95 protein-coding genes and 3 pseudogenes (1 of these 98 cut by a window edge) are annotated in these 114,029 nt (G+C 73.6%); 55 read left to right on the top strand and 43 right to left on the bottom strand.

Annotation, left to right across the window (positions count from 1 at the left end; genetic code table 11):
• Positions 1-1,332 carry the 5' portion of a PLP-dependent aminotransferase family protein gene (locus tag ACN9M0_RS02510; protein WP_366038244.1) on the bottom strand. Its footprint begins 138 nt before the window's first position, so 1,332 of the gene's 1,470 nt are visible here — the first part of the coding sequence; the start codon lies at positions 1,330-1,332; its stop codon lies beyond the left edge, outside the window.
• Positions 1,333-1,433: 101 nt separating this feature from the next.
• Here ACN9M0_RS02510 and ACN9M0_RS02505 point away from each other — a divergent pair, with 101 nt between their 5' ends.
• Both ACN9M0_RS02505 and ACN9M0_RS02500 read left to right on the top strand, forming a co-directional pair.
• Complete coding sequence (locus ACN9M0_RS02505) at positions 1,434-1,631, top strand: hypothetical protein (RefSeq protein WP_366038245.1); 198 nt, start codon at positions 1,434-1,436, stop codon at positions 1,629-1,631.
• Positions 1,628-2,203, top strand: a complete 576-nt coding sequence (locus ACN9M0_RS02500; RefSeq protein WP_366038246.1) for a universal stress protein — start codon at positions 1,628-1,630, stop codon at positions 2,201-2,203. Before ACN9M0_RS02505 ends, ACN9M0_RS02500 begins: the two co-directional genes overlap by 4 nt.
• Before the next feature lie 245 nt (positions 2,204-2,448).
• Here ACN9M0_RS02500 and ACN9M0_RS02495 read toward each other — a convergent pair.
• Positions 2,449-3,825 (bottom strand): annotated as a pseudogene (locus ACN9M0_RS02495) (DUF6777 domain-containing protein); the annotation flags it as partial.
• 71 nt (positions 3,826-3,896) lie between these two features.
• Here ACN9M0_RS02495 and ACN9M0_RS02490 point away from each other — a divergent pair.
• Complete coding sequence (locus tag ACN9M0_RS02490; RefSeq protein ID WP_366038248.1) at positions 3,897-5,228, top strand: streptophobe family protein; 1,332 nt, start codon at positions 3,897-3,899, stop codon at positions 5,226-5,228.
• Positions 5,229-5,284: 56 nt separating this feature from the next.
• On the opposite strand, the gene ACN9M0_RS02485 is transcribed toward ACN9M0_RS02490, so the two are convergent.
• Genes ACN9M0_RS02485 through ACN9M0_RS02475 form a run of 3 tightly spaced genes read right to left on the bottom strand, consistent with a single transcriptional unit; the run spans position 5,285 to position 9,651 of the window.
• Entirely contained in the window at positions 5,285-6,274 is a 990-nt protein-coding gene (locus ACN9M0_RS02485) for a serine/threonine-protein kinase (protein ID WP_426403020.1), read from the bottom strand.
• Positions 6,271-6,954, bottom strand: coding sequence for a hypothetical protein (locus ACN9M0_RS02480; RefSeq protein WP_399695384.1), 684 nt, complete (start codon positions 6,952-6,954; stop codon positions 6,271-6,273). Before ACN9M0_RS02480 ends, ACN9M0_RS02485 begins: the two co-directional genes overlap by 4 nt.
• Positions 6,955-6,999: 45 nt before the next feature.
• On the bottom strand, positions 7,000-9,651 hold the full coding sequence (locus tag ACN9M0_RS02475; protein ID WP_399695381.1) for an FHA domain-containing protein: 2,652 nt from the start codon (positions 9,649-9,651) through the stop codon (positions 7,000-7,002).
• A 202-nt stretch (positions 9,652-9,853) separates the two neighbouring features.
• On the opposite strand from ACN9M0_RS02475, the gene ACN9M0_RS02470 reads away from it, so the two are divergent.
• Complete coding sequence (locus tag ACN9M0_RS02470) at positions 9,854-10,477, top strand: TetR/AcrR family transcriptional regulator (protein ID WP_366038252.1); 624 nt, start codon at positions 9,854-9,856, stop codon at positions 10,475-10,477.
• 106 nt (positions 10,478-10,583) lie between these two features.
• Here ACN9M0_RS02470 and ACN9M0_RS02465 read toward each other — a convergent pair whose 3' ends face one another.
• Both ACN9M0_RS02465 and ACN9M0_RS02460 read right to left on the bottom strand, forming a co-directional pair.
• The gene (locus ACN9M0_RS02465) at positions 10,584-11,390 is read right to left on the bottom strand and encodes a class II aldolase/adducin family protein (protein ID WP_366038253.1); all 807 of its coding nucleotides are present in this window, start codon (positions 11,388-11,390) and stop codon (positions 10,584-10,586) included.
• 106 nt (positions 11,391-11,496) lie between these two features.
• Complete coding sequence (locus ACN9M0_RS02460) at positions 11,497-12,309, bottom strand: DUF3626 domain-containing protein (protein ID WP_399695378.1); 813 nt, start codon at positions 12,307-12,309, stop codon at positions 11,497-11,499.
• A gap of 124 nt (positions 12,310-12,433) precedes the next feature.
• On the opposite strand from ACN9M0_RS02460, the gene ACN9M0_RS02455 reads away from it, so the two are divergent.
• On the top strand, positions 12,434-13,093 hold the full coding sequence (locus ACN9M0_RS02455) for a ThuA domain-containing protein (RefSeq protein ID WP_426403019.1): 660 nt from the start codon (positions 12,434-12,436) through the stop codon (positions 13,091-13,093).
• A 261-nt stretch (positions 13,094-13,354) separates the two neighbouring features.
• A complete protein-coding gene (locus ACN9M0_RS02450; RefSeq protein ID WP_399695374.1) occupies positions 13,355-14,752 on the top strand; it encodes an NADP-dependent succinic semialdehyde dehydrogenase in 1,398 nt (465 codons plus the stop codon).
• Between the two features lie 18 nt (positions 14,753-14,770).
• Here ACN9M0_RS02450 and ACN9M0_RS02445 read toward each other — a convergent pair whose 3' ends face one another.
• On the bottom strand, positions 14,771-15,799 hold the full coding sequence (locus tag ACN9M0_RS02445; RefSeq protein ID WP_399695372.1) for a PHP domain-containing protein: 1,029 nt from the start codon (positions 15,797-15,799) through the stop codon (positions 14,771-14,773).
• 10 nt (positions 15,800-15,809) lie between these two features.
• Complete coding sequence (locus tag ACN9M0_RS02440) at positions 15,810-17,894, bottom strand: SpoIIE family protein phosphatase (RefSeq protein ID WP_399695371.1); 2,085 nt, start codon at positions 17,892-17,894, stop codon at positions 15,810-15,812.
• 372 nt (positions 17,895-18,266) lie between these two features.
• On the opposite strand from ACN9M0_RS02440, the gene ACN9M0_RS02435 reads away from it, so the two are divergent.
• Positions 18,267-21,644, top strand: coding sequence for a BTAD domain-containing putative transcriptional regulator (locus tag ACN9M0_RS02435; protein ID WP_426403018.1), 3,378 nt, complete (start codon positions 18,267-18,269; stop codon positions 21,642-21,644).
• Here the strand turns inward: ACN9M0_RS02435 and ACN9M0_RS02430 are convergent.
• Entirely contained in the window at positions 21,641-22,486 is an 846-nt protein-coding gene (locus ACN9M0_RS02430) for a siderophore-interacting protein (protein WP_399695367.1), read from the bottom strand. The two genes, ACN9M0_RS02435 and ACN9M0_RS02430, sit on opposite strands and share 4 nt — an antisense overlap.
• A 274-nt stretch (positions 22,487-22,760) precedes the next feature.
• Between ACN9M0_RS02430 and ACN9M0_RS02425 the strand changes: the two genes are divergently transcribed.
• Positions 22,761-22,961 carry a hypothetical protein gene (locus tag ACN9M0_RS02425; RefSeq protein WP_030216321.1) on the top strand — a complete coding sequence of 67 codons (201 nt, stop codon included), beginning with the start codon at positions 22,761-22,763 and terminating at the stop codon, positions 22,959-22,961.
• A 201-nt stretch (positions 22,962-23,162) separates the two neighbouring features.
• On the top strand, positions 23,163-24,341 hold the full coding sequence (locus ACN9M0_RS02420) for an acyl-CoA dehydrogenase family protein (protein WP_366038262.1): 1,179 nt from the start codon (positions 23,163-23,165) through the stop codon (positions 24,339-24,341).
• 12 nt (positions 24,342-24,353) lie between these two features.
• Here the strand turns inward: ACN9M0_RS02420 and ACN9M0_RS02415 are convergent, their stop codons facing one another.
• Positions 24,354-25,229 carry a potassium channel family protein gene (locus ACN9M0_RS02415; protein ID WP_366038263.1) on the bottom strand — a complete coding sequence of 292 codons (876 nt, stop codon included), beginning with the start codon at positions 25,227-25,229 and terminating at the stop codon, positions 24,354-24,356.
• Positions 25,230-25,378: 149 nt separating this feature from the next.
• Here ACN9M0_RS02415 and ACN9M0_RS02410 point away from each other — a divergent pair.
• From ACN9M0_RS02410 to ACN9M0_RS02400, 3 genes and pseudogenes are all read left to right on the top strand, one after another.
• Positions 25,379-25,555 (top strand): annotated as a pseudogene (locus tag ACN9M0_RS02410) (GNAT family N-acetyltransferase); the annotation flags it as partial.
• A gap of 181 nt (positions 25,556-25,736) precedes the next feature.
• Entirely contained in the window at positions 25,737-26,651 is a 915-nt protein-coding gene (locus ACN9M0_RS02405) for an oxygenase MpaB family protein (RefSeq protein WP_426403017.1), read from the top strand.
• Positions 26,633-28,867 (top strand): tetratricopeptide repeat protein, encoded by a 2,235-nt coding sequence (locus tag ACN9M0_RS02400; RefSeq protein WP_366038265.1) that lies wholly within the window; start codon positions 26,633-26,635, stop codon positions 28,865-28,867. Before ACN9M0_RS02405 ends, ACN9M0_RS02400 begins: the two co-directional genes overlap by 19 nt.
• A gap of 43 nt (positions 28,868-28,910) precedes the next feature.
• On the opposite strand, the gene ACN9M0_RS02395 is transcribed toward ACN9M0_RS02400, so the two are convergent.
• On the bottom strand, positions 28,911-29,573 hold the full coding sequence (locus ACN9M0_RS02395; RefSeq protein WP_366038266.1) for a M15 family metallopeptidase: 663 nt from the start codon (positions 29,571-29,573) through the stop codon (positions 28,911-28,913).
• A gap of 107 nt (positions 29,574-29,680) precedes the next feature.
• On the opposite strand from ACN9M0_RS02395, the gene ACN9M0_RS02390 reads away from it, so the two are divergent.
• The 4 genes from ACN9M0_RS02390 (at position 29,681) to ACN9M0_RS02375 (ending at position 34,660) form a co-directional block, all read left to right on the top strand.
• Positions 29,681-31,249: a phytoene desaturase family protein gene (locus tag ACN9M0_RS02390; protein WP_426403016.1), complete on the top strand. Its 1,569-nt coding sequence runs from the start codon at positions 29,681-29,683 to the stop codon at positions 31,247-31,249.
• Between the two features lie 223 nt (positions 31,250-31,472).
• On the top strand, positions 31,473-32,507 hold the full coding sequence (tdh, locus tag ACN9M0_RS02385; RefSeq protein ID WP_366038268.1) for an L-threonine 3-dehydrogenase: 1,035 nt from the start codon (positions 31,473-31,475) through the stop codon (positions 32,505-32,507).
• A gap of 3 nt (positions 32,508-32,510) precedes the next feature.
• Positions 32,511-33,710 carry a glycine C-acetyltransferase gene (locus tag ACN9M0_RS02380; RefSeq protein WP_366038269.1) on the top strand — a complete coding sequence of 400 codons (1,200 nt, stop codon included), beginning with the start codon at positions 32,511-32,513 and terminating at the stop codon, positions 33,708-33,710.
• A gap of 26 nt (positions 33,711-33,736) precedes the next feature.
• Entirely contained in the window at positions 33,737-34,660 is a 924-nt protein-coding gene (locus tag ACN9M0_RS02375; protein ID WP_366038270.1) for a LysR family transcriptional regulator, read from the top strand.
• A 66-nt stretch (positions 34,661-34,726) separates the two neighbouring features.
• On the opposite strand, the gene ACN9M0_RS02370 is transcribed toward ACN9M0_RS02375, so the two are convergent.
• The gene (locus ACN9M0_RS02370; RefSeq protein ID WP_426403015.1) at positions 34,727-36,535 is read right to left on the bottom strand and encodes a serine hydrolase; all 1,809 of its coding nucleotides are present in this window, start codon (positions 36,533-36,535) and stop codon (positions 34,727-34,729) included.
• Positions 36,536-36,660: 125 nt separating this feature from the next.
• Between ACN9M0_RS02370 and ACN9M0_RS02365 the strand changes: the two genes are divergently transcribed.
• Together ACN9M0_RS02365 and ACN9M0_RS02360 are read left to right on the top strand one after the other, a co-directional pair.
• Complete coding sequence (locus ACN9M0_RS02365; protein WP_426403014.1) at positions 36,661-37,773, top strand: NAD(P)H-dependent flavin oxidoreductase; 1,113 nt, start codon at positions 36,661-36,663, stop codon at positions 37,771-37,773.
• Positions 37,770-39,338 carry an acyl-CoA synthetase gene (locus ACN9M0_RS02360; protein WP_399695357.1) on the top strand — a complete coding sequence of 523 codons (1,569 nt, stop codon included), beginning with the start codon at positions 37,770-37,772 and terminating at the stop codon, positions 39,336-39,338. Before ACN9M0_RS02365 ends, ACN9M0_RS02360 begins: the two co-directional genes overlap by 4 nt.
• Here ACN9M0_RS02360 and ACN9M0_RS02355 read toward each other — a convergent pair.
• A complete protein-coding gene (locus ACN9M0_RS02355; RefSeq protein ID WP_399695355.1) occupies positions 39,335-40,177 on the bottom strand; it encodes a dienelactone hydrolase family protein in 843 nt (280 codons plus the stop codon). The genes ACN9M0_RS02360 and ACN9M0_RS02355 overlap by 4 nt on opposite strands.
• Between ACN9M0_RS02355 and ACN9M0_RS02350 the strand changes: the two are divergent.
• A pseudogene (locus ACN9M0_RS02350) lies at positions 40,128-41,186 on the top strand (GlxA family transcriptional regulator); the annotation flags it as partial. The gene ACN9M0_RS02355 and the pseudogene ACN9M0_RS02350 overlap by 50 nt on opposite strands.
• Positions 41,187-41,202: 16 nt before the next feature.
• On the opposite strand, the gene pspAB reads toward ACN9M0_RS02350, so the two are convergent.
• From pspAB to ACN9M0_RS02335, 3 genes are all read right to left on the bottom strand, one after another.
• Positions 41,203-41,910 (bottom strand): PspA-associated protein PspAB, encoded by a 708-nt coding sequence (pspAB, locus tag ACN9M0_RS02345; protein WP_366038275.1) that lies wholly within the window; start codon positions 41,908-41,910, stop codon positions 41,203-41,205.
• Positions 41,911-41,915: 5 nt separating this feature from the next.
• Positions 41,916-42,833, bottom strand: a complete 918-nt coding sequence (htpX, locus tag ACN9M0_RS02340; RefSeq protein ID WP_399695353.1) for a zinc metalloprotease HtpX — start codon at positions 42,831-42,833, stop codon at positions 41,916-41,918.
• Between the two features lie 151 nt (positions 42,834-42,984).
• Positions 42,985-43,656, bottom strand: coding sequence for a DNA alkylation repair protein (locus ACN9M0_RS02335; protein WP_399695351.1), 672 nt, complete (start codon positions 43,654-43,656; stop codon positions 42,985-42,987).
• Positions 43,657-43,758: 102 nt separating this feature from the next.
• Here ACN9M0_RS02335 and ACN9M0_RS02330 point away from each other — a divergent pair, with 102 nt between their 5' ends.
• Positions 43,759-44,427 (top strand): hypothetical protein, encoded by a 669-nt coding sequence (locus tag ACN9M0_RS02330; protein ID WP_366038278.1) that lies wholly within the window; start codon positions 43,759-43,761, stop codon positions 44,425-44,427.
• Positions 44,428-44,733: 306 nt separating this feature from the next.
• Positions 44,734-45,840, top strand: coding sequence for a calcium:proton antiporter (locus tag ACN9M0_RS02325; RefSeq protein WP_366038279.1), 1,107 nt, complete (start codon positions 44,734-44,736; stop codon positions 45,838-45,840).
• 30 nt (positions 45,841-45,870) lie between these two features.
• Here ACN9M0_RS02325 and ACN9M0_RS02320 read toward each other — a convergent pair whose 3' ends face one another.
• Positions 45,871-48,279, bottom strand: coding sequence for a penicillin acylase family protein (locus ACN9M0_RS02320; protein WP_426403013.1), 2,409 nt, complete (start codon positions 48,277-48,279; stop codon positions 45,871-45,873).
• 156 nt (positions 48,280-48,435) lie between these two features.
• Between ACN9M0_RS02320 and ACN9M0_RS02315 the strand changes: the two genes are divergently transcribed.
• Positions 48,436-49,944: a fatty acyl-CoA synthetase gene (locus ACN9M0_RS02315; RefSeq protein ID WP_366038281.1), complete on the top strand. Its 1,509-nt coding sequence runs from the start codon at positions 48,436-48,438 to the stop codon at positions 49,942-49,944.
• 17 nt (positions 49,945-49,961) lie between these two features.
• Here ACN9M0_RS02315 and ACN9M0_RS02310 read toward each other — a convergent pair whose 3' ends face one another.
• A complete protein-coding gene (locus ACN9M0_RS02310) occupies positions 49,962-50,342 on the bottom strand; it encodes a VOC family protein (RefSeq protein ID WP_366038282.1) in 381 nt (126 codons plus the stop codon).
• A gap of 23 nt (positions 50,343-50,365) precedes the next feature.
• On the bottom strand, positions 50,366-51,652 hold the full coding sequence (gene paaK, locus ACN9M0_RS02305; protein WP_366038283.1) for a phenylacetate--CoA ligase PaaK: 1,287 nt from the start codon (positions 51,650-51,652) through the stop codon (positions 50,366-50,368).
• A 297-nt stretch (positions 51,653-51,949) separates the two neighbouring features.
• Between paaK and ACN9M0_RS02300 the strand changes: the two genes are divergently transcribed.
• Positions 51,950-53,371 carry a family 2B encapsulin nanocompartment shell protein gene (locus ACN9M0_RS02300; protein ID WP_366038284.1) on the top strand — a complete coding sequence of 474 codons (1,422 nt, stop codon included), beginning with the start codon at positions 51,950-51,952 and terminating at the stop codon, positions 53,369-53,371.
• Between the two features lie 70 nt (positions 53,372-53,441).
• Positions 53,442-54,236: a GNAT family N-acetyltransferase gene (locus ACN9M0_RS02295; RefSeq protein ID WP_366038285.1), complete on the top strand. Its 795-nt coding sequence runs from the start codon at positions 53,442-53,444 to the stop codon at positions 54,234-54,236.
• A 26-nt stretch (positions 54,237-54,262) separates the two neighbouring features.
• Here the strand turns inward: ACN9M0_RS02295 and ACN9M0_RS02290 are convergent, their stop codons facing one another.
• Entirely contained in the window at positions 54,263-55,078 is an 816-nt protein-coding gene (locus ACN9M0_RS02290; protein WP_426403012.1) for a pentapeptide repeat-containing protein, read from the bottom strand.
• Between the two features lie 115 nt (positions 55,079-55,193).
• Between ACN9M0_RS02290 and ACN9M0_RS02285 the strand changes: the two genes are divergently transcribed.
• The 4 genes from ACN9M0_RS02285 to ACN9M0_RS02270 all read left to right on the top strand — a co-directional run bounded on the left by ACN9M0_RS02285 (position 55,194) and on the right by ACN9M0_RS02270 (position 58,515).
• Positions 55,194-56,714, top strand: coding sequence for an alpha/beta fold hydrolase (locus tag ACN9M0_RS02285; protein ID WP_426403011.1), 1,521 nt, complete (start codon positions 55,194-55,196; stop codon positions 56,712-56,714).
• A 207-nt stretch (positions 56,715-56,921) separates the two neighbouring features.
• Entirely contained in the window at positions 56,922-57,428 is a 507-nt protein-coding gene (locus tag ACN9M0_RS02280) for a hypothetical protein (RefSeq protein WP_366038288.1), read from the top strand.
• A 2-nt stretch (positions 57,429-57,430) separates the two neighbouring features.
• A complete protein-coding gene (locus ACN9M0_RS02275; RefSeq protein ID WP_426405271.1) occupies positions 57,431-57,844 on the top strand; it encodes a tail fiber domain-containing protein in 414 nt (137 codons plus the stop codon).
• A complete protein-coding gene (locus ACN9M0_RS02270) occupies positions 57,841-58,515 on the top strand; it encodes a 2OG-Fe(II) oxygenase (protein ID WP_366038289.1) in 675 nt (224 codons plus the stop codon). The genes ACN9M0_RS02275 and ACN9M0_RS02270 overlap by 4 nt, the downstream gene beginning before the upstream one ends.
• A gap of 6 nt (positions 58,516-58,521) precedes the next feature.
• Here ACN9M0_RS02270 and ACN9M0_RS02265 read toward each other — a convergent pair whose 3' ends face one another.
• Complete coding sequence (locus tag ACN9M0_RS02265; RefSeq protein WP_426403010.1) at positions 58,522-60,210, bottom strand: acyl-CoA synthetase; 1,689 nt, start codon at positions 60,208-60,210, stop codon at positions 58,522-58,524.
• A gap of 172 nt (positions 60,211-60,382) precedes the next feature.
• Here ACN9M0_RS02265 and ACN9M0_RS02260 point away from each other — a divergent pair, with 172 nt between their 5' ends.
• From ACN9M0_RS02260 to ACN9M0_RS02230, 7 genes are all read left to right on the top strand, one after another.
• Entirely contained in the window at positions 60,383-61,183 is an 801-nt protein-coding gene (locus ACN9M0_RS02260) for a crotonase/enoyl-CoA hydratase family protein (protein ID WP_366038291.1), read from the top strand.
• 188 nt (positions 61,184-61,371) lie between these two features.
• A complete protein-coding gene (locus ACN9M0_RS02255) occupies positions 61,372-62,340 on the top strand; it encodes a Zn-ribbon domain-containing OB-fold protein (RefSeq protein WP_366038292.1) in 969 nt (322 codons plus the stop codon).
• Positions 62,337-63,398, top strand: coding sequence for a thiolase domain-containing protein (locus ACN9M0_RS02250; RefSeq protein WP_426403009.1), 1,062 nt, complete (start codon positions 62,337-62,339; stop codon positions 63,396-63,398). The genes ACN9M0_RS02255 and ACN9M0_RS02250 overlap by 4 nt, the downstream gene beginning before the upstream one ends.
• The gene (locus ACN9M0_RS02245; RefSeq protein WP_366038294.1) at positions 63,388-64,557 is read left to right on the top strand and encodes a thiolase domain-containing protein; all 1,170 of its coding nucleotides are present in this window, start codon (positions 63,388-63,390) and stop codon (positions 64,555-64,557) included. Before ACN9M0_RS02250 ends, ACN9M0_RS02245 begins: the two co-directional genes overlap by 11 nt.
• 29 nt (positions 64,558-64,586) lie before the next feature.
• Positions 64,587-64,997, top strand: coding sequence for an ACT domain-containing protein (locus ACN9M0_RS02240; RefSeq protein WP_366038295.1), 411 nt, complete (start codon positions 64,587-64,589; stop codon positions 64,995-64,997).
• 787 nt (positions 64,998-65,784) lie between these two features.
• On the top strand, positions 65,785-66,285 hold the full coding sequence (locus ACN9M0_RS02235; protein ID WP_030688984.1) for a hypothetical protein: 501 nt from the start codon (positions 65,785-65,787) through the stop codon (positions 66,283-66,285).
• A gap of 16 nt (positions 66,286-66,301) precedes the next feature.
• On the top strand, positions 66,302-66,667 hold the full coding sequence (locus tag ACN9M0_RS02230; protein ID WP_366038296.1) for an RNA-binding S4 domain-containing protein: 366 nt from the start codon (positions 66,302-66,304) through the stop codon (positions 66,665-66,667).
• Between the two features lie 55 nt (positions 66,668-66,722).
• Here ACN9M0_RS02230 and ACN9M0_RS02225 read toward each other — a convergent pair whose 3' ends face one another.
• The 3 genes from ACN9M0_RS02225 to ACN9M0_RS02215 form a co-directional block, all read right to left on the bottom strand.
• Positions 66,723-68,921 (bottom strand): terpene synthase family protein, encoded by a 2,199-nt coding sequence (locus ACN9M0_RS02225; protein ID WP_366038297.1) that lies wholly within the window; start codon positions 68,919-68,921, stop codon positions 66,723-66,725.
• Positions 68,922-69,080: 159 nt separating this feature from the next.
• Positions 69,081-71,000, bottom strand: a complete 1,920-nt coding sequence (locus ACN9M0_RS02220; protein ID WP_426405270.1) for an N-acetylmuramoyl-L-alanine amidase — start codon at positions 70,998-71,000, stop codon at positions 69,081-69,083.
• Between the two features lie 362 nt (positions 71,001-71,362).
• On the bottom strand, positions 71,363-72,490 hold the full coding sequence (locus tag ACN9M0_RS02215) for an aminoglycoside phosphotransferase family protein (protein ID WP_366038298.1): 1,128 nt from the start codon (positions 72,488-72,490) through the stop codon (positions 71,363-71,365).
• 233 nt (positions 72,491-72,723) lie between these two features.
• On the opposite strand from ACN9M0_RS02215, the gene ACN9M0_RS02210 reads away from it, so the two are divergent.
• Positions 72,724-74,214, top strand: coding sequence for a DNA-binding protein NsdB (locus ACN9M0_RS02210; RefSeq protein WP_366038299.1), 1,491 nt, complete (start codon positions 72,724-72,726; stop codon positions 74,212-74,214).
• Positions 74,215-74,332: 118 nt separating this feature from the next.
• Here the strand turns inward: ACN9M0_RS02210 and ACN9M0_RS02205 are convergent, their stop codons facing one another.
• On the bottom strand, positions 74,333-75,811 hold the full coding sequence (locus ACN9M0_RS02205) for a PP2C family protein-serine/threonine phosphatase (protein ID WP_366038300.1): 1,479 nt from the start codon (positions 75,809-75,811) through the stop codon (positions 74,333-74,335).
• 479 nt (positions 75,812-76,290) lie between these two features.
• On the opposite strand from ACN9M0_RS02205, the gene ACN9M0_RS02200 reads away from it, so the two are divergent.
• From ACN9M0_RS02200 to ACN9M0_RS02185, 4 genes are all read left to right on the top strand, one after another.
• Positions 76,291-77,565, top strand: coding sequence for a hypothetical protein (locus ACN9M0_RS02200; protein ID WP_426405269.1), 1,275 nt, complete (start codon positions 76,291-76,293; stop codon positions 77,563-77,565).
• A gap of 188 nt (positions 77,566-77,753) precedes the next feature.
• A complete protein-coding gene (locus ACN9M0_RS02195) occupies positions 77,754-78,944 on the top strand; it encodes a threonine synthase (RefSeq protein WP_426403008.1) in 1,191 nt (396 codons plus the stop codon).
• A 44-nt stretch (positions 78,945-78,988) separates the two neighbouring features.
• Positions 78,989-79,291, top strand: a complete 303-nt coding sequence (locus ACN9M0_RS02190) for a hypothetical protein (RefSeq protein WP_426403007.1) — start codon at positions 78,989-78,991, stop codon at positions 79,289-79,291.
• Positions 79,292-79,326: 35 nt separating this feature from the next.
• On the top strand, positions 79,327-79,857 hold the full coding sequence (locus tag ACN9M0_RS02185; protein ID WP_366038303.1) for a GNAT family N-acetyltransferase: 531 nt from the start codon (positions 79,327-79,329) through the stop codon (positions 79,855-79,857).
• Between the two features lie 185 nt (positions 79,858-80,042).
• Here the strand turns inward: ACN9M0_RS02185 and ACN9M0_RS02180 are convergent, their stop codons facing one another.
• Positions 80,043-80,594 (bottom strand): YdeI/OmpD-associated family protein, encoded by a 552-nt coding sequence (locus ACN9M0_RS02180; RefSeq protein WP_366038335.1) that lies wholly within the window; start codon positions 80,592-80,594, stop codon positions 80,043-80,045.
• A 202-nt stretch (positions 80,595-80,796) separates the two neighbouring features.
• On the opposite strand from ACN9M0_RS02180, the gene ACN9M0_RS02175 reads away from it, so the two are divergent.
• From ACN9M0_RS02175 to ACN9M0_RS02135, 9 genes are all read left to right on the top strand, one after another.
• Positions 80,797-81,783: a LacI family DNA-binding transcriptional regulator gene (locus ACN9M0_RS02175; protein WP_399695330.1), complete on the top strand. Its 987-nt coding sequence runs from the start codon at positions 80,797-80,799 to the stop codon at positions 81,781-81,783.
• A 74-nt stretch (positions 81,784-81,857) separates the two neighbouring features.
• A complete protein-coding gene (locus ACN9M0_RS02170) occupies positions 81,858-83,546 on the top strand; it encodes an ABC transporter substrate-binding protein (RefSeq protein ID WP_366038305.1) in 1,689 nt (562 codons plus the stop codon).
• 66 nt (positions 83,547-83,612) lie between these two features.
• The gene (locus ACN9M0_RS02165) at positions 83,613-84,590 is read left to right on the top strand and encodes an ABC transporter permease (RefSeq protein ID WP_426403006.1); all 978 of its coding nucleotides are present in this window, start codon (positions 83,613-83,615) and stop codon (positions 84,588-84,590) included.
• Positions 84,591-84,605: 15 nt separating this feature from the next.
• Positions 84,606-85,538 carry an ABC transporter permease gene (locus ACN9M0_RS02160; protein ID WP_399695328.1) on the top strand — a complete coding sequence of 311 codons (933 nt, stop codon included), beginning with the start codon at positions 84,606-84,608 and terminating at the stop codon, positions 85,536-85,538.
• The gene (locus ACN9M0_RS02155) at positions 85,535-86,554 is read left to right on the top strand and encodes an ABC transporter ATP-binding protein (protein ID WP_426403005.1); all 1,020 of its coding nucleotides are present in this window, start codon (positions 85,535-85,537) and stop codon (positions 86,552-86,554) included. The genes ACN9M0_RS02160 and ACN9M0_RS02155 overlap by 4 nt, the downstream gene beginning before the upstream one ends.
• On the top strand, positions 86,551-87,567 hold the full coding sequence (locus ACN9M0_RS02150; protein WP_399695323.1) for an ATP-binding cassette domain-containing protein: 1,017 nt from the start codon (positions 86,551-86,553) through the stop codon (positions 87,565-87,567). The genes ACN9M0_RS02155 and ACN9M0_RS02150 overlap by 4 nt, the downstream gene beginning before the upstream one ends.
• Positions 87,564-89,069 carry a glycoside hydrolase family 32 protein gene (locus ACN9M0_RS02145; protein ID WP_426403004.1) on the top strand — a complete coding sequence of 502 codons (1,506 nt, stop codon included), beginning with the start codon at positions 87,564-87,566 and terminating at the stop codon, positions 89,067-89,069. Before ACN9M0_RS02150 ends, ACN9M0_RS02145 begins: the two co-directional genes overlap by 4 nt.
• Before the next feature lie 117 nt (positions 89,070-89,186).
• On the top strand, positions 89,187-92,786 hold the full coding sequence (locus ACN9M0_RS02140) for a GH32 C-terminal domain-containing protein (protein WP_426403003.1): 3,600 nt from the start codon (positions 89,187-89,189) through the stop codon (positions 92,784-92,786).
• A gap of 3 nt (positions 92,787-92,789) precedes the next feature.
• Positions 92,790-93,728, top strand: a complete 939-nt coding sequence (locus ACN9M0_RS02135; RefSeq protein WP_399695317.1) for a carbohydrate kinase — start codon at positions 92,790-92,792, stop codon at positions 93,726-93,728.
• On the opposite strand, the gene ACN9M0_RS02130 is transcribed toward ACN9M0_RS02135, so the two are convergent.
• From ACN9M0_RS02130 to ACN9M0_RS02120, 3 genes are all read right to left on the bottom strand, one after another.
• Positions 93,706-94,995 carry an ATP-binding protein gene (locus ACN9M0_RS02130; protein ID WP_426403002.1) on the bottom strand — a complete coding sequence of 430 codons (1,290 nt, stop codon included), beginning with the start codon at positions 94,993-94,995 and terminating at the stop codon, positions 93,706-93,708. The two genes, ACN9M0_RS02135 and ACN9M0_RS02130, sit on opposite strands and share 23 nt — an antisense overlap.
• 224 nt (positions 94,996-95,219) lie before the next feature.
• A complete protein-coding gene (locus tag ACN9M0_RS02125; protein WP_366038315.1) occupies positions 95,220-95,576 on the bottom strand; it encodes a DUF805 domain-containing protein in 357 nt (118 codons plus the stop codon).
• Positions 95,577-95,792: 216 nt separating this feature from the next.
• Positions 95,793-96,152 (bottom strand): SPW repeat protein, encoded by a 360-nt coding sequence (locus ACN9M0_RS02120; protein ID WP_366038316.1) that lies wholly within the window; start codon positions 96,150-96,152, stop codon positions 95,793-95,795.
• 413 nt (positions 96,153-96,565) lie between these two features.
• On the opposite strand from ACN9M0_RS02120, the gene ACN9M0_RS02115 reads away from it, so the two are divergent.
• Positions 96,566-96,937, top strand: coding sequence for a cupin domain-containing protein (locus tag ACN9M0_RS02115; protein WP_366038317.1), 372 nt, complete (start codon positions 96,566-96,568; stop codon positions 96,935-96,937).
• Between the two features lie 87 nt (positions 96,938-97,024).
• Here ACN9M0_RS02115 and ACN9M0_RS02110 read toward each other — a convergent pair whose 3' ends face one another.
• The 3 genes from ACN9M0_RS02110 to ACN9M0_RS02100 form a co-directional block, all read right to left on the bottom strand.
• On the bottom strand, positions 97,025-97,372 hold the full coding sequence (locus tag ACN9M0_RS02110; protein ID WP_399695313.1) for a hypothetical protein: 348 nt from the start codon (positions 97,370-97,372) through the stop codon (positions 97,025-97,027).
• Positions 97,369-97,860, bottom strand: a complete 492-nt coding sequence (locus ACN9M0_RS02105; RefSeq protein WP_366038320.1) for a DUF6232 family protein — start codon at positions 97,858-97,860, stop codon at positions 97,369-97,371. Before ACN9M0_RS02105 ends, ACN9M0_RS02110 begins: the two co-directional genes overlap by 4 nt.
• A gap of 302 nt (positions 97,861-98,162) precedes the next feature.
• Entirely contained in the window at positions 98,163-98,528 is a 366-nt protein-coding gene (locus ACN9M0_RS02100) for a hypothetical protein (protein WP_366038321.1), read from the bottom strand.
• A gap of 187 nt (positions 98,529-98,715) precedes the next feature.
• On the opposite strand from ACN9M0_RS02100, the gene ACN9M0_RS02095 reads away from it, so the two are divergent.
• Positions 98,716-100,158, top strand: coding sequence for a carboxylesterase/lipase family protein (locus tag ACN9M0_RS02095; RefSeq protein ID WP_426403001.1), 1,443 nt, complete (start codon positions 98,716-98,718; stop codon positions 100,156-100,158).
• Between the two features lie 70 nt (positions 100,159-100,228).
• On the opposite strand, the gene ACN9M0_RS02090 is transcribed toward ACN9M0_RS02095, so the two are convergent.
• Genes ACN9M0_RS02090 through ACN9M0_RS02080 form a run of 3 tightly spaced genes read right to left on the bottom strand, consistent with a single transcriptional unit; the run spans position 100,229 to position 102,798 of the window.
• Positions 100,229-100,849 carry a DNA polymerase ligase N-terminal domain-containing protein gene (locus ACN9M0_RS02090; RefSeq protein WP_426403000.1) on the bottom strand — a complete coding sequence of 207 codons (621 nt, stop codon included), beginning with the start codon at positions 100,847-100,849 and terminating at the stop codon, positions 100,229-100,231.
• Positions 100,850-100,875: 26 nt separating this feature from the next.
• Positions 100,876-101,781 (bottom strand): non-homologous end-joining DNA ligase, encoded by a 906-nt coding sequence (gene ligD / locus ACN9M0_RS02085; RefSeq protein ID WP_426402999.1) that lies wholly within the window; start codon positions 101,779-101,781, stop codon positions 100,876-100,878.
• Between the two features lie 60 nt (positions 101,782-101,841).
• Positions 101,842-102,798, bottom strand: coding sequence for an NmrA/HSCARG family protein (locus tag ACN9M0_RS02080; protein WP_426402998.1), 957 nt, complete (start codon positions 102,796-102,798; stop codon positions 101,842-101,844).
• 165 nt (positions 102,799-102,963) lie between these two features.
• Between ACN9M0_RS02080 and ACN9M0_RS02075 the strand changes: the two genes are divergently transcribed.
• On the top strand, positions 102,964-103,656 hold the full coding sequence (locus ACN9M0_RS02075; RefSeq protein ID WP_366038327.1) for an RraA family protein: 693 nt from the start codon (positions 102,964-102,966) through the stop codon (positions 103,654-103,656).
• A gap of 25 nt (positions 103,657-103,681) precedes the next feature.
• Here the strand turns inward: ACN9M0_RS02075 and ACN9M0_RS02070 are convergent, their stop codons facing one another.
• The 3 genes from ACN9M0_RS02070 to ACN9M0_RS02060 form a co-directional block, all read right to left on the bottom strand.
• Positions 103,682-104,119, bottom strand: a complete 438-nt coding sequence (locus tag ACN9M0_RS02070) for an OsmC family protein (RefSeq protein ID WP_030689015.1) — start codon at positions 104,117-104,119, stop codon at positions 103,682-103,684.
• Between the two features lie 19 nt (positions 104,120-104,138).
• On the bottom strand, positions 104,139-104,963 hold the full coding sequence (locus ACN9M0_RS02065) for a type 1 glutamine amidotransferase (protein ID WP_366038329.1): 825 nt from the start codon (positions 104,961-104,963) through the stop codon (positions 104,139-104,141).
• 532 nt (positions 104,964-105,495) lie between these two features.
• The gene (locus ACN9M0_RS02060; protein ID WP_366037814.1) at positions 105,496-106,149 is read right to left on the bottom strand and encodes a class I SAM-dependent methyltransferase; all 654 of its coding nucleotides are present in this window, start codon (positions 106,147-106,149) and stop codon (positions 105,496-105,498) included.
• Between the two features lie 192 nt (positions 106,150-106,341).
• On the opposite strand from ACN9M0_RS02060, the gene ACN9M0_RS02055 reads away from it, so the two are divergent.
• Positions 106,342-108,720, top strand: coding sequence for a molybdopterin cofactor-binding domain-containing protein (locus ACN9M0_RS02055; RefSeq protein WP_426402997.1), 2,379 nt, complete (start codon positions 106,342-106,344; stop codon positions 108,718-108,720).
• 14 nt (positions 108,721-108,734) lie between these two features.
• On the top strand, positions 108,735-109,214 hold the full coding sequence (locus tag ACN9M0_RS02050) for a (2Fe-2S)-binding protein (RefSeq protein ID WP_366037812.1): 480 nt from the start codon (positions 108,735-108,737) through the stop codon (positions 109,212-109,214).
• Between the two features lie 201 nt (positions 109,215-109,415).
• On the opposite strand, the gene ACN9M0_RS02045 is transcribed toward ACN9M0_RS02050, so the two are convergent.
• On the bottom strand, positions 109,416-109,784 hold the full coding sequence (locus ACN9M0_RS02045) for a MerR family transcriptional regulator (protein ID WP_366037811.1): 369 nt from the start codon (positions 109,782-109,784) through the stop codon (positions 109,416-109,418).
• A 63-nt stretch (positions 109,785-109,847) separates the two neighbouring features.
• Between ACN9M0_RS02045 and ACN9M0_RS02040 the strand changes: the two genes are divergently transcribed.
• Positions 109,848-111,083, top strand: coding sequence for an MFS transporter (locus ACN9M0_RS02040; RefSeq protein ID WP_426402996.1), 1,236 nt, complete (start codon positions 109,848-109,850; stop codon positions 111,081-111,083).
• A 75-nt stretch (positions 111,084-111,158) separates the two neighbouring features.
• Here the strand turns inward: ACN9M0_RS02040 and ACN9M0_RS02035 are convergent, their stop codons facing one another.
• The 3 genes from ACN9M0_RS02035 to ACN9M0_RS02025 form a co-directional block, all read right to left on the bottom strand.
• Positions 111,159-111,986, bottom strand: coding sequence for a hypothetical protein (locus tag ACN9M0_RS02035; RefSeq protein ID WP_366037809.1), 828 nt, complete (start codon positions 111,984-111,986; stop codon positions 111,159-111,161).
• Positions 111,986-113,260, bottom strand: coding sequence for a VWA domain-containing protein (locus tag ACN9M0_RS02030; RefSeq protein ID WP_366037808.1), 1,275 nt, complete (start codon positions 113,258-113,260; stop codon positions 111,986-111,988). The genes ACN9M0_RS02035 and ACN9M0_RS02030 overlap by 1 nt, the downstream gene beginning before the upstream one ends.
• 84 nt (positions 113,261-113,344) lie before the next feature.
• The gene (locus tag ACN9M0_RS02025; RefSeq protein ID WP_366037807.1) at positions 113,345-113,881 is read right to left on the bottom strand and encodes a hypothetical protein; all 537 of its coding nucleotides are present in this window, start codon (positions 113,879-113,881) and stop codon (positions 113,345-113,347) included.
• Positions 113,882-114,029 lie beyond the last annotated feature (148 nt).

Raw genomic sequence — 114,029 nt, 5'->3', positions numbered from 1 at the left:
GCCGGGGTCCACGCCGAACCGGGCGCCGCCCTCCACCCGTACCCCGTGCCGCAGGGCCCGGGCCGCGAGGGTGGAGGCGACCGGCCGGCCCAGGTCGATCCAGAGGCACATCCCGCCCGGCGGCACCGCCCAGCGCCACTCGGGCACGTGGCGGGCGAGGGCGTCGGCCAGCGCGGACCGGCGCAGCCGCAGTTCGTCCAGGCGCTGCGGCACGATCACGTCGAGGCGGTCCATCAGCGCGACCGCCACCAGCTGGTCGAGCACGGAACCGGACAGGTCGGCGGTGATCCGGACCCGGGCCAGCTCGGTCACGACGCGGGACGCGGCCCGCACCCAGCCGACCCGCAGCCCGCCCCAGCAGCTCTTGCTGAGCGAGCCGACGGAGACGATCTGCTCGCCGTCGCCCCCGCTCGCCGCCGCCGCGAAAGGCAGCGGCGCGGGCACGTCCAGGGCCATGTCCGTCAGCGTCTCGTCGACCACCAGCCAGGTCCCGGTGGCACGCGCGCACCGCGCGAGCTCCCGGCGCTGCTCCGCCGGCATCAGCCGCCCGGTCGGGTTGTGGAAGTCGGGGATCAGATAGGCCAGACGCGGCGCGGTCTGCCGGAGCGCCGCGTCCACGAGCCCGGTGTCCCAGCCGGCCTCGGTCACCGGAACCGGCGTGACCCGGAGCATGCGCCCCCGCATCGCGTCGAGCGCGTTGGTGTACGAGGGGTTCTCGGCTAGCACCCGGTCGCCGGCCCGGCCGAGCAGCGAGAGCACCAGCGAGACGGCCTGCTGCGCGCCGGTCGTGACCAGGATCTGGTCCGGCAGGGTCGGCAGGCCGCGGGCCGTGTACCGATCGGCGATCGCGGCGCGCAGCGCGGGCAGCCCGTACGGGTGGTAGCCCTGCGAGCCGGCGTAGCGGGGCAGCTCCGCGGCGGCCGCCGCCAGTGCCGCGGACAGCTCGGCCTCGGGCGCGTGCGGCGCGGCGAGGGCGAGGTCGATGGTCGCCCCGGCGTCGTCCTGGAAGGCGCCGAGAACCGTGGGCGCCTGCCCGTCCGGCAGCGCGGTCCACGTACCGGCGCCGCGCCGGCTGTGCGCGTAACCGCTCTCGCGGAGCAGGTCGTACGCCCCCGTCACGGTCGTCCGGCTCACCATGAGCACCGCGGCGAGCTCACGCTCGGCCGGCAGCCGCAGGCGGAGCGCCACCCGGCCGTCGAGCAGCGCCTCCCGCACGGCCCGCGCGAGCTCCCGGTATCCGAAGCGGCCCTCCGGGGGAGGGGTGAGGAGCGATGCGAGCTGGCGGCCCGTCAGGGTTCGGTCCGCGGTGTGGACCACACGTGCCACTGCCATGCCAATCACTCCTCATTGGCTCTGCTGTCCGGGCCAATAAGCTTACAGACTCCTTTCCAGTGGCCTGGTGGCCATGTTCCACAAGGGAGAGGAGACGCCCGATGTCCGGACACTTCACCGACCGCGACGAGCGGCTGTGGCAACTGCGCGCCGAGGAGAGAGCCGCCCGGCCCCTGCCGATCGGCACCTGGCTCCGGGCGCTGCGCGCCGCGGCGAGGCGGACCAGGGCGACGCGCACCGAGACGGCCGGCGGCGCCGTGACGCCCGCCGGCCGCGCCCACTCCTGCGAACCGGCGTGACCGGCACCCTCCCGCGGGGCGGCGGCCGGGTCGTCGTCGGGGTGACCGGTTCGCTCGCCTCGCTCGCCGCCCTGCGTCACGCCACCGCCGTCGCCCGCCGAAACGGCGCCCCGCTCCTGGCGGTCCTGGCCTGGGAACCCCCGGAGGGGGAGGCGCTCTTCGCCCGGATGCCCGACCGGGCCTGGGCACGCCTGTGGGGCGAGGACGCCCGGCGGCGCCTGGAGGAGGCCCTCGCCGACGGGCTCGGCGGCGCCCCCGTGGACCTCGCCTTCGAGGCCCGGGTGGTGCGGGGCGCCCCGGCGGCCGCGCTGTGCTCGGTGGCCGACCGCCCGGGCGACCTGCTGGTCCTCGGCTCGGCGCCGGGGCGGGGCCGCTTCGCCCGGCTGCGCCGGCAGCCCGTGCTGCGCGCTGCCCTGCACCGCGCGCCCTGCCCGGTGCTGACCGTGCCGGGCCCCGCACTGCGCCCGGGGGAGGCCCGCGTCCTGCGCCGGAACGCCCGTACCCCCGCACCGGGACGGGCCACCGAGTACGGGCACAGCCCGTCAGTCCCTGGCCCGAAGGTCAGGGACTGACGGGTCGAGAGGTGCCGGAACGCCCGTAGCCGTCAGATGACCGGAGCGGACCCGGGGCCGGGCGCCGGAGTGGAGGCCGAATGCGACCCCGAACCGGACACCGAGCTCGTTGCCGAACGCGACGCCCAGCCAGACGCCGAACGCGACGCCGAGCCCGACGGGACCCGCGGTGACAGCGAGGAGAGCGACGCGTGCGGGGAGACGGCCGCCGTCGTCTGATCCCCCTGCTGCATCCCCTGCTGGTCCGGCGACTGGCTCGTGAGATCCGCCGAACCGTCGGAGGCGGGCCCCGACGCGGGGCTCGACGACTCCGTCGACGGAGACGAGTCCGTGGGGCCGGTCGAGTCGGACGGCGACGCCGGTGAGGACGTCGACGCCGAGGGGGAGAGCGTCGAGGGGCACGGCGACGGGGTCACCCCGTTGCTCGGTGTCGGGGTCTCGGTGCCCGTCACCGTCACGCACGGCACCGGCGACGACGGGGAGACCGACGGGGACGAGCTGGACGTGGACGGCGAGGAGGACGCCGACGTCGACGGGGAGACCGTGGGCGGCGGGGGAGGCGGCGGGGCCGGCCTGTCGTGCTTGCCGGTGTCGCCGTGCTTCCGCGCGAACCAGCCGTCGTCCTGGGGGTCGTACACCACGAAGACGTTCACGATCGTCACGGAGGGCGACACCACGACGACCTGCTGGGAGTTGTACCCCTGCCACGGCGTGCCGGTCGTGCGCGGCGACTTCTGCGCCACCGGGCCGGTCAGCGGATTGCCGCAGGCGCAGCGCACCCGGGGCACTCCGCGGCCGTCGACCATGACGGCCGTGCCGGCCTGGAGCACCGACTGGTAGGTGGTGGCCGCGCCGTTGCGGAATCCGTGGTTGGTCACGCGGGTGTCGACCCGGAGCTGAAGCGGGGTCAGGGAGCGGAGATAGCCGGGTACGTCGCTCGGCGAGATCCCGGCGACGCCGGCGAAAGCGGCGTTCTTCGCGGGCTCGTCGGAGAGGTAGCGCACCTGCTGTTCGACGTCGCAACTGGAGACCGACTGCGTCCCGCCGTAGAGGCCGGGCGTCGAGCCCGACATCTCCGGCACGGCCGAAGCGGTACGGGGCGGCAGCGAGGCCGGCGGGGCGGAACCGCCGTCGGCGCGTGCCGTCGACCGGGTGAACGGGTCCGGGCCGGACGCGGCGGCGTTCTGCAGGAAGACCTCGCCACCGCCGGACGCCGTCGTGCCGCTCTTGTCGTCGGGGCGGTTGGCGAGGACGACGGCCAGTGCCGCGGCCGCCACGAGCACGGCGGTGACGGAGGCGACCTTCGGGACGGAGCGCCACCAGGGGCCGCCACCGCCCTTGCCGCCGCCGCTCGGACCGGAAGCGCCGTTGCCGCCGCCGGAGCCGCCACCGCCGGGGCCACCCCCGTCACCGGAGCCGCCACCGCCGCCGGAGCCGCCGGACGAACCGCCACCCCCCGGACCGTCGTGGGGCGGTCCGGGCGGCGGTGGGGGACCGGCGCTTCCCGGGCGTGTGCTCGGGCCCGAGAGGGGGCCCGAGGGGGGACCTGCGGGGGGAACTGACGGAGGGCCGGACGGCGGGTGGGAAGTCACGTTTTTCCCTTTCTTCCGTTCCGGGCCCATTGTGTGCGCCGAACCGTGCCCGCCCGCAAGCGGAAGACGTCCGCAAGCGCGCCCTTGCCCCCGGTACTAGCGTGGGCAGGGTGATCAGTCGGCGCCCCACCTCCGCGCGGCCCGCCGCGACCCCGACCGCGCTCCCCGCCCGTGTCGTCCTCCAGTCCCTGGCCGCCGTGGTCGCAGGGTTCGTCGCGATGGGCGTCGTCGCCGGCCTCGGCCTCTGGGCCGCGGGCGCCGCCGACCTGCCCGGCGGCTTCACCGCCGTCCTCGCCGCCGTCGTCGTCATGGCCTCGGGCGGCAAGGTCGAACTCTCCGGCGACGCGGGCGCCCTCGCCGGCACCCAGGCCGAACTGACCGCCATGCCGCTCACCGTCACCCTGGTGGGCGCACTGGTCACCGGATTCTGCTTCCTGCGCCCGCTGCGCCACCACGCGGTGACCAGCACCCGCGAACTCCTGCTCCGCGCCGCGAGCGTCGTCGTCCTCTGGCTGGCCGCCCTCGCCGGCGTCTCGGCCCTCGCCCGCCACGACTTCCCCCTCACCCTCGGCGGCGGGGACTCGCAGGACTCCCTCATGGACCTCTTCGGTGACCTCCTCGACGCCACGAATCCCACGGTCGGCTTCCGCACCGACCTCGGGCCCACGCTCTTCTACGGGCTCCTCTGGATCCTCGGCCTGCTCGTCGTCGCCCTTCTCGTCTCCCGCAGGACCCCGCTGCCGCCCCGGTTCGTCCGCTACCACGAACCCGTCCGGCCCGCCGCCTTCGCGATGCTCCTGCTGCTCCTCGCGTACGTCGTCGTGGGCCTGGTCATCGGGATCGTCGTCGCGGCGACCAAGGGCCACGCCGCGAACACCCTCGCCGTCCTCCTGCTCGGCCTTCCCAACGTCACCTGGCTCGCCCTCGGCGTGGGCATCGGCGGCTCCTGGGAGGGCAGGGCCGAAGGCCCGTTCGGCCTGCCCATGCCGCAGATCCTCGACGCCGTCCTGCGGGGCAAGGGCGACAGCCCCGACCTCTCGACCGTCGACCTGTCGTCGCTCGCCGCGCAGGACGCGCGCGCGTGGTGGCTGCTTCCCGTCGCCGTCGTCCTGGTGCTCGCCGCGGCCTTCCTGGCGGCAGTCCGCTCCCCGGCCCGGATCTCGCTCTGGCAGCACTCCCTGCACCTGGGCGTCGCCTTCGCCCTCACCATGCTGGTCGCCGCACCGCTCACCCTGGTCGAGGCCCGCTTCGGCCTCTCGGTCCTCGGTATCGGCGACCTCGCCTCACTCGGCGGCGAGGTACTGCTCCGCCCGGACGTCTGGAAGACAGCCGGCTTCGCCCTCCTCTGGGGCCTGGCCCTCGGCTTCCTCGGCGGCCTCCTCGCCTCCCGGGTCCACCGCAAGGGCGAGGTCGACAGGAGCGCGTCTCCTTGATGGGCTCGGTCAGGGCCTTTCGGGCTTGCGGGCCAGGAGGCAGGCGTGCGGTCTGTTCACCAGTCCCGGAACACCGGTCGGGCCCACGCGGGCGGGGTGGGCGGCGCGACCGGTCGTGGCGGCGCGGGAGCCGGCACCGGGCCTTCGCCGGCCGTGTCGGTCAGGGCGGCGCGCAGTTCGGCGACGAACTCCAGGCACGTCCCGTACCGCTCCTCGGGCGTCTTCGCCAGAGCCCTGGCGAACACCGTGTCCGCCGCCGCCGGCAGCCCCGGCCGCACCTCCGAGAGGGGCGGCGGGGGGTCGTACTGCTGCGCCCACAGCACCGCCCAGTCGGTGTCTCGGCGGAACGGCGGCGCCCCCACCAGGGTCTCGAAGACCACGCACGCCAGACTGTAGACGTCGCACCGGCCGTCCACCGGCTTGCCCGAGATCTGCTCGGGCGCCACGTAGTCCAGCGTCCCGACGAACTCGCCCACCGTCGTGAAGCCCGTGAGCGAGAGGGACTTCTTCGTCAGTCCGAAGTCGGTGAGATAGACGTGCTCCGGGTGGTCACCGTCCGTACCCTCGGCCACCAGGATGTTGCCGGGCTTCACATCCCGGTGCACCAGGTCGTGCGCGTGCGCCGCGTCCAGGGCCGAGGCCACCTGCACCGCGATCCGGCCCGCCTTCACCGGCGGCAGCGGCCCCTCGCGGTCGAGCAGGGCCACCAGGTCCTGCCCCGCCACGTACCGCATCGCGATGTACAGCACGCCCTCCGTCTCGCCCGCCTCGAAGACCGGCACGATGTGCGGGTGGTCGATCGAGGCGGCGACCCGCGACTCGTGCGCGAAGCGTTTGCGGAAGGTGTCGTTGCGGGCCAGCTCGGGAGCCAGCAGCTTCAGCGCCACCGTCCGGTCGAGCCGCAGGTCCCGCGCCCGGTACACGACCGCCATGCCACCGCGCCCGATCTCGCCCTCCACCCGGTAGCCCGCGATCTCCTTGCCCAGCAGCCCCGAGGCCCGGCCCGCCGGGATCTCCGGGTCCCCGTGCGCGCCGCCCGCCGTCATCGGTCCTCACCCGCTGGTCCGTTCCGCCCCACGACCTGCGTCGGCGGCGGCCCGGCCGCCACCGCCGGGTCCACCTGGGGCACCACCTGCGTCGGCTCGTACCCGGGCGGCTCACCCGGCTCCCCGTCACCCGGATCCCCGTCACCCGGCTCCTCGGCCGGTGCGGGCGCGGCGACCGAAGGAGCCGCCGACGCCGCGTACGTACTGAGCCCGACGCCGTCGCAGTACACCCAGCGCTCGTGCTCCGCGTCGTACAGCCACACCGACTCGCCGTCGACGACCATGCCGACCCGCAGGCCACGGGTCCGGAGCCGGAAGGCCTCCCCGTCGAGCCGGCCCGCGCCCAGCTCCTCCGCCGCCCGCCGGTAGCGGCCGAGGGCGTCCTCGGCGCGGGCGATGAGCGGCCGGGGATCGGCCGTCCTCGTGAGCGGCCCGCCCGCCGCCGGGGGGTCGTCCGGCACGCTCACCAGGAGGCGCGCGTCGACCCACGCGGTCCAGCCGTTGGAGCACAGCACCTGCCCCCAGTCGCCGGCGCGCTCCACGAGCCGCACCGGCAGGAAGGCGTCGAGCGACGCCGTGGGCAGCCCCGGATCGGGCGCCTCCCACGCGGAGAGCCCGGAGCGCGGCACCACATGGGTGGGCCGGAAGTCCGGCAGGTACTCGGGTACGGGAACGCTCACGGCCTCACCTCCACGACGCGAACGATCGAGCCGACGCTCATGGGCCTACCTCCGCATGACGACCGGTTCGTGGCGCCGCAGCAGTCGGGCCACGAGCAGGACGAGGACGAGACAGAGCACCACCAGGACGCCCATGTCGAACAGCCAGGCCTCCGCCGTGTGCCGCATCAGCGGATCGGCGGTCTTCTCGCTCGGCGCGGTCTTCCCGATGTCGATCGTCGCGCCCATCGCCGCGAACGCCCACCGCGAGGGCACGAGCCAGGCCAGCTGCTCCAGGACGGGCGTGCCGCGCACCTTGAGCAGGGCCCCGCAGAACACCACCTGCACGATCGCCAGGAGGACGAGCAGCGGCATCGTCACCTCCTCCTTGCGGACCAGCGCCGAGACCAGCAGGCCGAGCATCATCGCCGTGAAGGCGAGCAGCGCCACCGCGAGGGTGATCTCCACGAGCGGCGGCATCAGCACGCCCTTGCCGCCGGGCACGTTCAGCGGCACGCCGATGAGGGCGACCAGGGTCAGGACCACCGCCTGCACGACCGTGATCAGACCGAGGACCACGACCTTGGAGGCGAGGTAGGCGGAGCGGGACAGGCCGACGGCTCTCTCGCGCCGGTAGATCGTGCGCTCCTTGACCAGTTCGCGCACGGCGTTCGCCGCGCCCGTGAGGACCCCGCCCACGCAGAGGATGAGCAGCACGTTCATCGTCGACTCGGGATTGAGGCTGCCCTCGGACAGGGCCCGGGCCATCGCGCCCATCACGAACGGCAGGGCGATCATGATGGCGAGGAAGGTCCGGTCGGCGGAGAGCGCCGCCGCGTACCGGCGTACGAGCGTCCGCAGCTGGGATCCCCAGCTCTGGGGCTTCGGCGGCGGTGCGGGCTCCCCCGCATCCTGGGCGGTGGGGGGCGCGGGGAGGTCGGCGCGGGCCGTCGCGTCCGCGATGTACCGGCGGTGGAAGCGGGAAGAGCGGTACTGCCCGGCCCAGTCGCGGTCCCGTTCGTTCTCGAAGGCCTCGAACGCCTCCGGCCACTGGTCGTAGCCGAAGAAACCGAGGGTGTCGGCGGGCGGCCCGTAGTACGCGACCCGGCCGCCCGGCGCGAGGACGAGCAGCCGGTCGCACACGTCGAGGCTGAGCACGCTGTGGGTGACCACGACGACCGTGCGGCCGTCGTCCGCGAGCCCGCGCAGCATGTGCATCACGGACCGGTCCATGCCCGGGTCGAGCCCGGAGGTCGGCTCGTCCAGGAAGAGCAGGGAGGGCTTGGTGAGCAGTTCGAGGGCGACGCTGACCCGCTTGCGCTGGCCGCCGGAGAGGCTGTGGATCGGCTGCTCGGCGCGCTCCACGAGCCCGAGTTCGCGGATGACCTCGTCGACCCGGGCCCGCCGTTCGGCCGCCACGGTGTCCTCGGGGAAGCGCAGCTCGGCGGCGTATCCGAGGGCCCTGCGGACGGTGAGCTGGAGGTGCAGGATGTCGTCCTGCGGGACGAGCCCGATGCGCTGGCGCAGCTCGGCGTAGTCCCGGTAGAGGTCGCGGCCGTCGTAGAGCACCGTGCCCCGGTCGGCCGGGCGCTGACCGGTGAGGGCGCCGAGGAGCGTCGACTTCCCGGCGCCGGACGGGCCGACGACCGCGAGCAGGCACTTCTGGCCCACCGGGAACGACACCTCGTCGAGGAGTGTGCGGCGCCCGTGGTCGACGGTCACCGCGAGCGAGCGGACGTCGAGGGAGACCTCTCCGGTGTCGGTGAACTCGACGAGCTGCCCGCCGAGCAGACAGAACGCGGACCGGCCGATGCCGACGATGTCCTCCGCCGTCACCCGGGCGTCGACGACGGGAGCGCCGTTGAGGAAGGTGCCGTTGTGGCTGCCGAGGTCGTGGATCCAATAGGTGCCGTCGGGGTGGGCGCGGAGCTCGGCGTGCCGCCGGGAGACGACGAGGTCGGAGACGACCACGTCGTTGTCGGGGGCACGGCCGATCCGGATGCTGTGGGTCGGCAGCGGCCGCACGGAGGTCGGCTGCCGGAAGGTGCCGGTCGCGGCCGGGTGCGCGACGGAGGAGGGCCGGAGGATCTCGTACCCGCCCACGCGTGCGGGCGCGGGGGCCGGGGCGAACGAGACGTGCGCCGGCTCCGGCGGCGGCTCGCGCGGGCGTTCCGGCGCGGCGGGAGCGGCCACGGAGTCGGAGCCCAGGGCGGCGGCCGGTGGCTCCGGCAGCGGCAGGGGCGGGGCCTCGGGCGGCTCCCGTACCACCTCGGGCGCGGGTGGGGCGTCGGGCGGTGCCTCCCGTACGGCCTCCGGGGGCGGCGGGGGCGGCAGGAGGGGCGCCGACTCCGACTCCGGTTCCGGTACGGGCTCGGGTTCCGCCGGACGCGCCGGGGCGCCGTTCGAGAGCACCGCGCGCGGCCCGTCGGCCGGATGCCCGAACCGAACGACCGTCCCGGGACCGACCTCCCGAGGCCGGGCCACCCGCAGACCGTCCGCGAAGGTGCCGTTCGTACTGCCCTCGTCCGCCAGGGTCCAGTGGCCGCCGGCGGCGCTGAGCACCGCGTGGTGCCAGGACGCCCGGGCGTCCGCGAGCACGATGTCGCTGGTGGGGTCGCGCCCGATGCGATAGACGCGGCTCGGGTTCATGAGCGTCGCGTCCCCGTCGATCTCGAGGACCAGATCGGGCGCCGCGGGCACGACGTGCCGCTCTGCCATGCGTGAATTTTATCCGCCGGTGCTGATCGCCGCCCGGGAAGAGGGCGCCGGTAAGGTGGGCGTCCGCCGCGCGAGCGGCCTTCAGGGCCTGTCCGACAGTTCCCGTCGGGCCCCGGCCCGCCCGGCACGCAGGCTCGCACCGAACGACCCGGTCTGACCCGACGCGAACTGTCGGACAGGCCCTGACGAGGAGGACGCACCCGTGCCGAAAGGTGTCACCAGGCGGCGGCCCCGTACCCGCGCGGCGCTCCTGAAAGCCGCCCTGGAGACCTTCGCGGAGCACGGCTTCCACGCGACGACCATCGAGCAGATCTGCGAGCGCGCCGGCTACACCCGCGGCGCGTACTACTCGAACTTCGCGAGCAAGGAAGAGCTCTTCCTCGCCCTCTTCGACGAGCACAGCGAGCGCACCGTACGACGCCTCGCCGAGTCCATCGACGCGCTGACCGCCGACGAGTACACCCTCACCCGGCTCGCGGAACTCGCCTCCCGCGTGGAACCGGACGAGCGGGAGTGGTACCTCGTCACCACCGAGTTCACCCTGCACGCCATCCGCGACCCGCAGGCGGCCTGGGTGCTCGCGCGGCACGACGAGCGGCTGCGGGCCGAGATCGCCCGCGGCCTCACCCTCGTCCTGCGCCGGGCCGGACGCGAACTGACCGTGGAGGCCGACCGGTTCGCCCGCCTCCTCATCGCCCTGCGCGAGGGCGGTCTCGCACAGAGCTACGTGGAGCCGGGGGAACTGCCGCCCGGCACCCTGGAACGGCAGTTCCTCGCCCCGCTCCTGGAAGCCACGACGCGCGAGATCCCCGGCCAGGGGGCCTGAGAGCCGGCGGAGCCAGACTCCTGGCCCGAGGCCGCCCGGGCCGGATCCCCGGCCCGGGGGGTATGAGCGCCGGCCGCGCGAGGTCCCCGGCCACCGGGCCCGTCGGTCAGTCGAAGAGGTCGGGGTCGGACGCGGTGATCTGGTCCCACAGCGGGCGCGCCTGGAACCAGCCGGCCAGGTGCCCGCCGATCTGCCCCCGGGTGAGGAGGGCCGTCTCGCGGTCGATGAGCTGCGGGGTTCCCGCCGCCATCGCGAGCAGCTGCGCCTGGCAGGAGCGCTCCATGGTGACGAACCACCACACGGCCTCGGCGACGGAGTGGCCGACCGTGAGCAGCCCGTGGTTCTTGAGGATGACCGCCTTGTGGTCGCCGAGGGCCTTGGCGACCCGCTCGCCCTCCTCGGCCTCGTTCACGACGCCCCGGTAGTCGTCGTAGATCCCGTGGTCCTCGAAGAACGCGCAGGCGTCCTGGGTGATCGGGTCGAGCGGGATGCCGAGGCTGGAGAAGGCCTTGCCGTGGAGGGAGTGCGAGTGCGCGGCGGCGACCGCGTCGGGGCGGGCGGCGTGGACCCGCGAGTGGATGACGAACGCGGCCCGGTTGACCGGCCGGCGCCCTTCGAGGACGTTCCCCTCGTGGTCCACCAGGATCAGGTCCGAGGCCTTGATCTGCGTGAAGCTCATGCCGAAGGGGTTGACCCAGAAGGCGTTCGGGTCGCCGGGGTCGCGGACGGTGATGTGCCCGGCGACACCCTCGGAGAAGCCGAACCTCCCGAAGATCCGGAACCCGGCGGCGAGCTGCTCCTTGCGGTGGCGGCGCTCCTCCTCGACGGACTCGAAGGTGGGCGGCAGCGGCACGATCGCCCCGTCGGGCAGCGGCCCGACGGCGGCGGCGATGGCGGGCGGCACGGTGCTCATGGCGGCTCCTCGGTGAGCGGGTACGTGCGGGTGGGGCACGGCGCGCCAAAAGATACAGAGATGTATCCGATACGACAATGCACCGGGAGCGGCCGTGGCGTACGGCTCAGGCGGGGGCCCCGAAGCGGGCCAGGTAGTGCCAGACCCTCTTCACGTCCTGCGGGTCGTACCGCCCCGAAGCGGCCGCCTCCTGCATGATCCGGGGGTCCAGCCGGCCGTCGACGGCGATCCGGGCCGCGAGCTCCACGTACGCGGGGCCCCGGAAGCCGGGGTGCCGCCGCAGCTCGTCGACCGTGACGCGGAAGCCGCCGTGCCACTCCACGGGACACGGGAGCCGTCGCGCCGCCTCCTCCACCTCCGTACCCCGGTGGCTCGGGTCCAGGACCAGTGCCTCCACGTCCCGCCCGATCACGACCGGGCCGTGGACCTGCGCCTCGATGTAGTCGTCGAGAAGATCCTGCTCGTCGGCCTCGGCGAGGGCGATCAGGCGCATCCGGGAGGCGACGCCGAAGTCGTCCGGCTCCAGGAAGCTGTCCGGGTAGCAGAAGGTCGTGCGCTCCAGGGCGGCCGGCGTGAGCCGCAGATGGGCGGAGCCGAAGCGCGGGGCGGCGCCGAAGGGGCGGCGGCGGAAGTCGAGGGCGCCGTAGACCGGGCGGGTCTCCGCCGGGGCCGCGTCGTACGCCCCGCCGAAGATCCGGCTCTCCCAGCGCCACCGGTCCCCGCCGGGGTGGGCGGTGAGGCCGCCGTTGCTCGTACCGGTGGCGAACTGGGAGCGATAGACGCCCTCGTCCGCGAGCCGGGGGAGGAAGTGCGGGTGGAAGTTGAGGGTGACCCGCAGGGCCGGATCGAGCGGATCGCCCGTGGAGCGGTCGGTGACATGGGCGAGGGCCCGCCGGGCGTGATCATGAAGGGGCGTCATCGGGGCAGTGTGCCGGAGCGGTGGGGGTTGCGGCCCGTGGTTTTCGGTGGCTACGGTCAGGGCCGCGGGGAAAGCGCTTTCCCGCTGCCCGCCCCCGTCCCGTACCGCACCTGGAGCGCACCGCGTGGCCACCGCCGACGTCCTGATCCACACCCGTACGGCGGGATACCGCCACGACTCGATCCCCGCCGGTGCCACCGCCCTCGCCGAGCTGGCGCACGAGCTCGGACGGACGGCCGAGATCACCGAGGACCCGGGCCTCTTCACCCCCGAGCGGCTCGGCCGGTGCGCCGTCGTCGTCCTGCTGTCCACGACCGGGAACATCCTGACACCCGAGGGGCGCACCGCCATCGAGGCGTACCTCCGGGGCGGCGGCTCGCTCCTCGCCGTCCACGCCGCCGCCAACGCCGAACCGGACTGGCCCTTCTACGGCGAGCTGCTCGGCACCCGGTTCGACGGCCACCCCGAGATCCAGCCGGGCCGCGTCCTCGTGGACGCCCACGACCACCCGGCGACCGCCCCGCTCCCGGACCGCTGGGCCTGGACCGACGAGTGGTACAACTTCACCTCCGCCCCCCGGGCCGCCGGCGTACGGATCCTGGCCCGCGCCGACGAGTCCGCCTACCGGGGCGGCACCCATGGGGACGACCACCCGCTCGTGTGGTGCCGCGAGGTGGACCGGGGACGCTTCTTCTTCACGGCTCTCGGGCACACGGCGGAGGCGTACGGCGACCCGGCGTTCCGCGCCCACCTCTCCGGCGCCCTGACCTGGCTGACCGCCTGAGCCCGGCCCACCCGAGCGCGGCGGGACGCTCACCCAGCCGCCCAGCCGCCCAGCCGCCCAGCCGCCCAGCCGCCCAGCCGCCCAGCCGCCCAGCCGCCCAGCCGCCCAGCCGCCCAGCCGCCCAGCCGCCCAGCCGCCCAGCCGCCCCGCCGCCCCGCCGGACTCGGGCGGGACGGTCACCCCACCGCCCCGTCCCTGTTGCGCCGACGCCCAGGGAGCGGGAGGTTGCAGACGGGGGCCGATGGCAGGAGGAGACACGTCATGGGCATCGCCACCGTGAACCCCGCGACCGGCGAGACGCTGCGTACCTACGAGGCCCACGGGCCCGAGGAGGTCGAGCGGCGCGTCGCCGCCGCGCACGACGCGTACCGTCAGTACCGCACCACCTCCTTCGCCGAACGCGCCCGGCTGATGCGCGCCGCCGCGACCCTCCTCGACGAGGACACCGAGGACATCGCGCGCACCATGACCACCGAGATGGGCAAGCCGATCGCCGCCTCCCGCGCCGAGGCCGGCAAGTGCGCCAAGGCCATGCGCTGGTACGCCAAGCACGCCGAGGAGCTGCTCGCCGACGAACAGCCGGCCGAGAGCGACGTCCAGGACTCCGGCGCCGACGTGGCCCGGGTCCACTACCGGCCCCTCGGCCCGATCCTCGCCGTCATGCCGTGGAACTTCCCGCTCTGGCAGGTGATCCGCTTCGCCGCGCCGGCGCTCATGGCGGGCAACACCGGGCTCCTCAAACACGCCTCCAACGTGCCGAGGACCGCGCTCTACCTGGGCGATCTCTTCCGCCGCGCCGGCTACCCCGACGGCTGCTTCCAGACCCTCCTCATCGGCTCCCGCGAGGTCGAGGGCGTCCTCCGGGACCCCCGGGTGGTGGCCGCCACCCTCACCGGCAGCGAACCGGCGGGCCGGGCCGTCGCCGCGGTCGCGGGCGACGAGGTGAAGAAGACTGTCCTGGAGCTCGGCGGCAGCGACCCGTTCATCGTCATGCCCTCCGCCGACATCGTCGGCGCCGTGAAGACCGCCGTCACCGCGCGCGTGCAGAACAACGGCCAGTCCTGCATCGCCGCCAAGCGGTTCATCGTCCACCACGACGTGTACGACGACTTCTCGGAGCGCTTCACCGCCGCCATGAACGCCCTCACCGTCGGCGACCCCCTCGACGAGTCCACCGACGTCGGCCCCCTCGCCACCGAGCAGGGCCGCACCGACCTGGAGGCACTCGTCGACGACGCCGTGGAGCGAGGCGCCACCGTCCTCTGCGGCGGGCGCCGCCCCGAGGAGGAGGCGCTCCGGAACGGCTGGTACTACCGGCCCACCGTCCTCACCGGGATCACCCCGGAGATGCGGATCCACCTGGAGGAGGCCTTCGGCCCGGTCGCCACGGTCTACCCGGTCAGCGACATCGAGGAGGCCGTCGCCGTCGCCAACGACTCGCCGTTCGGCCTCAGTTCCAACGTCTGGACGCGCTCCCCGGAGGACGTCGCGTTCTTCGTCCGCGACCTGGAGGCGGGCGGCGTCTTCGTCAACGGCATGACGGCCTCGCACCCGGCGCTCCCCTTCGGCGGGATCAAGCGCTCGGGATACGGGAGGGAGCTCTCAGGCCACGGCATCCGCGAGTTCTGCAACGCGACGACGGTCTGGCAGCGCGCCTGAGCGCCGGGGGACGCGGGCTCACCCCCGCGTCCACTCCGACAGCTGCTCCGCCGGCCAGGTGTTGATCACCCGGTCCGCCGGGACCCCGCACTCCTCGGCCCGCGCGCAGCCCAGGATCTGCCACTCCAGCTGACCGGGCGCGTGGGCGTCCGTGTCGACGGCGAAGTAGGTGCCCGCCGCGACGGCCAGGCGCAGCAGCCGGCGCGGCGGATCGAGGCGCTCCGGGCGGCTGTTGATCTCCACCGCCGTGCCCGACTCGGCGCAGGCGGCGAAGACGCGCTCCGCGTCGAACTCGGACTCCGGCCGCAGCCGACCGCCCGCCACGAGCCGGCCGGTGCAGTGCCCGAGCACGTCCATCAGCGGGTCGCGCACCGCCCGTTCGAGACGTCGGGTCATCGACCGGGCGTCCATCCGGAGCTTCGAGTGCACCGAACCGACCACCAGGTCCAGGCGCGCGAGCAGCTCCGGCTCCTGGTCGAGCGAGCCGTCCTCCAGGATGTCGCACTCGATCCCGGTCAGGAGCCGGAAGGGCGCCCACTCCTCGTTGAGCCGCGCCACCACGTCCAGTTGCTCCCGCAGACGCTCCGGGGACAGACCCCGCGCCACCGTGAGCCGCGGCGAGTGGTCGGTGAGGACCGCCCACTCGTGTCCGAGCGCCGCCGCCGCGCGCCCCATGTCCTCGATCGTGGCGCCCCCGTCGGACCAGTCCGAGTGCAGATGGCAGTCGCCGCGCAGGGCCGCCCGCAGCGCCTGGCCGCCGTGGCCGTCCGACTCCGCCGGGCCCAGCGAGGTCTCCAGCTCCTCCTCCAGGTGCGCCAGGTACTCCGGCACCCGGCCCTCCAGGGCCTCGCGCACCACCGCCGCCGTCTTCGGGCCGACGCCCTTGAGGGACTCCAGGGTGCCGTCCGCCGCGCGCCGGGCCGCCTCGCCCTCCGGCAGGGCACCGACGGCGGCGGAGGCGGTACGGAAGGCGCGTGCCCGGTATCCGGGCGCCTGGGCGCGTTCCAGCAGGAACGCGATGCGGTTCAGGGCGGCGACAGGGTCCACGGCGACCTCCTCAGCCGCCGCCGGGGGCGGATTCGGCCGCCACCGGCGCGGGCCCGATCTCGCACCACACCGCCTTGCCCTCACCGCGCGGCTCCACGCCCCACCGGGAGGCAAGCGCGTCGATCAGGAGCATTCCCCGGCCCGAGGTGGCGGCCTCGCCGGGGGTACGCCGCCGGGGCCAGGCGCTCGACCGGTCCTGCACCGAGAGCCGGACCCGCCTCACCGGCTCGGGCAGCACCTCCAGGGTCAGCACCGCCCCGCCCTCGGTGTGCAGCAGCACGTTCACGAGGAGCTCGCCCGTCAGCAGCTCGGCGTCGTCGACGAGTTCCGGCATGCCCCAGTCGCGGAGCGCCTGCCCGACCGCCGCGCGCGCGTCCGAGAGGCCCTGCGGGTCGGCCTGGTGGATGTACTGGTGGATGCGCGGCGCCCGGGGCGTGCCCGGGTCCGGGCTGCGCCGCAGCACGAGGAGCGCCACGTCGTCGCCCGAACCCCACCGCTCCCAGAGGCGCTCGGAGAGGTGGTCGGCGAGCGCCTCCGCCTGCGGCGGGCCGCTGCTGATCGCCTCCGAGAGCGCGGCGAGACCGGACTCGATGTCCGAGCCGGGCTGCTCGACGAGCCCGTCCGTGCAGAGCACCAGCGTCTCGCCGGGCACGAGGTCGAGCCGGGTCTCCGGGAACTCCTCGTCGCCGAACACGGTCGCCAGACCCAGCGGGAGCCCACCCCGCAGCTTGGGCTGTCCGACCCGGCCGTCGGTGTGCCGGATCAGCGGACCGAGGTGCCCGGCCCGTACGGCGCGCAGGGTGCCGCTCGCCAGGTCCACCTGCGCGTACGTACAGGTCGCGAAGCGGTTGGTGTCCAGCTCGGCGAGGAACCGCGAGGCCCGGGCGAGGACCGTCGACGGGGCGTGCCCCTCGCCCGCGTACGCCCGCAGCGCGATCCGCAGCTGCCCCATGATGGCGGCGGCGTGCGTGTCGTGGCCCTGGACGTCGCCGACGACGATCCCGACCCGGCCGCGGGGCAGCGGGATCACGTCGTACCAGTCGCCGCCGACCTGCCGACCGCTCCAGGCCGCGTGGTAGCGGACGGCGATGTCGCCGCCGGTGAACTGGGGGATCCGGCGCGGCAGCATCGTCGCCTGGAGCCCGGTCGCCAGCTCCCGCTCCTCGTCGAAGAGGATCGCCCGCTGGAGGGACTGGGCGACGATCGCCGCGAGACCCAGCGCGAGGTTCCGCTCGTCGGCGTTGAACGAGGTGCGGCCCCGGTAGAAGAGGGCCATGCCGCCCAGCGAACGCGCCTGCGCCACCAGCGGGAGGTAGCAGGCGGCCCGGAACTCCAGGTGTGCCAGGTAGGGCGCGAGCTCGGGGAAGTCCCGCCCGAGCGACGGGAACGAGGAGACGAACCGGGGCCGACCGCTCAGCACCGTCTCGGCCAGCGGCAGTTTCCGGTCGAGGCGACGGCTCCGGAAGTCGTTGAGGACGTCGAGGGATTCGCCGCTGAGCGCGATGATGTTGAGCGAGCCGTTCTCGACGAGGCCGAGCGCGAGACCGTCCGCGCCGAGCCGGGCGAGGCCGCCCGGACCGGTCAGGGCGGCCGTCACGTCGTCCACGGTCACCGCGCGCGACAGCGCGTTCGTCGTCCGCTCGACGATGTTCGTCTGGACCTCGCGCCGCTTCTCCAGCTCCTGGACGAAGGCGAAGTGAGCGACCTCGGCGGTCGTGTCCCGCACGACACCGACGATCCGCCGGGCGCGCCCGTCCGGTGAACGCAGGATCCGCGCCTGCACGTGCGTCCAGTGGGGTGAGCCGTCGGCCTGCGGGATGGGGAAGTGCGCCGTGTACGAGACCGCGCCGCCGCGTACGGCCTGCCGTACGACGTCATCCAGCTTGACCCGCTCGTCGGGGGCCAGGCGTGTCACGATCGACTCCGGTCGCCCGTCGAAGGTGTCCGGGGCCACGCCGAAGACCAGCAGCCCGGACTCGTCGACATCGATGGTGCCCGTGTCGAGATCCCAGTCGAAGCTGCCGGTCCGGTTCATGGCGAGCCACTCGGCGGGCCCGATCTCGCCACCGTGCGTACGCCGGTCGTCATCGGTCATCCTCCCCATTGTCGAACCCGTACCCCCCGGACGCCATGGCGGTGACACGGCGTGGCGCGAGTTCGCCGCGAAGGCACGGGCCGGACGGGGCGGCCGGCACGGGGCCGGAACGGATCGAACCGGGCCGGACCGGGACGGACCGGGGCGGACAGGAGACGGCGACGCCGGTGGGCGGGGCCGGACCGGTGACGGCGACGCCGGTGGGCCGGGCCGAACCGGACAGGGCAAGGCCGTTCGACAGGTCCGGACCGGCCAGGCCCGAGGCCGTTCAGAGGGCCGGACCGGACGGGCCGAGGCCGGTCGACCGGGCCGGACCGGTGGTCGGGGCGGGCGGCGGAACCTCCCCCGCCCGCCCCGGGGCAGAATGGGCCGGTGCAGCCGCCCTACCGTGTTCTCGGTCCGTGCCAGGCCTTCCGTACCGACGACGGGACGGAGGCCGCCCTGAGCGGTGCCAGGCTCCGCGCCCTGCTCACCGCGCTCGCCGCGGCCGGTGGGCGTGCGGTGGGCCCGGGCGCGCTGATCGACCAGGTCTGGGCCGACGGCGACCCGGCCGACGACCAGGACCGTACGCCCGCCCTCCAGGCCCTCGTCGGCCGCCTGCGCCGGGCCCTCGGCCGGGAGGCCGTGGTCTCGGCCCCGGGCGGCGGCTACCGGCTGGCCGCCGACCCGGACGCCGTCGACCTGCACCGCTTCGAGCGGCTCGCCGCCGAAGGCGCCGCCGCCCTCGCCGCCGGCGACGCCGAGCGGGCGGCCACGCTCCTCGACGAGGCCCTGGAACTCTGGCACGGCCCCGCGCTCGCGGATCTGCCCGGCCGGGACACCGACCCCCTGGTCGTACGGGTCGAGCAGCGGCACACGCAGGCGCGGCGCGACCGGCTCGCAGCCGACCTGGCACTGGGGCGGGCCGGAGCGGTGCTCGCGCCCCTCGCCGCGCTCGCCGCCGGACAGCCGCTCGACGAGCCGCTCCAGGCCCTGCGGATCCGTGCCCTGCGGGCGGCGGGCCGCCCCGCCGAGGCCCTCGCGGCGTACGAGCAGGTCCGCGCGGCCCTCGCCGACCGGCTGGGCACGGACCCCGGGCCGGAACTGCGCTCCCTGCACGCCGAACTCCTCACGGAGGACGGCCCCGTACCGCCCGTCACGACCGGCCGGCCGGCCGGTCTGCCCGCCCGGCTGACCTCGTTCATCGGCCGCGCCGGCGAACTGGGCTCGCTCGCCGCCGCCTGGGACGGGCGGCGGCTCGTCACCCTCACCGGGCCGGGCGGCGTCGGCAAGACGCGGCTCGCCCTGGAGGCGGCCGGGACGTACGAGGGTCCCGTCCACCTCGCCGAACTCGCCTCCGTACGCGAGGAGTCCACGGTCGCCGCCGCCGTCCTCACCGCGCTCGGGGCCCGCGAGACCCAGCTCTGGCACACGCCGTCCGTCGCCCCGGCCGTCCCGAAGGACCGTTTCGCGGGCCTCGTCGAGCACTGTGCCGGACGCCGGATGCTGCTGGTCCTCGACAACTGCGAGCACGTCGTCGCCGAGGCGGCGGAGCTCGCGCAGGCGCTCCTCACGCGCTGCCCGGGCGTGACCGTCCTCGCGACGAGCCGGGAGCCCCTGGGGGTGCCGGGCGAGGAGGTACGGCCGCTGGGGCCGCTGCCCGTGGACATGGCGCTGCGGCTCCTGGGGGAGCGGGGCGCGGCCGCGCGTCCGGGCTTCGAGGTGACGGAGGACGCGGAGGCGGCGGAGGAGATCTGCCGTCGGCTCGACGGGCTGCCGCTGGCGATCGAGCTGGCGGCGGCGCGGCTGCGGATGCTGTCGGCACGGCAGATCGCGGACCGGCTCGACGACCGTTTCCGGCTGCTGACCTCGGGCGCGCGGACGGTGCTGCCCCGTCAGCAGACCCTGCGGGCGGTGGTGGACTGGTCGTGGGAGCTCCTCGACCAGGCGGAGCGGGCGGTGCTGCGGCGGCTCGCGGCGTTCACGGGCGGCTGCGACCTGGCGGCGGCGGAGGCGGTGTGCGCGGACGGCGCGGGTACGGCTGCGCCGGGCGCCGAGGTGGAGGAGGCGCCGGACGCCCACCCGCCCGACGTACTGGACCTGCTGGGTGCCCTTGTCGACAAGTCGCTCGTGGTGGCGGCGCCGGACGGCGGCGCGATGCGGTTCCGGCTCCTGGAGACCGTGGCCGAGTACGCGGGGGAGCGGCTGGACGAGGCAGGTGAGCGGGCGGCGGCCGAGCGACGCCATCTCACGTACTACCGGGAGCTCGCCCGCCGTACCGACCCCGAACTGCGCGGTCCCGGACAGCTCGCCGCCATCGCACGCTTCGAGCGGGAGCACGACAACCTGCGCGGCGCCCTCCGGACGGCCGTGGCGCTCGGCGACGAGCAGGAGGTGCTCTGTCTCGTCCACGCGCTCAGCTGGTTCTGGCAGCTCCGCAACCACCAGGTCGACGCCAGGACCTGGGCCGTCGAGGCCGGCCGGCTCGGACCCGACCCCTTCGCGGAGCCCGTCCGCCCCGCCGAACCGCTCGAAGGACGGTGCGTGGACGTGCCGCCGCCGTGGACCGGCGAGCGGCTGTGGGAGGCCCGGCGCGGCGGCCGGCTGTACGCCCTCGCGACCGAGGGCGGCGAGGGTGCGACCGCCCTCGAACGGCCCGAGACCCGCGCCCGGCTGGCCGCCCTGGTCGCCGCGTACCGCCCCGGCCTCCCGCAGACCTGCCGTCAGCCGGGCACGATGTGGTACTTCGCCCGGCTCATGACCGGAGAGCTCGCGGGCCTCGACGAGACGCTCACCCTGATCGTCGACGACTGCCGCGGCCACGGCCCCGGCTGGGACCTGGGCTTCGGCCTCCTCATGCGGGCCAAGCTCGCCGGCCACGGCGGCGACGCCGCCGAGGCGCTCGCCCTCTTCGAGGCCGCCGGGGACTCCTGGGGGATCGCGGAGGCCCTCGCCGCCCGGGGCGAGGCCTACGAGCGCGAGGGCCGGCTCGCCGAGGCCGCCGCCGACTTCGAGCGGGCCACCGAGGCCGCCGCCCGCGTCGGCGCGCGCTCCCAGGTGCCCGTCTTCACCGCGCGCCTCGCGGCCGTACGGCTCCGGCTCGCCCCGGCGGGGGACGCGGCGGCCGAACGGCTGCTGTCCGAAGCCGCCGACGAGGCCGGGCAGTGGGGCGCCGAGGCCGCCGGCACGGGCCGGCTGCTGCTCGCCCAGCACTACGGCCACACCGGGCGCACCGGCCTCGCCCGCGCGCAGCTCTCCCTCCTGGAGGAGGAGTTCGGGAACGTCACCCCGGCGCTCTTCTGGGGGCTCGTCGGAGGGACGTGGGCGTGGCTCGACTGCCTCGACGGCGCCTACGACCAGGCCCTGTCACGCCTCGCCCGGGCCGTCGTGGACGTGGAGACCCTCGCCCACCTCGTCGCCCCGCACCTCGTCGTCGCCCAGTTCGGTACCGCCGCCTGGGCCCGTGGCGGACGCGGCGCACCGGGCGACGCCGAGACCGGGGCCCGGCTCCTCGGCGCGTACGACGCCCACGCCGGCTCCGACAACGGCGGGGGTTTCCGTCCGTTCACCCCGCAGACCGAGGCCGCGATCCGCACCCGGGCCGAGGCCGTGCTCCGTGCGGCCCTGCCCCCGGAGGCGTACACCCGCCACCACGCGGAGGGCGCCGCCCTCTCCCTCAGGGCGGCAGCCGCCCTGGTCCGCGACGCCGAGGGCGTCGGCGGGCCGAGCGCTCCGGGACGCGGGGGACCTCACCCGGAGGACGTCGGCTAGCCGAGCGACAGGCGCTCGCGTGCCTCCGCCAGGTCCTCCGGGGTCGGCGCGTCGTCCTGGGTGAGGCGGCGGCGCCAGTACCCGGTGAAGTGCACCGAGCGCCGGTCGACGCCCCGCTCCTCCACGAGGTGCCGCCGCAGCGCGCGCACGGCGGAGGCCTCACCCGCGAGCCAGGCGTACGGCCGGCCGGGCGGCAGGGCGTCCGACCGTACGGCCTCGGCCGGCGAGTCGTCGTCGCGCAGGTGGCGCACGGTCAGGTCACCGGCCGTCGGCAGCGGCTGCTCCTCGGCCGCGTCGGGGACCTGGACGTACGCGAGGGCCCGCTGCCCGGGCGGCAGCGCGGCGACGACCGTCGCGAGCGCGGGGAGCGCGCACGCGTCGGCGTACAGGAGCGTCCAGTCGCCCGCGCCCGGATCGACGGGGACCGTGAACGCAGCCGACGGGCCGAACATGCCCAGCACGTCCCCGGGCCGTGCCGACCGCGCCCAGCGGGTCGCGGGACCCGCGTCCTCGCCCTCCCCGTGGAGGAAGAAGTCGATGTCGACGGTCCCGGCCACCGGATCGTGCGCCCGGAGGGTGTAGCTCCGCATCCAGGGGCGTTCTGCCTCGGGGAGGGCCGCGTAGGCCCCGTACCAGCGCATCACGTCGCCGTCGGGCTCGGGCACCGGCAGTACGGGCTCCGCCCGCCCCGGCCGGGGGAAGAACAGCTTGACCTGCTGGTCGGGGCCCGCGAGGACGAAGCCGTCGAGGCTCGGGCCGCCGAGGGTGATCCGGCGCATGCGCGGGGTCACCGGACGGACGGCGGTCACCCGCAGGCGGTGCAGGGGCAGGGGCTGGGACATCGACGACTCCTCGGGTGGGCGCGGGCTGGGCGGCCCACCTTCCCGGGGCCGGTCGACACGCCGCCGACAGCCCGTCGACACGGGGTGACCGGCGCCCGGCTGCGGTGGACAGTCCGCCGGGCGGCAGCGACCCGCACCTCGGCCCGAGGGCAGTCCGTCGACCCGCCGTGACCGCCGCCCTGCCCCGGCGTACGGCCCCGGCGGCGGCCCCGGATGCGGTCACGGGGACCGGACACGAGAATGGCGAGTGCCGGACGAACACGTAGGAGGCGGCATGAACGCTGAGCCCGACAAGACGTCCCTGGGGGACTTCCCGACGCCCGACCGGCTGCTGCACGCCGGTTCGGAGGGCGAGTTCACGGCGGAGGACCTGGTCCTCGCCTCCGGCCGTGACGTGAATCCGAAGAGCCTCGCCTGGGCGGAACGCCGCATGGCGGAGAAGGGACGCGCGTCGATGGACGAGCTCCTGCCGTAGGACCTGTCCGGCCTTCGGGCCGGTTCTCGCCCATCCCCTCTCGCAGGCCCCGGATCGGTCGCACCGAACCGGGGCCCCGGGCGTCCTGGTCGGTCCCGAGGCTTCCGCATTTATGGAACACGTTCTACCGTGGCCGCCGTCGCGCGTCGCACCGCACGAGGGCGCCGCCGACGCCGCAGGACGCCGCCACGGGAGGACGCCATGCACCTCGAGTACACGCCCGCACAGAACAGCCTGCGCGCCGAGCTGCGGGCGTACTTCGCCGAGCTGGTCCCGGACGACGTCCACACCCGGTACGGGGACCCGGCCGCCCAGAAGCGCTTCTACCGCGAGACCGTGCGCCGCCTCGGCGCCGACGGCTGGCTCGGCGTCGGCTGGCCCACCGAGTTCGGCGGACGGGGGCTGACCCCCATGGAGCAGTTCATCTTCTTCGACGAGGCCGCGCAGGCCGGCGTGCCACTGCCCCTGATGGCGCTGAACACCGTCGGCCCGACGATCATGAAGTTCGGCACGGACGAGCAGAAGGCGTACTTCCTGCCCCGGATCCTCTCCGGCGAGATCGACTTCGCCATCGGCTACAGCGAGCCCGACGCGGGCACCGACCTGGCCGCCCTGAAGACCCGCGCGGTGCGGGAGGGGGACACGTACGTCGTCAACGGCCAGAAGATCTGGACGACGAACGGCGACACCGCCGACTGGGTCTGGCTCGCCGTCCGCACCGACCCCGACGCGCCGCCGCACAAGGGCATCACCATGCTCCTCGTGCCGACGAGCGACCCCGGCTACTCCTGCACGATCATCAACACCCTCGCCTCGCACGACACCACCGCGAGCTACTACGACGACGTCCGCGTCCCGGTCTCCCGCCGCGTCGGCGAGGAGAACAAGGGCTGGCGGCTCATCACCAACCAGCTCAACCACGAGCGCGTCACCCTCGCCGCGCACGGCACCATGGCGATCCGCGCCCTCCACGACGTCCAGCGCTGGGCCGCCGCCACCCCGCTCTCCGACGGCCGGCGCGTCATCGACCTGTCCTGGGTCCGCCGCACCCTGGCCCGCACCCACGCCCGTCTCGACGCGATGAAGCTCCTCAACTGGCAGATGGTGAGCGCCGTCCAGCACGGCACCCTCACCCCCCAGGACGCCTCCGCCGTCAAGGTGTACGGCTCCGAGGCCCGTCGCGACGCCTACGCCGCCCTCATGGAGGTGGTCGGCTCCGCCGGCGCCCTCAAGGAAGGCTCGGCCGGCGCCGTCCTCCACGGCGAACTCGAACGCGGCTACCGCTCGGCCGTCATCTTCACCTTCGGCGGCGGCAACAACGAGATCCAGCGCGAGATCATCTCCTGGATCGGCCTCGGCATGCCCCGCGTCCGCCGCTGACGCCCCGCCCCTTCACCGCCCGGGGACGCGTCCGTGGTCCGTGGCGTACGCCGTGAACACGTCCTCGGGCGGCCCGCCCGTGCGCAGGAAGCGCTCGTCGAGCACGGTGGCCAGGTCGTCGAGCGCCGTGCGCAGGACCGACGCGGCCAGCCGGACGTCCGGATGGCCCGCCCGCTCCGCCCGGTCCGCCAGGCCGAAGGCGTGGCCGAGCTGCCCGGCCAGGGCGATGTTCTCGTCCCCGTCGTAGAAGTAGTACGACTCGGCGTACTGCAGGAAGTCGACGGTCACGGTCGAGAACGCCGAGGCGAGACCGTCGAGGAGCGCGGCGCCCCCGGCGGAGTCGAGGGACCCGGCCGTAAGACGGCTGCGGCGCACATGGGAGAGCCGCAGCGCCAGCGCCCTGCGGCGCGCGAGGGCCGGATAGATGCCGAGGACCCAGGCGACGGTCGCCGACAGCAGGGCGAAGCCCACCAGGGCCTCCAGCGGCGCGAGCATCCGCAGCCACCCCGAGGCCGGCGCGATGTCGCCGAGACCGAGGGTGGCCAGGGTGACCAGGGAGACGTACAGCGCGTCGAGCGGGCCCGCGTGCTCGCCGGGGTCGAGCCCCGTGGCGTACGAGAAGTCCTCCGGCATGTGGGGCCAGTAGATGAGCGCCCAGCCGACGGAGAGGACGAACGCCCACACCGTGACGACCGCCATCATGCCGACCGGCCCCGCGAGACCGACGGGCCGCCAGCGCGCCCCGCGATGGGCCGACAGCCGCCACACGCCCCGCATCACCAGCCGGCTCAGCCCGCCGTGCCGGGTGGGGTGCCAGATCGTGTGGAAGACGTCCCGCAGGATGAAGAGGATCAACGCCGCTCCCGCGAGGACGGGCAGCCACGTCATCCCGGCACCCCGCGCGGCTCCGAGAGCGCCGCGGCGGCCTCGTACAGGTCGGTGGTCGTGACCCGGGACATGCTTCGAGCATGCGCGGCCGGGCGCCGCCCCGCACGGGGACGGTGGTCGGCCCCGCCGGCGCGGGTCACCCTGGGCGGATGCCGGACACAGAGCTCGTGGACGTCGTCGTGGTGCCGCTCGGCGCGGAGCACGCCGACGCGGTCGTCGTGATCTACCGGGCCGGCGTCGACGAGGGCGACGCCACCTTCGAGACCTCCGCCCCCACCTGGGAGGAGTTCGACGCGGCCAAGCTGCCCGCGCACCGCTTCGCGGCCCCTGCGGCCCCTGCTCGGGACCTGCGGGACCTGCGGCACCTGCGGCGCCTGCTGGACCCGGCCGAGCCCGGGTCAGGCGGTCGGCGCCCGTGCGAGGAGGGCGCGGCGGCCCGGGACCCCTGGCTTTCCGGACGTGTCCTGACCGGTTCCCAGGGGCCCGTTCCGGCGTAGCCTGAGCGCCATGAGGCAGGACGCCGATCCCGGGCTCTTCGGGCCCCGTTCCGTGACGTGGCAGCTGCACAGCGACCCGGTGATGTGGATCGCCGGCGTCCGGGCCCTCTGGCTCCAGGCGCTGCACCCCGTCGCCGTCCGCGGCGTCATGATCAACAGCAGTTTCCGGGAGGACCCCTGGGGCCGGCTGATGCGGACCGCGAACTTCGTCGGGACCCTCAGCTACGGGACCACCGAGGCCGCCGAGGCGGCCGGCGCCCGCGTCCGCCGGATCCACCGGCTGCTCGGCGTCGACGATCCCGAACTGCTGCTCTGGGTCCACTGCGCCGAGACCGACTCGTACCTCTCCGTCGCGCGCCGCTCCGGGATCCCGCTCACCGACGCCCGCGCCGACCGGTACGTCGAGGAGCACCGCACCTCCGCCCGGCTCGTCGGCCTCGACCCGGACGCCGTCCCGGCGTCCACCGCCGAGCTCGCCGCCTACTTTGACGCCGTCCGCCCCGGCCTCGCCGCCGGGCCGGACGCCCGGACCGTCGAGGACTTCCTGCGCCGCCCGCCCGTCAAACCCGCTCTCGTACCGGCGCGCGAGGTGATCTGGCGGCGCGTCGCAGCACTCGCGTACGACACCCTGCCTCCCTACGCCCACGCGCTCTACGGCCGCCCCGCCCCGCCGCCGGAGACCGTCACCCGCCGGCTCGTCGCGACGGCCAACCTCCTGCGCCGCGTCCCCGCCCGGCTGCGCTGGCGACTGCCGCCGCGGCACATCCTGCGCGCCATGGACCGGCTCGGCCCGGAGACCCGGCCCGACCCGTACGCGTACCCCGCCCCGTATTCACTGTCCGACCCGGCGTCCATACTGGGGGAGCCGAGGAGGCAGTACGGAATCGACGGGGGCGGCAGCAGGCGATGGGGGACTCCAGACTGATCCAGGGCCGGTACCGCCTGCACGAGGTCATCGGTCGCGGCGGCATGGGCGAGGTGTGGCGCGCCACCGACGAGGCGCTCGGGCGCGGCGTCGCCGTGAAGTGCCTCAAACCGCTCGGACCGCAGCAGGACCCGCAGGTCCTCACGGTGGTGCGCGAGCGCTTCCGCCGCGAGGCCCGGGTGGCGGCGGCGCTCCAGCACCGGGGCATCACCGTCGTGCACGACTTCGGCGAGGACGACGGCGTGCTGTTCCTCGTCATGGAGCTCCTGGAGGGGCGCAACCTCAGCCAGCTCCTCGTCTCCAACGACCAGCAACCGCTGCCCGTCCAGGACGTCGTGGAGATCGCCGACCAGGTCGCCGACGCCCTCGCGTACACGCACCGGCAGGGCATCGTCCACCGCGACCTGAAGCCCGCGAACATCATGCGGCTGCGGGACGGCACGGTGAAGATCTGCGACTTCGGGATAGCGCGACTCGGCGCCGACATGGGGTTCACCTCCAAGCTCACCGGCACCGGCATCGCCATGGGCACGCCCCACTACATGTCCCCGGAGCAGATCGGTGGCGGTGGCGAGATCGACCACCGCAGCGACCTCTACTCGCTGGGGTGCGTGCTGTACGAGCTGGCCACCGGCGCCCCGCCGTTCGACCTCGGCGACTCCTGGGCCATCCTCATCGGTCACCGGGACACGGTGCCGACCCCGCCGCGCGCGCTCCGCGCCGAGCTGCCCGACTACTTCGACCGGATCGTCGTCGAGCTGCTCGCCAAGGCCCCGGAGGAGCGGCCGTCCGACGCGGGCGACCTGCGCCGCCGGATCGTCGCGGGCCGCTACAACCCGGCCCCGTTCGCGTCGCCCGACGGCACGCCCGTGCTCCCCGCCCTGCCCGTGACCGTGCCCATGCCCGTGCCGGTGGCCGAGGAGCCGGCCCCCGCGCCCGCGTGGGTCCGGGGGATGACGGGCGGTCACCGCCCGGCGGCCGTCACCGGACCCCGACCGCTCGGCCACGATCCCGCGGCGGCCGTCCTCACCACCGAATGGACCACGGCGGCACCCGGCACCGCACCGGCGCCCGCCCCCGCGCCCCCGGCGGAGCTGGTCGCGGTGCTCGCCGGCCGCTTCCGGGCCGGGATGGGCCTCGGCCGGCTCGGCCGCTGGGACGAGGCCGAGTCCGTGCACCGCTCCGTCGCCCGGGACCGCGCGCGGACCCTCGGCGAGGACCACCCCGACACCCTGACCAGCCACTACGAGGTCGGCTTCGCCCTCGCCCGGCTCGACCGCCCCGCCGACGCCCTGCACGTCTTCGGCAAGGTCGCCGAGGCCCGCGCCCGCGTGCTCGGCGACGACCACCCCGACACCCTGGCGGCCCGGCAGGAGCGGGCCTACGCCCTGGGCCGCCTCGGCCGGCACCCCGAGGCGTACCAGGTGTACGTCGAGGTCCTCGCCGCGCGCGAGCGCACCGTCGGTCCCGACCACCCCGACACCCTGCGCTGCCGGCACAACCTCGCGTTCACGCTGGGCCGCCTCGGCCGCCTGGAGGAGTCGTACCGCACGGCGCACGAGGTCGCGGAGGCCCGGGCCCGGCTGCTCGGCGAGACACACCCCGACACCCTGATGACCCGCCACGAGGTGGCGTACACCCTCACCCGTCTGGGACGCGGACCGGAGGCGCTCGTCCAGTACCGCGCCGTCGCCGACGCGCGCGAAACCGCCCTCGGCCCCGACCACCCCGACACCCTCGCCGCCCGCTACGAGACCGGCGTCTGCCTCGGCCGGCTCGGCCAGGCGGCGGACGCCCTCGCCCTGTGCCGCGACCTCGTCGACGCCCGCACCCGCGCCCAGGGTCCCGACGGGCCGGAGACCCTGCGCGCCCGGCAGGCCCTCGCCGTCAACCTCGGCCGGCTCGGACGCTGGGTGGAGGCGCTCGCCGAGTCCGAGGGCGTGTACGCCGACCGCGAGCGGGTGCTGGGCGCCGACCATCCGGACACGCTGCTCAGCCGCTGGGAGACGGCCGTCGCCCTCGGGCGGCTCGACCGCTGGGAGGAGGCGCTGGAATGTCACCGCGCGATCGCCGCCGCCCGCACCCGGCTCCGCGGCCCCGCGCACCCCGACACCCTCGCCGCACTCGACGACGAGGCCCACTGCCTGGAGCGCCTCGGCCGCCACGCGGAAGCGGCCGCCCTCCTCCTGAGAGCGGGCACCGCGTCGGAAGTGTGACGGGCGGTCAGACGGGCGACCCGACGGAAGGCGTGACGGGCGCTCAGCCGAGTGGTGTGAGTTCCTTCGGGCCGTACGAGGCCGTGGCCGCCCCGGTCGCCAGTGCCCAGTAGCGGTCGCCGAAGGACCAGTGCCACCACTCCGTCGGGTAGTTCACCAGGCCCGCCGCGGTGAGCACGGACCCGAGCAGCTCCCGGTGGGCGCGCGCCTCAGCGCCGATGTTGTCGGCATGGGTGTAGCAGGCGCCGCCGCTCTCCTCCGGGTCCGCGTTCATCCGGGTCCCCAGGTCCAGTTCCCGCCCGTCGACCTCGGCCAGGGTGAGGTCGACGGCCGCTCCGGCGCTGTGCGGGGCGATCTCGGGCGGGGACACGTAGCGGCTCGCCGCCGTGTGGATCCGCTCCTCGGGCCACTCGGGGTGGAGCGCGCGCAATTGTCCTGCGTACTCCTCGAAGTACGCCCGCTGGAGCGAGGGCGGACGGTACCCCTCGACGAACAGCAGCCGCAGGCCGCCCGGCAGCAGTTCCTGCGCCTTGAGGAGCCGGTCGACGACGCCTTCCCGCAGGTACGAGAAGGCGTCCGCCGGGTCCTGCTTGCGCGTGTCGACGAGCAGGGAGCCGGCGCGGCGGACGTCCACCAGGCGCTCACCGCACTCCGTCACGGGTATGGCGGCGACCCTCGGATCCGACATCAGGACGATCTCAGTCATGCGGTGATCATTCCGCACGACGGCCGGCGGGCACCGCGGCGCCGCCCCCGGGAGCGCCCTCGGCACGCGGGCTTCCCCTCACACGCGCGCGCGTGTGAGCATGAGCCATGAGCGACCGTGATCCACTCCCCGACGCCCAGGCCCCCGCCCGCTCGTACGACGCCGTCGTCGTCGGAGGCGGGCACAACGGGCTCGTCGCCGCCGCCTATCTGGCCCGTGCCGGGCGCACCGTCCTCGTCCTGGAGCGGCTCGGCACCACCGGTGGGGCGGCCGTGTCCACGCGGCCGTTCGCCGGGGTCGACGCCCGGCTCTCGCGGTACTCGTACCTCGTCTCGCTCCTCCCGGACAAGATCGTGCGGGACCTCGGACTGCGCTTCTCCGTGCGGAAACGGTCCGTCTCCTCGTACACCCCGAAGGGCGACGGCGGCCTCCTCGTCGGCGGCGGACCCGACCGCACCCGGGCCTCCTTCGCCGCGCTCACCGGTTCCGACCGCGCCTACGAGGCCTGGCAGGCCTTCTACGCCCGCACCGGCGAGGCCGCCCGCCGGATCTTCCCCACCCTCACCGAACCCCTTCCCACCCGCGGCGCGCTGCGCGCCCGGGTCGACGACGCCGACACCTGGCGGATGCTCTTCGAGGAACCCCTCGGCGTCACCGTCGAGCGGACCTTCGCCGACGACCTCGTCCGCGGCGTGGTCCTCACCGACGCCCTCATCGGCACCTTCGCCGACGCCCACGACCCCACGCTCCTCCAGAACCGCTGCTTCCTCTACCACGTGATCGGCGGCGGGACCGGCGACTGGGACGTGCCCGTCGGCGGCATGGGCGCCCTCACCGACGCCCTCGCCGACGCCGCCCGCACCGCCGGGGCCCGCATCCTCACCGGCCACGAGGCCACCCGGATCGAGACCGACGGGCAGCGCGCCGCGATCACCTACCGCACCGCCGACGGCGAGGGCACCGTCGAGGCCGGCCAGGTCCTCGTCAACGCCTCCCCGCAGGAGCTCGCCGCCCTGCTCGGCGAGACGCCCCCGCCGGCCCCCGAGGGCGCCCAGCTCAAGGTCAACATGCTGCTGACCCGGCTGCCGAGGCTCCGCGACCGCTCCGTCGACCCGCGGGAGGCCTTCGCCGGCACCTTCCACATCGCCGAGGGGTACGGGCAGCTGGCCACGGCCCACGCCGAGGCCGCGGCCGGGCAGCTGCCCTCCGCCCCGCCCTCCGAGATCTACTGCCACTCCCTCACCGACCCGACGATCCTCGGACCGGAACTGGCCGCCACGGGCCACCAGACGCTCACCCTGTTCGGCCTGCACACCCCCGCCCGGCTGTTCGCCGCCGACAACGAGGGCACGCGCGCGAAGCTCCTCTCCGCGACCCTCGCCCAGCTCGACGAGCACCTGGACGAGCCGATCGCCGACTGCCTCGCCCTCGACGCGGAGGGCCGCCCCTGCGTCGAGGCGAAGACCCCGCTCGACCTCGAACGCGACCTGCGGCTCCCCGGCGGCCACATCTTCCACCGCGACCTCTCCTTCCCGTACGGCGAGGAGGGCACCGGCCGCTGGGGCGTCGAGACCCCTCACGCCAACCTCCTCCTGTGCGGGGCGGGCGCGATCCGTGGCGGGGGAGTGAGCGGAATCCCCGGCCACAACGCCGCGATGGCGGCGCTGGGGCGCTGAGCCGGCCACGACGGGGCCGCACGGAGAGAGGGTGTCTCTCCGTTCGGCCCCGTTGACGTCGCCGTGTCCCCGCCTGGGGTGTGAAGCTGATCTGCGAGCGCGCTTAAGAAATCCTCGATGGACCGCAGGCCCCGCGTACGGAAGATTCTCTTCCAGGGATCTTGGGCGCGCAGCCGTGCCCGCACCCCCACATCACAGGACACGCACGTCGGGAGCCGTTGCATTGAAGGCGCTGGTCAAGCTGAACGCGGAGCCGGGACTCTGGCTCACGGACGTGCCCGAGCCGGAGACAGGTCCCGGCGACGTCCTCATCAAGGTCAAGCGGACCGGAATCTGCGGGACCGACCTGCACATCCGCTCCTGGGACGGCTGGGCGCAGAAGACGATCGCCACGCCGCTGACGATCGGCCACGAGTTCGTCGGCGAGGTCGTCTCCGTCGGCCGTGACGTCGCCGACATCAACGTCGGCGACCTGGTCAGCGGCGAGGGCCACCTCGTCTGCGGCAGGTGCCGCAACTGTCTGGCCGGCCGCCGCCACCTCTGCCGCGCCACCGTCGGGCTGGGCGTCGGCCGCGACGGCGCCTTCGCCGAGTACGTGGCGCTGCCCGCCTCCAACGTGTGGGTGCACCGCGTCCCCGTCGACCTCGACGTCGCCGCGATCTTCGACCCCTTCGGCAACGCCGTGCACACGGCCCTCTCCTTCCCGCTCGTCGGCGAGGACGTCCTCGTCACCGGCGCCGGCCCGATCGGCATCATGGCCGCCGCCGTCGCCAAGCACGCCGGCGCCCGCAACGTCGTCATCACCGACGTCAGCGAGGAGCGCCTCGCCCTGGCGCGCAAGACGGGCGTCTCGCTCGCCCTCAACGTCGCCGAGCAGACCATCGCCGACGGCCAGCGCACCCTCGGGCTCAAGGAAGGCTTCGACGTCGGCCTGGAGATGTCCGGCAACCCGCACGCGATGCGCGACATGATCGCCAACATGACCCACGGCGGCAAGATCGCGATGCTGGGCCTGCCCAGCGAGGACTTCGCCGTCGACTGGGCGAAGATCGTCACCTCCATGATCACGATCAAGGGCATCTACGGCCGCGAGATGTTCGAGACCTGGTACGCGATGTCGGTGCTCCTCGAGGGCGGCCTCGACCTCAGCCCGGTCATCACCGGCCGCTACGCGTACACCGACTTCGAAGCCGCCTTCGACGACGCGGCCTCCGGCAAGAGCGGCAAGATCATCCTCGACTGGACCACGGGAGCCTGACCCATGTTCGATTCCGTACGCGACTCCGTCCGTGCCACCCTCGAAGAGATCGAGCAGGCCGGACTGCACAAGCCCGAGCGGGTCATCGGCACCCCCCAGTCCGCGACCGTCGAGGTCACCGCGGGCGGCCGCCCCGGCGAGGTGCTCAACTTCTGCGCCAACAACTACCTGGGTCTCGCCGACCACCCCGACGTGATCGCCGCCGCCCACGCGGCGCTCGACCGCTGGGGCTACGGCATGGCCTCCGTCCGCTTCATCTGCGGCACGCAGGAGGTGCACAAGGAGCTGGAGGCCCGCATCTCGGCCTTCCTCGGCCAGGAGGACACGATCCTCTACTCCTCCTGCTTCGACGCCAACGGAGGCGTCTTCGAGACGATCCTCGGCCCCGAGGACGCCGTCATCTCCGACGCCCTCAACCACGCCTCGATCATCGACGGCATCCGCCTCTCCAAGGCCCGCCGCTTCCGCTACGCCAACCGCGACATGGCCGACCTGGAGCAGCAGCTCAAGGAGGCCACGGAGGGCGGCGCCCGGCGCAAGCTGATCGTCACCGACGGCGTCTTCTCGATGGACGGCTACGTCGCCCCGCTCGACGAGATCTGCGACCTGGCCGAGCGCTACGACGCCATGGTGATGGTCGACGACTCGCACGCCGTCGGCTTCGTCGGCCCCGGCGGCCGCGGCACCCCCGAGCTCCACGGCGTCATGGACCGCGTCGACATCATCACCGGCACCCTCGGCAAGGCCCTCGGCGGCGCCTCCGGCGGTTACGTCGCCGCCCGCGCCGAGATCGTCGCCCTGCTGCGCCAGCGCTCCCGCCCGTACCTCTTCTCGAACACCCTCGCCCCGGTCATCGCCGCCGCCTCCCTCAAGGTCCTCGACCTCCTGGAGTCCGCCGGCGACCTGCGCGAGCGCCTCAACGCCAACACGGCGCTGTTCCGCTCCCGCATGACCGCGGAGGGCTTCGACATCCTGCCCGGCGACCACGCCATCGCCCCCGTCATGATCGGCGACGCGGCCGAGGCCGGCCGGATGGCCGAGCTGCTCCTGGAGCGCGGCGTGTACGTGATTGGCTTCTCGTACCCGGTCGTGCCGCAGGGCAAGGCCCGCATCCGCGTCCAGCTCTCCGCCGCCCACTCGACGGAGGACGTGAACCGGGCCGTGGACGCCTTCGTCGACGCCCGCGCCGCCCTGCGCGGCTAGTATCCGCAGGCTGCGACACTAGGGGCATGATCGAAGCGCGGCGGTTGCACATCCTCCGTGCGGTGGCCGACCACCGCACGGTCACGGCGGCGGCCGCCGCGCTCTATCTGACCCCTTCCGCAGTCTCCCAGCAGCTCGCCGCCCTGGAGCAGGAAACCGGCCACCGGCTCGTGGACCGCAGCGCGCGCGGCGCGCGCCTCACCCCCGCCGGGGAGATCCTGCTCAGCCACGCCAACGCCGTGCTCGCCCAGTTGGAGCGCGCCGAAGCCGAGCTCGCCGCCTACGGCTCCGGCGACGCCGGTACGGTCACGGTCGCCGCGTTCGCCACCGGCATCGGGCTCGTGGTGGCCCCCGCCATCACGGCCCTCGCCCGCTCCGCGCCCGGCATCCGGGTCCGGGTCCGGGACGCCGAGGGCGACGAGAGCCTCCTCATGGTCCTGGACCGGCAGGTGGACGTGGCCGTCGCGGTCGAGTACCGGGGCGCGCCGGGCGAGGACGACGCCCGGCTCACCCGCGTCCCGCTCTACGCCGAGCCGTTCGACGCGGTCCTGCCCCTCGGCCACTCCCTGGCGGCCGGCGAACGGGTGGCGCTCGCCGACCTCGCCAAGGACACCTGGATCGGGCAGTCCACCGGCAACCCCTGCCACGACGTGACCGTCCTGGCCTGCGAGTACGCCGGGTTCGCCCCGCGCTTCGCGCACGTCTCCGACGACTTCCGGGCCGTCGCCGCCCTCGCCGCCGCGGCTGCCGGAGTGGCGCTCGTCCCGCGCTCGGCCCTCCGCGGGATGGACCTCTCCGGCGTCGAGGTCCGCCCCGTGGACGGGGTCGCCCCCACCCGCCGGGTCTTCGCGGCGGTACGGCGCGGAGCCGAGGAACACCCCCTGATCAGCCCGCTCCTGACGGAGCTCCGCACGGCGGCGGCACCGGAACGGGCGGACGCCGAGGTCTGAGCGAGGAGGCCGCTCAGTCGGCGGACGCCGGGGTCTGACGGGTCCTGGGGAGGCGTCTGGAGGGCCTCAGTCGGCGGACGCCGTCCACCCCACCGCCTCCATCCGTGCGCCGTCCGCCGGTCGCGCCTCGTCGAACAGCGGTCGCCCGGCGGCGTCGAGCACCCGCACCCCGTCCACGTACACCCCCCGCCCGACGTACCGCTTGTCCGTCGCGTACCGCCAGCGCAGCCGTACGGGGAAGGCGCCCGGCTCCGGCACCTCCGCCGTCAGCCGGTGCCAGACCCGCCCCGACCAGCCGCTCACCGCCCCGGTCGGGTGCGGCCGCGACTCCTGTCCCGGGCGTACGGTGACGAACGGCACCGGCTCCCAGGTCGTCCCGCCGTCCCGGGAGGCCTCCAGGCGGGCGGTGTCCGTGCCCGGCTCGGTGTCCCACCACAGCGCGCACTCGAACCGGGCCGCGCCCGGCACCGGCGGCAGGGTCAGCGTGCCGGTGGCGCCGCTGTCCATGCCGGAGAACCACGCTGCACGGCCCCGGGCCGGCCGCACCGGCACCGCCCTGGCCAGCCGGTCCGCCGTGGCGACGCGCGGCGCGGAGCCGGAGCGCCAGGTGCGCACCGGGTGGACGGAGTTGCCGAGCACGATCAGGAACGTGTCGGTCGACGGGTCCAGGACGAGGCTGGTGCCGGTGAAGCCGGTGTGCCCTGCCGTGCGCGGGGTGGCCATGGCACCCATGTACCAGTGCTGGTAGAGCTCGAAGCCGAGCCCGTGCTCGTCGCCGGGGAAGGCGGTGTTGAAGTCGGTGAACATCAGCTCCACCGACGCGGGGGAGAGGATGCGGGCGTGCCCGTACGCCCCGCCGTTGAGCAGGGTGCGGGCGAGGATCGCGAGGTCCCAGGCGCGGGAGAAGATCCCGGCGTGGCCCGCGATGCCGCCGAGGGCGTAGGCGTTCTCGTCGTGGACCTCGCCCCGGACCATGCCCCGGTCGAGGCCGGACCAGGGCGGCCGGGCGTCCTCCGTGGCGGCGATCTCCGGTCGCCAGGAGAGCGGTGGATTGAAACGCGTGCGGTGCATCCCGAGCGGAGCGGTGATCTCGTCGTGGAGCAGGGTGTCCAGACCGTGACCGGTGATCTCCTCCAGGACCAGCTGGAGCGAGATCAGGTTCAGGTCGGAGTAGAGGTACGTCGACCCCGGCGGGTTCGCCAGGGTCTCGGCCCACAGCAGCCGCAGCTTCCCCTCCCGCGTCGGCTCCCGGTAGAGCGGGATCCAGGACCGGAACCCGGAGGTGTGCGTGAGCAGCTGCCGCACGGTGACGTCCTGCTTCCCGCCGCCGCCGAACTCCGGAAGGTACGCGGTGACCTTCGCCTCCGACTCCAGCGCCCCGCGCTCGATCTGCTGCACCGCCAGGATCGAGGTGAACAGCTTGGAGAGCGAGGCCAGGTCGAAGACGGTGTCCTCGCTCATCGGGACCTGAAGCCCGGGCGGCAGCTCGACACCGGTGTCGGTCTTCTCGTCGTACGCCGCATATCGCACGGCCGAGCCGATCGCCCGGTGCAGGGCGACGGTCCCGCCGCGGCCGGCGAGCAGGACGGCGCCCGCGTACCAGGGGTGCGTGGGGGAGGGGGCGAGGAAGTGCTCGGCCTCCGCGACCAGCGCGTCCAGGTGTGGTGCGAGCAGCCCGGCGCGCTCGGCCGAACCGCGCCGTAGCGTGGTCCGCCGTGCGGCCGGCGCGGCCCCGTCCGAGACTCCCGCCCCTCGCTCGGGGGAGGCCGCCGCCCCCGGCACCGCACCGATCACCAGCGCACCTCCGAGAGTAAGTACTCCGCCGCCGAACGCGCGGCGGCTCGGCCTTCCGTCCCGTTTCGCGTCCTCCGTCATGCCCACCCTCTCCCACGACGGGCGACGGCGAAACACGGGCGCACCGTCCGCGAGGAACCAAGAAATCTGACGATGCATCAGAAAACCTCTTCCCTCCGCCGCGCCGCTGCGGCATCCTGCCGCCCATGGAGACGGAGCTGAGTCGCACACTGGGGATCGAGCACGCCATCTTCGGCTTCACGCCCTTCCCCGCGGTCGCCGCCGCACTCACCAGAGCCGGCGGCTTCGGCGTCCTGGGCGCGGTCCGCTACACCGCGCCCGACGACCTCGCGCGCGACCTCGACTGGATGCAGGAGCACACCGACGGCCTGCCCTACGGCCTCGACGTCGTGATGCCCGCGAAGAAGGCGGTCGAGGGCGTCACCGAGGCCGAGATCGAGGCGATGATCCCCGAGGAGCACCGGACGTTCGTCCGCGCCACCCTCGCCAAGCACGGCGTGCCCGAACTCGCCGAGGGCGAGGCCTCCGGCTGGCGGATCACCGGCTGGATGGAGCAGGTCGCCCGGAGCCAGCTCGACGTGGCCTTCGACTACCCGATCAAACTCCTCGCCAACGCCCTCGGCTCACCCCCGCCGGACGTCGTCGCCCGGGCCCACGACCACGGCGTGCTCGTCGCCGCCCTCGCCGGCAGCGCCCGCCACGCCCGCCACCACGCCGACGCCGGCATCGACGTCGTCGTCGCCCAGGGGTACGAGGCGGGCGGCCACACCGGCGAGATCGCCTCCATGGTCCTCACCCCCGAGGTCGTCGACGCGGTCTCCCCGCTGCCCGTGCTCGCCGCCGGCGGCATCGGCAGCGGCGAGCAGATCGCCGCCGGACTCGCCCTCGGCGCGCAGGGCGTCTGGCTCGGCTCGATCTGGCTCACCACCACCGAGGCCGAGCTGCACTCCCGCGCCCTCACCGCCAAGCTCCTCGCCGCCGGTTCCGGCGACACGGTCCGCTCCCGCGCCCTCACCGGCAAGCCCGCCCGCCAGCTCCGTACCGAGTGGACCGACGCCTGGGACGACCCGGCGGGACCCGGCCCGCTCCCCATGCCGCTCCAGGGACTCCTGGTCGCCGAGGCCGTGTCCCGTATCCAGCGGTACGAGGTCGAGCCGCTGCTCGGCACCCCCGTCGGGCAGATCGTCGGCCGGATGAACTCCGAGCGCAGCGTCCAGCAGGTCGTCGACGAGCTCACCCGCGGCTTCGAGCAGGCCGTCGACCGCATCAACCGCATCGCCGGACGGAGCACACAGTGAGCAACGGCACCACCGGGAGCCAGGCCCCCACCGGATTCTGGGCCCAGGCCGCCGCCGACCCCGGCCGCACGGTCCTCGTCGCACCCGACGGCGAGGAGTGGAGCGCCGGCCGGCTGCACGCCGAGGCCAACCGTCTCGTCCACGGCCTTCGCGCCGCCGGCCTCGAACGCGGCGACGCGTTCGCCGTCGTCCTGCCCAACGGCCCCGAGTTCTTCACCGCCCATCTCGCCGCCACCCAGGCCGGGTTCTACCTCGTCCCCGTCAACCACCACTTCGTCGGCCCCGAGATCGCCTGGATCGTCGCCGACTCCGGCGCCAAGGTGCTCGTGGCCCACGAACGGTTCGCCGAGGCCGTGACCCTCGCCGCCGACGAGGCCGGACTCGCGCCCACCCACCGGTACGCCGTCGGCACCGTCCCCGGCTTCCGCCCGTACGCCGAACTCCTCGACGGACAGGACGCGTCCGCACCGGAAGGCCGCACCCTCGGCTGGGTCATGAACTACACCTCCGGCACCACCGGACGTCCCCGGGGCATCCGGCGCCCGCTCCCCGGGAAGCTGCCCGAGGAGACCCATCTCGGCGGCTTCCTCGGCATCTTCGGCATCCGGCCTGCCGACGGCAACGTCCATCTCGTCTGCTCGCCGCTCTACCACACCGCCGTGCTCCAGTTCGCCGCCGCCGCCCTGCACATCGGGCACCCGCTCGTCCTCATGGACCGGTGGACGGGGGAGGAGATGCTGCGGCTGATCGACCGGTACTCCTGCACCCACACGCACATGGTCCCCACCCAGTTCCACCGCCTGCTCGCCCTCCCCGCCGAGGTGCGGGAGCGGTACGACGTCTCCTCGATGCGCCACGCCATCCACGGCGCCGCGCCCTGCCCCGAGCACGTCAAGCGGGCGATGATCGACTGGTGGGGCCGGTGCGTCGAGGAGTACTACGCGGCCAGCGAGGGCGGCGGCGCCTTCGCCACCGCGGAGGAGTGGCTCAAACGGCCCGGGACCGTCGGCAGGGCCTGGCCCATCAGCGAACTCGCCGTCTTCGACGACGACGGGAAGCGGCTGCCGCCCGGCGAACTCGGCACCGTCTACCTGAAGATGAACACCGGCGGCTTCCAGTACCACAAGGACGAGGCGAAGACAGCGAAGAACCGGATCGGCGACTTCTTCACCGTCGGCGACCTCGGGGTCCTCGACGAGGACGGCTACCTCTTCCTCCGCGACCGCAAGATCGACATGATCATCTCCGGCGGGGTCAACATCTACCCCGCCGAGATCGAGGCGGCGCTCCTCGCCCACCCCGCCGTCGCGGACGCCGCCGCCTTCGGGATCCCGCACGCCGACTGGGGCGAGGAGGTCAAGGCGGTCGTCGAGGCGGGCGAGGGGTACGAGCCGGGGCCCGCGCTCGCCGCCGAGATCCTGGCCCACTGCGGCGACCGCCTGGCCGGCTTCAAACGCCCGAAGTCGGTCGACTTCGTCCCGGCCATGCCCCGCGACCCCAACGGCAAGCTGTACAAGCGCCGCCTCCGCGACCCGTACTGGGAAGGCCGGGAGCGCCCGCTCTAGGGCGCGTCCCGTCGGCCGGACGAGTCGCTCGGCGGGCCCAGGCGGTCGCTCAGGAAGGCCAGGATCTCGTCCCGGGCCCGGATCGTCGGGTGGCCCGCCTCGTCGACCAGGTGGGCGGTGACGACGCTGTGCGGCGTACCGACCGTCTCGGCGAAGAACGGCGGCGGCGCGGGGTTCGCCGCACTGTCCGGGAGGACACGGCCGTCGAAGGCGCCGCCGAGCAGCGCGCGGTACGCGGCGAAGCGGCGGCCGGTGCACCAGCGGTCGCCCTCGAAGCGGTAGGAGAGCACGGTCAATCCGTCGCGGGCCACCCGCTCCCGGATCGCGCGCGCGTCCGCCTCGTCGAGTTCGAGCCCGGCGGGGTCGTCGAGGGGCAGGGAGGGGTGATTGACCACGGGCGCGATCACGGCCGGCTCCAGAGCCATGGTCAGGGCGAAGTTTCCGGTGAAGCACATCCCGATCGCGCCGACGCCCGGGCCGCCGCACTCGGCGTGCGCCTGGCGCGCCAGACCGCGCAGCCACGCCGTGACCGGGCTCGTGCCGCCCCCGGCGAACGCCCGGAACTCCGCGCTCACGCACGCCCGCCGGATCACCTCCCGGCCGCCCTCGACCGTGGGGAAGGCGCCGTCGGTCCCGAAGAGGGACGGCACGAGGACGGTGAAGCCGGCGTCCCGCACCCAGCGCGCGAGGCGCAGCACGTCGGGACTGATGCCGGGCATTTCGGGCAGGACGACGACGGCGGGACCGGAACCGGCCGCGTGGACCGTCTTCACCACGCCGTCCACGTCGATGAGCCGGGGGATGAAGTCGTCGATCGGATCGTCGGCGGAAGAAGTCATGCGCACAGCGTGGCCCGCCGAGCGGGACCGGGTGAGGGGCGAGATCGCCAAGTGCACGGGTAATCTCGCCACCATGAGTGCCCTGCGGGTCGGCGTCCTGGCGTATCCGGGATGTTTCGCGTCCGAGGTCTTCGGCGTGCCGGACCTGCTGACGATGGCCGCGCACATCGCGGGGCCCGACGGGCCCGGCTATCGGGTGTCGATCGTCTCGCCGCGCCGCCGGGTCACCGCCTCCGGCGGAGCGCGCCTCGACGTCGGCCCGCTGCGGGACCTCGACGTCCTCGTCGTGCCGGGCTTCGAACTGCGCCTGGACGACGACCTCGACGGGCGGCTCGGCGCACTCGGCCCCGAGATCGCGGCGATCCGCGCCCACTTCGCCGCCGGCACCGCCGTCGTCTCCCTCTGCGTCGGCGCGTACCTGCTCGCCGACGCCGGCCTGCTCGACGGACGCCGGGCCACCACGTCCTGGCTCCACGCGGACGCCCTCGCCCGCCGCCGCCCGGCCGCCGACATCCGGCCCGAGGAACTCGTCGTCACCGACACGGGGGTGACGACCACGGCCGCCTTCAGCGCCATGTACGACTTCGCGCTGGACCTCATCCGCCGCCACGGCGGGCCCCGCGTGGCCCGCACCACCGCCCGGCTCGCCCTCATAGACGACGTGCGCACCTCCCAGACCCCGTACGTCGACGCCCGGCTCCTCCCGCAGCCGGGCCACGCCTTCTCCGAGCGCGTCATGCGCCATCTCGACCAGCGCCTCGCCGACCGCTACGACCTCGCCGCCCTGGCCGCGGCTTTCGGCGTCAGCACCCGGACCCTGCTGCGCCGCTTCGCCGCCGAAACCGGACGCACCCCGCTCGCCCACCTCCAGTCCTCCCGCGTCCGCCGGGCCCGCCACCTCCTGGAGACCACCGACCGCACGGTCGCCGCCATCGCGACCTCCGTCGGCTATCGCGACCCCGGCACCTTCGCCACGCTCTTCACCCGCCACACGGGCCACACCCCGAGCGCCTACCGGGCGGCGTTCAGCCCACGCCGGAAGGTCCCCGCCCCGGCGGCCGGTCCGCCCCGCCGAGACCCGGCGCACCCCACACCGGGAACCACCGCTCCATGTCCGGCTCCATCGCGAGATCGCCCGCGAGCAGGCCCCTGACCTGGAGCTCAAGGGCGTTGTCGCGGGTCTCGGGACGATCCGTGCGCGGCGCGAAGGGATAGAAGGTGCCGCGTTTGTAGAGATACACGAGCGCGAGGTCGCGCGCCTGGGGCCTGCCTTCCGCCGACGGCGCGCGGAACGCGGTCAGGGAGCAGAGCAGATTCGGGCCGAAGCCGGCCTCCTCGAGGAGCGCGTTGACCGCGTGCAGGTCGTTGACCAGCGTGATCAGGTCGTCGGCGGGACGCCGGACGGTGAGCCAGGTGTAGCCGTACGCGTCCGAGGTGTACGTCACGGGGTACGCCCCGGGTCCGGCGCCCTCGTCCGGCCCTGCTCCGGCGCCCTCGCCCGCACCCCCGTCGGGCCAGGCCGTCACCTCGACGTCGAGGAGATCCCGTACGTCCCCCTTCAGGCGCGCGAACGCACCGCCCTCCACCGCCGCGAAGCACACCGACCCGGCGCCGGCCGGCACGAAGCCCGTGCCCGCCTGCAGGGTGAGCGCGGCGGCCGGCAGCCCGAAGAGGCGGTCCAGATCGGGCCGTACCGGCCGGCTGCGCCCGAGGATGCTGTCGAGGAGTCCCACCGCCGTCACGCCTCACCGAGCCGCGCCGAGATCCGCGCGAGCTGCTCCAGCCGCTGCTCCAGGGTGGGGTGGGTGGAGAGCAGCCGGCTCAGGCTCTCCTTGGAGGAGAAGGCGGGCGCGAACCAGAAGGCGTTGTACGGCTCCGCCTTGCGCAGGTCCTGCGTCGGGATCCGGGCCATCTCGCCGTTCACCTTGGTGAGCGCGGAGGCCAGCGCCGAGGGGCGGCCGGTGAGGAGCGCGGCGGCACGGTCGGCGGCCAGTTCGCGGTAGCGGGACAGCACCCGGGTCAGCAGGAAGCTGACGACGTAGACGGCGGCGCTGACCACGGGGACCAGGAGCACGGCGATGCCCAGGGTGCTGTCCCGGCTGCGGCCGAGACCGCTGTAGAGCGCGACCCGCGTCATCATCCCCGCGAGGACACCGAGGAAGGACGCGATGGTCATCACCGCGACGTCCCGGTGCGCCACGTGCGACATCTCGTGCGCGAGGACCCCCTCGAGCTCCTCCGGCTCCAGGCGCCGCAGCAGGCCGGTCGTGACGCAGACCAGCGCGGTCTTCTCGCCCCGGCCGGTGGCGAAGGCGTTCGGCACGTCGCTCTCGGCGATCGCCACCTTCGGCTTGGGCATGTCGGCCAGCGCGCAGATCCGGTCCACGGTGCCGTGCAGCTCGGGCGCCTGCTCGCGGGTCACCTCGCGCGCTCCCATTCCCAGCGCGGCGATCCGGTCGCTGAACCAGAACTGCCCGACGAACAGCACGCCCGTGATCAGCAGGATGACGGGCCAGGACCCGCGCAGCAGCACCAGCAGGACGCCGACGAAGACCACGTACAGCAGTCCGATCAGGAACATCGTCGTCGCCATACGGGTCGCGAGCCCCTGGTCGGGGGCGTAGCGCGAGCGGGACGAGGACCGGGTTCTGGGCATCCACGCACCCTCTTCCACGGGTGGGCGGGACCGGTCGGACCCGGGCGGGGCCGGCCTTCCGCCCCCTCCTGCCAGTGTGCTCCACCGGGCGCCGGAACGGGTGCGCGCCCGCGGGGGAAGCGGTGCGTGCCGGCACCTTCCGGGACCCCGCCTACCCTTCCTGCTGCCGGCGCACCATCTCGCCGATCCAGACGGGTGCGTACGGGGACGTGCAGCCGGGAGGGGTCGGATAGTCCTTGAGCACCTCCAGGCGCTCACCGATGCCGACGGCACGGGCGCGGTGCTCGGGATGGTCGATCCCGATCTGCGCCAGGCAGTGGTTCATGGCCCACTGGAGGCGGTCGGGCGCGTCCTTCATCTCCGCCTCGACGACGTCCAGCAGTCCGGCGAGGTCGAGGCCCTCGGGCTGCTTCGCCACACGTGCCGTGGTCAGCGCCCAGCCCGCGCTCGCGACCACCGGATCGGGATCGGAGAGCCAGGCGAGGCGCAGCTCCTCGGCGTGCGGGTTCTTCTTGACCACGTAGTTCACGAGCCAGTCGTGCACCTTGGGGGCACGCGTCTCGCGCACCATGCGGTCCAGCTCGTCCCGCTCGAACGCCTTCGGGCGGCAGATCAGGAGCGCCAGGAGCCTCGCCGCCGTGTCGTCCGTCTCCCAGAGCCGGCCCGCCAGCTCATGCTGCGTCTTCAGCCGTTTCGCGAGGGCGCGCAGTTTGCCGAGGTTCACGCCGTGATCGTCACCGTGCCGCTCGTTCACCCTGCGTGCCTTCGGGTCCTCGAGCTCGGCGAGCTCGGCCAGCACCTGGGCCGCCGCGGTCTCGGTCACCTGGGTCTCCTGTCCCTCGCGTGTGAAATCCAGCCTATGACGGACACGCGTCGGGTTAGGGTGCGGCGGACCGTCCGTTCGACGGGGTGTTCGAGGAGGCGTGTGGAACAGCGGGTCAGGGTGCACAAGGTGCGGCTGGACGGGGGAGAGGTCAGGGTCGTCCGGCCCGAGCCGGCCCCGGCGCGGCTGGCCCTGCGCGACGACGGCCACTGGCTGTCGATGTACGCCGACCGGGACGGTGCCGCGCGGCTCACCGCCCTGTGGGCGCTGGCCGCCCGTTCCGCCCGGTCCCTGGTCCACCTGCCGATCCGGGCCAATCCGGCTCCCGACGGGGTCATGGGGGACGGCGAACCGGTCGCGCTCGACCTGGTCCTGGTCCATCACAGCCTGCAGTTCCCCACCGCCTCCTGGAAGGAGGTCCGGGCCCGGCTCGGTGCCGGCACGCGGCACACCGCCGACACCCCGGACCGTGACTTCCCCGACGCGAGCGCCGTCGACCACGAGCGCCGGTACCACCGGACGTACCGGGACCACCTCGGTTTCGACATCGCCGCCCACACCCTCTTCGTCGTGGGCAGCGCCACCGCTTTCCGCGAGCACGGCTCCGCGCTGCGCGGCCTCGTCGACGAGGCCCCGTCCCACCGGCACCGCCATCCGGGCGCCGGGCACTACTGCGTGGAGTTCGGCTCCGGCCCGTGGTCGCGGCGACGGACCCGCCGCAACGTGCCGGCAAGCCTGCACATCCAGTACTGCGCGGACTGGCGCGCCTGACTACTGATCCGGTGTCAGGGCCGGGAGCAACTGGGCCTCCTCGTGGGCGAAGTGCGCCTCAGGCTCGTCGCGAGGCGGTCCACCTCGGTGCGCAGGGTCCGCCGGGGCGGCGCGGAGTCCGTCGTGGACCTTGACCAGATGGGCGGCGATCGCCCGGTGCCGTGAAAGGCGCGCGGCCCTCGCCCCCTCCGCCAGGCCGAGCGCAGGACGTTCGTCGAGACCCTCGCCGCCCCAGAGCGCGGTCTCATCGATCCCGAGGGTTGAACGAAACGGGCGAAAAGACCCTCTTGTGGCAGGATGCGGATCATGAGTTCGAGTGCGGCGGCAAGAGCGAGGCAGTGGACCACCTGGGGGCCGGTGGTGGCGGCGCTTGTGCTCGGCCTCGCCTGGGGGCGCGATCTCCCGGGCTTCGCGGTGGCGATCGTCGTCGCCTGCCTGTTCGCCGCGGTCCTCTCGGCCGTCCATCACGCCGAGGTCATCGCCCACCGCGTCGGAGAACCCTTCGGTTCCCTCGTCCTCGCCGTGGCCGTCACCGTCATCGAGGTCGGACTGATCGTCATGCTGATGATCGGAGGCGGTGACAAGGCGACGAGCTACGCCCGGGACACGGTCTTCGCCGCCGTCATGATCACCTGCAACGGCATCGTCGGCCTCTCCCTGCTCGTCGGCGCGCTGCGCAACCGGATCGCCGTCTTCAACGCGGAGGGCTCCGGCGGCGAACTCGCCATCGTCTGCACCCTCGCGACCATGACGCTGGTCCTGCCGACGTTCACGACGAGCCACCCGGGCCCCGAATTCTCCGCCGGACAGCTGGCCTTCGCCGCCGTCTCCTCGCTCCTCCTCTACGGGGTGTTCGTCGCCGTCCAGACGGTCCGGCACCGTGACTACTTCCTGCCCGTGCCGCGGCCGGACCGGGGAATCCCGGAGGCGGAGGACGAGCACGCCGCGCCGCCGACCGCCCGCGACGCCTGGTTCAGCCTCGGTCTGCTCGTGGTCGCCCTCGTCGCCGTGGTCGGCAACGCCAAGCTCGTCTCGCCGACCATCGAGGACGCCGTCGCCTCCGCGGGCCTGCCCAAGGCGGTCGTGGGCGTCGTCATCGCCCTGATGGTGCTGCTGCCCGAGACCCTCGCCGCCGTGCGCGCGGCGAGCCGGGACCGCATGCAGACCAGCATGAACCTGGCGTACGGCTCGGCCATCGCCAGCATCGGCCTGACGATCCCGTCGATCGCCCTCGCCTCGATCTGGCTGGAGGGGCCCCTGATCCTCGGCCTGGGGCCCCTCCACATGGTGCTGCTGGTGCTCACGGCCGTGGTGAGCGCCCTGACGGTCGTGCCCGGACGCGCCACTCTCCTGCAGGGCAGCGTCCACCTCTCGATCTTCGCCGCCTTCGTGTTCCTGTCGTTCAGCCCGTGACGGGCCGGCAGTTCGTGACGGCGGCCCCGGTCAGCCCCTGACGACCACCACCTTCAGCGCGGGCGAGCGCAGGATGTCCTTCTCGCAGAACCGGGAGGTCACCCAGCGCTCGCCCGCGTACAGCTTCGTCTGGTCGCTGTAGTGCGGCGAGTCGGGGTTCGAGGACTGGGAGTACGAGAGCAGGGTGCGGGCCACCGGGCACCGGCTCCCGTCCCAGCCCACCGCCTGTACGTGGCTGGTCCCGTGCGCGACCTCCACATAGCCGCCGCCCGGCGCGTTCCACACGGGCTCGGCCTTGTTCCAGACGCCGAGCGACTCGGTCCCGCCGCTCACCGGGATCCGCTCCCCGTTCCGTACGACGAACTGGTGGGCGCCGAGCGGTGCGTCCAGCGCGATGCCGGCCGCCCGAAGCTCCGCCGCCGCGTCCGTGAGGGCCTTGGCGAACTCCGGGAGACCGGTGTTCAGGGTGTGCGGGGTGCGGACCGGGTCGGCCGCCGAGAACGGCACCTTCCACTGGTCGGCGGGCTTCACCGTGCCGGTGAACCTCCGCCAGAACCGGTCGAAGAGCAGCGCGCCCCGGCTGTCGGTGTTCACCGTCCGGTCCCAGGCCCCGATCACCCGGCAGACCTCCGGGTCCTCCGGCAGCGCCGACGCGCAGGCCTTCGCCGCGTCGGCCGCGGCCATGTCGCCGGCCGGCGCGCGGTTGGCGAACTGCTGGTGCTGGAGGTCGGCCACCGTGAGCCGGCCCCGGTCCGCCATCGCCGCCACGTCCTCGATCCCGCCCCGGGTGCGCAGCGAGCGCGGGGTGGCGACCGTGCCGAAGATCCGCTCGTAACCGGTCAGCGGCCGGTCGGCGTTGGCCAGCCAGGCGCTGTCGTTGGAGTTCTCCGCGTACGGGGTGTCCCGCAGGACCGGCATCCGGGCCGGGCCGAAGACGCCCGGCTGCACCGCGTCCGGGTCGGAGCCGGGCGCGCAGTCCGAGCGCGAGCCGTCGAGCACGGCGACGCCCGAGGCCGGGTAGGTGGCCCGTCCGAGCGGGGTGGAGCAGCGCTGGGCGAGCTCGTCGGTGATCCGGGGGAGCACCTGGGACTGGGTGAAGAGGGAGTGCCCCGCCGAGTCGGCCGCGATGGTGTTGACCCAGGGCAGTCCCTGCGTGCGCTTCAGGGTGTCGGCGATGTCCTGCGTGGAGCGGGCCTTCCCGAAGCCGAGCGCGGTGTCGGAGCCGCGCAGGTTGGCGGCGTTGGGGTCGTTCAGGGCGTACGCCGTCGTCGCGGTCCACGGCAGCGGCAGCTGCGCGCCGAGGCCGCCGACGACCGGTCCGTACCGGGTCCACCACTGGGTACGGGTGACGGGGGAGCCGTCCTTGACCGCCACGGTCACCTCGCGCGCGGTCATCCGCTCCGGCTTCCCGTCCACCAGATAGGAGGTCGGGTCGCCGGGCGCGAGCGTCAGCTGGTGCAGGTTGAGCGGCACCCCGGTGGCGACGGTGTGGCTCCAGGCGACCTTGTCGTTGAATCCGATGCTGACGGCGGTCGTGCCGAGCAGCGAGGCTCCGGAGACGTTCAGCTCGCCCGGGATGGTCTGCTGCGACTGCCAGAACCGGCGGCCGCCCTGCCACGGGTAGTGCGGGTTGCCCAGGAGCAGCCCGCGCCCGTTCGCCGTCGTCGCCCCGGAGAACGCGACGGCGTTGGAGCCCATGGTGGCGTTCTCGGGAGAGAACAGCTCGCGCGCCGCCTCGGCGGCGTCGTCCGGATCGGGGACGGCGCCGGTAGCGCGGGCGGCCGGGACGGAGACGCCCGAGGGCGCGGCCGGCGGCCGGGCAGCGGTGATGCCGTCCACGGCCCTGCCCTGCCCGCCGAGCACCGAGACCGCGAACCCGCGCCGGGCCACGTCGAGCGCGGTCACCGGACGGACCCAGTCGGCCCCCGCGCAGGCCGGATCGGTGATCCGGTTCTTCCGCAGCCAGGCGTTGTAGCCGGCCGCCCAGCCGCGCATCATCTCCTTGAGGTCGCGGCTCGGCCCGGCGGGCGCCGGGGTGTCGAGCAGCTCCTCGACCGTGCCCGCGTCCTTGACGCCACGGAAGTACAGGTCGCTGGAGAGGTTCGTGGTGGCGGAGGAGAGCGAGCCGTCGGGGGCGGCGTCCGGACCGAAGAAGCGCGAGCGTTCCCCGGTCACGGTCAGGAAGCCGTCGGCGAGCACGCACGCCTGGTCGGCGGCCTGGGCCCAGCCCGTGCCGAATCCGAGGTTCGCGTAGTCCTTCGCCACGATGTGCGGGATGCCGTACTCGGTGTAGCGGATGACGGCCGACAGACCCCGGTCGGACGGGCGGTGGGCCCTGTCTCCGGAGTCGGCGGCCGCCGCGCCGGGCAGCGAGGCCGTGACGACGGCGAGGGCCGCGCCGGTGAGTGCCAGGTGTTTCAGACGGGTACGGAGGTGCAAGATGCCTCCCAACGGGCGGATGAGCACTGCGGGTTGGACCATGCACGCAGTTGCGCGCCCCCTTGTCAACATCCCGTTCGGTATCCGAGGTCCGGGCATGCACGGCGCGCCGCACGGTACTTGACCTGCCACCCTCCCCGCGCCGAGGATCACCGCATGGACCGACTCCTCAGCCGCACCGTCGACGGTGTCCTGCGCATGAGCGCGCAGCGCGTGCCCGACCGGATCGCCGTCCGGTACGCCGACCGGACCTGGACGTACGCGGAGCTGGACGCGGCCGTCTCCACCGCCGCCGCCGTCCTGCGGGAGCCGTCCCACGGCCTCGGCCTGCCCGACCGCGCCCGGGTCGCCACCTACGGCCACAACTCGGACGCGTACCTCATCGCGTTCCTGGCCTGCTCCCGGGCCGGCCTCATCCACGTGCCGGTCAACCACCACCTGACCGGCGACGACCTCACGTACATCCTGGAGCAGTCGGAGACCTCGCTCGTCCTCGCCGACCCCGCCCTCGCCGACCGGGTCCCCGACGGCTTCGCGGTCAAGGCGCTGCGCGATGCCCCCGGTTCACTGCTCGACGCACTCGCCGAGCCGGACACGTACGACACCGACCGGGACGCCCGCGAGTACGTCCAGCTGCTCTACACCTCGGGCACCACCGCGCTGCCCAAGGGCGCGATGATGACCCACCACGCACTCGTCCACGAGTACGCCAGCGCCGTCGAGGCCCTCGACCTGCGCGAGGACGACCGGCCCGTGCACGCGCTGCCGCTCTACCACTCCGCGCAGATGCACGTCTTCCTGCTGCCCTACCTCGCCGTCGGCGCCGAGAACACGATCGTCGACGGACCCGACCCGGCCGTCCTGTTCGACCTGATCGAGGCGGGCCGCGCCGACAGCTTCTTCGCCCCGCCGACCGTCTGGATCGGCCTCGCCAACCAGCCCGAGTTCGCCGCCCGCGACCTCTCCGCCCTCCGCAAGGCCTACTACGGGGCCTCGATCATGCCCGTGCCCGTCCTGGAGCGGCTGCGCGCCCGGCTGCCGGAGCTCGCCTTCTACAACTGCTTCGGCCAGTCGGAGATCGGCCCGCTCGCCACCGTCCTCGGCCCCGACGAGCACGAGGGCCGGATGGACTCCTGCGGCCGCCCCGTGCGCCACGTCGAGGCCCGCGTCGTCGACGAGGACGGTGAGGACGTCCCCGACGGCACGCCCGGCGAGATCGTCTACCGCTCCCCGCAGCTGTGCGACGGCTACTGGCGCAAGCCCGACGAGACCAAGGCCGCCTTCCGGGACGGCTGGTTCCACTCGGGAGACCTCGCGGTCCGCGACGCCGAGGGCTACCTCACGATCGTCGACCGGGTGAAGGACGTCATCAACTCCGGTGGCGTGCTCGTCGCCTCCCGCCAGGTCGAGGACGCGCTCTACACCCACCCCGGGGTCGCCGAGGTGGCCGTCATCGGCCTCCCCGACGAGCGCTGGATCGAGGCGGTCACGGCCGTCGTCGTCCCGCGCGGCGAGGTCACCGAGGACGAACTCCTCGACCACGCCCGCGAGAGGCTCGCCCGCTTCAAGGCGCCGAAGCGCGTCTTCCTCGTGGACGCGCTTCCCCGCAACGCCAGCGGCAAGATCCTCAAGCGCGACCTGAGGGACCGCTTCGGCGCCTCATGACACCGAGTGGAGGGGCGTCAGCCCGCACGCTCCTCCATCACACAGAGAATGTTCCCCTCGCTGTCCTTGAACCAGGCGCCACGCATGGTGTCCGACTCGACCACGCCGTCGACCGTCTTGATGCCGGGCAGGTCGTACTCCTCGAAGGTGACGCCCTTGGAGCGCAGCTCCTTCATCTCGCTGTCGAGGTCGTCGACCTTCCAGCTCGCCAAAGTGTGATCGGCCTTGCCGCCGTACGGCGTCTCGTAGAGGCCGATCGTCGTTCCACCGCACTCGTACCGGGTGTCCTCGGGCGACTCCTTCGTGAGGGGGAGTCCGAGGGTCTCCGAGTAGAACTGCTTGGCCCTGATCATGTCGCTGACCGGAATGATCGCGGCTATGGGGGAGTCAGACAGCATCGCAACCACCTCCTCCCTCCAGGCTACGCGCCCCGCAGGTCCACGATCCGCTTGATCTTGCCCACCGAGCGCTCCAGCGTCTCCGGGTCGACCACCTCTACGGCGACCGAGACCCCGACCCCGTCCTTCACCGCCGCCGCGACCGCCCGGGCCGCCTCCGCGCGCACCTCCGGCGTCGCGTCCGGACGGGCCTCGGCCCGCACGGTCAGGGCGTCGAGCCGGCCCTCCCGGGTCAGCCGCAGCTGGAAGTGCGGGGCCACGCCCGGGGTGCGGAGCACGATCTCCTCGATCTGGGTGGGGAAGAGGTTCACCCCGCGCAGGATGATCATGTCGTCGCTGCGCCCGGTGACCTTCTCCATCCGGCGGAACACCCGCGCGGTCCCCGGAAGCAGCCGGGTGAGGTCACGGGTCCGGTAGCGGATCACCGGCATGGCCTCCTTGGTGAGCGAGGTGAAGACCAGCTCGCCCTCCTCCCCGTCGGGCAGCACCTCGCCGGTGAACGGGTCCACGATCTCCGGGTAGAAGTGGTCCTCCCAGATGTGCAGGCCGTCCTTGGTCTCCACGCATTCCTGCGCCACGCCGGGGCCGATGACCTCCGACAGGCCGTAGATGTCGACCGCGTCGATCGCGAACCGCTCCTCGATCTCCTTGCGCATCTCCTCCGTCCACGGCTCCGCGCCGAAGACGCCCACCTTCAGCGAGGTCGACCGCGGATCCACGCCCTGCCGTTCGAACTCGTCGAGCAGCGTCAGCATGTACGAGGGGGTCACCATGATGATCTCGGGACGGAAGTCCTGGATCAGCTGCACCTGCCGGGCCGTCATCCCGCCGGAGGCCGGGATCACCGTGCACCCGAGGCGCTCGGCGCCGTAGTGGGCACCGAGCCCGCCGGTGAACAGGCCGTATCCGTACGCCACATGGACCTTGTGCCCGGGGCGCGCACCGGCCGCGCGCAGGGAGCGGGCCACCACGTCGGCCCACATGTCCAGGTCGGCCTGCGTGTAGCCGACGACGGTCGGGCGGCCGGTGGTGCCGCTGGAGGCGTGGATCCGCCGGATCCGGGACTGGTCGACGGCGAACATGCCGAAGGGGTAGTGGTCGCGCAGGTCCGACTTGGCGGTGAAGGGGAAGCGGGCCAGGTCCGCGAGCGTGCGGCAGTCGTCCGGGGTCAGTCCGGCCGCGTCGAAGGAGCGCCGGTAGAAGTCGACGTTCTCGTACGCGTGACGCAGGGTCGCGCGCAGCCGCTCCAGCTGGAGGGCCGCCAGCTCCTCGCGTCCGAGCCGTTCGCCGCTGTCCAGCAGTTCCGTCATGCGCCACTCCTCCGCTGTCGTAAAACGGACTACCGATCATTCGGTCGATCCGTTCCCGGTCAGTAAAACCGGAAGTACCCGGGGCTTGGCAAGGGGGCGGGATGACTTTTCCCGCGCGCGAGTCCGCACGGACGGCGGAGCGTGCAGGGCGCTCGCGGGGCGGCCACCGCCGCGCGGCGCTCCCACCCGTTCGCGCCGCACCCGGATGACGTACACCGCTGTGCGTTACACCTGGGCACGGAGAGTGACGTACGAGAGTCCGTGCACGTCGCAAGAGCCCCAGAAAGCGAGTCACCCATGTCGGTCGACACCGTGCCGGCGGCCACCCCGCCCGCCATCGAGCTCCGCCAGGTCCAGCTCAGCCTCAGCACCGCAGCCGCCCGCAACCTCGCCACCACCACCAAGTCCGAACCCCAGATGCAAGGCATCAGCTCCCGCTGGCTGCTCCGGAAACTCCCCTGGATCCACACCCCCGGCGGCGTCTACCGGGTCAACCGGCGCCTCTCGTACGTGGTCGGCGACGGCCGCGTCACCTTCGTCAAGAGCGGCTCCAGGGTCGAGGTCATCCCCGCCGAGCTGGCCGAGCTCCCGCTGCTGCGCGGCTTCGACGACCCCACGGCGCTCGGCGCCCTCGCCGAGCGCTTCGTCCAACAGGAGTACGAGCCGGGCCAGATCGTCGTGAACGCCGGCCGGAGCGCCGACCACGTCTACCTCGTCGCCCACGGCAAGATCGAGAAGCTCGGCACCGGACAGTACGGCGACGAGACCCTCCTCGGACGGCTCGGCGACGGCGACACCTTCGGAGGCCAGGTGCTCGCCGGGGACGGGGCATGGGACTTCACCGCCAAGGCCGTCACCGCCGTCACCCTCCTCGCCCTGCCCCGCACCGCCTACCAGGCCGTGGCCGAGCAGTACGAGAACCTCCGCGACCACGTCCAGGGAGCAGGGTCCAACGGCCAGCGGCGCCCCACCAACCGGGTCGGCGAGGCGGCCATCGAGCTCAGCGCCGGTCACGTCGGCGAGGCCGCGCTGCCCGGCGCGTACGCGGACTACGAACTCAAGCCGCGGGAGTACGAACTCAGCGTCGCCCAGACCGTCCTGAAGGTCCACACCCGCGTCGCCGACCTCTACAACCAGCCGATGAACCAGACGCAGCAGCAGCTCCGCCTCACGATCCAGGAACTCCGCGAGCGCCAGGAGCACGAGCTCGTCAACAACCCCGAGTTCGGGCTGCTCCACAACACCGACTTCGACCAGCGCATCCAGACCCACTCGGGCCCGCCGACCCCGGACGACCTCGACGACCTGCTCAGCATGCGCCGCGACACCGACTACCTTTTCGCCCACCCCCGGGCCATCGCCGCCTTCGGCAAGGAGTGCAACAAGCGCGGTCTCGCACTCGGCTCCGTGGACGTCGACGGACACCACATCCCCGCCTGGCGCGGCGTCCCCCTCCTGCCCTGCGGGAAGATCCCGGTCACCGACCGGCAGAGCTCCTCGATCATCGCCGTCCGTGCGGGCGAGAACAACGAGGGCGTCATCGGCCTCCACCAGACCGGTCTCCCCGACGAGGTCGAACCCGGCCTCAACTGCCGCTTCATGGGCATCGACGAGAAGGCGATCATCTCCTACCTCGTCTCCGCCTACTACTCCGCCGCGATCCTCGTGCCGGACGCGGTCGGCATCCTCGAGAACGTCGAGGTGCGGCCGCGCGCCTGACCGCCGACCGGGCGGGGGGTGCCGGCAAATTCCGTTGCCCGGCGCCGGACACGGTGCTGGAGTGGCCGCCATGGAACCCCAGCACCTGCGTGACCTGTACGACCTCCAGCTGCGCCGCGAGGCGCGCCCCGACGGGCCCGGCTGCCGGGTCGAGCGCGTCGGCGCCGTCGTCCGCCAGACCGGCCCCGCGCACGCGTGGAACGGCGTCCTCTGGTCCGGCCTCGACGCGCCCGGCGCCGACCGCGCCATCGCCGCGCAGATCGACCACTACCGCGCCGCCGGCCTGTCCTTCGAATGGAAGCTGTACGCGCACGACACCCCCGCCGACCTCGGCGACCGGCTCCGCGCGGCGGGCCTCACCCCCGAGGAGCCCGAGGCCCTGATGGCCGCCGAGGCCGCCGACCTGCCCCGGGAGGTCCCGCTCCCCGACGGCGTCGAAATCCGCGCGGTCACCGACGAGGCCGGGGTGCGCCAGGTCGTCGAGGTCCACGAGCGCGCCTTCGGCACCGACAGCTCCCGCCTCGGCCGCCAGCTCCTGGACCGGCTCGCGGCCGACCCCGGCACGGTCACCGCCGTCGTCGCCCTCGCCGCGGGAGAACCCGTCAGCGCCGCCCGCATGGAGCTGTACCCCGGCACGGACTTCGCGGGCCTCTGGGGCGGCGGCACCGTCGAGGGCTGGCGCGGCCGCGGCCTCTACCGCGCCCTCGTCGCCCACCGAGCCCGCATCGCCGCGACCCGGGGCCACCGCTACGTCCAGGTCGACGCGATGGACACCAGCCGCCCGATCCTCGCGCGCCTCGGCTTCCTGGCACTGTCGACCACCACGCCGTACGTGTACGAGGTCGAGGAACCGTCGCCTTCGTGACCGCGCCCCAGGGGCTCCCGGCGGCGTCAGGCCGTCCAGTGCGCGGGGCGGTCGAAGCCCTCCGGGAGGCGGGTCGCCGCGTCACCGCGTGCGGAGTTCAGCTGGGGCTGGGTCAGGAACAGCGCGCCGGTCAGGTCCGCGCCCGACAGATCGGCGTCCCGCAGGTCGGCGCCGATCAGGTCCGCGAGCGACAGGTCCGCCCCCGTCAGGTCGGCGGCGATGAGCAGCGCCCCGCGCAGGTCCGTGCCCCGCAGCTTCGCCCCGCGCAGCCGCTTGCCGATCAGGTCCGCCCCGCGCCGGCTCTTCGGCCGCCCGCCGGCCGTGGCGCGGACCAGCTCGCTCGTCCTGAGGAGCAGCGGATTGACCTCGGCCCGCACGGCGCCGACGTCCAGCTTCTCCAGGGCGTCCGGGGTGCCCCCGGCGAGCTCCTCGACACGGGCCAGCGCGGCCCGCAGCTCGGCGTGCACCGGGCGGGCCGTCCGCAGGGCCAGGGCCTCCGTGAGGTAGCGCAGCAGCTCGTGCAGCTGGCGCACCACCGGGAACACCTCGTACATCTGCCGGGCCGTCTCCGGAGCCTCGCGCCAGGACACGCCGCCGAAGGTCACCTGGGAGACCCGCTGGCCGGCGCCGAAGCAGTCGTACACCGTGCAGCCCTGGAAACCGCTCGGCCGCAGCCGGGTGTGGATGCCGCAGCGGAAGTCCTCCTGGAGGTTCCGGCAGGGCTCTCCCGATGCCTTGTTCACGGCGAAGTCGGCCGATTTGGCGAAGGGCAGCGCCACGCAGCACAGGCCGAAGCAGTTCGCGCAGTCGCCGCGCAGTGCGGATTCCCGGGTGTCGGGCACGGTGAAACGGTTCCTTCGCAGGTCGGGGACGGCCCTCCACCGTATCGCGCCGACCGCGTCGCGCTCTCGGCGAAACCGATTGCGATGATCCGCGCGGCCGGTGAAGATCGTCGGCATGCCGACGTTCACGACGTATGACGGAACCGAACTCGCCTACCGCATACAGGGGGAGGGGGAACCGCTCGTCTGCCTGGCGGGCGGGCCGATGCGCGACGCCGGCTACCTCGGCGACCTCGGCGGACTCGCCGCCCACCGCGCCCTCGTCCTGCTCGACGCCCGAGGCACCGGCGCGAGCGCCGTGCCCGCCGACCCCGGCACGTACCGCTGCGACCGGCAGATCGGCGACGTCGAGGCCCTCCGCGCCCACCTCGGCCTGGAGCGGATCGACCTCCTCGGCCACTCGGCGGGCGGAAACCTCGCCGTCCTGTACGCCGCCGCCCACCCCGAGCGGATCCGCTCCCTCGTCCTCGTCACCTCCGCCGGACGCGCCCTCGGCGTCGAGACCACCGACGAGGAGTGGGACAAGGCCGTCGAGCTCTTCGCCGACCGGGACTGGTACGCGCAGGCCAGGGCCGCCCTCGACACCATCGGCCCCGACACCCCGCTCCGGCGCGTCTACGAGATCGCCGCCCCCTTCGGGTACGGCCGCTGGGACCCCGCCGCCCAGGAGCACGCGGCGGCGGGCGAGCGGGAGATCAACTGGGAGGCCGCACCCGCCTACCACGGCGAAGGCGCCTACGACCCGCAGGCGACCCGCCGCGCGCTCGGCGCGCTCACCGCGCCGGTCCTGATCGTGGCGGGCGAGTACGACGCGGGCCCGACGCCCGCGAAGGCGGCCGAGGCCGCCGCCTTCTTCCCGCACGCGGAGCTCGTCGTCCAGCCGGGCGCCGGACACTTCCCCTGGGTCGACGACGCGGACGCCTTCGTCCGCCCGGTCGCCGCCTTCCTCGACCCGGCCGTCCGCACGGTCACCGTGGCCGGCGTACGCCTCGCCTACCGGGTCACCGGACCCGAGGACGCCCGGCCCGTCGTCCTCGTCCACGGCCGCGGCAACAACAGCACGACCTGGACGGACATCGCCGCCGACCTGGCCGCCGACCACCGCGTGTACGCGGTCGACCTGCGCGGCCACGGACTCAGCGACCGGCCCGGCCGCTACGGCTTCGAGGACTTCCGCGACGAGCTCGGCGGCTTCATGAAGGCCCTCGGCCTCACCGGCGCCGGCGTCGTCGCCCACTCGATGGGCGGCGCGGCCGCGTACCTCCTCGCCCAGCGCGCACCCGGCCTCATCGGCCGCCTCGTCCTGGAGGAGGCGCCGGCCTTCCTCCCGCTCGACCCGCCGCGCCCGGTGGCCGAGCGACCCGAGGGTCCCCTCCCCTTCGACTGGGGCATCGTCACGACCACCGATGCCGAGCTGAACGCCCCCGACCCGGCCTGGCGCGAGGAGCTGACCACGATCACGGCCCCCACCCTCGTCCTCGCCGGCGGCCCGACCAGCCACGTCCCCCAGGACCACCTCACCCTGCTCGCCGACCGCATCCCCGACGCCCGCCTCGTCAGGATCGAGGTCGGACACCTCATCCACAACGCCGCACCCGCCGAATTCCTCGCGGCGATCAGGAAATTCGGCCTCTGAGGGCCCGTGCGGCCGTGCCGTGGCCGGTATGAATCGTCCGCGTTCGTCACGGCGCCGCCGACGGTTCATCAGATGGTGCGTACTCCTGTCCGTCGGACGCTCGTACCGGACGCGCGTGACTACGGTCGTGCCCGTCGTCCCACAGGGGGCGGCACCGGTCGAGTGGGAGTGAACATGGGTTCTGTCGGTCGTCGGACCGTCGCGGTGATGGCAGCCGCTCTGGCGTCGCTGGGCGCGGGGAGCGGTGTCGCCGCGACCGCGACCCCCTCGTCGCCCGCGCCCTGCAGCGGCGCGGAATGCCCCAGCCTGAAGCCGACCAGGCTCACCGTCAGCCAGGCCACCCTGAACGTCACCCAGATGCAACTGGAGAACATCCACGCGATGGCCTCCGACGCCGTCACCGGGGAGCCCGTCCGGGGAGCCAAGATCGTGTTCGCCACCGTCGGCGGCCGGACGCTCGGGGCGGCCTACACCGACTACGACGGCGTCGCCTCGATCACCGCCCCCGAGAACCTGGGCCCCGGGACCCTCCAGGAGCTGCTGGGCGGCTACGAGGCCGCGCTGGTCGGCGACGGAGTCCACGCGCCCGTCGGAGCCCATGGGGCGATCACCGTCGGCACCGACCAGGGGCCGGGGGTGCCGAACGCGCCGTGCTCGATCTGCAGCGACCACCGGCTCAAGCTGGACGTGGTCCCGGTCGACTGGAGCCGGTGACGATGCGGATCCTGCACCGCCGGACCCGGCGGGCCGGCCGCGCCTCCGCGGACCTCGGCGCGTACGGCCTGCCGGGTGCCGCCGTGGCCCCGGCCGGCGCGCGGGACACCGCCGCCGTGGCACCTGTCGGCGCGGTCAACGGCTTCGCGGTCCTGGAGACCGTGGCCGCGCTGCCCGTCAGCACCTGGCGTTACCTCTGGGAGGCCGAGGACGTCCGTCACCTCGGACCGATGGCCCAGGACTGGCACACGGCCTTCGGCTTCAACCCGGACGACACCAGGATCCCCGTCGTCGACGGCCTCGGCGTCGCCCTGGTCTGCGTCCAGGCGCTCCACCGCCAGGTGCAGGAGCTCAAGGCCGAGGTGGACCGGCTGCGAGACGCAGCGGCCACGGCCACGTCCGAGGCGGGGCGATGACGGCGGGCGGCCTGTCGCCGGTGTCCACGGACGCGATCTGGCGGCTTCCCGTGACGGTCTGCCGCATCACCGGCTTCCTGGGCGAGCGGACGGCCGACGCGTTGCTGGAGCGCGCCGTCGCCGCCACCGGCGACCGACTGAAGCCCTCCATGGTCCGGGACCAGGAGCTCGCCCCAGACCTGCGCCGGTCCCGCTCGTGCCCGGACTTCGACGCGCCCGAACTGCTGGCGGCCATCGAGGACGTACGGGACGCGGTCGAGCACACGCTGGGAGTCGACTGCCGGTACACCGAACCTCGTTACGGCCTCAACGTGCACAACGACGGGGACTTCTACGGACCGCACCAGGACACCAGCGTCGAGTACGCCCGCCGGCGTCTGCTCACGTTCGTGTACTACCTGCACCGCACACCCCGGCCGTTCCGCGGCGGCGAGCTGCGCGTCTTCGACGCCGCCCTGCCGCTGCACACCGGGACGACCGGGGAGTGGCGGGAACGCACCTGGCGGGACTGGGAACCCGAGCACGACAGCATCGTGTTCTTCCTGCCCACCGCCTGGCACGAGGTGCGGCCGGTCGTCTGCCCCGGGAAGAGGCACGAGGACAGCCGCTTCGCCGTCAACGGCTGGCTGTGCGGACCCGCCCCCGCCGACCGCGGCGGCGGGGGCCGGTGAGGCCGCTCAGTCGCGCCCGTCGGCGTCCGCCTCCACCGCCACCGCGCGGGCCCAGCGGTAGTCCGCCTTGCCGCTGGGGGAGCGCTGGATGCGGTCGGTGAGGACCAGTTGGCGGGGGACCTTGTACCCCGCCAGCTGCTGCCGGCAGTGGGTCTGGAGGGACTCCAGGTCCAGCGCCGGGGCGTCCGGGCGGAGCTGGACGACCGCGGCGACGTGGTTGCCCCAGCGGGCGTCGGGGACACCGGCGACCAGCGCGTCGTACACGTCGGGGTGGGACTTCAGGGCCTGCTCCACCTCCTCCGGATAGACCTTCTCGCCACCGGTGTTGATGCACTGCGAGCCGCGGCCCAGGACGGTGACCACGCCGCTCTCGTCCACCGTCGCCATGTCGCCGAGCAGCACCCACCGCACCCCGTCCCGCTCGAAGAAGGTCTCGGCGGTCTTGGCCGGGTCGTTGTAGTAGCCCAGCGGGACGTGGCCGCGCTGGGCGAGGCGGCCGGTCTCGCCCGGCGCGACGGGGACCCGGGTCGCCGGGTCGACGACCTGGGTGCGTTCGTTGACGTGCAGCCGGAAGCCCTTGGCCGGGCCGGAGTCGTCGGTGGCGCGGCCGTTGGAACCGGACTCGGTGGAGCCGAAGTTGTTGAGCAGCACGACGTTGGGCATGAGCTCCTGGAGCTGGGCCCGTACCGTCTCGGACATGATGGCTCCGGACGAGGACAGGCTGAAGAGGGCCGAGAGGTCCGTCCCCCTGAGCGGACCGCGCAGCGCGTCCACGAGCGGCCGCAGCATCGCGTCCCCGACCAGGGAGATGCTGGAGACCTTCTCCTTCTCCAGGGTGCGCAGCACCTCCTCGGGCACGTACTTGCGGTGCAGGACCACCCGCTGCCCGTAGTTGAGCGCGATGAACGCGGTCAGCGTGGAGGTGCCGTGCATGAGCGGCGGCGCGGGGAAGAAGGTGATGCCGGCGCCGCCGGCCGCGACCCGCTCCGCCAGCTCCTCGGGGCGCTTCACGGGCTCGCCCGAGGGGTCGCCCCCGAACAGCCCGGCGAAGAACAGGTCCTCCTGGCGCCACAGGACGCCCTTGGGCATACCGGTCGTGCCGCCGGTGTAGATGATGAAGAGGTCGTCGGGCGAGCGGGGACCGAAGCCGCGCTCCGGCGAACCGGCGGCCTCCGCCTCCGTGAACGGCACGCAGTCGAGAGCCGGGGCTCCCTCGAACGGGGCGCTGTGCTGCGCAGCAGCTCCTTGAGGGGTGGTGGTCGGGCGACGGGAGGGCGGGGTCCCCACCCGCACGAGGTGCCGCAGCTTCTCCGTCTGCGGCAGTGCCGCCGCGACCCGGTCGGTGAACTCGGCGTCGAAGACGAGAGCGGCCAGGTCGGCGTCCCGGTAGAGGTAGACGAGCTCCTCCTCCACGTAGCGGTAGTTCACGTTGACCGGAACGATCCGCGCCTTGAGGCAGGCGAGGACGGTCTGCAGGTACTCGACGCCGTTGTACAGGTGGAGGCCGAGGTGCTCGCCGGGCCGGATGCCCGCGTCGGTCAGGTGGTGCGCGATCCGGTTGGCGGCGGCGTCGAGCTCGGCGTAGGTGAGCCGCCGCTCCCGGCCGGTGCCGGGATGGTCGACGTACACCAGCGCCTCGCGGTCGGGGACCACGTCGACGACCGATTCGAACAGGTCGGCAAGGTTGTACTCCACCGTTCCTCCTGACCCCGGTTCGCTGGCTCACATGGACGTGGCGGTCATTAGAGCGCCGACCGGTCACCGGGGGAAGGGGGTGCGCAGAAGAATCTGACTGAGTGTCAGAAAACTATTGAACTGGACCCCGGGCTCCTGCAACCTGTTCCAGAACTGGAGACGGGAGACCCCCATGGGCGGCACCGAACACCTCAGCGTCCGGCGCGAAGGCGCCACGCTCGTCCTCACCTTGAACCGGCCCGAGGCCAAGAACGCCCTCTCACTGCCGATGCTCGTCGGCCTGTACGACGGCTGGCTGGAGGCCGACGCCGACGACACCGTCCGCTCGGTCGTCCTCACCGGCGCGGGCGGTTCCTTCTGCGCGGGCATGGACCTCAAGGCCCTCGCAGGGAAGGGAATGGAGGGCGAGCAGTACCGGGACCGGCTGAAAGCCGACCCCGACCTGCACTGGAAGGCGATGCTCCGCCACCACCGCCCCCGCAAGCCGGTCATCGCCGCCGTCGAGGGGTACTGCGTCGCCGGCGGCACCGAGATCCTTCAGGGCACCGACATCCGCGTCGCCGCCGCCTCCGCCACCTTCGGCCTCTTCGAGGTCCGGCGCGGCCTCTTTCCCATCGGCGGCTCCACCGTCCGCCTGCCCCGTCAGATCGCCCGCACCCACGCGCTCGAAATGCTTCTCACCGGCCGCCCGTACAGCGCCGAGGAAGCCGCCGCCATCGGCCTCGTCGGCCGCGTCGTCCCCGACGGCACCGCCCTGGACGCGGCCCTCGACATCGCCGAACGCATCAACGCCTGCGGGCCGCTCGCCGTCGAGGCGGTCAAGGCGTCCGTGTACGAGACGGCCGAACTGACCGAGACGGAGGGGCTCGCCGCCGAACTCAAGCGGGGGTGGCCGATCTTCGACACGGCCGACGCGAAGGAGGGGGCGAGGGCGTTCGCGGAGAAGAGGGCGCCGGTGTATCGGCGGGAATGAGTTCTCCCCGCCCCACCCCGCCCCTTCCCATGACCAGGGGCTCGGCCCCGAATCTCAGCCCGGCCGGCGTTTGAGGCGCGGGGTCCGGGGCGGAGCCCCAGTTCGGGAAGGGGCGGGGTGGGGGAGAAGCCCCGCGCAGCGGCCCCAGCACCGTCCCAAGCCGACCGCCCCGACCAAGGAGCCCGCCCATGACCGTGACCGAACCGCCGGAGGCCCTCCGCGCCCCCCTCGTCGTCGAGTTCCCCTTCACCCGCTCCCTCGGCCCCGTCCAGTCCGCCTTCCTCACCGGACTCCGCGAGCGCACCGTCCTCGGCGTGCGCACCGAGGCGGGTGAGGTGCTCGTCCCGCCCGTCGAGTACGACCCCGCGACCGCCGCCGAACTCCGTGACCTCGTCGAGGTCGCCGCCACCGGCACCGTCACCACCTGGGCCTGGAATCCCGAGCCCCGCCCCGGGCAGCCGCTCGCGACCCCCTTCGCCTGGGTCCTCGTGCGCCTCGACGGCGCCGACACCGCCCTTCTCCACGCCCTCGACGCCCCCGGCCCCGAAGCCGTCCGCACCGGCCTGCGGGTCCGGATCCGCTGGGCCGCGGAACGGGCCGGCGCCATCACCGACATCGCCTGCTTCGAACCGTACGAGAGCAGCGAGAGCACGGACGCGCACGAACCCGCCCCGCACGACGGCCGGTTCGAGGACCTCGTGACCGGCATCGTCGCCCCCGCCCGCCTCGACTACACGTACAGCCCCGGCCGCGCCCAGACCCGCTATCTGCACGCGCTCGCCGAGCGCCGCACCGTCGGCGAGCGCTGCCCGTCCTGCGCCAAGGTGTACGTGCCGCCCCGCGGCGCCTGCCCCACCTGCGGCGTCGCGACCACCGACCAGGTCGAGGTCGGCCCCCGCGGCACCGTCACCACCTACTGCATCGTCAACATCAAGGCGAAGAACCTCGCGATCGAGGTCCCGTACGTCTACGCCCACATCGCCCTCGACGGCGCCGGGCTCGCCCTCCACGGCCGCATCGCCGGCATCCCGTACGACGAGGTCCGGATGGGTCTGCGCGTCGAACCCGTGTGGAGCGAGGGCGGCCGCTACCCCGACCACTACCGGCCCACCGGCGAGCCCGACGCCGACTACGACACCTACAAGGAGCTGCTGTGAGGCCGGACCGAGAAGTGGCGATCGTCGCCTTCGCCCAGAGCGACCACCGGCGGCACACCGACGACCTCTCCGAGGTCGAGATGGTGATGCCCGTGCTGCACGAGGTGCAGCGGCAGACCGGCCTGAAGGCCGCCGACATCGGCTTCACCTGCTCCGGCTCCTCCGACTACCTGGCCGGGCGCGCCTTCTCCTTCACCATGGCCCTCGACGGCGTCGGCGCCTGGCCGCCGATCTCCGAGTCCCATGTCGAGACGGACGGCGCCTGGGCGCTGTACGAGGCGTGGGTGAAGCTCCTGACCGGCGAGGCCGACACGGCCCTCGTCTACGCCTACGGCAAGTCCTCGCCCGGATCCGTCCGCGACGTCCTCACCCGCCAGCTCGACCCCTACTACCTCGCCCCGCTCTGGCCCGACTCCGTCGCCCTCGCCGCCCTCCAGGCCCAGGCCCTCGTCGACGCCGGGGACACCGACGAACCGGCCCTCGCGGCGATCGCCGCCCGCAGCCGCGAGGACGCGACCGCGAACCCGCACGCCCAGCTGCCCGGCGCCCGCCCCCAGGGCGACTACGCCGTCCACCCGCTCCGCACGGGCGACTGCCCGCCCATCGGCGACGGCGCCGCCGCCGTGATCCTCGCCGCCGGCGACCGGGCCCGCGAGCTGTGCGAACGCCCCGCCTGGATCAGGGGCATGGACCACCGGATCGAGGCCCACTCCCTCGGCGTCCGCGACCTCACCGACTCGCCCTCCACCCGCCTCGCCGCCGAACGCGCCGGAGCCTTCGAGCGGCCCGTCGACACCGCCGAACTCCACGCGCCCTTCACCTCCCAGGAGGTCGTCCTGCGCAAAGCCCTCGGCCTCGACGACAGCGTGCGCGTCAACCCCTCCGGCGGCGCCCTCGCCGCCAACCCCGTCATGGCCGCGGGCCTGATCCGGCTCGGCGAGGCCGCCGCCCGCATCCACCGCGGCGAGTCCGACCGCGCCCTCGCCCACGCCACCTCCGGCCCCTGCCTCCAGCAGAACCTCGTCGCCGTCCTGGAAGGGGAGACCCATGTCCGGTAAGGAGCCCGTGGCCGTCGTCGGCATCGGCCAGACCAAGCACGTCGCCGCCCGCAGGGACGTCTCGATCGCCGGACTCGTCCGGGAGGCAGCCCTCCGCGCCCTGGCGGACGCCGAGCTGACCTGGGCCGACATCGACGCCGTCGTCATCGGCAAGGCGCCCGACTTCTTCGAGGGCGTCATGATGCCGGAGCTGTACCTCGCCGACGCGCTCGGCGCGGTCGGCAAGCCCATGCTCCGGGTGCACACGGCGGGATCGGTCGGCGGCTCCACCGCCCTCGTCGCCGCCAACCTGGTCTCCGCGCGCGTGCACCGGACCGTGCTCACCCTCGCCTTCGAGAAGCAGTCCGAGTCCAACGCCATGTGGGGCCTCTCCCTGCCCGTCCCCTTCCAGCAGCCGCTGCTCGCCGGCGCCGGCGGCTTCTTCGCCCCCCACGTCCGGGCCTACATGCGCCGCACCGGCGCCCCCGACACGGTCGGCTCCCTCGTCGCGTACAAAGACCGGCGCAACGCCCTCAAGAACCCGTACGCCCACCTCCACGAGCACGACCTCACCCTGGAGAAGGTCCAGGCCTCCCCGATGCTCTGGGACCCGATCCGTTACTCCGAGACCTGCCCCTCCTCGGACGGCGCCTGCGCCATGATCCTCACCGACCGCACCGGCGCCGACCGCGCGCCGCGGCCACCGGCCTGGGTGCACGGCGGGGCGATGCGCAGTGAGCCCACCCTCTTCGCCGGCAAGGACTTCGTCTCCCCGCGGGCCGGCCGGGACTGCGCGGCCGACGTCTACCGGCAGGCCGGCATCACCGACCCACGGCGGGAGATCGACGCCGTCGAGATGTACGTGCCGTTCTCCTGGTACGAACCCATGTGGCTGGAGAACCTGGGCTTCGCCGAGGAGGGCGAGGGCTGGAAGCTCACCGAGGCCGGGGTGACCGAACTCGACGGCGACCTGCCCGTGAACCCCTCGGGCGGGGTGCTCTCCACCAACCCCATCGGAGCCTCCGGGATGATCCGCTTCGCCGAGGCCGCGCTCCAGGTACGGGGGGACGCCGGCGAGCACCAGGTCGACGGCGCCCGCCGGGCGCTCGGCCACGCCTACGGGGGAGGCGCCCAGTTCTTCTCCATGTGGCTCGTGGGTGACACCCCGCCCACCGGCTGACCTCACGGCGGGGGCCTACCCTGACCCCCATGAACGCGGAACGCGACCTGACCCGGCTCCTCGCCGGGATGCGCCCGGAACTCGACCCCGGCCGCTACGTCTTCACCACGGTGGACGGCCCCGCCCCGGCCGGGGTCGCCCCCGTCGTCACCGTCACCGAACCCGAGGGCCTCACCCTCGTCGTACGGCAGGAGGAGGCGGACGCGGCCGGCCTCGCGTACGACTACGTGGCCGGCCGGATCACGCTCCGGGTGCACTCCGCGCTCGACGCCGTCGGCCTGACGGCGGCCGTCGCGAGCGAGCTCGCCGCGGCGGGCATGAGCTGCAACGTGGTGGCCGGATTCCATCACGACCACCTCTTCGTCGAACACGGCCGGGCCGATGAGGCGTTGGCCGTCCTGAGCAGGCTGTCGCGGAGGTCGTCCGGCTCGGCCGCATGACCGTCACAAGCGGCCCCACCGGGCGTACGCCGACGCCTTAGCGGGGCCACGCGCCCGCTCCTCCCGGTATCGCGCCGGGCGTGCGCCCTCGGTGCGGGGGCGGAACGTGGCTCGACGGGGTGGCCGGCCGGACCTCCGGGGATTCGGCCTCTTCGAACGCGAAGCGGCGCTCGACGCGGCCGAGGACGCTCTCGATCTTCTGACGGGCCTGGCCGACGGGCCTGGCCGACGGACCGCCCTGGCCCGAGCGGATCCCCGCACCCCCGCACGGCCCCGAGCTTCCACCTGGTCGTTGTCCCGAGCCCGACCGTGTCCGCACCTCACGCGCGCGTGGACAGCGGAACCGCGACCGCGCCGGGCCCTCACGGGGGCGTGGACGAGGAATCCCTGACCGCGCAGGGCTCCCACCTGCGCGTGGACCGGGAAGCGGCGACCGCGCCGGCGCTGCCACGCGCGCGTGGGCGGGCAGCTCCACCTTGCCCTCGCCGAGGCCGCCGCCACCCCCGACGGGGCCCGCCGCACCGCTGAGGAGCGGTCGCCCGCGCCCGCCGGTACGGCGCGCCCTCCGCGATCGGACAGACGCTCCGGGTGACCGCCGAGGTCTCCGAGCCCCCCACGGGTGGAGTCCGTCGACCGGCTCGACCAGACGCCCGCCACCGCAAGCTCGGCACCACGGCTCGGGCCCCGCCCAGGCCCTGCGGACGATCGGCGGGCCCGGCGGGCAGGGCTGACCTGAGGCGGCCGCCCGGCGCGTCGCATCGCCCGCCGGGGCACGTACCATGGCCGTATGTCCTTCCTCCGCCGCCGCAGCGCCGCCACACCCGCGGGCCCGGACTTCGACGTCCTGGCCATGGATCCGGGAGACTGGCCCGGCAATCTCGGCGCCGGTCTGCTGCCCGCACCCGACGGCTCCTGCCAGGGCGTGTTCCTGCGCTACGACCTGTTCGGCGGCCGGGGACCCGCGATGATCATCGGCAACCTCCCGGAGGGCTCCCCGGCGCGTGAGCTCGCCGACGGCCAGATCCCCTTCGAGGTGGCGCAGCTCCTCGCCGCCCTGGAGAACGACGAGCCGGTCGAGGTCCTCGACACCGAGGACATGCCCGTCATGCAGGGCGACAACCTCCTCATCGTGCGCCGCCTCAAGCTCTCCGAGAGCCGTATCTCCTGCGTCCAGTTCGACCGCAGCGACAACGTCCTCGTGACGATCGCCAGTTGGGACCGGCCGATCACCGACGACCTGTACGCGCTGCTCAAGCCGCTGCCCGCCGAGCTGTTCCAGCAGGGCTGACGGGGGAGCGGGGCCGATGAGCGCGCGCGTCGACGCCTGGATCTGGGCGGTCCGTCTGACCAAGACCCGCTCGCAGGCCGCGGCCGCCTGCCGGGCCGGACACGTCAAGGTCAACGGCGAGCGGGTGAAGCCCGCCCAGGCCGTGAAGCCCGGTGACGAGGTCCGGATCTTCCACGGCGGCCGGGAGCGGATCGTCGAGATCAAGGAGCTCCACACCAAGCGGGTCGGCCCGCCGGTCGCCGCCGAGGCGTACGTGGACAACAGCCCGCCCCCGCCGCCCCGGGAGCACGTCGCCGTCGCCGCCGTGCGCGACCGGGGCGCGGGACGCCCGACCAAGCGCGAGCGCCGCGAACTCGACGACCTGCGCGGCCGCCGCGCCTGACAGACGACCCGAAGGCCTCCGGGAACCCTCCCGGAGGCCTTCGGCGTACGTGACGTCAGCGGGTCCCCGCGCCGAGCAGCTCCGAGATCCGCGCCGCCGAGGTGCCGAGCCCCGTCGGACCGCGCCGCAGCAGTGCGCTGCCGCTGCCCGCGCGGACGTCCTCCGCGCCGTAACGCCGCACCTTCCGGTGCCAGTTGAGGACTCCGGCGAGCCAGTCCTCCAGCTCCCGCAGGTACGCCTCGAAGGCCGCCCGCTCCGCCGCGTCGAGCCCGAAGTCCTCGTAGAGGAGCGGCACTTCGCGGTCCTTCAGGACCTCGTACTGGTGCAGCCGGCCCCGCATCAGATCGGCGACCATCGCCACCGCCGTCGGATAGTCGCAGTCGAAGAACTTCTGCAGCACCAGGACGCCGTTGTGCACCTCGCCCTCGACCTCGATCTCCTTCTGGTACGAGAAGAGGTCGTTGATCAGCGCACCGTAGTCCATGACCGCGTTCTCCAGGCTGCGGACCGTCCCCGAGCGGAACAGCTCCGGGGGCAGCGTCACGTCCTGCCGGATCCGGCACAGGAGCGTGGTCAGCTCGGAACCGAAGGTGCTGCGCCGCATCTCGATGTAGTCGACCGGATCGGGCACCCGGTGCTGCACCACGTTGTGCATCTCCCACATCCAGCTGTCGAGCATCACGTCGAGCGAGGCCCGCAGCTGCGCCCGTGGCCCGCTCGCCATCGACGTGGCGGTCCGCTCCCAGATGTCCGCGAGCGCGCGTTCCAGCGGGTTCACCGCGAGCGCGGCGCCGGCCGCGGGCTCGTCGAGCGGCATGCAGGCCTTGAGCCGGTCGGTCTGCTCCTTCGCGCCGGCCAGACCGGCCGCCCGCCCGAAGACGGACGGGTAGTAGTCGTCCGCGTAGGTGCCCCAGGTCAGCCAGTCGGCGCTGAGCTCCAGTTCCTCCAGGGACGCGTCCGGGTCGAGCCCCGCCGAGCACAGCGCGAGGTCGAAGCCCTCCGCCATCGGCCGGTCCCACAGGTCGTCCAGGAGCCCCATCCGCTCCGCCCAGTCCACGGTGTGCTGCCGCGCCGCCGGGTGGTGGGGGTTGATCGTGAGCGGGTACGGCAGGTCGAACTCGGGCAGCAGCGAGGGCCCCACGTGCTGATGCGGCTGATGCGTGAAGGCGCGGTGCCGGGCGGCCGCCGGGCGCCCGAAGACGTTCCGGATGTCGAGGGCGGAGGTGCCGATGATCCCGTCCAGGTGCGAGGGTCCGCCGACCATGCCCTCGTTCATGTAGCGGCTGGAGCGCATGTGCCACTCGTGACCGCCGGACTGCCAGTCCTGGAGCCCCTTCGCGTACGCCGCGACGGCCGCGCACTCCTGCGGGCTCAGGCCCTTCTCGGCGGCGAGCAGCGGGACTTCGGTGAGCGCGGTGTTCTCGAACTGCTGGACGCGCGAGGTCAGCAGGTCGTTGACGGCGTCGGCCGCCTCCTGGGTCGTGCACCCGAGGAAGCGTTCGAGGACCAGGACGCCGTTGCTGTTCTCGCCCTCCTCCTCCACCTCGCGCTGGTACGAGAAGAGGTCGTTGCGCAGGTGCACGGCGTCCGAGAAGGCGTCCTTGAGTACGCGCAGCGGCCGGGAGTACGCCACCTGGGCGGGGACCTCGGCCCCCGCCGCGTACTCGACGAGACCGGCCGACCAGGGCGCGCCGCCCACCTTGCGGCGCATCTCGATGTACTCCAGGGGGTTGGCGACCCGCCCGTCGTTGATGTTGTCGAGCTCCCACAGCGACTCGTAGAGCAGGTGCTCCGTCGCCTCCGCGAACCGCACCCGCCAGCCCTCGGACATCGAGGGAACGGTCCGCCGCCAGAGGTCCGCGAGGCCCGCCTCGACGGGGTTGGTCGGCTCGGGCATGCCCGTCAGCGGGTCCGCCGGCATGAACAGCGGCAGCCGGTCCAGATAGGCCTTGCTGCCCGCCCGGTCCTGGGTGCGCTTGAAGACCTCCAGGAAGTGGTCGTCGAAGAAGAAGACCCAGGTGTACCAGTCGGTGACGAGGTTCAGCGCCTCCTCGCCGCAGTCGGGATGGGTGTAGGAGCAGAGCAGCGCGTAGTCGTGGGAATCGAGGTCGTGCTCCTCCCAGACCCCCGAGCCCTCCAGCATCCCCATCTCCCGCGCCCAGTCGCGCGTGTGCGTGCGGGCGGCCTCCAGATGGGGATTGAGCCGTGCCGGATACGGAACATAGAAATCCGGCATAACGAAGGGCTGAGGCATTTCCTGGGGGGCCTTCCGGTGAGCTGGGGCTGTGACCGGCCCAGCCTTACCCGTCGCCCGGACGGCGCACGCGATCTCCTGAATAGTCGTATGAACGCCGAAGGGGTGGTGCCGGACCCCGTGTCCGGCACCACCCCGCACCTTTCGGCCAGCCCGTTGTCAGTCCTGGGAAACCCGCACGTCAGCGGCCTTCACAAAGGCGATCCGATGGCCGAACTGGATCTGGTAGTACTCCTCCGGGCCCCGGACGACCGTGTGCCCGCTCGGGTCGAACACCGGCGCGAAGAAGTACTCGCCCGGGGTGCTGCCCCCCACCACGTACCGCTGACCCGCGAGCAGCTTGTACGGCAGCGGCGACACCGACTGCACCGGCACACCCGCCGGATAGGCCGAGGCCTCCGGATACGCCCGCCCGTACACCGGCACCTCCGCCAGGCCCTCCCGGGGCGTCAGGACGGTACCCCGCGCGTTCACCGCCGTCGGATCCTCCACCGGGTTGCGGAACCACGCCTTCTGCCCGAGGTACCAGACCGCCGTCCAGTCCCCCCGGCGCTCCGCCACCGCGAAGCTCTGCCCGGTCGAGGCGCGCGCGCCGGTGTCGTTGACCCCGGTCGTGGAGTCCTGCCCGCCCGGCCGCAGACCGATGTCCTTCACCAGGGGCGCGTCGGAGCTCGGCGCGGTGTGCAGGCGCACCGCCCCGCTGCCGTGCGGCACACACGCCTGGCCCGCCGTCACACAGCCCGTGTAGACCGGCTGGTGGGTGCTGTAGTCGGGCCGGATCGTCACCACGCCCGCGTGCGGACCGGCGCTCGGGGTGATCGGACGCCCGAGCAGCTGGAAGTAGTGCGCCCAGTCCCAGTACGGCCCCGGGTCCGTGTGCATGTTCTTGATCGAGGACGTCACCGTGCCCGGCACGTTGTCGTGGCCCAGGACGTGCTGCCGGTCCAGCGGGATGTCGTACCGTGCGGCGATGTACCGCACCAGGCGCGCCGACGTCCGGTACATCGCCTCCGTGTACCAGGAGTCCGGCGAGGTCAGGAAGCCCTCGTGCTCCAGGCCCACCGACTTGGCGTTCACGAACCAGTTGCCCGCGTGCCAGGCCACGTCCTTCAGCGGCACGTGCTGGGCGATGTGCCCGTCGGAGGAGCGCAGCGAGTACTGCCAGGACACGTACGTCGGATCCTGTACCAGCTTCAGAGTGGTGTTCCAGTCGGCCTCGGTGTCGTGGATCACGATGTAGTCGATCGACTGGGAGACGGGCCGGTTCCCCTTGTCGTGGTTGCCGTAGTCGCCGTCGCCGAACTCCTCGTACGGCGCGGGGATCCACTCGCAGGCCACCGAGGCCGGGCACTCCACGGGCCCGGCGGCGGGCCGGCGGAGCCCCAGGGACGCCACCTGGCCGGTGGCCGGCGCGACCGCCGGCGCGGCCGGGAGCGTCACCACCTGCCCGCTGTCCGTCGTCCGCGTCTCCCCGGTCCGGATGACGTCGAACACGTCGTCCGCGTACGTCGCCGCCGTGGCCGAGTCGTCCGCACCGGAGTACCGCGCCACCGCCCCGTACCAGTCGGCCGGGTCCGCGCTCGCCGGAAGCCCGGCCTCGCGCTGCGCCGCCGCGAGCAGCGCCGCCCCGCCCTCGATGTTCGCGGCCGGCACCGTACGCAGCTCCTCGGCCGGGATCCCGGACAGCGCGGCCGCCCGCTCCAGGGTCCGCAGCCGCTCGGGCAGCGCTCCGGGCTCCGGCAGCGGGGCGTCCGCACCCGTGCGGGCCGCACGCGAGTCGTCGCCGCGCGCGTCCTCGCCGCCCTCGGAGTGGTGCGGGGCGGTCCGGTCGAGCGCCGTCACCGCGTCCGTCAGGTGCATCGGCCCGTAGCCGCCGGTCACACTCGGCGCACCACCATGGGTGTCCCACCGCGACTGCAGGTACGCGACGGCGAGCAGCACGCTCTCGGGTACGCCCTGACGCTCGGCCGCCCGCGCGAACTGCCCCTGCAGGACACCCGCCTCGGGCACGTCGGCGCCGGCCGGCAGGGCGGCGGACAACAGGGGGAGCAACAGGGCGGCGGACGCCAGCGCGCCCACCGCCCCCGGGACACGGATCGGCGAGGGACGTCTGCGCGACGCGGAACGGAGCAAGGCAGCCTCCAGAGGCAGGGGGTGACACGGGGGCGTGCGGGGCCGAACCCGTACAGGGGTATCGGCTCCCGGACGTTCCGTCAATCACACCCGCACAAAAGGAAGTTCCCACGTCAGCGCGGGAATGGAGGCCATGTGGCGGAATTTCGCGGAGACGGGTCCCGGGCCTGGGACGCGTCACTGGAGTGGACCAATGGGGGCGGCGCGCCCGGCGTGGCCCAGCGGCGGAAAGCCGATGCGCCGCGTCCCGGTGTGTCGGCACCGGGCTCACGGCGCACCGCCCCCGTATGGTCGGCCGGACCCGCCCTTCAGCGCGTCCCGACCGCCGCGCGCACGGCCCGCCGTGCCATGGCGCAGTCGTCGTGCAGCCGCCTCAGCAGCAGCCGCTGTTCCTCGCCGGGCGCGAGCGCCCCCGAGGGCACCGGCACGGTACCGGCCGGCGGAGCCTCCTTCATGGTGCGCTGCACCGCCGTCTCGTAGGTACGGATCTCCCGCGTCAGCACGATCATCAGGTTCACCAGGAAGGCGTCCCGGGAGGCCGGGCCCGCCTGCTGCGCGAGCTGACTGATCTGGCGCCGGGCCAGCGGCGCGTCGGCGAGCACCGCCCACAGGGTCGCCAGGTCGTAACCGGGCAGGTACCAGCCCGCGTGCTCCCAGTCGACGAGCACCGGCCCCGCGGGGGACAGCAGGATGTTGGAGAGCAGGGCGTCACCGTGACAGAACTGGCCCATGCCCTGACGGCCGCCCGCGTGCGCCAGACCGTGCAGCAGCTTCTGCAGGTCGTCCCGGTCCCGGTCCGTGAAGAGCCCGAGCTCGTGGTAGCGCGCGATCCGGGTGCCGTAGTCCAGCGGGGCGTCGAAGGTCCCCGCCGGCGGCCGCCAGGCGTTGAGCCGGGCGACGGCACCGAGCGCGGCCCGCACGTCGGCGCGGGGCGGGGCCTCGACGGGGTGACGCGACAGCGCCGCCGCCCGCCCGGGCATCCGCTCGATCACCAGCGTGCAGTTCTCCGGGTCCGCGGCGATCAGCCGCGGCGCCCGCACCGGCGGACGGTGACGGACGAAGGAGCGGTAGGAAGCTATCTCGTGCCGGAACCGCTCGACCCACGCGGGGGAGTGGTCCAGTAAACACTTCGCGACCGCCGTGGCCCGCCCGGTCGTCCCGACGATCAGTACGGAACGGCCGCTGCGCCGCAGCACCTGCACCGGGTTGAACTCCGGGCAGATCCGGTGGACCGACGCGATCGCCATCTTCAGCTGCGCCCCCTGGGGGCCGGACAGATCGAGTCTCCCGCTGACCGGCTGGGTACCGGTGCCGCCCGCCCAGCGCCTCGGCCTGACGGCCTGGGGGGCGGGGGCGAGGTACGGTCCGGCGCCGGCCGGGACAATGCGGTGCTGCGGCCGGGGCGGTGCGGACACGGAGGACGATGCTGTGTACATGGAGGTGACAGATCCCTTCGTGCGCCGACGAGTTGCGTGCGTCGCCCCGCCCGCCCCCGGTCCGCACCCTGGGGAATGAGGGCCGGTCGGCGGTGCGGGGTGGCGCGTTCATACCTGACACCCGGGCGCGGGTGGCGGAACATCGGGCGCACCCTGGCGAACCCTGGCGAATAGTCGCCAGCCCTATGACAGGGGGTTAGTGTCAACTCAGCCGAGAACCTGGGGGCTTAGACGTGACCGGACAAACCAACACCCGCCTGGCAGACCTGTTCGGCCTGGCCGGCTGGTCCAAGGGCGAACTCGCGAGGCTCGTCAACCGGCAGGCGGCGGCCATGGGCCACCCCCAGCTGGCGACGGACACCTCGCGGGTGCGGCGGTGGATCGACCGGGGCGAGACCCCTCGTGATCCCGTCCCCCGGGTGTTGGCAGCGCTGTTCACCGAGCGACTCGGCCGTGTCGTGACCATCGAGGACCTCGGGTTCGTACGACACGGGCGTGCCGGAAGGAAGCAGGACGTCAGGAAGACGGAGAACCCTGACGGGCTGCCCTGGCCACCCGATCGTGCGGCGGCGGTCCTCACCGAATTCACGGGAATGGACCTCATGCTCAACCGACGCGGCCTGGTGGGCGCGGGTGCCGCGCTTGCCGCCGGCTCCGTACTCAGCAACGCCATGCACGACTGGCTGCAGACCGACCCCGCACGCAAGGGCACCGCCCAGCGAGCCACCGATCCCCTCCACGCCGACCCCGCTGGGTTCGACCGCTACGAGGCCGCCCCCATCGGGTCGGAGGAGATCGAGGCACTCGAGCACTCGGTGGTGGTGTTCCGCGCCTGGGACGCCTCCCGGGGTGGCGGACTCCAGCGCAAGGCGGTCGTGGGCCAGCTCAACGAGGTGGGAGGCATGCTCGCCTACCGCCACGCCGACCACCTCCAGCGGCGCCTGTGGGGCGTCGCCGCCAACCTGGCCGTCCTCGCGGGCTGGATGTCCCACGACGTCGGCCTCGAACCGACGGCGCAGAAGTACTTCGTCATCGCCGCCCACGCGGCCCGCGAGGGCGGCGACCGGCCCCGGGCCGGCGAGGCGCTGTCCCGGGCCGCCCGCCAGATGGTGCACCTGGGCCGCCCGGACGACGCCCTCGACCTGATGAAGCTCGCCAAGGCGGGCTCCGGCGAGCGGGTGCTGCCCCGCACCCAGGCCATGTTCCACACCATCGAGGCCTGGGCGCAGGCATCGATGGGACGGGGGCAGGCCATGCGGCGCACCCTCGGCGAGGCCGAGGACCTCTTCGTCTCCGACACGGGAGCGGAGAAGCCGAGCTGGATGCAGAACTTCGACGAGGCCGACATGCACGGCATGCAGGCCCTCGCCTACCGCACCCTCGCCGAGCACGACCCGGCCGCGGCGATCCCCGCGCAGCGCCACGCCAAGCTGGCCCTCGAACTGCGGCGCGGCGGGCACGACCGGTCGAAGCTCTTCGACCACATCTCGATGGCGTCCGCCTGCTTCATCGCCGACGACCCGGAACAGGCCGACCGGTACGCCCGGCTGGCCCTCATGTCCATGGGGGACACCTCGTCCCACCGGACCTGGGACCGGCTGCGGGAGATGTACCGGCTCACGGGCCAGTACGCGGGCTATTCGAGCATCGAGAGCCTGCGCGAGGAGATCGAACTGGCCCTCCCCAGGTCCCCCGTCAACCGACCCAGGACCGGGCAGGCCTGAGTCTCCCCGCCCAGCGGGACGGGGAGACTCTGAAGGGGCATGTCATCGGGTGACCAGGGGCCCGTCAGCGGGTGACCCCGGAAAGCCCTCACGCCGGCGTCGCCGGCGGGTGGCGTCGTCAGCGGGTGACCCGGACCACCATCACGCAGGCGTCGTCCTCGCGGGACTCCTCGTCGAACTCCTCCATCACGGCGCGCACGCCGTCCTGCGCGTCCCGCGCCCCCGCGAACCGGGGGCCGAGGGCGAGCAGCCGTCGCGCGCCCGTGTCGTCGTCCGTACCACTGCCGCGGGTCAGCCCGTCGGTGTGCAGGACCAGCAGGTCACCCGGGAGCAGCCGGGTCTCGGCCTCGCCGTACACGGCGCCGGTCGTCGCCCCGAGCAGCACACCCTCGGGCCGCCGGAGCGCGTGCCCTGTCCCGTCGCGGAAGAGCAGCGGGGCGGGGTGGCCGGCCTGCGCCCAGGCCAGGGTCTGGGCGACCGGGTCGTACCGGCAGCACATCGCGCTGCCGAGCGCGGGCTGTCCGGAGGTCTCCAGGAGCTGGTTGAGATGGCCCATCAGCGCGGCGGGGCGGATGCCGGCGACGGCCATGCCGCGCAGCGCCCCGAGGAGCATGGCCATGGAGGAGGTCGCGGCGACCCCGTGGCCCGTCAGGTCGCCGACGGTCAGCAGCGCGTCCCCGTCGGGCAGCGCGAGCGCGTCGTACCAGTCGCCGCCGATCAGACCGGTGCTGGCGGCGGGGAGGTAGTGCGCGGCCACGTCGAGCGGGGCGGGGCCGTCGTGGGCGAAGCGGAGCGAGCCGCGCCACGGCGGGAGGACCGCCTCCTGGAGCTCGACGGCGACCCGCCGCTCGGTGAGTTCGATGTGACGGCTGCGCTCCAGGGTGTCCCGGCTCTCGCGGACCGCCCGCTCGCTGCGCCGCAGCTCGCTGACGTCGCGGAGGACGGCCCACATGGAGGCCGTGCAGCCGTCGGTGTCGAGCACGGGTTCGCCGGTCATGTGCAGGGTGCGCACCCGGCCGTCGGACCGCACGATCCGGAACTCGCCGTCGATCGGCTTCCCGTCGATCAGACAGTCCGTCACCATGCTCTGGAGGACGGGCTGGTCCTCTGCGAAGACCATCGTGGGCATCTCGTCGAGCGACATCGGGCCGCTCTCGCGGGGCCGGCCGAAGATCTGGAAGAGCTCCTCGGACCAGCTGACCTCGTCGGTGAGCAGGTTCCACTCGGCGCTGCCGACGCGGGAGAGCAGCGACCCGGTCCGGGGCGGGGCGGCCACGCCGTACGCCGTGCCGGGGTCGGTCGCGAGCGAGGTGTCGACGACGACGTCGATCTCCTCGGCTTCGTCCCCGGGGGTCGCGGTCTCCGGGACTCCCGCCCTCAGCAGGCCCAAGTGGGCGCCCAGGTCGTCGAGTTGATGCACCGCCAGATCGCACAGGGCACGCTGCCACCGCTGCTGGGGATCGTCGTCGTCCGCCACGGCGTCCCGGCGCACGGCATCCACCTCACCGCGCAGGCGGCGGGTCTGTGAGATCAGCGCGTCCACCGCGCCCGGCTCCGGCGGCTGGGCGGGGCGGTCCGCGAACAGATGGGACGGCATGTGGTACTCCGATACAGGCGCGGCGCGGCCAGGTGTGGAAGGTGGCCCGTGGACGACTGTGGCACAGCCCGGGACAGCCCGTAAGGGATTTGGCAACACTCGATCCGGTGGTGCTTCTGGCATATGTCAAAGGCCCGGCGATTATCGGACAGGGCGCGACCCGTTACGGTGCTGGGGTGGTGAACGACGACGGAAACGGCACGGTGGGCGCGGGTACGACGGTCACGAGCGGGGCGGCCGCGGGCGAGTCGGACGTGCGTACGGGGGCGGGTGCGGGCGCGTTGGACGTGGATTCGGGAGTGGGTGCGGGCGCCTCGGGCGTGCGTCCGGGAGCGGGCGCGGGCGAGTCGGGCGTGCGTACGGGCGCGAGCGCGGCCGAGGCGGGTGTGCGTACGGGACCGGGCGCGGTGGTGCCCGGGGGGCGTACAGCCGGTGCTCCGGCGGCGACAGGCGCGAGTGGCGTGACCGCCGGCGCGGGCATGGACGCGGTGGGTACCGCGGTGCTGCTCGCGGCGGCGCCCGCCGGCCGCGGCCGTGCCATGGACGCCGCCTCCGTGCTGCCGGCGCTCGCCGCCGTGCCGCCCGGGGTCCTCACCGGCACCGCGGCCGCCACGGTCGTCGAACTCGCCGATCCGCTCGACCCGCAGACCGTCCTCACCCGCCTCCGCGCGGCGGCCGCGAGCCCCGGCCCGCTGGTCGTCTGCCTCGCGGGCCAGCTCCACCTCGACCGCCGGCAGCAGCTGCCCCATCTCGCGCTCGCCCGCACCACTCCGGCGACCCTGCGCTACACGGCGCTTCCCTGGCACTGGCTCGCCGGCGAACTCGGCGTACGCAGGCCCGGCACCACGACCGTCGTCGCGGACCTCACGGCCGACGCGGACGTCTGGCAGCGCCTCACCGCCGCGCCCGGACTGCTGCACCTGGGGCCCGGACCCCTGCTCTACGGTCGCGTGGTTCCCGCCCCGCGCAGGGGTGAGCCGACGACACCCGAGTACCTGCGTGCGTGGGCCGAACTCTGGCGCTCCGGCGCCCGGTTGGCGCCTGCCGCAGCGCACGTGGAGGCCGCCGCGCGGGCGGTGACGGTGGCGCCCGCGCCGGTACCGGTCTTCCTCACCCCCACGCCGGGAGCTCCGCCGGCAGCCGTGTCCGGGACGGGTCCCGCACCTGCGCCGGCGACCGGTCCCACACCCGCACCCGTGCTGGCGACACGTCCGGGGCCCGCGCCCGCGACCCGCCGTGCACCCGTGCCGCCGACCCGCCGCGCACCCGCGCCCGCGACGGGTTCCGCACCCCTGCCCGCGACCCCTCCCGCGCCCGCGCCCGGGGGCGCGTCCGGGACCGTGGCCGTGGAGGACCCGCACCCCGCGATCCTCGCCGCCGCCATGGCCGGGCGGCACGGGGAGGCGGCCGCGGTGGCGGCGGCCTGGGAGCACGAGGCCCTGCGCCGCCACGGGTACCGGTCCGTGGAGGCCGTGCACTGGATGGAGGTACGGGCCGACCTCGCCCGCCTCGCCGGGGAACCGGCCCGCAGCTGCGAACTCTGGCTCGCCGCCGCCGAGGCCCGGCTCGGACTGGGCCAGCGCCCGGACGACCCGGACGTCGAAGGGGCCGTGGACCGGGCGCACCACCAGTGGGAGCGGATCGACGACCCCGCCCGCGCCCGTGCCCTCGGCCCGATCCTGGTCGACCTCCGGCGCCGGGTCCCCGGCCGCCGACCGGGCGCGCTGGCCGCGCTCACCCGCCGCATGGGCTGAACGGCCCGGCGGGGAACGAGCGGCAGCCGGCCGCTCGCTCCCACCGGTACGGCCAGCTGTTCACCCCCGCCGTACGGCCGGCCGCTCACCCCCGCCGTACGGCCGGCCGCTCACCCCCGCCGTACGGCCGGCCGCTCACCTTCACCCGTACGATCGTCCCGAGCTCCCCGCCCCGAAAGGCCCGCAACGTGTCCTCGCTCGCCACCGCCCAGCGTTCGCTCGCCGATCCGTCCGTACGCCACCCGTTGTGGCCGCCGCTCACCGGAGGCTGCCCCGTCACCTCCACCGAGGAGGTCGCGTACCCCCTCGACATCGACTACGCCTACGACCGGGTTCCCGCCGACCTGTTCACGCGCCCCGCCGCCCACGGCCTCGAACGGTGGGCCCCGCTGCTCCCGCCCCTCGCCGCGCCCGGCCTGGGCGAGGGCAACACGCCGCTGGTCGAACTCCCCGACGGAGTCTGGATCAAGGACGAGTCCCGCAACCCCACCTGGAGCCACAAGGACCGGCTCAACCGGGTAGCCGTCAGCGCCGCAGTCGCCTCGGGGGCGCGGGGCATCGTCGTGTCCTCGTCCGGCAACCACGGTGCGGCGGCCGCCGCCTACGCGGCCCGTGCCGGACTGCCGTGCGCCGTCTTCACCTCCCCGTACGCCCCGCCCGCCGTCGCCTCCCACCTCCGCGCCTACGGCGCGACGGTGCTGACCGTCCCGTACGAGTCGGTGCGCCCGCTGATGCGCCGCATCGTCGACGAGCTCGGCTTCCAGAGCGTCAGCAGCGTCACGGACACCGCCCACACCGGGCACCCCTTCGGGCCCGAGGGCTACAAGACCCTCGCGTACGAGATCGCGCTCGACCTCGGACGAGCGCCGGCGGAGGTGCATCTCCCCACGGGCTACGGCGAGTTGCTCTTCGGTGTGGCCAAGGGCTTCCAGGAGCTCGCCCGGCTCGGCGTCACCGACTCCGTCCCGAGGATGTACGCGGCCGAGCCCGCCGCGGCCGGCGCCCTCACCGAGGCCCTCCGTACGGGCCGGCCCGTCGCCCGCGTCCCCGTCGGTCCGACCAGCGCGTACGCCATCGACTGCGAGGTCAACAGCTACCGGGGCGTCCTCGCCGTCCGTACGACCGGGGGAGCGTCCCGGACGGTGACCGACGATCAGATGGCCGTGGCCCAGGCGGAGTTGTCGGCGCAGGGGCTCTGGTGCGAGACGTCCTCCGCCGCCGGCCTCGCCGGTCTCCGCGCCCACGGTCCTCGCGAGACCGAAGGCCCGGTGGTCTGCGTGGTCACCTCCAGTGGCTACAAGGACATCGCCACCGCGAAGGACACCTACGCGCCGACGGCCCCGGACTGGCCCGCGATCAGGGCGGCCCTGGGCGGCTGAGCGGGCCCCCGCTCGGCGGCACCCGCGACGCGCTTCTGGAGGCCGTGACCGACCGCGTCACGGACCAGGCCATGGCCGTGATGGACGAGGCAGACGTCGGCGAGGTTCCCGCCCTGGAGGTGCTGCTGCGGATGCAGGAGATCGGCCGACGACTGTTCGAGGCGAACCCGGTCCTCGGCGTGCGGGCCGGATCCGCCGAGGCGGCCGGCCTCGCCGCGACCGGCGGCGGGACGTCCCCGACCGCCGTGCTCTGCCTCGTCGTCGCCATGACCACGCTGATCGCCGCGGGACTCGCCGTGCGCAGTCTCGCCCCCGTCATCCGGGGCGGCGGCTCCGAGCGCCGCTGAACCGGGTCGGGCCGGATCCTGAGATGATCGGAGGCGTGCCCCTCACTCCGCACCCCGCTCCGATCCCGATCCCGGTTCCGGCCGCCCCCGTCGGGCGGCTCACCACCGGGCGTCTGGTCCTGCGGCCCGTCCGGGGCTCCGACCTGGACGCCGTGACCCGTCTGTGGACCGACCCCGAGGTACGGCGCCACCTCGGCGGTCCCGTCATCGACTCGGTCGTCCGGATCCGGCAGCGGCGGATCGTCGGGGCCGCCGGTTTCCACGCGGTGACCCGGGCCGAGGACGGTGTCCTCGTCGGCCTGATCACGGTGGAGCCGGGCGCGCGGAACGGGGAGACGGAGGTCTCGTACCAGTTCCTGCCCGAGCACTGGGGGCAGGGGTACGCGCGTGAGGCGGTCGGCGCGGTCGTCGCCCGGGTCCTGGAGGGCGTGCCGAGCGTGGTCGCGCTGACGCAGGAGGCGAACGAGCGCTCGCGGCGGCTTCTCGAGGCCCTCGGCTTCGAGCACGCCGAGTCCTTCGTGGAGTGGGACGCCCGCCAGGTGCTGTACCGCCGGCGCCGGGCCTGAAGGCCCACCCGCCCTGTCCGAAGGTCAGGTCGCCGGGCCCGCAGGCCCAGCCGCTGGGCCCGCAGGCCCACTCACCCGGCCCGCAGGCTCAGTCACCCGGCCCGAAGGCCCAGCCACCCGGCCCGCAGACCCACTCACCCGGCCCGAAGGCCCAGCCACCCGGCCGGCAGGCTCAGCAAACGCCCTCACCTCGGCCTCTCTCCCGCCGCCAGGGCCGCCACCGCCCGCTCCAGCCGTGCCGTCCGTGTCTTCGTCGTGCGGGCCTGCCACAGGCCCAGGATCACCAGGTAGCGGTCGGTCTTCCCCAGGGCGTCGAAGGCCGCCGCGGCCGAGGGCTCCGCCGCCAGGGCCGCCGCGAGGTCGTCCGGCACGGTCGCGTCCTTCTGGGAGGGGTACGCCGCCTCCCACCGTCCGTCCGCCCGTGCGGCCCGCACCTCGGCGAGGCCCGGCTCCCGCATCCGGCCGGCGGCGGTCAGCGCCTCGACCTGGCGCACGTTGACCTGGGACCAGAGGCTGCGGGGCCGGCGCGGGGTGATCTTCTGGAGGTAGCTCCGCTCGTCGCGGGCCATGCGTTTGCCGGTGATCCACCCGTAGGCGAGCGTGGAGTCGAGGATCTCCTCCGCGCTCGGCGAGGCGAGGTCCGAGCCCTTGCGGGCGAGCAGCAGCCAGATGCCCGGGGTGTCCCCGTGGTGCTTTTCCAGCCAGGCCTCCAGCTCCTCCCCGCCGCCGAACGCCATGACCGAGAGCCCCTCGACCGTCTCCACCGGACACCTCTTCCCCACCGCCGGACATCCTTGGTGACCAAGATATTGACAGTGGCCGGAAGACGGCCGTAACTTGCGTGCAACGTCGTACTAACGCGCGTTACTAAAGCGCGTAACCAAAGACACGACACGAAGGGGGAGTGACATGGCGACCGGCGGTCCTCGCAGCGTCACCATGAGCGATGTCGCCCGGCGGGCCGGGGTCTCGCGCACGGCCGTCTCCTTCGTCCTGAACGACCGCCCCGGCGCGGCCATCCCGGACGAGACCAGGCGTCGCATTCTGGCCGCGATCGACGAGCTCGGTTACCGCCCCAACGCGGGCGCCCGCGCCCTCGCCGCCCAGCGCAGCGAGTGGTACGGACTGATCACCGAGATCGTCACCGCGCCCTTCGCGGTCGACGTCATCAAGGGCGCCCAGGACCGCGCCTGGCTCGACCGCAAGTTCCTGCTGATCGCCGCGAGCGAGGGGGACCGGGCCCAGGAGGCCGCCGCCCTCGACAAACTCCTCGAACAGCGGGTCGAGGGACTGCTCTACGCCACGACCTGGCACCGCGCCGTCACCCTCCCCAAGGCCGCCCGCGAGGTCCCCACGGTCCTGGTCAACTGCTACGACGCCGAGGGCGAACTGCCCTCCGTCGTCCCCGACGAGATCGGCGGCGGCCACCGTGCCGCCCGCCGGCTCGTCGACGCCGGCCACGAGCGCATCGGGTTCATCAACCTCGACCCGGACATCCCCGCCGCCCTCGGCCGGCGCGAGGGGTTCGAGCGGGCGCTGCGCGAGGCCGGCCTCTCCCTGGACCCGTCGCTGGTCGTCTCCGGCCATGCGACCGCCGACGGCGGCTACACCGCCGCGTGCGAACTGCTCGACCGCGCCGACCGGCCCACCGCGCTCTTCTGCGGCAACGACCGGATGGCGATGGGCGCGTACGACGCCATCAAGGAACGTGGGCTGCGGATCCCGGACGACGTGGCCGTGGTGGGCTACGACAACCAGGAACTCATCGCCGCCTACCTGCGGCCCAAACTGACCACGCTCGCCCTGCCGTTCGAGGCGATGGGCGCCAAGGGCGTGGACATGCTCGCCGCTCTCGCAGCGGGGCAGCCGCTCGACACCCGCAGGGTGACGGTCGACTGCCCGCTGCTCGAACGCTCGTCGGTCTGACCGCGAATCAGGCCCGTCGAGTCATCTCGTCCCGTCTTCGTCTGGTGTGTTGAAGAGAGGAAAGAGCCACCATTATGACACCCTCCCCTGCCCGCGGCCGATCCCCGCGGGTGCTCCGCCCCGCCCTCGTTGCGGGCGCCGCGGCGACCGCCCTGCTCCTGACCGGCTGCTCCGGCGGCGCGGGAGCGGCCGGAGCCGGAGACACCTCCGGCAACCAGCTCCTCACGATCCCCCGCGAGGACATGGGCACCTTCACGCGGAACTTCAACCCCTTCTCCCCGAAGGCCGCGCCCATGACCAAGGAGGCGGTCTACGAACCGCTCATGGTCCACAACCCCGCCGACGGCAAGGACACCCCCTGGCTCGCCACCGCGTGGACCCAGGCCCCCGACGGGAAGTCCGTCACCTTCACCCTCCGCGAGGGCGTGAAGTGGTCCGACGGCAAGCCCTTCGCCGCCGAGGACGTCGCCTACACCTTCGAACTCCAGAAGAAGCTGCTCGGCGGCCTGGAGTACCTCCGCGAGGTCACCGCCGACACCCCGCGGCAGGTCACCTTCCACTTCACCAAGCCCTTCTCGCCGTCGCTCTACGAGATCGGCGGGCACTACATCGTCCCGAAGCACATCTGGTCGAAGATCGCCGACCCGGCCCGGGACACCAACGCCACCCCCGTCGGCACCGGCCCCTACACGCGGGTCGACCACTTCCAGAGCCAGTCGTACGAGCTGCGCAAAAACCCCTCGTACTGGCAGCCCGCGAAGCAGCGGATCGCCGGCATACGCCTGCTCGCCTTCTCCGGCAACGACAGCGCCAACCTCGCCCTCACCAACGGCGAGGTCGACTGGACCCAGGCCTTCGTCCCCGACATCCAGAAGTCCTTCGTCGCGAAGAACCCGAAGACGAACCACTACTGGTTCCCCACCACCGGCGCGATGATCAACTGGCAGCTCAACACCGCCAAGGCGCCCTTCGACGACCCCGCGCTCCGCAAGGCGCTCAGCCGGGCCCTCGACCGCGACAAGATCGCCAAGGTCGCCATGAACGGCTACAGCACCCCCGCCGACTGCACCGGCCTGTCGAACGCCTACGACACCTGGCGCGACAAGACCGTCGCCGCCTCCTGCGACTGGACCACCCACGACACCGGCGCCGCCGCCGAGGCCCTCGACGCCGCCGGGTACAAGCTCGGAGCCGGCGGCAGGCGCACCCAGAAGAACGGCAAGCCGCTCACCCTCGACATCTCCGTCGGCTCCGCCTCCTCCGACTGGATCTCGGTCGCCGACATCATCAAGCAGAACCTCGCCGAGGTCGGCGTCACCGCCACCGTGAAGTCCCCGGACTGGTCGGCCGTCGTCTCCTCCTACGAGACCGGCACCTTCGACAGCGGCATCGTGTGGAGCAACAACGGCGCCACGCCCTACGAGTTCTACCGGGGCGCCATGGCCACCACCATGGTGAAGCCCGTCGGCACCAAGGCCACCGAGAACTACCACCGCTTCGGCGACCCGAAGGCCGACCGGCTCATCGACGCCTTCGCCGCCACCACCGACCCGAAGGCCCAGCAGGCCAGGGCGGGCGAGCTGCAGAAGCTGTTCGCCGCCGACGCCCCCGTCGTCCCCCTCTTCCCCGGACCCGAGTGGGGCGCGTACACCGACGCCCGCTTCACCGGCTGGCCGACCGAGGAAGACCCGTACGCGACGCTGTCCAACCGGTCCGTGACCACCGTCCTCGTGCTCACCTCCCTCCAGCCCGTCAAGGGCTAGCCCGCCCCAGGGGGGACGGTCCCACCGGGCCGTCCCCGCCCCCCGAGAAACGACAGGGAGCAGACCGTGCGTCTCGTCCTGCGCAACCTGGGGTTCTACCTGATCGCGTTCTGGGCCTCCGTCACCCTCGATTTCCTGCTGCCGCGCTTCATGCCCGGAGACCCCGTCTCCCGGATGTTCGCCCAGGCCCAGGGGACGATGCAGCCCGATCAGATCGCCCAGTTGCAGAAACTCTTCGGTCTCGACGACCGCCCGCTGTGGCGCCAGTACGTCGACTACCTCCACAGCGTCGCCACCGGCGACCTCGGCATATCCCTCTCACGCTTCCCGACCCCGGTCTCCGAGGTCATCGGCTCCCAGATCGGCTGGACGCTGCTCCTCGGCCTCACCGCCCTCGTCGTCGCAGCGCTCGTCGGCAACCTCCTGGGCGTCCTCGCCGCCTGGCGGCGAGGCGGGATCCTCGACTCCGCGCTCCCGCCGCTGCTGATCTTCGTCGGCTCGTTCCCGTACTTCTGGCTGGCGATGGGCGCGCTGTACCTCTTCGGCGTCACCCTCGGCTGGTTCCCGCTCCGGCACGCGTACGACGTCGGACTCGAACCCGGCTTCGACGCCGTGTTCCTCGGGAACGTCGCCACCCACCTGGTGCTGCCGGCCCTCACCATCGTGCTCGTCTCGATCGGCGGCTGGATGCTCGGCATGCGCAACACGATGATCGCCACCGCCGCCGAGGACTACATCACCATGGCCGAGGCGAAGGGGCTGAGCCCCGCCCGGATCATGTTCCGGTACGCCGCCCGCAACGCGATGCTGCCGTCCGTCACCAACTTCGGCATGGCCCTCGGCTTCATGGTGGGCGGCGCCCTCCTCACCGAGGTCGTCTTCGCCTACCCCGGCATCGGCTACCAGCTCCTCGCCTCCGTCCAGGCCCTCGACTACCCGCTGATGCAGGGCATCTTCCTCACCATCACGGCGGCCGTCCTGCTCGCCAACTTCGTCGTCGACCTCATCCACGTCCGCCTCGACCCGCGCGTCCGCGTCCGCTGAGGAGGGAACCCCGCCATGTCCGTCCTCGACACCCCGGACACCGTCACGGCCGTGTCCCACGACCCGCAGCCCCGCCCGGGTACCGCCCGCGCGGCCCGCCGGGGGCTCGGGCGCCGGCTGCTCGCCGACCGCAAAGCCCGCGCGGGTCTCCTCCTGCTCGCCGTCTTCGCGCTGCTCGGCGCGCTCGCCCCGCTCCTCGCGCCCGGCGACCCGTCCCTCATCACCGACCTCGGCGCCACCCCGCCCTCCGCGGGACACTGGCTCGGCACCACCGCCAAGGGCCAGGACGTCCTGGACCTCACCCTGTGGGGCACCCGCAGCTCGATGCTCGTCGGCTTCACCGTCGGCGTCGCCGCCACCCTGGTGGCGTTGCTGGTCGGGCTCGCCTCCGCCTACCTCGGCAAACTCGTCGACGACGTGCTGACCCTCGTCACCAACGTCTTCCTGCTGCTGCCGGGCCTGCCCCTGCTCGTCATCCTCGCCGCGTTCCTGCCGCCCGGCACCACCACCGTCGTCCTCGTCCTCACCGTCACCGGCTGGGCGGGCTCGGCCCGCGTGCTGCGCGCCCAGGCCACCTCCATCCGCGGCAAGGACTTCGTCGCCGCCGCCGTCGTCACCGGCGAGCGGCCGCTGCGGATCATGTTCCGGGAGATCCTCCCCAACATGGCGTCCGTGGTGATGACCACCCTGCTCGGCTGCGTCATCTTCGGCATCGGTGCCCAGGCCGGACTCGAGTTCCTCGGCCTCGGCGACGCCTCCGTCGTCAGCTGGGGCACCAACCTCTACTGGGCCGGGAACGACGGCGCCCTGATGACCGGGGCGTGGTGGGCGTTCGTCCCCTCCGGCCTGTGCATCGCGCTCGTCGCCTTCGCGCTCGCCCTCGTCAACTACGCCGTCGACGAGATCACCAACCCGCGGCTGCGCGCCCGCCGGAAGGGGAAGAAGTGAACGTCCTCGACGTCCAGGGCCTGCGGGTCGAGTACCGGAGCGACGGCCGCGGCGTCGTCGGCGCCGACGACGTGTCGTTCACCATCGGCGCCGGAGAGATCTTCGGACTCGCCGGCGAGTCCGGCTGCGGCAAGTCGACCGTCGCCAACGCCGTCATGCGGCTCCTCAGGCCACCGGCCGAGATCACCGCCGGCTCCGTCACCTTCAAGGGCCGCGACGTCCTCGCCATGGACGCCCGCGAACTGCGCGCCTTCCGCTGGCGGGAGATCTCCATGGTCTTCCAGTCCGCGATGAACTCCCTCAACCCCGTCCTCACCGTCGGCGAACAGATCGGCGACATCCTCACCACCCACGAGAAGCTGCGCAAGCGCGCCGCCCGCGACCGCGCGGCGGAACTCCTCGACCTCGTCGGCATCGCCCCCGACCGGCTGAAGGCCTACCCGCACCAGCTCTCCGGCGGCATGCGCCAGCGCGTCGTCATCGCCATGGCCGTGGCCCTCGGGCCGGCCCTGCTCATCATGGACGAGCCGACCACCGCGCTCGACGTCGTCGTCCAGCAGGAGATCATGGCCCAGATCCGCGAACTCCAGCGGACGCTCGGCTTCTCCGTCCTCTTCATCACCCACGACATGTCCCTGATGGTCGAGCTGTCGGACCGCGTGGGCGTCATGTACGGCGGCCGGCTCGTCGAACTCGCGGAAGCCGATGAACTGTTCGCGCGGCCCCTCCACCCGTACACCGAGGCACTGATGAACGCCTTCCCGCCGCTCACCGGGCCGCGCCGGGAGCTCACCGGACTCTTCGACGCCCCGCGCACCGCCGACAGCTGCGGCTTCCACGTCCGCTGCCCCGACGACCGAGCCGACTGCTCCACGAACATTCCCGACCTGCGCGAGATCGCCCCCGGCCGGTGGGCCGCCCTCACCGGAGGCAACACGTCCGCCCTCACCAGAGGCAACACGTCGGCCCTCACCAGAGGCAACACGTCCGCCCTCACCGGAGGAACCGACCGATGACCCTCCTCCAGATCCGCGGGCTCACCAAGGACTTCCCCGTCGGCGGCGTCTTCTCCCGCCGCCGCGTCCGCGCCGTCGACGGCGTCGACCTCGACCTCGCCCCCGGCCGCGTCACCGCCCTCGTCGGCGAGTCCGGCAGCGGCAAGTCCACCATCGCCCGCTGCCTCGCCCGCCTCGAACAGCCCACCTCGGGACAGATCCTCCTCGACGGCGAGGACGTCCTGCGCACCGAGCGCCGCCGCGCCTCCCGTACGTACCGGCGCACGGTCCAGATGGTGTTCCAGGACCCCTTCGGCTCCCTCAACCCCGTCCACCGCATCGAGCACTTCCTCACCCGCGCCCTCGTCCTCCACGGCCACCCCGCCGACCGCGGACGGCTCGCCGCCCTCATGGAGGAGGTCGGACTGACGGCCGACATGCTCGACTCCCACCCGCACGAACTCTCCGGCGGACAGCGCCAGCGCGTCGCGATCGCCCGCGCCCTCGCCGTCGGACCGAGCGTCCTCCTGGCCGACGAACCGACGTCCATGCTCGACGTGTCCGTCCGGGTCGGCGTCCTCAACCTGATGCGCCGGCTGCGCGACGAACGCGGCCTGTCCATGCTGTACATCACCCACGACCTGGGCTCGGCCCGCTACCTCGCCGACACCACCGCCGTCATGTTCGCGGGCGGACTCGTCGAGGGCGGCGACGCGCTCGCCGTCATGGACGCCCCCGCCCACCCGTACACCCGGCTGCTGCTGTCCGCCGTGCCCGATCCCGCCCGGCGCACGGGCTACGACAAGGCCGAGCGCGCCCGGCTCCGGGCCGCCGTCCTGAACCCCGAGTCCTGCCCGTACGACGACGGCACCTGCAGCGCCACCACCCCCGTACGCCACACCGTCGGCGAGGACGGAGGGCAGCCCCACTGGACGCGCTGCCACCTCTACGCGCCCGCCCACGAGATCGCCCACCGCGTGCTCCGGCCCGCAGACAACGCCGACTCCCCGGAAGCCGAGAACACCGCCGCATGACACACGACCTGATCGCCGCCCCCGCCGCACACCCGGGGGAGGGCCTCGCCGAGCGCGCCGTCCGCGATCCGCACCGCCCCCGCTTCCACTTCACCTCGCCCGGCGGCTGGCTCAACGACCCCAACGGGCTCAGCCACTGGGACGGCGTCTACCACCTCTTCTACCAGTACAACCCGCTCGCCCCCGCCCACCACCGCATCCACTGGGGCCACGCCACCTCCACCGACCTCGTCACCTGGACCGACGAACCCGTCGCCCTCGTCCCCGGCACCACGGGCCCCGACCGCGACGGCTGCTGGTCCGGCGTCCTCGTCGACGACGGGGGAGTACCCACCCTCGTCTACTCGGGCCGCCACGGCGAACGGGAACTGCCCTGTGTCGCCACCGGCAGCCCCGATCTGCGGCACTGGACGAAGGACCCCGGCAACCCGGTGATCGCCGCGCCCCCGGCCGGCGTCGACGTCACCGCCTACCGCGACCACTGCGTCTGGAAGGAGGGCGCCGTCTGGCGCCAGCTCGTCGGCTCCGGCATCCGCGGCGAGGGCGGCACCGCCTTCCTGTACGAGTCCGAGGACCTGCGCGACTGGCGGTACGTCGGCACGCTCCTGACCGGCGACGCGAGCCGCGGCAGCGCCGCCGACCCCGACTGGACCGGCACCACGTGGGAGTGCGTCGACCTCTTCCGGATGGACGGCACCGACGTCCTCGCCTTCTCCGCGTGGGACGAGGGCGCCACCCACCACCCCCTCTACTGGACGGGCCGGTACGAGGGCGACCGCTTCACGCCGAGCGCCCTCCACCGCCTCGACTACGGGCGGAACTACTTCTACGCGCCCCAGTCGACGCGCGACGCGCACGGCCGCCGGATCATGTTCGGCTGGCTCCAGGAGGGCCGTGGCGAGGAGGCCACCGCACGCGCCGGCTGGTCCGGGGTCATGTCCCTGCCGCGCCTCGTCACCCTCGGCCCCGACGGCGCCCTCGCCCAGACCCCGGTGCCCGAACTGGAGCGGCTGCGCCGCGACCACGTGACCCTGGGCCCCTTCGAGGGGGACGCCGACCTGGACGCGATCCGGGGCGACCAGCTCGACCTGGAGGCGACCCTGCGCCTCGCACCCGGCGCCACGGTACGGCTGGGGGTACGGGAGACCCCGGACGGCACCGAGCGGACCGTCGTCGAGCTCACCCGCGACGCCTCCGGCACCTCGGGCACCCTGCGCCTCCACCGCGAGGCGAGCAGCCTCGACCCGGACGTCGACACCGCACCCCGCCACGGCGCCCTGCCCCTCGGCCCCGACGGCACGGTCGAACTCCGTGTCCTCGTCGACCACTCCGCCCTCGAAGTCTTCGCCAACGGCCGCGCCCTGGCCGCCCGCGTCTACCCGACCCGCCCCGACGAGGCGACCGGCGTCTCGCTCACCACCACCGGCCGCGCGACGGTCACCCGCCTCGACGCCTGGCACATGGCCCCGATCGAGACGGCCCCGCGCCCGCTCTGGCCGTGACCCTCTTACGGTGCCGGGCACGGCGGGGTGTCCAGTCGGTCAGGCCGACAAGACGCCCCCTGTGCCCGGTACCGGCCCCCCTTCGTACAGGCGCCACCCCACCGCCGAGGAGGCCCCATGCGTATCCCCGAACTCCCCCTGCCCCGCCGCACCCTGCTCCGCGCCGGCGGGCTCGCCCTCCTTCCCGCCCTCACGCCCCGCACCGCCGAGGCCGCCCCCGCCGCGCCCCGCCGACGGACCGCGACGCTCCCCGAGGCCGTCACCTCGCCGATCCCCGACCCCCTCCCGTACCAGGGGAGTTGGCAGCGCACCCCGGACGGCGGGCAGCGCGCCTCCGCCACCTCCGGGACCGCGCTCGCGATGTCCGAGCACCGGATCGGCCTCCACGCCGGGTACTCCGCCCGCATCACGGCCGACCCGGCCACCCCGCACGCCCGGGGCGGACTCGTCCTCCGGGCCGCCCCCGACGGTTCCACCGGCTACGCCGTCCTCCTGGAACCCGCCAACGGCCAGGTCGAGCTTCTCGACCTGGCCTCCGGCTCCACCCTCGCCACCGGCGGCAACGGCCCCGGCACGACCCTCGACATCACCCTCGACGGGCCCGCCCTCACCGTGCACGTCGACGGCGAGCAGGTCCTCACCGCCGTCGACCACCGCCACACCGCCGGCCACGTCGGCCTCCTCACCGACGGCGGAACGGTCACCTTCGGACCGCCCTCGACCTGGTCCGTCACCACCGACCTCCGCGGCTGGACCCCCGTCGGCGACGGCACCTGGACCCCGACCCCGCTCGGACTCACCGGAGCCGCGCCCGACGGGGCCGGCATCAGGACGATCGCCGCCGAGGAGGCGTACGACACCTCCCTCCGGGCCGACGTCCTCGTCCACGACCCGTACGCCGTCGCCGCCCTCCTCGTCCGCGCCGACGCCACCGGCACCCGCGGCTACGCCGTCGAGGCCGACCCGAACCTCGGCCGGCTCCGCCTCTACCGCGTGGACGGCGACATCACCCTCGCCACCCATGCCACCCCGATCACCCCCGGTACCGTCCACCGCCTGCGCGTCGAGGCCGAGGGACGCCGCCTCCGCGTGTACTGGCAGGGCGACTTCCTCCGCCCCGACGGCTACGCCCCCGTCATCGACACCGAGGACCCGGCGCCCGCCCCGCACCTCTCCGGCCGCCCCGGGCTCCTCGCCTACAACGGACGGGTCTCCTTCGAGAACGTCACTGCCGCCGGGCCGCCCGCCGAACTCCCGGGCGCCACCACCCTCTCCGGCACCTGGACCCGCGACCTCAAGGGCGTGCGCGGGCACGACGGACTGCGCAGCGCCCCCGCACCGGACGGCGCGTCCCTCGTCGTCTCCGCCGACGTGCTGCTCGCCGGGGCGGAGGCCGCCGGACTGCTCGTACGCGGCCACGAGATCCTCCTGGACACCGCCGACGGCTCCGTACGGCTCCTCGACCACACCCGTCGTACCGTCCTCACCACCGCGCCCCCGCCCGTCCGCCCGCTCCGCACCGGCACCCCGTACCGCGTCGAAGTCCGCCTTGCCGACGGCGAGTTCACCGTGTACGTCGACGGGGTGGACGCCCTGCGCGCCCCGGCGGGCGCCGGAGGCGACACGGTCGGGCTCGTCGCGGCCGGCGGCACCGCCTACTTCCAGGACGTGTACGCCGCCGACGCGCGCGAGCACTACACCGAGCCGTACCGCCCCGCCGTCCACCACTCGCCGCGCACCGGCCCGGGCAGCGACCCCAACGGACTCGTGCACCTCGACGGGGAGTACCACCTCTTCCACCAGGCCGAGGGGCGCTGGGCGCACGCCGTCTCCACCGACCTCCTCCACTGGCGATCGCTGCCGATCGCCCTCGACTGGAACGAGCACGGTCACTGCTGGTCCGGCTCCGCGGTCGCCGACGCCGACGACACCTCCGGACTGTTCGGCGGCGGCGCAGGCCTCATCGCGTACTACACGAGCTACCACCCGGACAGGATCGGCGGGAACCAGGCGGTCCGCGCCGCCTACAGCGCCGACCGGGGCCGCTCCTGGCAGCCGTACGGCGGTCCCGAGCCGCTCGTGGGCAACCCCGGAGGCCCGGACGGCGGCTGGGACTTCCGCGACCCGAAGGTGGTCCGGGACGAGGACCGCGACCAGTGGGTCATGGTGGTGTCCGGCGGCGACCACCTGCGGTTCTTCACCTCCCACGACCTCCTCCGCTGGTCCCACACGAGCTCCTTCGGCTACGGCGACTGGGTGGCCGGCGGCGGGGTCTGGGAGTGCCCCGACCTCTTCCCGCTCCCCGTCGACGGCGACCCCGCCCGTACGGTCTGGGTCCTCACCTTCAGCACGGGAGCCGTCCGCACCACCGACGGCTCCACCGCGCGGTACCTCACCGGCGACTGGAACGGCACCGCCTTCACCGCCCACCAGGCACCGGGCCCGGCCCGGCGCAGCGACCAGGGACGCGACTTCTACGCGGCCATCACCTTCGCGGGCCTGCCCGACGCGCGCCGCGTCTGGCTCGGCTGGACCACCAACTGGGACTACCCGTTCAGCGCCCCCACCCACCCGTGGAACGGCCAGCACAGCGTCCCCCGCGAACTCACCCTCGCCGACGGCCCCGACGGACCCGTCCTGCGCCAGCGGCCCGTCGCCGAACTGGCCACCCTGCGCACGGACACGACCGTACGCGGGGACCTCACCGCCGGACCCGGTGCACCCGACCCGTGCGCGGGTCTCACCGGCGTCACGTACGACCTGGAGGCCGAGCTCACGCTGCCCGCGACCGGCGCCGCCACCAGCTGCGCCTTCCACCTGCGGGCGAAGGACGGGCAGGCCACCCTCGTCGGCTACGACTCCGTACGCGAACGGCTCTTCGTCGACCGCGCCGCCTCCGGCCGCACCGACTTCACCCGGTACTTCGCGGGCCGCACCGAGGCCCCCCTCGAAGCCGTCCGGGCCCCCGACGGCAGCCGGACGGTCCGGCTGCGGATCCTCGTCGACTCCTCCTCCGTGGAGGTCTTCGGCGGCGCGGGCGAGGCCGTCGTCACCAGCCTGGTCCTGCCCGACCCCGACGCCGACGGGATCGCCTTCACCGCCGAGGGCGGCACGGTCCGCATCGCCCGACTCGCCGTCCACCGCCTCGCCTCCACCTGCCGCCCCACCGAGACCCTTCCCGCCCTGCCTCTGCCGCCGCCCCCGGGGGAGTTCCGCACCGACCTCGGCACCCTCACCACCGTCCCCGCCGGTCGCTGGGAGGCCACGGGCGCCGGACACACCGGGGTCTTCGACCGCGACAGCGACGCGATGTCCACCCGCCGCTTCGCCGACCTCGAACTCTCCACCCTGCTCCGGCTCGGCGGCCCCGACGGCACCCGCGGCGCCGCCTCCCTGATCTGGCGGGCCTCGGCCGACGGCGCCGACGGGTACGTCCTCAACATCGACCCCGACCTGCGGACCGTCCGCCTCGTCGTCCGGCGCGGCGGCTCCTTCGACGACGCGGCCGCCCTCGCCCGGGTCCCCGCCCTCGTCCGGCACGGCACCACGTACCATCTGCGGATCGTCCACCAGGGCACCCGCATCCAGGTCTTCCTCGACGGGAACAGGATCATCGACCTCACCGACCCGGCGGCCACCTACACCGACGGGCACGTCGGCCTGAACGTCTTCGGCGGCCGGGCCGGCCACCAGGACACCTACGCCAAGGAGCTCTGACCCATGTCCTTCCTGGTGATCGGCGAGTGCGTCGCCGACATCGTCCGCGCCCCCGCCGGATCCGGCGCCGCCGACCGCGTCCACCCGGGCGGCAGCCCCGCCAACGTCGCGTACGGTCTCGCCCGCCTGGGCCGGGACGTCACCCTGCTCACCCAGCTCGCCGACGACCCCGGCGGGCGGCTGATCGCGGACCACCTGAAGGGCGCGGGCGTGCGGGTGGAGATCGGCGGGGTCCCCGCACGCACCCCGTCGGCGGTCGTCGGGCTCGACGCGGAGGGCCGGGCCACGTACACCTTCGACATCGCCTGGACGCTGGAGACCGGGGCACCGGCCGCCGAGGAGCCCACGCACGTGCACATCGGCTCCATCGCCGCCGTCACCGCTCCCGGCGCGGCCACCGTCCTCGCGGAGGTCGAGCGGCTCCGCGACCGGGCCACGGTCAGCTACGACCCCAACGTGCGGCCCGAACTGATGGGGGAGCACGGAGAGGCCGTGGCCCGCGTCGAGCGCTGCGTCGCGCTGAGCGACCTGGTGAAGGCGAGCGACGAGGACCTCGGCTGGCTGTACCCGGGGGAGAGCCCGCAGGCGGTCGCCGCCCGCTGGCTCGCCCTCGGCCCGGCCGTCGTCCTCGTCACCCGGGGCGCGGCCGGCTCGCTCGCCGTCACCCGGCGGGAGGCGGTCACCGCGGACGCGCCGCCCGTCACCGTCGTCGACACCGTCGGCGCGGGCGACTCCTTCATGTCGGCCGTCCTCGACGCCCTCGCCGAGCGGGGGCGGGACGCCCTCGACGGGCTCGGCGCCCAGCACCTCGCGGGACTGCTGCGAAGGGCGGGCGCCGCGGCGGCCGTCACCGTCTCCCGGGCCGGGGCCCTGCCGCCCGACCGCTCCGAACTGGACGCGGCCCGCGAGGAGTTCGCCCTCAGGTCCGGGCGTGCGTCGTGATGTCCGAGGCGAACTGCTCGACCATCGCCGGGGTGACCGTCGGCCGGCACTCGGCGATGGCCTCCAGATAGTCCCCCGTGCTCGCCCCGGGCACCGGATCGTTGCCACCGCGCCCGCCGACCGCGACCAGGTCCCGCTCGAAGGAGGCCTGGGCGGCGATCCGGGCCGCGTGCTCGATGTCGGCGGGCGTGAACAGCTCGCTCGCGAGCACCAGTTCGTCGATGTCGACGTCCGGCCGCCCGTCGGTGTAGCGGGACCAGATCGCCGCCCGCGCCGCCTTGTCCGGCGTACCGATCGGGATGAGGTAGTCGAACCGGCCGGGGCGCAGGAACGCCGGGTCGAGGGAGCGGATCGAGTTGGTCGCGCAGACGAGCAGCCGCTCGTCCCGCTCCCGGAAACCCGGTATCAGCTTCAGGAGTTCGTTCGTCACGCCGTGCATGCCGCCGGGCTGCGCGGGCTCCTGGCGCACCGGGGCGATCTCCTCGACCTCGTCGATGAAGACGAGGACCCGCTCCAGCTCCGCGATCCGCGCGAACGCCGACCGCAGGGCCGCGGCGAGGTTCCCCTCGTCGGCGAGGCGGGAGGGCAGGATCTCCACGAACGGCCAGCCGAGCCGGGAGGCGATGCCGCGCGCGAACGTCGTCTTGCCGGTGCCGGGCGGGCCGAACAGACAGACCGCCCGCGGCGGCCGCACCCCGTGCCGGGTGGCCCGCTCCGGCTCGGCAAGCGGCAGCACCACCCGACGCTCGATCAGGTCCTTCTCCCGCTCCATGCCGGCGACCTTCGCCCACAGGTCGCCCGGCAGCAGGCGGCCGCCCAGGTCGTCGAGGAGCCCGGCGGCGGGGCCGTGCAGCGGCTCCACCTTCTCGAAGTACGCGACGGCCGGCTGGCGCGTGTACCCGGCGTTGAGGAGGCCTTCGCCGAGGAGCTCCTCCTCCGGCAGGACGTACGCGATGCGTCCGACGCGGGCCGCGACGAGCCGCCGCTCCAGCTCCACGAGCAGGGCGCTGGCGAGGCCGCGGCCCCGCCACGCCGAGCAGATCGCGATCCGCATGACCCAGGCCCGCTCGCCGGAGACGCAGGCGAGCGCCGCCCCGATGGGGGCGCCCTGGTGCACGGCGACCACGGCCGGCTGACGGGAGGTGAGGGCGCCGATGCACTCGGCGAGCGAGAACACGGACTCCTGCCCGAGCTCGGCGGTGGTGTCGATCAGATGGACGACGGCGGCGAGATCGCTCTCGCGGTAGTCGTGGATGTGCCAGTTCACCGGTGGTACCGCCCCTCGTTCGTGCTGTTGCGGCGAGGCTAGGCGGGGCGACGGGGCCGGGGCCTGCGCCACCGTGCACAAGGCGGCGCTGCCCATCGCTCCGTACTGGCTCTATGCAGGGCTCCACGGATGCGCGAAACCCCCGGAAGTGGAACTTCCGGGGGTTTCGGCGAACGAGCGCGGGACCTTCGAAGGAGCACGGACCTTCGAACGGGCGTGGACCTTTAGTAGGCCGGGGCCAGCTTCGGGTTCGGGCCGTGCGCGTTCTGGTGCTGCTCGCCCTCGGTGGCGAGGAAGACGATGAGGATGATGCCGCCGACCAGCGGAATCAGTCCGAAGAGGAGCGCCCAGCCGGAGCGGCCGGTGTCGTGCAGGCGGCGGACGGCCACGCCCAGGTACGGCAGGAGCACGGCCAGGAAGTAGATTCCCGTCAGCAGCGGGTAGGTGCCGATCGCCGAGTCAACGACCGCGAGGACGATCAGCGCGATCACGTTGAACAGGTAGAACATCCAGAATTCCTTGCGGCGCGCCCGGCCGCTGAACACCGCGTACTTCTTGAGAACGTCGAGGTACCAGTTCACTTTGTCCCCCCAAGGACTGGGTATGCGAGCGGGATCCTGCCCCCGTGGAGCAAGCTTTACGCAGAACTTATGTGGCTGAAACCGTGCGGGTCAATTCGTTACCAGGTGGTTGCCGTTCACACACGGAACGCGGTGAACGGCGGCACATCCGTGAGGGGAGGTGCCGCCGTTCCGGGAGAGGATCAACGAGGGTCTGCGAGTCGGAGGATCAGAACGTCACGTCCTTCGCTTGGTCATGAGCAGTCCGCCGGCCGTCAGGGAGAACAGGCAGACGCACGCACCGGTGATCACGTTGCTGAGGATCGTGCCGGTGTCGGGGTTCCGCGAGACCACCCACGGCGCGACGATCAGCCACGCGCCCAGGAGCAGGACGACGAAGTTCAGGTCCTGCGACCGCTCCGGAGCCATCGACATGCACAGACCGAGCACCGCGAGGGAGATGCCGACGATCAGGTTGCTGATGGCGAGTTCCGGTCGGGCGGCGGAGAAGTGGACCGTCCAGGCGGAGATCGCGGCGTACACACCGGCGAGGATCACGAGTTCCTCGACAGCCGCGACACCTCGGGTCTGGAGCATACGGGCATATCGGTCCCGCATTTCCGACGCGTCGGGGTGTCCCGCGATATCACCGTGACGGTGAGAGACGTCGGCCATGTGACTCGCCTCCTTCTGGCGTCATGCATGTCAGGCCGCATCGCGGCAATCACGCCGCTGCTTCATTGTGCGCTTATATGGCCTTTATGTGTAGGTCTGACCGATAAGGGATCTGCACAGAAAAGGGGCCGCGGATGTGCAGGTATCAGCCAAAGCGCACAAAGCTCCTCCAAGATCGACTGCTGTTCAACAAAAATTCAATGCACAGCTGGACCGCTCGTCGTATCGATATGCGTGTCGCCCTGCCGTGCCGCTCCACGCGGTGGCGCGAGCCGCCCCGGCGTAGCCTGGAAGTGGACTCGGGGACCGGACTTTCCCACCGCCGGGAGTGCACGATGGCCGGCATCGTACGAAAGAGCTTCGACTCAGCGGACGAGACGCGTCCCTTCGAGGACGGCAAGGGCAGGCTCGACCTGCTCATCGGCGACGGTGGCTCGGTGGGCCGAGCCGTCTTCGAGCCGGGCTGGCAATGGTCCAAGCACGTCAAGCCCATCGCCGGCACCGACAGTTGTCAGGCCTCGCACGTCGGATACGTGGTCAGCGGCCGGATGAAGGTCGTCATGGACGACGGCGAGACGACCGAGTTCGGCGCGGGCGACTACATGGAGGTCAAGCCCGGACACGACGCCTGGGTCCTCGGCGACGAACCCTGCGTGGCCCTCGACTGGTTGGGCTTCACGAACTACGCCGTGCCGTCGTCCTCCTGACGGTCTCCCAGCCCACCGGCGGACCGGCACCACATCACCCGAGGCGGGCGCGGGCCCACGCCGCCGCATGCGTCGACGGCGCCCGGGCTAAGTCGTCCCGCTCAGGAGTGCGATGACCCGCCCCACCGCGTCCACGACGGGCTGGCCCACGGTGCCCACCGCGGCGGCGATCTGCGCGACGGACGCCAGGACGAGACCGTGCCGGCGGAGGGCGGCGCGGTCGGGGGTGAGCTCCGGCAGGGCCTCTTCGACGGCCCGGTCCTGCTGCGGCGTGAGGTGGCCGCGGAGTTGCCCGAGCAGGCGGGTCAGTTCCTCGACGGCGACCCGGAGTTCGTCGTCCTGGGCGCCGTCGGCGGTGCCGTGGTTGATGCCGATGTTGTGATGGCCGCCGTGCATGTTGACCACGGGACCGTAGTAGTTCGACGCGTCGCTCACAGCCTGATCCCCGTGTTTCCCTGGCCCCCGTGCATGTTGACCACGGGGCCGTTGTGATGGGTGTTGTTGAACTGGTTCACGACCGTGGTGAACTCGGTGTCCGGGTTGTCGATCGCGTACGCGATCCGGCCGGCGATCTGCCGCAGCTCCTCCATGTTCGGCAGGGTCACGATCACCGCGGAGCCACTGGCCGTCTCGACGGCCAGCACCGGCTTCGCCGGCTCGAACAGCTCCTTGAGGAGGAAGACGGCCAGGCCGATCAGCACCACGATGAACAGAGGGCTGCCGCTCTCCCCGACGCTCGTGTCCTCCCCGTTCACGAAGTTGATCGCCGCGAAGAGCAGCGCGAGACCGATGAGCCACTTCAGGAAGCGGAGAAGTGCCGCGCCCCGGTCGGGCTTGAGCTTGAAGGCCTCGACCCGGGTGATGTTGTGCAGGGGGAAGGCCGCCGAACCCATCCACAGCATCCTGCGGCTGACGCGCAGCACCAGAGTGCCTCCCCTGCGGGGATCCGGCGGCAGCAGAGGGGGCTCGGGCGGTGGCGCCCCGGCGTTTCCCGTGAACTCCATGGGCTCCCCCGTCTCTCGTCACTCCCGCCTGCGCAGGCGGGAGCACCATTAAGCGCCCGAGGGGGCTCGTGAGACAGGCAAGAAGAAGCCAATTCGGGTTCTCTGGCCGAGAGTTGACGATGCGTCTGATGTCGGCTGCCGAGGGCGCCGCCGGGGCTCGGTCCTGGTCGTCCAGCGCGCCTCGCCGAGGGCGGGGGCATCCACCGCGTGGCCCGAGAGCCCTAGCCGTACGCGTCGGTGACGCAGTCCGTGGCGCATCTCCCGTGCTCGAACCGGCGACGCAGCGCCGCCGCCGCGTGTCGGCGCTCCACTCCGTCGTAGCCGTAGCGCTCCTCGGTCATCCGCCTCACCGCCTCCACGGTGACGATCGCCGGCTCGCCCTCACCGGCGGACCGGCGGGCCGTCGCGATCACCTGGTCTGCCGCCCGCTGGAGGTCCCGGGCGTACTCCCGCTGGGCGACGGACCGCGCCCGGGAAGCGGCGAACGGCCGCACGGCCCGGCCCTTCCAGACCAGCCCGGCCGTCACGAGCCCCACCGGGAGCACGACGATCAGCACCCCCGCCACGGCATTGAGGTTCCACCACATCGCCGGCCGCCCTCCCCCTGGACCTGCGGATCCTTCCCGAGCCTTCGAGCCTCCGAGTCTAGGGGCCGGGGCGGGGCCCCTGGTGCCGTGTCCGGTGGTCGGACGGGCGAGGAATTGACACGTGTAAGTGGGTGGTGACAGGCTCGTTCTCCGGCCTCGTGTGCCCGCGCAGAAGGAGCAGCACCCCATGAGCACCACCGTCACCACTGCCCGAGGACCCGTGCGCGGCGAGCGCCGTGCGGACGGGAGCCTGCGTTTCCTGGGTGTTCCGTACGCGCAGCCGCCGGTCGGAGAGCTGCGGTTCGCGGCTCCGGTGCCGCCGGAGCCGTGGACGGAGGTGCTGGAGGCGACGGCGTACGGGCCGACGGCGCAGCGGCGTCCGTTCTCGGAGGTGACGACGATCCCGGAGCCGTCGATCCCGGGTGCGGGGGTGCTGAACCTGAACGTGTTCACGCCGGCGGCGGACCCGGAGGCCGGTCTGCCGGTCCTGGTGTGGATCCATGGCGGCGGGTATGTGGCGGGTTCGGCGGCGAGCCCTTGGTACGACGGGGCGGCGTTCAACCGGGACGGTGTGGTCCTGGTGTCGGTGGGCTACCGGCTCGGCATCGAGGGTTTCCTGCATCTGGAGGGTGCTCCGGACAACCGCGGGGTACGGGACTGGATCGCGGCCCTGGAGTGGGTGCGGGACAACATCACGGCGTTCGGCGGTGACCCGGCGAAGGTGACGATCGCCGGTCAGTCCGCGGGCGGCGGCGCCGTGCAGACGCTGCTCGCCGTCCCCGCCGCCCAGGGCCTGTTCCGGGGCGCGCTCTCCGTCTCCGGTGCCGTCATGCGGCCCGACGGCCCCGAGGTCGCCCGCGCCGCGGCCCGGCTGTTCACCTCCCGTACCGGCGTCCCGGCCACCGTCGCCGCCCTGCGCGACCTGACCGACGACGAACTCCTCGACCTCCAGGACCGCATGTCCGCACCCGGCCCGGACCGCGAGGGCCTGCCGCCGATGCTGGCCCTCGCCCCCTTCGCCGACGGCGAGCTGATCCCCGTACCCGTCCTGGACGCCCTGACGACGGGCGAGGCGGGCGCCGACGTGCCGCTGATGCTCGGCTTCACCGAGGACGAGTTCACGATGATCCCGGGTCCCGGCCCCGAGGGCCCGCCGCTGCCCGTACTCCTCGGAGGCCTCGGCCTGGCCCCCGACAGGACCGACGCCTTCACCGAGACGTACGCGGCGGCCGGTGCGGAGCGGTTCTTCGGACAGGCGCTGACGGACACAGTCTTCCGCGCCCCGAACCTCGCCGTCGCGGACGCCCGCGCCGCACGGGAACGCCCCACCTGGTTCTACGAGTTCCGCTGGCGCTCGCCGGCCCTCGGCCTCGCCTTCCACTGCCTGGACCTGCCCTTCGCCTTCGACGTCCTCGACGCCGAAGGAGTCGCGGCCGTCGCCGGCGACGAACCGCCGCGCGCGCTCGCCGACGCCCTGCACCGGGCGTGGGTCGCCTTCGTCACCGACCAGGACCCGGGCGCCGACTGGCCGCGCTACACCTCGGCGGAGCGCGCCACGAAGATCTGGGACGCCGAGCCCCGGATCGCCACGGACCCGGTGCACCGGGTCCGCGAGCTCTGGCTCGACTGAGCCGGGCGGCCGCCACGGCACCGTCTCGCGCGCCGGCGGCCGACCGCGTCCATGGGGCCGGGCGGGCCGCTCACGACCCGCCGTCCCCGGACGCGGCGACCTGGCCGAGCGTGTGGCCGCTGCGGGCCGAGCGGGCCCGCCTCGGGTCCGGGGCGCCGTCGGTGCGGGCCCGCGGGTCGGCGTGCTTGACCAGCAGCCATGCCTCCCGGTCTCCGTCGTCGGGGTCGGTGCGGATGCGGGTGAGCGAGTACCCTCCGCGCAGCTTCCGGCCGTCGAGCCAGAACGAGGCGTGGCCGTGGTCCAGGGCGTCGCCGATCGGGACCGGACGGTCGTGGCGGTCGGTGGACAGGTTGCGGTACGTGCCCTCGTCCCAGACGATCACGGTGCCCGCACCGTACTCGCCCGCCGCGATCACCCCCTCGAACTCCCGGTACTCCAGCGGATGGTCCTCGGTCGGCATCGCGAGCCGTCGGTCGTGCGGGTCGGAGGACGGCCCCTTCGGGACGGCCCAGGACCTCAGCACCCCGTCCACTTCGAGACGGAAGTCGAAGTGCATGGCGCTCGCCTCATGGATCTGCACGACGAAGCAGGGCCGGTCTCCCGTCGTGCCGCGGGTGGCGCCCCTCGGTTCGGTCGTCCTGGAGAAGTCGCGCCGGCGACGGTACGTCGCCACGGTCTGCCTCGCGGTCATGGGCACCTCCCGGGGTTCGGCGCCGATCAGGTTCGCAGGCGGCGGAGACGGTCCGCGGCCGCCTTGAGGGAGCGGGGCCGCGGCGCGGGGCTCCACGGGTCGTCCTCGACGAGCCGGTCCGCGTCGGCGAGGGTCCACCGGCGGGAGCCGAGCCCCGGATCCTCCAGGTCGTCCCAGGCGAGCGGGGCCGCGACGGGCGCACCGGCGCGAGCCCGTACCGCGTACGGCGCGACGGCGGTCTGCCCGTACGCATTGCGCTGGACGTCCAGGTACAGCCGCCCCGCCCTCGCCTTCTTGCGCACCTCGGTGGTGAACCGGTCGGGATGACGGCCGGCGAGTACGGCGGCGATGTCGGAGGCGAAGGCGCGGACGTCGTCGAAGGACGCACGCCGGTCCAGCGGGACGAGGACGTGCAGACCGCGCGAACCGGTGGTCATCGGCAGGGACGGCAGTTCCAGCTCGTCGAGCAGCCCGTGGAGGCCGCGCGCGGCCTCCCGTACCGGGGTGAAGTCCTCGCCGGACGGGTCGAGGTCGAAGACCAGCCGGTCCGGCCGGTCCGGCCGGTCGGCCCTGGACAGCCAGCGGTGCGGCGTGACGCAGCCCTGGTCGGCGAGGAGGACCAGGGTGGCCGTGTCGTCGCACAGGACGTACGTGACGGTGCCGCCCTCCTTGGGCAGCTCGGCGCGGTGGACCCAGTCGGGAAAGTGCCCGGGGATCTCCTTCTGCAGGAAGCCCTCGCCGCCGATGCCGTCCGGGTGCCGCTCCATCATCAGGGGCCGGCCGCGCAGGTGCGGCAGCATCCGCGTGGCGACGGTCCGGTAGTACCCGGCGAGGTCGGCCTTGGTGATGCCGTCCTCCGCGAAGAGCAGCTTCTCCGGCCGGCTGACCGTGCTGTTCCGCCGCCCCGTCGTCCGCTTCCCTCGTGGTGTCACGCTTCGCGCCTTCCCGCTTCCCGGTCCTCCATGTACGGCCCGGTTCCCGCACCGGGCGGATCAGGGCCAGACGGTGCGCAGGCGCTCGTGGTGGGCCGCGAGCCAGGTGGCGAAGGACTGCAGTGCGGGGTTGAGCTCGCGCACCGCGTCGAGATCGCGGGCGGCGGTGACCCGCTGCTCGCAGTCGGCGTAGTACTGGAACATGTTCCCCGTCTCGTCGGCCCCGGGGAATCCCTGCGCCCGGAACTCGTCCGGCGTCAGCGGCCGGTACCGGACCGGTTCGCCGAGGACCTCGCTGATCGCGGCCGCCATGTCGGCGACCTTGAGGTGCTCTCCGGCGATGCTCACCGTGGCCCCGATCAGGTCCGTACCGCGCCGGAGGACGGCCAGCGCGGTCCTGCCGATGTCCGCGACGGCGATGCCGGAGAGCCGGCGTTCACCCATCGGGAAGACCAGCTGGAGAGCACCGTCCTCGCCGCGCTGGGGAGCGAAGGGGCCGAACAGGTTCTCCCAGTAGAAGGTGGTGCGCAGGTAGGTCGTCGGGACGCCTTCCTCGGTGAAGTACCGGTCGGCCTCGGCCTTGCCGTCGAAGTGGGGCACCTTGTAGCTGCCCTGGAGCGTGGGCATCCGGTCGTCGTCGAGCGGGATGCACGCGCGCGTGTCCTCCAGGGTGGACCAGATCGCGTGCTGGACGCCCGCGTGGGAGGCGGCCCTGGCCAGTGCCAGCGCCTGGGTCTTCTCCCGTTCGGCGGACATGTGCTCCCAGAAGGGGGTGACCAGGTAGGCGGCGTAGGCGTGCTCGAAGGCCGGGGCGAGGCTGGGAGGGTCGTCCATGTCGGCCTGGACGATGTCGGTGACGCCGATGCGCCCCAGCTCCTGGGCGGCCTCACCTTCGGGGTGGCGGGTGACGGCGCGTACCGCGAATTCCCGGTCCTCTTCGGCCAGGACGGCCCGCACGAGTGAGCCTCCCTGGCTGCCGGTCGCCCCGATCACCGTGATGATCTTCTTTTCGGTCATGATTCGTCTCGCCTCGCAGCCCGGCGCCACGCTTCACTGGTGGGCGCCTGCCCGGAGGGCCCGCACTCATGCGTCCGCACCGCGCCCCCGGACGCCGGGACACGTCACATAGCATCGCGCTCAGCTCAGCCCACCGCACCCGCCACGGACGGATCGGAACGCCAGATGCTCAAGGAATTCGCCGACCTCTCCACGCCGCTGATCGCCGACGCCTGTGTACGGCTCGGGGAGCCGTTGCGCGCCGCGCCCGCCGGGATCCTGCCCGTCGTCGCCGGGCAGCGCGTCGCCGGCCGGGTGCTGCCCGCCCGCCACTACGGGAGCGTCGACGTCTTCCTGGAGGCCTTCACCCACGCCGCACCCGGGGACGTCCTCGTCATCGACAACGAGGGCCGCCGCGACGAGGCCTGCGTCGGCGACCTCGCCGTCCTGGAGGCCGAGGCGGCGGGCGTCGCCGGGCTCGTCGTCTGGGGACTGCACCGGGACACCCCGGACCTCGTCGAGATCGGACTGCCCGTCTTCTCGTACGGACGCCACGCGCCCGGCCCCGTACGCCTCGACGACCGCGACCCCGACGCGCTGACCACCGCGCGGTTCGGCGACCACGAGGTGACCGCCGCCGACGTGGTGTTCGGAGACGACGACGGCGTGCTCTTCGTGGCGGCCGACCGCGCGGACGCCGTCCTCGAAGCCGCCCGCGCCCTCTTCCGCACCGAGCGGGAACAGGCCCGCCGGATCAGGGCGGGGGAGACCCTGCGCACGCAGACCCGGTTCGACGAGTACCTCGCGCGCCGCGCCGAGGACCCCTCGTACAGCTTCCGCCGGCACCTGCGCCGGATCGGCGGCGCGATCGAGGAGTGACACCGCCGCCCCGCGGGGCGGGGGTTCAGCCCTCGAAGCCGACCGTGCCGTCCGGCAGGATCGCCTCCACGCGCGCGCCGTGCTCCACGGTCCGGCTCACCGTGCAGAACTTCTCGTGCGTCAGGCGCACCCCACGCGCGAACACCTCCGCCGCCTTCGGGTTGTTGTCCGGCAGGTCGAACTCGTAGCTCACCCGGATCCGGCCCACCCGGCCGTCGTCCTCGGGCCCCGACACCGACTCCACGACGATCCGCAGGTCGTCGTGGTCCACGGCCCGGGCCGTCCGGTCGACGACGAGACCGCCACAGCCGCCCATCGCCGCGAGCAGCAACTCGACCGGCGTGAACGAGGGCTGCGCGTCCGCGTCGTCGGCGGCGGCCATCCGGACCTCCGCGCCCCGGTCGTTTCGGGCGGTCCAGTTCCGGTATCCGGTGCGGACGGTCTCGATCCGGTAGTCGGCCATGGCGGTGAGGCTCCTTCGTTCACGTGCGTGTGCTCGTACGGTACGCGTCGGGCACGGCGGGAGCCGGGTCGCGGACGCCCCGCGCGTCCGCGTGGGCGCGGACGACCGTGCCCCACGCCTCGGACACCGCTCCCCAGAGCGCGCGGAGCTCCGGCTCGGCCTCCCGCACCGACGCCACCGCGGCATCGGGATCGCCGCCCGCCGAGCGCAGCTGCGCCTCGTCCCCGGCCGCCCACGCCGCGACCGTGTCCGCGCCCGCCTCGGGGTGGAACTGCACCGCCCAGCACGCGCTCCCGACCCGGAAGGCCTGGTACGGGCAGTCGTCGCCGGTCAGCACCGGCACGGCACCGGCCGGCAGGCGGTCGACCTCGTCCCAGTGCCACTGCGCCGCCGGGGCACCGTCCGGCACCCCGCCGAACACCGGGTCGCCCGCGGCGGCCGGCAGCCTGCGCAGCGGCACGGCACCCACCTCGGGCCCCTGGCCCCGCAGCGACACCGAACCGCCCAGGGAGTGGGCGACGATCTGGCCGCCCAGACATATCCCGAGCAGCGGCACCTCCCCGGCCACGGCCTCGCGGACGAGCGCGCGGACCGCGGGCAGCCACGGCGCGGCCTCGTCGTCCTCGCAGTTGACGGCGCCGCCGAGGACCAGCAGCCCCGCGTGGCCGCCCAGGGTCCCCGGGAGCGCCTCGCCCCGCCAGGCGCGGATCACGTCGAGGCGGAGCCCCGTCCGTACGAGGTGCTCACCGACCAGACCGGGACCGGCGTCCTCCTCGTGCTGCACGACGAGGACGGCCGGCCCGCCCTGCTCCGCCGCCCCGGACCCGCTCGTCTCCGTCGTCACGGTCGCCCGCCTCCAGTCCGCCCCGGGAACGCCCGGACGCGTTCGCTCCCCCGAGGATCTCCGAAGAGGAGCCCGCGCGGGAGCCCTTGAGGGGCCGCTGCGTGATCACAACTGAGTAGCGCGGTACGGGCAGCTGAGTACGCCGACCGATACGGCGGCCGCCGCCCGCTGATGGACTGAGGCCATGACCTTCGACGCCCGGCGCACCCGCCGCCTCCAGCACGTCACCGCCACCGGCACGGCCCTCGCGGTGGCCCTCGGCCCGCTGGTCCTCGGCGCGCTGCTCGCCAAGTCGGTCGGCGGGGACCCGATGGCGTCCGTCAACGCCCTGATCGCGGGCGGCGGCCAGCGCGCCCGCATCTCCCGCGCCCAACTCCGCTCGGGCGCCCGACTCCGGCCCCGAGCCGGGCTCCGCCCCGGCGCCCGCCTGCGGAGCCGTACCGCGGCCGCGCGACAGGGCACGGCCGCGCGACCCGGCCGGGGCGTACGACCCGCGCCGGCCGCGCGATCCGGCTCGTCCGCACGCCCCGGCTCAGTCGCGCGGCCTGCGCGCCAGGAGGAAGGCCTGCGGCGTCTTCTCCCCGGGATCCGGCTCCCGTACCAGACGGGCCGACTCGACCAGCCCCGCCGCGGCCAGCAGGCCCGCGAGACGGTCGGGTGACCACCGGTACACGTCGAGGGCCACCTCGTGCCCGTACGCCCGCTCCAGACGTACCCGCTCGTCACCCACCTTGAAGGCGACCAGCGCGTACCCGCCCGGCGCGAGGACCCGGTGGAACTCAGCGAAGCAGGCGGCGAGTTCGTCCTCCGGCATGTGCACCGTCGAGTACCAGGAGAGGACTCCGCCGAGGGACGCGGCGGGCAGGTCGAGCGCCGTCATGGACCCCACCTCGAAGCGCAGCCCCGGGTAGGCCTCGCGGGCGACCGCGATCATCCCCGGCGACAGGTCCACACCGAAGGTCTCGGCGCCGAGGTCCCGCAGGTGGGAGGTCACCCGGCCCGTCCCGCACCCGAGGTCGCCCACGGTGCGGGGCCCGCCCGCCGCCTCCACCTTCTCCACGAAGCCGGCGATCACCGCCCGGTCCAGGGGCGTCGTCGCCAAGTGGTCGGCGAGCAGCCGCTCGTAGTCGACGGCGACGGTGTCGTAGGAGCGGCGGGTGGCGGTGACGTGCGGGGCTTCGGTCATGCCGGCACCCTACGACGGCGGCCGCGTCACCCTGTCCGCGTCACTCCGTGCGGGTCACGGAGCCGCCTCACGGTGTCCCCCCAAGACGTCCACGCCGAACGGCTCCCGGAGCTCCCGTACATGAGCGATGATCGTCGCCTCTGAGGATACTCGGCAGTAGCACGCCGGGGTCATGGCGAAAGGGCACACCGAATGGCGAGGCGGCACCCCGCGCGGGACGACCACCACACGAGCGGCACCGGGGACGGAAGCCCCGCCGGCGGGAGCGAACCCGGCATCGGACGACGCCGGTTCCTCGGGTACGTGCTCGCCGCGCCCACCCTCACCGTCGCCGCGCAGCTCGGCGCCGAGGCCCTCGCGCCGCGCCAGGCCGCCGCGGCACCGGCCCTCATCCCCTCGCTGCCGGGGCCGGCCGAACTCCTCGACCTCAACGAGCTGCTCACGCTCGCGGCCCTGCCCACCAGCAACCTCATCACCATCCGCATCGACACCGACGGCACGGCCCACTTCGCCCTGCCCCGCGCCGAGGTCGGCCAGGGCGTCACCACCTCCAGCGCCATGATCGTCGCGGAGGAGCTCGACCTGCCCCTGGACAAGGTGGAGGTCACCCTCGCCGACGCCCGCCCCGAGCTGCTCTTCAACCAGCTGACCGGCGGCTCCAACACCACCTACTCCACCTACACCCCCATCCGGGTCGCCGCCGCCCTCGCCCGGGGCAGGCTGCTCCACGCCGCCTCCCTCGTCCTCGGCGAGGCCGTCGACACCCTCACCACGAAGGCCGGCGTCGTGGTCTCCCCGGCCGGCGCGCTCCTCGGCTACGGAGAACTGGCCGTGAAGGCCTCCGCCGTCACCGACGCGGCGGTCGAGGTCACGCTCAAGGACTCGGACAGCTTCCGTGTCATCGGTACCAGGCAGCGCAGGGTGGACGCCCTCGAAGCGGTCACCGGGCGCAAGAAGTTCGCCATGGACCTCCAGGTCCCGGACGCGCTGCCCACCATGGTCTGCCGGCCGCCCACCATCAACGGCACGGTCCGCTCCGTGGCCAACCTCGCCGAGGTCCGGGCCATGCCCGGCATCACCGACGTCGTCACCGTCTCCACCGGCGTCGCCGTCCGCGGCCGCACCTTCGGCCAGTGCGTCGACGCCGTCCGCGCCCTCCGCGTCGACTGGGGACCCGGCACGGCCGAGGGCGCCTCCGACGCCACGGTCCTGGAGAAGCTCCGCCGGGCCGAACTCCCGCTGGTGGTCCCGCCGCTGCCGCTCCTCACCAAGGCCGTCGACGCCCGCTTCACCTTCCACTTCGCCAGCAACGCCGCCCTGGAGACCAACTGCGCGATCGCCGACGTGCGCGAGGACTCCGCGGAGATCTGGGCCTCGCTCAAGGCCCCGATCGTCGCCCAGGAGCAGATCGCCCTCAAGCTCGGCCTGCCCCCCACCGCCGTCCGCGTCCATGTCACCGAGGGCGGCGGCTCCTTCGGCCGCAAGCTGTTCTCCGACGCCGCCCACGAGGCCGCCGAGATCTCGAAGGCCCTCGGCAAGCCGGTGAAGCTGATGTGGCACCGTACCGACGACTTCCGCCAGGGCCGTACGCACCCGATGTCCACCTCACGCGTGCGGGCCACGTACTCGCTCGGCGAGGTCCTCACGTACGAGCAGCGCCACACCTCGGTGGCCACCGACTTCGGGCACGGCGTCGGCGAGGTCCTCACGGCGGAGGCGGCCCGGCTGCCCGTCGCCGACGCCACCTTCTCCGAGACGATGTTCCAGCTCACCCAGATCAGCCCGTACCACCTCGGCGTCACGACCCAGCTCCTCGCCGAGACCGACAAGGGCTTCAACACCGGCTCCATGCGGAACATCTACTCGCCCAACGTCCGCTGCGCCCAGGAACTCGTCATGGACGAACTGGCCCGGAAGACGGGCCAGGACGGGTACGCGATGCGGCGCCGGCTCCTCAAGGACGCGCGGGCCCGCGCCGTGCTCGACAAGGTCGCCGAGGTGGGGGAGTGGGGCCGGAGCATGCCGGCCGGCACGGGCCAGGGCATCGCCGTCCACACCGAGTACCACTCCGCCGTCGCGATCCTCGCCGAGATCGACTGCCGGCCCGAGACCACCGGACGGAAGATCCCGGGCGCGTACACGGGACCGCGCGTGACCAAGGTGGTCTGCGCCGTCGACGTCGGCCTCGCGGTGAACCCGCGCGGTCTGGAGGCCCAGATGATGGGCGGCATCGCCGACGGCATCGCCATCACCCTGACGTCCGGACTCCACCTGAGCGACGGGCACTTCCTCGAAGGCAGCTGGGACCAGTACTTCTACACCCGGCAGTGGAACACCCCGCCCGAGCTGGAGATCATCGTGATGCCCCCGAGCGGCGACAAGCCGGGCGGCGCGGGCGAGCTGGCGGTCGCCGGCGCCATGGCCGCCGTCGCCTGTGCCTACGGCCGGGCGACCGGCACGATGCCGACGGTCTTCCCCGTCAACCACGCCGAGCCGCTCGCCTTCACGCCCCTGCCGACCGTCCCGCCCGTCCCGGCCTCGCCGACCGACGGCCGCGACCGCGCCATCTGAGACCTGGAGCCCCCGTGCCGCAGCACACCTTCATCCTGAACGGCAAGGCCGTCACCGCCGACGTCGAGGGCGACGTCCGGCTCCTCTGGGTCCTCCGCGACGTCCTCGGCGTCACCGGCCCCAAGTACGGCTGCGGGGTCGGCGTCTGCCGGGCCTGCACGAGCCACCTCAACGGCAAGGCGATCACCCCCTGCGCCGTACCCGTCGACGCCCTCGCGCCGACCGACGAGATCACCACCATCGAGGGACTCCCGGACACCGTCGGCGCCGAACTCCACCCCATGCAGGAGGCCTGGCTCGACCTCGACGTCGCCCAGTGCGGCTTCTGCCAGCCGGGCCAGATCATGGCCGCCGTGGCCACCGTCCGCAAGGCGCGCGAGGCCGGGCGCGAGGTCACCGAGGCCGACCTCGACACCATCCGCAACATCTGCCGGTGCGGCACCTACCACCGCATCCGGCAGGCCGTCCTGGAGGGCGCCCGCCGGATGGAGTGAGACGGGTTCGCGCCACGAAGGCATTCTTCCCGTGAGCAGCCGGCCGGCCTGCTGGTCCGGGTCGTCCAGGACTGCGACGTGCCGGTCGTCCTCGTCGACCCGGCCTGAGGGGGGGGCGACTGGAGCAGGGCCGGCGTGGTCTCCAGTTCCTTACGGCAGCCGCGCGGCACGGCGCGGTCGCGGTCACGAAGCGGGTACGGGCTACGCCGTCAACTTCTCCCGTACCGCGTCGAGGTACTCCGCCACCGCGTCCCGGTTCCGGGTCAGGCAGCGGATCCGGTCGGTCATCCGGTCCCGCTCGTTCTCCAGGGTCTCCAGCATCTCCGGGGTCGCGTCGGGGAAGTGGATCGTCCTGGGTTTGTTCAGGCACGGCAGGATCTGCTTGATGATCCGGGTCGGCAGGCCGGCGTCGAGAAGCCCCCGGATCTGCATCACCCGGTCCACGTTCGACTCGTCGTAGGAGCGGTAGCCGTTCGGCAGCCGGTCCGCGACGATGAGAGCCTGCTCCTCGTAGTAGCGCAGCAGCCTGCGCGGTGTTCCGGTCCGCTCCGACAGCTCGCCGATCCGCATGGGAAGCCCCCTCCAGGGAATCGCTTGACCTTCACATCAATGTGAGGGTTCGAGCATACGGACATGACCCACGACACGACAGTGGCGGCCGGTCCCGCCACCTCCGCGCCCGCCCACCGCCATCACCCCGAACCCCGCCCCGAATCGGGCAGGTTGCCTCTGCCCGCGCTCCTCGCCCTCGCCACCGCCGTCTTCGTCACCAGCCTCACCGAGACCCTCCCCGCCGGAGTCCTGCCCGGCATGAGCGCCGACCTCGGCGTCGGCGAGGCCGCCATGGGACAGTCGGTCACCGGCTACGCCCTCGGGACGGCCCTCACCGCCGTACCCCTGGCCGCCCGCACCGCCGGCTGGCGCCGCAAGCGGCTGCTGCTCACCTCGATGACCGGCTTCGCCGCCGCCAACACGGTCACGGCGGTCTCCTCCTCGTACGCCCTCACCATGGGCGCCCGGTTCCTCGCCGGGGTCGCCGCCGGCGTCGCCTGGGCCCTGCTCGCCGGGTATGCCCGCCGCCTCGCCCCGGCCCACCTCCAGGGCCGCGCCGTGGCCGTCGCGATGACCGGCATCCCGCTGGCGCTCTCCCTCGGCGTCCCGGCCGGCACCTTCCTCGGCGACGCCGTCGGCTGGCGCGCCGCCTTCACGGCCATGACCGTGATCGCCGTCGTACTCCTCGGCTGGATCGCGCTCGCCGTCCCGGACCTGCCGGGCGAGCCGACCGGCGGTCGCGCCCCCGTCGCCCGCACCCTGAAGGTCCCCGGCGTCCTCCCCGTCCTCGCCGTCACCTTCACCCTCGTCCTGGCCCACACCGTCCTCTACACGTACGTCGCCGCCTACCTGGACCACCTCGGCCTCGGCGGCTCCACCGGTCTCGTCCTGCTGGTCTTCGGCGCCGCCTCGCTCGCCGGGATCTGGTTCACGGGCCGTCACATCGACCGCAGGCTGCGGGCCCTGACCCTCGCCGGAGCGATCCTCTTCGCCGTCGCCGCAGCCGTGTTCGCCGTCCCCGCCGCGAGCACCGCCCTGGTCCTCGTGGGCGCCGCGCTGTGGGGCTTCGGCTGGGGCGGCGCGCCCACCCTCCTGCAGACGGCCGTCGCCGAGGCGGGCGGGGACGACGCCGACACGGCGCAGACGATGCTGGTCAGCCTCTGGAACGCGGCCATGGCGGCGGGCGGTGTCGCGGGCGGTCTCCTCCTCGACGGGCTCGGCGCGGGCGCCCTGCCGTGGAGCGTCCTGGTCCTGCTCGTCCCGGTGGTCGCCGTCGTGACCGGTGCCCGCGCCCACGGCTTCCCGGCGCGCGGGTGAAGCCCGCCTGTCCCACCCGGACGCACCGAGGCCCCCACCGCGCGCGGTGGGGGCCTCCGTGTCTTCCGGGCCGGATCAGACGGCCGGCGGTACCCGCGACGGGCGGCCCGTGCCGCGCGTCAGGACGTAGCCGCCGATGCCCGCGAGCGCGGCCAGGACGCCGCCCACCAGGGTCCAGATCCAGCGGTCGGACCACCAGCCGGAGGACCAGCCGTCCTCCGGGGCCGCCGCCTCGACGGCCGTCTTCCGGCCGGCGTCCTCGTCGGCCTTCGCCTGGTCGGCGGTGGTCGCCCCCGGGACGAGCGGCGCGGCGAGCGAGCCGTCCGTGGCGTAGGCGCCGCCCTTGTCGAGGACGTCGGCCCCGATCCGGGCGGTGAACGGCTGGCCGAGGTCCTCGTCCGGGAGGCCGGTGACGGTCAGCCGGACGTAGTAGCTGCCGGGCAGCGGGTCGTTCGCCCAGGCGTCGGCCGAGGCCCGGACCGGGCGCAGCACACAGGCCAGCTCCACGGTCGGTTCCTCCTTCGCCGCCGTACGGGACTGCATCCCGTACATGCAAGGCTGGCGCCTCCGCAGCCCGTCGTACACGTCGACCCGCCAGGTGGCGGGCCCGTGCCGCAGGGCCGCGTCGGGAAGCGTGACGGTGGCCTTCACGGTCGGCCGCTCCCCGGTGTCCGCCGGGAAGACCCAGTACAGGTAGTCACCCGTGGCGGCCTGCGCCGTGGCCTGCTGCCCCGGGAGGAAGCGGGCGGCGGTACGGAAGGTGGTGCCGGCCTCGGTGGGGCCGGCCTCCTCGGAGGGGGAGGCCGAGGCGCTGGGCGAGTCGGCCAGGGCGGCCGGGGCCGCGAGGCCGAGCAGGGCCGCGCCCGCGAGCGCGGCCGTGGCGAGCATGCGTACGGTACGCATCAGTGGGTCCTCCAGACAGCGAAGCGCCAGCGGGACAGCCAGCCCCAGAGCAGGCCGGCCAGGAAGCCGGCGAGCACCAGCGTGCCGAGCAGCCACCAGCCGCGGCCGAGACCGAACGAGGCGACGTCCGACGCGGTCGAGGGGCCGTCGACGACGTCCACCGTCAGCTCGACCGGCATGCCCGGCGTCGTCTTGACCGACGGGGGAGCGGAGAAGGAATTGCTGACCTGGAGGCAGACCGTCTCGGCCGCCGGCTTCGCGTCGCCGGGACCGTCGTCGGCCTCCGGCTTCGGGTAGCGCAGTCCGGTCGAGATCACGTCCGTGCGCCCGTCGCCCGCCTCGGAGCCGCGGACCATCTCACGGCCGTGGAGCGTGACGGCGCGGAGCAGCACTCCGTAGTCGTTGTTGACGGCGCGGTCGGCCGACACGCTGACGGAGGCGCGCAGTTCCTGGCCGGGGAGCAGGTCCACCCGGTACCAGCGGTGCTCGCCGAAGGACTCGCGGTCCGTGTACAGGCCGGGCTTCAGCTGCGGCGCCTTGTCGCACCGTACCGCGCCCTGGGTGGCGACGGGGGTGACGACCGGGTCGGCCGCGCGGTCGACCAACTGCTTGACGCGGTGGGAGAGTTCCTCGGTGCGGTGGACCGAGGTGTAGGTGCCTCCGGTGGCCTCAGCGATACAGGTGAGCTGCTGGCGGGTCTTGGCGTCCGGCACCAGGCCCAGGGTGTCGATGACGAGGTGGATGCCCTTGGCCGCGATCTCCCGGGCCACCTGGCACGGGTCGAGCGGGGCGCAGGTGTCCTCGCCGTCCGTGATGAGCACGATCCGCTTGGTCGCCCCGTCCTCGCCGAGGTCGTCCGCGGCGCCGAGCAGCGCCGGACCGATCGGGGTCCAGCCCGTCGGGGCCAGGGTGGCCACCGCGGTCTTGGCCTCGGTCCGGTCGAGCGGGCCGACCGGGTAGAGCTGCCGGGTGTCCTTGCAGCCCTGCTTGCGGTCCTGGCCCGGGTAGTCGGCGCCCAGGGTGCGGATGCCGAGCCGCACCTCCTCGGGCACCGCGTCGAGGACCTCGTTGAAGGCCTGCTTGGCCGCCGCCATGCGGGACTTGCCGTCGATGTCCTTGGCCCGCATGGAGCCGCTGACGTCGAGGACCAGCTCGACCTTGGGGGATTCCTTCGCCACCGGCTCGTCGGCGGCCGCGCTCGTCGGCAGGAGCACGGCGCTCAGGGCGGCGAGCAGCGCGCAGGCCCCGGTCGCCAGCCGTTTTCTCGTGATCATCGCCGGATCGTATTGATGATCGTGCGACAAACCAAAACGGGGGTGGTGGCCGGGGCCTGAGAAGCGGTCAGGAGGTGGGGGCCGTCAGGGCTGGCTGTTGAGGAAGCCGATGAGACAGGCGCCCCACCAGCCGGTCTGGCTGACGGTCGCGGCCAGGCCCGAGAAGGCCAGCAGCCGGCGCGGGACGGTGCCGGAGCGGTGGGCCGCCAGGAGCTGGCCGAGCCGGTGCGCCCAGAGGCCGTTGAGGGTGACGGCGACGACGAGCCCCAGCTTGACCAGGGTCAGCGGGGAGTGGAGGTCGGGGCGGAGGAAGAGCCCGGAGACGACGAGCCCGCCGAGGCCGGTCCAGATCGGCGTCTGGAGCGCGACGGCCGTGTCGAGGACACCGGCGAGAGGCCGCTTCCCGGTGAGCCAGAGCACGGCGAACCAGTCGACGGCGAGGACCGCGCCGAGCCCGACGACGAGGAACCCGACGTGCGCGAAGCGGGCGACCGTCAGCAGGGAGGCGTCCGCGTGGACGTGTCCGGCGGTCCAGCAGGCTGCCGCGATACAGGCGGTGGCGGCGAGCCCGAGGGCGGTGAGGAGCCAGGAAGGGGTGAGCTCCTGCGCGGTTCTGGACATGCTCTGATCTTCCGGACGTATGGACGGCATAAGTTAGGTAAGGCGAAGCTAAGTCCCGCCCGTGCGCACGTCAAGCCGGTGTGGTGCACGTCCCACCCCTCGATGGCCACCCGTGCCAGCCGCGTCCGCCGTTCGGACGCGAGGTGAA

Source organism: Streptomyces sp. R-07 (genome assembly GCF_049913175.1).
In the GTDB taxonomy this organism is placed as follows: domain Bacteria; phylum Actinomycetota; class Actinomycetes; order Streptomycetales; family Streptomycetaceae; genus Streptomyces.
This window is presented reverse-complemented; position numbering and strand designations above follow the sequence as displayed.

Bases quoted from the DNA above. Each gene is read 5' to 3' on its own strand.
- ACN9M0_RS02505 (WP_366038245.1), top strand. From the start codon at position 1,434: ATGTCCGGACACTTCACCGACCGCGACGAGCGGCTGTGGCAACTGCGC.
- ACN9M0_RS02485 (WP_426403020.1), bottom strand. From the start codon at position 6,274: ATGACGGCGGGCGGCGCGCACGGGGACCCGGAGATCCCGGCGGGCCGG.
- ACN9M0_RS02475 (WP_399695381.1), bottom strand. From the start codon at position 9,651: ATGGCAGAGCGGCACGTCGTGCCCGCGGCGCCCGATCTGGTCCTCGAG.
- ACN9M0_RS02465 (WP_366038253.1), bottom strand. From the start codon at position 11,390: ATGAGCACCGTGCCGCCCGCCATCGCCGCCGCCGTCGGGCCGCTGCCC.
- ACN9M0_RS02460 (WP_399695378.1), bottom strand. From the start codon at position 12,309: ATGACGCCCCTTCATGATCACGCCCGGCGGGCCCTCGCCCATGTCACC.
- ACN9M0_RS02450 (WP_399695374.1), top strand. From the start codon at position 13,355: ATGGGCATCGCCACCGTGAACCCCGCGACCGGCGAGACGCTGCGTACC.
- ACN9M0_RS02440 (WP_399695371.1), bottom strand. From the start codon at position 17,894: ATGACCGATGACGACCGGCGTACGCACGGTGGCGAGATCGGGCCCGCC.
- ACN9M0_RS02430 (WP_399695367.1), bottom strand. From the start codon at position 22,486: ATGTCCCAGCCCCTGCCCCTGCACCGCCTGCGGGTGACCGCCGTCCGT.
- ACN9M0_RS02425 (WP_030216321.1), top strand. From the start codon at position 22,761: ATGAACGCTGAGCCCGACAAGACGTCCCTGGGGGACTTCCCGACGCCC.
- ACN9M0_RS02420 (WP_366038262.1), top strand. From the start codon at position 23,163: ATGCACCTCGAGTACACGCCCGCACAGAACAGCCTGCGCGCCGAGCTG.
- ACN9M0_RS02415 (WP_366038263.1), bottom strand. From the start codon at position 25,229: ATGACGTGGCTGCCCGTCCTCGCGGGAGCGGCGTTGATCCTCTTCATC.
- ACN9M0_RS02405 (WP_426403017.1), top strand. From the start codon at position 25,737: ATGAGGCAGGACGCCGATCCCGGGCTCTTCGGGCCCCGTTCCGTGACG.
- ACN9M0_RS02400 (WP_366038265.1), top strand. From the start codon at position 26,633: ATGGGGGACTCCAGACTGATCCAGGGCCGGTACCGCCTGCACGAGGTC.
- ACN9M0_RS02395 (WP_366038266.1), bottom strand. From the start codon at position 29,573: ATGACTGAGATCGTCCTGATGTCGGATCCGAGGGTCGCCGCCATACCC.
- ACN9M0_RS02390 (WP_426403016.1), top strand. From the start codon at position 29,681: ATGAGCGACCGTGATCCACTCCCCGACGCCCAGGCCCCCGCCCGCTCG.
- ACN9M0_RS02380 (WP_366038269.1), top strand. From the start codon at position 32,511: ATGTTCGATTCCGTACGCGACTCCGTCCGTGCCACCCTCGAAGAGATC.
- ACN9M0_RS02375 (WP_366038270.1), top strand. From the start codon at position 33,737: ATGATCGAAGCGCGGCGGTTGCACATCCTCCGTGCGGTGGCCGACCAC.
- ACN9M0_RS02370 (WP_426403015.1), bottom strand. From the start codon at position 36,535: ATGACGGAGGACGCGAAACGGGACGGAAGGCCGAGCCGCCGCGCGTTC.
- ACN9M0_RS02365 (WP_426403014.1), top strand. From the start codon at position 36,661: ATGGAGACGGAGCTGAGTCGCACACTGGGGATCGAGCACGCCATCTTC.
- ACN9M0_RS02355 (WP_399695355.1), bottom strand. From the start codon at position 40,177: ATGACTTCTTCCGCCGACGATCCGATCGACGACTTCATCCCCCGGCTC.
- htpX (WP_399695353.1), bottom strand. From the start codon at position 42,833: ATGCCCAGAACCCGGTCCTCGTCCCGCTCGCGCTACGCCCCCGACCAG.
- ACN9M0_RS02325 (WP_366038279.1), top strand. From the start codon at position 44,734: ATGAGTTCGAGTGCGGCGGCAAGAGCGAGGCAGTGGACCACCTGGGGG.
- ACN9M0_RS02315 (WP_366038281.1), top strand. From the start codon at position 48,436: ATGGACCGACTCCTCAGCCGCACCGTCGACGGTGTCCTGCGCATGAGC.
- ACN9M0_RS02310 (WP_366038282.1), bottom strand. From the start codon at position 50,342: ATGCTGTCTGACTCCCCCATAGCCGCGATCATTCCGGTCAGCGACATG.
- paaK (WP_366038283.1), bottom strand. From the start codon at position 51,652: ATGACGGAACTGCTGGACAGCGGCGAACGGCTCGGACGCGAGGAGCTG.
- ACN9M0_RS02300 (WP_366038284.1), top strand. From the start codon at position 51,950: ATGTCGGTCGACACCGTGCCGGCGGCCACCCCGCCCGCCATCGAGCTC.
- ACN9M0_RS02295 (WP_366038285.1), top strand. From the start codon at position 53,442: ATGGAACCCCAGCACCTGCGTGACCTGTACGACCTCCAGCTGCGCCGC.
- ACN9M0_RS02285 (WP_426403011.1), top strand. From the start codon at position 55,194: ATGCCGACGTTCACGACGTATGACGGAACCGAACTCGCCTACCGCATA.
- ACN9M0_RS02280 (WP_366038288.1), top strand. From the start codon at position 56,922: ATGGCAGCCGCTCTGGCGTCGCTGGGCGCGGGGAGCGGTGTCGCCGCG.
- ACN9M0_RS02275 (WP_426405271.1), top strand. From the start codon at position 57,431: ATGCGGATCCTGCACCGCCGGACCCGGCGGGCCGGCCGCGCCTCCGCG.
- ACN9M0_RS02270 (WP_366038289.1), top strand. From the start codon at position 57,841: ATGACGGCGGGCGGCCTGTCGCCGGTGTCCACGGACGCGATCTGGCGG.
- ACN9M0_RS02260 (WP_366038291.1), top strand. From the start codon at position 60,383: ATGGGCGGCACCGAACACCTCAGCGTCCGGCGCGAAGGCGCCACGCTC.
- ACN9M0_RS02255 (WP_366038292.1), top strand. From the start codon at position 61,372: ATGACCGTGACCGAACCGCCGGAGGCCCTCCGCGCCCCCCTCGTCGTC.
- ACN9M0_RS02245 (WP_366038294.1), top strand. From the start codon at position 63,388: ATGTCCGGTAAGGAGCCCGTGGCCGTCGTCGGCATCGGCCAGACCAAG.
- ACN9M0_RS02240 (WP_366038295.1), top strand. From the start codon at position 64,587: ATGAACGCGGAACGCGACCTGACCCGGCTCCTCGCCGGGATGCGCCCG.
- ACN9M0_RS02235 (WP_030688984.1), top strand. From the start codon at position 65,785: ATGTCCTTCCTCCGCCGCCGCAGCGCCGCCACACCCGCGGGCCCGGAC.
- ACN9M0_RS02230 (WP_366038296.1), top strand. From the start codon at position 66,302: ATGAGCGCGCGCGTCGACGCCTGGATCTGGGCGGTCCGTCTGACCAAG.
- ACN9M0_RS02225 (WP_366038297.1), bottom strand. From the start codon at position 68,921: ATGCCTCAGCCCTTCGTTATGCCGGATTTCTATGTTCCGTATCCGGCA.
- ACN9M0_RS02215 (WP_366038298.1), bottom strand. From the start codon at position 72,490: ATGTACACAGCATCGTCCTCCGTGTCCGCACCGCCCCGGCCGCAGCAC.
- ACN9M0_RS02205 (WP_366038300.1), bottom strand. From the start codon at position 75,811: ATGCCGTCCCATCTGTTCGCGGACCGCCCCGCCCAGCCGCCGGAGCCG.
- ACN9M0_RS02200 (WP_426405269.1), top strand. From the start codon at position 76,291: ATGGACGCGGTGGGTACCGCGGTGCTGCTCGCGGCGGCGCCCGCCGGC.
- ACN9M0_RS02180 (WP_366038335.1), bottom strand. From the start codon at position 80,594: ATGGCGTTCGGCGGCGGGGAGGAGCTGGAGGCCTGGCTGGAAAAGCAC.
- ACN9M0_RS02175 (WP_399695330.1), top strand. From the start codon at position 80,797: ATGAGCGATGTCGCCCGGCGGGCCGGGGTCTCGCGCACGGCCGTCTCC.
- ACN9M0_RS02170 (WP_366038305.1), top strand. From the start codon at position 81,858: ATGACACCCTCCCCTGCCCGCGGCCGATCCCCGCGGGTGCTCCGCCCC.
- ACN9M0_RS02160 (WP_399695328.1), top strand. From the start codon at position 84,606: ATGTCCGTCCTCGACACCCCGGACACCGTCACGGCCGTGTCCCACGAC.
- ACN9M0_RS02150 (WP_399695323.1), top strand. From the start codon at position 86,551: ATGACCCTCCTCCAGATCCGCGGGCTCACCAAGGACTTCCCCGTCGGC.
- ACN9M0_RS02145 (WP_426403004.1), top strand. From the start codon at position 87,564: ATGACACACGACCTGATCGCCGCCCCCGCCGCACACCCGGGGGAGGGC.
- ACN9M0_RS02140 (WP_426403003.1), top strand. From the start codon at position 89,187: ATGCGTATCCCCGAACTCCCCCTGCCCCGCCGCACCCTGCTCCGCGCC.
- ACN9M0_RS02135 (WP_399695317.1), top strand. From the start codon at position 92,790: ATGTCCTTCCTGGTGATCGGCGAGTGCGTCGCCGACATCGTCCGCGCC.
- ACN9M0_RS02120 (WP_366038316.1), bottom strand. From the start codon at position 96,152: ATGCTCCAGACCCGAGGTGTCGCGGCTGTCGAGGAACTCGTGATCCTC.
- ACN9M0_RS02115 (WP_366038317.1), top strand. From the start codon at position 96,566: ATGGCCGGCATCGTACGAAAGAGCTTCGACTCAGCGGACGAGACGCGT.
- ACN9M0_RS02100 (WP_366038321.1), bottom strand. From the start codon at position 98,528: ATGTGGTGGAACCTCAATGCCGTGGCGGGGGTGCTGATCGTCGTGCTC.
- ACN9M0_RS02095 (WP_426403001.1), top strand. From the start codon at position 98,716: ATGAGCACCACCGTCACCACTGCCCGAGGACCCGTGCGCGGCGAGCGC.
- ACN9M0_RS02090 (WP_426403000.1), bottom strand. From the start codon at position 100,849: ATGACCGCGAGGCAGACCGTGGCGACGTACCGTCGCCGGCGCGACTTC.
- ACN9M0_RS02080 (WP_426402998.1), bottom strand. From the start codon at position 102,798: ATGACCGAAAAGAAGATCATCACGGTGATCGGGGCGACCGGCAGCCAG.
- ACN9M0_RS02075 (WP_366038327.1), top strand. From the start codon at position 102,964: ATGCTCAAGGAATTCGCCGACCTCTCCACGCCGCTGATCGCCGACGCC.
- ACN9M0_RS02070 (WP_030689015.1), bottom strand. From the start codon at position 104,119: ATGGCCGACTACCGGATCGAGACCGTCCGCACCGGATACCGGAACTGG.
- ACN9M0_RS02060 (WP_366037814.1), bottom strand. From the start codon at position 106,149: ATGACCGAAGCCCCGCACGTCACCGCCACCCGCCGCTCCTACGACACC.
- ACN9M0_RS02055 (WP_426402997.1), top strand. From the start codon at position 106,342: ATGGCGAGGCGGCACCCCGCGCGGGACGACCACCACACGAGCGGCACC.
- ACN9M0_RS02045 (WP_366037811.1), bottom strand. From the start codon at position 109,784: ATGCGGATCGGCGAGCTGTCGGAGCGGACCGGAACACCGCGCAGGCTG.
- ACN9M0_RS02040 (WP_426402996.1), top strand. From the start codon at position 109,848: ATGACCCACGACACGACAGTGGCGGCCGGTCCCGCCACCTCCGCGCCC.
- ACN9M0_RS02035 (WP_366037809.1), bottom strand. From the start codon at position 111,986: ATGCGTACCGTACGCATGCTCGCCACGGCCGCGCTCGCGGGCGCGGCC.
- ACN9M0_RS02030 (WP_366037808.1), bottom strand. From the start codon at position 113,260: ATGATCACGAGAAAACGGCTGGCGACCGGGGCCTGCGCGCTGCTCGCC.
- ACN9M0_RS02025 (WP_366037807.1), bottom strand. From the start codon at position 113,881: ATGTCCAGAACCGCGCAGGAGCTCACCCCTTCCTGGCTCCTCACCGCC.